The sequence below is a fragment of the Curtobacterium sp. TC1 genome (genome assembly GCF_019844075.1).
Lineage (GTDB): Bacteria > Actinomycetota > Actinomycetes > Actinomycetales > Microbacteriaceae > Curtobacterium.
Genome location: NZ_CP081964.1, coordinates 224,554 through 339,896, shown reverse-complemented (window position 1 = coordinate 339,896; position 115,343 = coordinate 224,554). Strand labels below are relative to the sequence as shown.

The window sequence follows — 115,343 nt, the reverse complement described above, 5'->3', positions numbered from 1 at the left end:
GACGTCGACGTAGTCCAGGCCCGTGCGCTGCAGGGACTGGTCGAGCGAGGCGAGCACGTACTTGCGCGAGCCGCCGCCCTGCCCGTACGGCCCCGGCCACATGTCCCAGCCGGCCTTGGTCGACACGACCATCTCGTCGCGGTAGGGGCGGAAGTCCTCACGCATCAGGCGCCCGAAGTTCACCTCGGCGGCACCGTACGGCGGGCCGTAGTTGTTCGCGAGGTCGTGGTGCGTGATGCCGAGGTCGAAGGCCCGACGGCTGATCGCGCGCTGCGTCTCGAACGGCACGTCGTCGCCGAAGTTGTGCCAGTACCCCAGGGAGAGCAGCGGCAGGTCGAGGCCGGAGCGGCCGGTGCGGCGGTACGTCATGGAGTCGTAGCGGTCGTCGCTGGCGATGTAGGTCATGGTCCGAGCCTGCCACCAGCGCCGTCGGACGAGCGCAGCGAGCGTGATCGGGTGCATGATCGCCCCGCCGGTGCGATCACGCCGGAGTTCTCCGCGGCGGACGAAGCGACCGTCGCCGACCTGATCCGCCGGGCGGTCTCCTGACCATCGACCGGTACCGTGGAGCGCATGACCGCGCTCCGTTCGGCCGCCCGATGACCGCTGTGGGTGCGCCCGCCGTCTTCGCGCTGGTCTTCCTGCTGCTGTACGTCGTGAGCAGACGGCGGGACCCGCGGATGCTCCGCAACGGGGTGTTCCTGACGGCCGCCGCGTTCTTCGCGCTCGCCACGGCCGTGGCGGCCCTGACGCTCGTGGTGCCCGGGTTCAGCCTGGTCGTCGGCACCGTGCTGCTGCTCGTGCCGCTCGCGGTGGTCGTGCTCGGCGTGGCCCTCATCGCGAACGGGTTCCGGATGCTCCGCTCCGAGGGGCGCAGCCTCGGCAACACGCTCTCCCTGCTCGCCGGGGTGCTCGTCTTCGTGCTGCCCGCGGTGGCGATCGCACTGTTCGTGGCGGCGAGCGGCGAGGGGTTCACGCTCTGGGACGGCACCCGGATCGCGGTCGCCGTGCTGATGGTGTTCGTGTGCGGGTACTTCGCCGTGTCGCTCGTCGCGTTCGCCGTGTACTCCGTCGTGTACGGCCGGATGCGTCACGGCACCGTGCCGGACAAGATCGTCGTCCTCGGCTCCGGGCTGATCCGCGGTGAGGTGCCGCCCCTGCTGCGCAGCCGCCTCGACCGCGCACTCGTCGTGTACCGCGCCGAGCGCGCCGCCGGGCGTCGGCCGCTGCTCATCCCCTCCGGCGGGCAGGGCGACGACGAACCCCGCGCCGAGGGCACGGCGATGGCGGAGTACCTGCTGGCGAACGGCGCGGACCCCGACGACGTCCGTCCCGAGACCGAGTCCCGCAACACCCGCGAGAACCTGCGGCTCTCGCGGGCCGTGCAGGCCGAGGCCGGGCGGGACGGTCAGGTCGTCGTGGTCACGAACGACTACCACGTGCTCCGCGCCGCCACCCTGGCGCGGCGGCTCGACCTGCCGGCGCAGGTCGTCGGTGCACGCACGGCGCCGTACTACGTGCCGAGCGCGTTCCTGCGCGAGTTCGTCGCGGTGGTCGTCGAACACCGCTGGCTCAACGTGGTGGCGTGCACGCCGTTCGTCCTGTTCACCGCGTTCCTGCTCTGGGAGTCGTTCCAGCAGCGGTAGACCCGGCCGACGGGCGACGGGAGGCCCGTGGCGGGCCCGCCCCGCGCCTCCCGTCCGCCCGCCCGCCGTAGGATCTCGACCATGGTCGAGATCCAGCCGCCGCGTCCGACCGACCTGCTGCCGATCGGCGAGATCGTCCGCCGCACCGGGGTCGCCGCGTCGGCCCTGCACTTCTACGAGCGCAAGGGCCTGATCCGACCCGAGCGCACCGACGGTGGCACCCGGATGTACCCCCGCCACGTCGAACGCCGGATCGCGATCATCCAGGTGGCCAAGCGGCTCGGCATCCCGCTCAGCGAGGTCGCCGAGCAGTTCCGCACGCTGCCGGCCGACCGGATGCCGTCCCTGCGCGACTGGAACCGACTGAACGAACGGTGGCGTGCGCGACTTCGGGCCCGCCAACTCGAACTCGAGCGGCTGCAGCAGGAGATGACGCAGTGCATCGGGTGCGGCTGCGTCTCACTCGGTGCGTGCTCGGTCGTGAACCCGGGCGACACGCTCGGCGACGAGGGGCACGGGGCTCGTCGGCTGCTCCCGATCGAGGACGACGCGCCGCAGGACTAGACCCCGCGGAGTCCGTGGTCGATGCGGTCGAGCAGCGCGACCGCATCGGACACCCCGTCGTCGTCGCCGAGCGCGTCCCGGAGCTTGCCGGCCCAGTGCGCGCGGAGGCGTCCGATGCTCTCCCGCGCCAGGTCCGTCGAGTGCAGCTGCACGGTCCGCGCATCGTCCGGGTCGTGCCGGCGTTCGACCATCCCCTTCGACACGAGGGACCGCAGCGCGACGCTGAGGTTGCTGCGCTGGAGTGCGGTCGCCTCCGCCGTCGCGCTCGGCGAGGTGCCGGGGTTGCGGTCGACCCAGCGCATCACGAGCGCCTCGGTCCCGGTGAGCGGCACGATGTCGAGCGCCCCGGCACCGTGCGGGTCGATCTCCCGCGAGATCCGGAGCACGACGTCGGCGAGGTCGGCGAGGACGTGGTCGGACACGGCGGAGTGCATGTCCGTACTGTACCGAGGATCGGCAATGAGTTATGCTTTCATAACAATGACCACGGACACCGGAACCATCCGCGCGCACGTCGCGACACCCACGACCAGGCAGCAGGGCATCACGACCCCGCTGCTGCTGGTGCTCGGCCTGCTCAGCGCCGTCGCCCCCTTCGCCACCGACCTGTACCTGCCGGCGTTCCCGCAGATGACCACCGAACTCGGTGCGAGCGCCACCACCGTGCAGCTCACACTGACCGCGTTCCTGGTCGGCGTGACGGCCGGCCAGCTCGTCTTCGGGCCACTGTCCGACCGGTTCGGCCGCGTGCCGCCGCTCATCGCCGGCGCGGGACTGTGCGTCCTGGCGAGCATCGCCGTCGTCGTCGCCCCGAACATCGGCGTGCTCATCGCCGCACGACTCCTGCAGGGACTCGGTGGCGCCGCCGGCATGGTGATCAGCCGTGCGGTCATCTCCGACCTGGCGACCGGCAAGCCCGCCGCCCGCGCGTTCTCGCTCATGATGATCGTCGGCGGGGTCGCCCCCGTCGTCGCACCGCTGCTCGGCGGCCTGCTCACCGGCCCGATCGGCTGGCGCGGACTGCTGTCGATCGTGCTCGGCCTGTCGGTGGTCATGCTCGTCGCGGTGCTCGCCGTCATCCGTGAGACCCACCTCAAGGCCCACCGCGACGTGCTGCGCGAGGAACGCAAGGGCTCCGGTTCGCCGCTCCGCGCGCTGCGATCCCGCACGTTCCTCGGCTACATCGCCGTGTTCGGCTTCGCGTTCGCCGTGATGATGGCCTACATCTCGGCCTCCCCGTTCCTGTACCAGGACATGATCGGGCTCGGCACCGTCGGCTACGGCCTGGCGTTCGGGCTGAACGCGCTGGCCCTGATGGGGGTGAGCATCGTGTCCGCCAAGCTCACCGAGACCCGTTCGGTCACCGGCGTGCTGTCGCTCGGCATCGCCCTGGTGTTCGCGTCGACGGTCGTGTTCGCACTGCTCGTCGTCTTCTCGGCGCCGGTGTTCTGGCTCGCCGTCCCGCTGTTCACCGCGGTCGGCTCGCTCGGCCTGGTGCTCGGCAACGCGACGGCGCTCGCGCTCGGTGCGGTCCCCGCTGCTGCCGGCAGCGCGTCGGCCGTGCTCGGCGCGCTGCAGTTCGGGCTCGCCGCGCTGGTGTCGCCGCTCGTCAGCATCGGTGGCTCGGCGACGGCTGCGCCGCTGGCGGTCGTGATGCTCGCGTCCGCCGTGGTCGCCGTCGTGGCGTTGCTCGTCGCCCGGGGGCGCACCCGCCTCGCCTGACCCGGTCGGGCCCGACCCGGAACGACATCATCGACGTCGCACGACGACGAGGACGTCGTTCCGGGTCGGTCACCGCCCCCGCAGGAACGGGATCCGCGGCATCAGCCAGTCGACCCACACCACCCGCACGCCCGGGGCGACGGCGAGCGCCCACAGGATCGAGGCCGCCGCGTCGGTCGGGTAGTGCACCACGTCGATCGACACCGAGAAGAACACCACGACGATCGCGACGACCCCGAGCGTCAGCGCGAGCCGGTGCCACCGCGTCTCGCGCAGCAGCCAGATCAGCGCGATCACGAACGCCGTGATGTAGACGGTGTGCCCGCTCGGGTAGCCGGGGTCGGGCTGCACCGGGAACGGGTGCGGCAGCACGGCGACGTCGGGCCGAGCGCGGTGGACGATCTCCTTGACGACCGCGGAGGGGACCCAGGTGACGGCGATCGTGCCGCCGAAGGCCAGGGCGGGGCGGAGGCTCCGGGTGCGCCACCAGATCACGGCCACGACGACGACGGTGATCCCGATCGCCGGAGCGGGACTGATGACGTGGTAGACGGCGGTGGTGAACGCCCCGACCGCGCCCGTGTGCAGGGCGTTCAGGGCCTTCGAGAGCCCGAGGTCGACCGTGCCCAGGGCGAATCCGACGAGCGTGATGACGACCACCGCGATGACCGCGATCGCGACCGACACGAGCGGGTAGGGCGACGGCTCGAGGATGCCGTGCGCGTCGGGCTCCGGTCGGCGGGGGCGGAGCTGCGGCGCGTCGGTCATCCGACCATCGTCCCAGCCCCGGCCCGACCACGGGCCCGGCGAGCCTCTGAAAGCACTCAGCGCAGCCGTCCGCGAGTAGACAGGACGCATGCCAACCGTTGCCGAGAACATCGTCGCCACCCTCCGCAAGAACGACGTCGCGCGCGTCTACGGCCTGCCGGGGGACTCCCTCAACGGCTTCACCGACGCCCTGCGCAAGGACGGCACGATCCGGTGGGAGCACGTCCGCCACGAGGAAGCCGCCGCCTTCGCGGCGAGCGCCGAAGCCGAGCTGACCGGTGAGCTCGCGGTCTGCGCCGGCAGCTGCGGCCCGGGCAACCTGCACCTCATCAACGGCCTGTTCGACGCGAACCGGTCGCGGGTCCCGGTGCTCGCGATCGCCGCGCACATCCCCACCGCCGAGATCGGCTCCGGCTACTTCCAGGAGACCCACCCGCAGGAGCTGTTCCGCGAGTGCTCGGTCTACGTCGAGTACGTCGCCGACCCGACGCAGATGCCCCGCCTGCTCGAGATCGCGATGCGCGAGGCCGTCGAGAAGCGCGGGGTCGCCGTGCTCGTGATCCCGGGCGACGTCCTGCTCGCCGAGGCCAAGGACGACCGCACCACGCGCATCGAGCGCTCGACGCCGCGGATCGTGCCGAGCGACGCCGAGCTGCAGCGCACCGCCGAGCTGCTGAACGGTGCCGACAAGGTCACCATCCTGGCGGGTGCGGGCGTCGCCGGCGCCCACGACGAGGTCGTCGCGCTCGCCGAGCGACTGCAGGCCCCGATCGTGCACGCCCTGCGCGGCAAGGAGCACATCGAGTGGGACAACCCCTACGACGTCGGGATGACCGGGCTGCTCGGCTTCGCGTCCGGGTACCGCGCGATGGAGGACGCCGACGTCGTGCTCATGCTCGGCACGGACTTCCCGTACCAGCAGTTCTTCCCGGCCAAGGCGAAGCACGTGCAGGTCGACATCCGTGGGTCACAGCTCGGCCGGCGGCACCCGGTCGACATCGGCCTGGTCGGCACGGTGAAGGACACCGCGCTCGCCCTCATCCCGCTGCTGACCGGTTCGCACCCGACGACGCACCTCGACACCGCCCTGAAGCACTACCGGAAGACCCGCGAGAAGCTCGACGACCTGGCCGTCCCCGCCGGCCGGAAGAAGCCGCTGCACCCGCAGTACGTCGCTCGTGTGCTCGACCGGATCGCCGCCGACGACGCCGTGTTCATCCCGGACGTCGGATCCCCCGTCGTGTGGGCGTCGCGCTACCTGACGATGAACGGCAAGCGTCGCCTGATCGGGTCGTTCGTGCACGGCACGATGGCGAACGCGGTGCCGCAGGCGATCGGTGCGCAGACGGCCTTCCCGGACCGCCAGGTGATCGCACTCGCGGGCGACGGCGGGCTGACGATGCTCCTCGGGGAGCTCATCACGATCGTGCAGAACAAGCTGCCGGTGAAGATCGTCGTGTTCGACAACTCATCGCTGAACTTCGTCGAGCTCGAGATGAAGGCGGCCGGGTTCGTGAACTACGGCACCGAGCTGCAGAACCCGGACTTCGCCGCCGTCGCCGAGGCGATCGGCATCAAGGGGTTCAAGGTCGACGTCTCCGACGACTTCGAGGACGCCATGGCCGCCGCACTCGCGCACGACGGGCCGGCGCTCGTCTCGGTGCGCGCGAACCGGCAGGAGCTGTCGATGCCCCCGGCGGTCACGCTCGAGCAGGCGAAGGGGTTCACGCTCTACGCCATCCGCACGGTGCTGTCCGGTCGCGGCGACGAGCTGCTGGACCTCGCGTCGACCAACGCGCGCCAGCTGCTGTAGACGCGACCGCACGGCGGACGGGAGGCGCGGTGCCAGCTGGCACCGCGCCTCCCGTCCGTCGCGGCGTCACCACCCGAGCGGCTGGCCGTCCTCCAGGAACACGCCGGTCGGGCCCTCCGGGCCCGCGCTCGCGGCGGCCGCGATCGTCGCGGCGCTGACCTCGACGGGGCGCCCGTGCGGGTTCGGCATGCCACCGAACTCGGTGGCCGTGTAGCCGGGCTCGATCGCCACGAAGTGCACCTCGGGCACGACGCGCGCGTACTGCACCGTCAGCATCGAGACGGCGGCCTTGGACGCGCCGTAGACCACGGCCGGCACGGTGAACGCCGGCTTCGACGGATCGTGGGTGGCGGTGAAGGAGCCGAGCGCACTCGACAGGTTCACCACGATCGGGTTCGCGGAGCGACGCAGGAGCGGCAACGCGGCCTCGGTCGCGCGGATCGTGCCGACGGCGTTCGTGTCGAAGACGGCGAGCGCCTCTGGCCCGCTCTGCCCCCAGACGGCGATGCCGGCGTTGTTGACCAGCACGTCGAGTCCGCCGTTCTCGGCGACGTGCGCGAACGCGGCGGCGACCGAGTCGTCGTCGCGGACGTCGAGCTGGACGGAGCGGGCGCCGATCTCGGCGGCGACCGCGGCGCCCTGGTCGGCGTCGCGGGCGCCGATCCAGACGGTGTGGCCGGCTGCGACGAGTTGGCGGGCGGTTTCCGTGCCGAGGCCGCGGGTGGCCCCGGTGATGAGTGTCGTTGTCATGGGTCCAGCGTCGTGCTCGGCGGCGACCGCAGGGAGTCGCCCGGTTGTCGTAGGACCGGCAGGGCCAGGACCCGACCGCGACGTGCGCGCAGACTGGGGGCATGGCGGACACGGACTTCGGGCACACCCTGCGGCGGCTGCGCGACCACGTCACCCCCGAGGCTGCCGGCGTGACCGTCGGGCCGCGGCGTCGGGCGGCCGGGCTGCGCCGGGAGGAACTCGCGGGGCTCTCGGGGATCTCCGCCGACTACCTGACCCGCCTGGAGCAGGGACGCGCGACGTCGCCGTCCGCACAGGTCGTCGAGGCGCTCGTGCGGGCATTGCGGGTCGCCGATGCCGACCGCGAGCTGCTCTACCGGCTGGCCGGGCACGCCGTCCCCGGCGCGGACGTGGTGCCGTCGCGGATCCCGCCGAGCGTGCAGCGACTGCTCGACCGGCTGGCGGACACCCCGGTCGCGGTCCTCGACGCCGCGGGGAACCTGCTCGTCGCCAACGCCCCGTACGACGCGCTGATGGGGCCGATCGGCGCGCTGCGCGGGAACGAACGCAACACCGCGTGGCGACACCTGGTCGGATCCGGCAGCCGGGCCGTGCACACACCGCAGGAGCAGGCCGCGTTCGAGGCGAACCTGGTCGCCGGACTCCGCATGACCGCGGCCCGGTACCCCCTCGACCGGCAGCTGCAGCAGCTCGTGCGGGACCTCCGGGCCGCGAGCCCGCGGTTCGTCGAGCTGTGGGACTCCGGCGCGACGGCCCTGGGCGAGACGGCCCGCCGCAAGGTGGTCGACCACCCCGACGTCGGGCTGATCACGCTCGACTGCGACACCCTGGTCGTCGGGCCGGAGGACCTGCGGATCCTGGCCTACACGGCGGTGCCGGGGTCAGTGGACGCCGAGCGGTTGGCGCTGGCGATCGTGCTCGGGACGCAGTCGTTGGTGGAGTAGCCGGGCGGAGTAGCGCGCGCCTACGCCGCGTCCTCGACGTCGAACACCACGACCCGGGCACTCGCCCCGCCGATGAACTCGGCCACCGGCCGGTGCTCCGGGTGCGGCAGGTACCCGGCGAGCGCCGCCCGATCACGGAACCGCACCACGAGCATCCAGTGGAACCCGCCCTCCAGCCCCTCGGTGCTCACGCTCGTCCCCGACTGCACGGACTCGACACCATCGATCCGCGGCAGGTGCTCACGTGACAGGGCGTCGGCCTCGGACGACCGGTCCGCTCCGTCCCACTCGACCAACACGGTGTGCGTCACTGCGGACACGTGGTCTCCTCGTCTGTCACGACGCCGATCAGAACGCGGGCGTTCCGCCGGCGATCGTGATCGTGGATCCGGACTGGTAGCTGGACTCCGGGCTCACGAGGTGCACGTACGCGGCACCGAGCTCGGCGGGCTGCCCGGGTCGACCGAACGGCGAGGTCTCGCCGAAGTGCGACACGGTCTCGGCGTCGTCGGAGCCCGGCTGCAGCGGCGTCCACACCGGTCCCGGGGCGACGGAGTTCACGCGGATGCCCTTCGGGGCGAGCTGCTGTGCGACGGCCTCGGTGAAGAGCTTGATCGCACCCTTCGACACCGCGTAGTCGATCTTGTCGGCCGACGGCGTCGACGCCTGGATCGAACCCGTCGTCACGATGGTGGAGCCCGGCTCGAGGTGCGGCACCGCAGCCTTGGTCAGCCAGAACAGCGAGTAGATGTTGGTCTTGAACGTCGAGTCGAACATCGACGTGTCGAGGGTCAGGATGTCCTCGTTGCTGTCCATGCGGCCGGCGACCATGACCAGGGTGTCGAGACCGCCGAACTCGTCGACGCCCTTCTGCACCAGGTCCTTGCAGTACTGCTCGTCGGAGATGTCACCGGGGAACAGGACCGCGCGACGGCCCTCGGACTCGAGCAGGTCGCGGACCTCTTCGGCGTCCTCCTGCTCGTCCGGCAGGTAGGACAGCACCAGGTCGGCGCCTTCACGCGACAGCGCGATGGCGGCCGCTCGACCGATGCCGGAGTCGGCGCCGGTGATGATACCGCGGTAGCCGGTCAGCCGCTCACGGCCGACGTAGCTCTCCTCGCCGTGGTCCGGCTTCGGGTCCATCTTCCAGGCGGCACCCGGCAGCGACTGCTCCTGCTTCGGGTACGGCGGGGCCGGGTAGAGGGTGTTCGGGTCGCGCTTGTCGTACTGGCTCATGCGTTCCACTGTCGTCGTCGCGCGTGGACGCGCGTTCAGCGTCGCGCGCCGGGTCGGTCTGCTGCGACCCTGGGTCGCCACTGGTCCCCTTTTCGTCCGACTGTCCGGGCGCTCCGACAGGTCTACGGTCTGTTCCGTGTGGCAACGACGCCGCACGATGACGAATCGAGCATCATGCAACGACGGATGAAGCAGCTCGTCGCGATCGCCTTGAGCGCCGGTGTCGTGGGGGCCCTCGTCCCCGCGGTCTCCGCTCAGGCGGTCACGACGAGCGACACCCCGGACTTCGGGAGCAACGTCAAGATCTACGATCCCTCGGTGCCCGCGTCGACCATCCAGGCCGACGTCGACGCCGCCTTCACCAGTCAGCTCCGCAGCACGAGCGCGCAGTTCGGCACGCAGCGGTACGCCTTCCTGTTCAAGCCTGGCAGCTACGGCCGCGTCTGGGCGAACCTGGGCTTCTACACATCGGTCGCCGGGTTGGGGAAGAACCCCGATGACGTGACGATCAACGGTGCCGTGAACGTCGATTCCGGATGGAACGCCGGGGACGAGAAGAACGCGACGCAGAACTTCTGGCGGTCGGTCGAGAACGTGGCGATCGTCCCCGAAGGCGGCACCGACCGGTGGGCGGTGTCCCAGGCCGCGCCGATGCGTCGGGTGCACATCAAGGGGAACCTGACGATGGGGCCGTCCAACCAGGACGGCGGCCAGGGGTACTCGTCGGGCGGCTACATCGCCGACACCAAGGTCGACGGCACGGTGACCTCCGGGTCGCAGCAGCAGTGGTACACCCGGAACTCCACGATCGGCTCGTGGCAGGGCGGCAACTGGAACATGACGTTCTCAGGGGTGAACGGCGCCCCGGCGAACGACTTCTCGAAGAGCTACACCACGCTCGCCACGACCCCGACGACGCGGGAGAAGCCTTACCTGTACGTCGACTCGTCGAACAAGTACCACGTGTTCGTCCCGTCGCTGCGGCAGAACTCGAGCGGTGTCACGTGGCCGAACACCGGCGGCACCGACATCCCGATGCGGAACTTCTACGTCGCCCACCCGGGCGACTCGGCGGCGACCATCAACAGCGCGCTGGCCCAGGGGCTGAACCTGTTCTTCACACCGGGCACCTACCAGCTCGACGCGGCGATCAACGTCACCCGCGCGGACACCGTCGTGACGGGCATCGGCTTCCCGACGCTCGTGCCGACCAAGGGCAACGCCGTCCTGACCTCGACCGACGTCGCGGGGGTGAACGTCTCGAACCTCGTGGTCGATGCGGGCACGCAGAACAGCGCGCAGTTGGTCCGCCTCGGCGCGTCCGGGTCGCACGTCGACCACGCCGGCGACCCGCAGAGCATCCAGGACGTCTTCTTCCGCGTCGGATCGAGCGTGCAGGGCAAGGCCTCGACCACGCTGCAGGTGAACGCCGACGACACGCTCGTCGACCACATCTGGGCCTGGCGCGCGGACCACGGCGGTGCGGCGACCGGGTGGACCGTGAACACCGGGGCGACCGGCGTCGAGGTGAACGGCAACGACGTCCTCGCCACCGGGCTGTTCGTCGAGCACTACCAGAAGTACGAAGTGCAGTGGAACGGCAACAACGGCAAGACGATCTTCTTCCAGAACGAGATGCCCTACGACGTGCCGGACAACGCGTCGTGGCAGAGCCCGACCGGCGCCGGATACGCCGCCTACAAGGTGGCAGCGAACGTGACGAGCCACGAGATCTGGGGCGGCGGCGTCTACTGCTTCTTCAACACGAACCCCGCGGTGCACGCAGACCGGGCGTTCGAGGTCCCGCAGACCGCTGGCGTCCGCGCGCACGGCCTGGTCACGGTCTCGCTCGGCGACACCGGCACCATCTCGAGCGTCATCAACGGCGTCGGTGGTGCGGTGCCGACACCGGCGGGCAACACCGCCCCGAACCGCGTCGCCTCGTACAACTGATCCCGGGAGGATCGATGATGCACACCACTCGGAAGCGGCGACTGGTCGCTCTCACGGTCGCCGGAGCGGCGGCCCTCGCACTCGGTGCGGGCCCCGTCCTGCAGGGAGCGGACCCCGCGAACGCAGCGAGCGGCGACGTGGTCTGGTCGCAGGACTTCGGCGGAGCCGCGGGCAGCGCACCGGATCGATCGGCGTGGACGAACGAGACCGGCGGCGGCGGCTGGGGCAACAACGAGCTCGAGGACTACACCGACTCGCGCGACAACTCGGCGCTCGACGGGCAGGGCAACCTGGTCATCACGGCGAAGCGCGAGGCCGACGGTTCGTACACCAGCGCCCGACTCACGACGCAGGGCAAGTACACGCCCCGGTACGGCCGCGTCGAGGCGCGGATCCAGATCCCCCGCGGCCAGGGCATCTGGCCGGCGTTCTGGATGCTCGGTTCCGACCTGCCCCAGGTCGGTTGGCCGAACTCCGGCGAGGTCGACGTGATGGAGAACGTCGGGTACGAGCCGGCGACGGTGCACGGCACGGTCCACGGGCCCGGGTACTCCGGCGGCCAGGGCATCACGTCGAGCTACCAGCACCCCCAGGGGTGGTCGTTCGCGGACACGTTCCACACGTTCGCGGTCGACTGGAAGCCCGGATCGATCACCTGGTCGGTCGACGGTGTCGCGTACAAGACGGTCACGCCCGCCGACACGGGTGGCAATCCGTGGGTCTTCGACAAGCCGTTCTTCATCGTGCTGAACCTCGCCGTCGGCGGCAGCTGGCCGGGCTACCCGGACGGTACGACGCAGTTCCCGCAGCAGATGAAGATCGACTACGTCCGTGTGATCGACAACTCGTGACCCAGCGCGGGTGGGCGACCAGCCGCTCTGGACACGGCTGATGACGGACGGGAGGCCCGTGGCGACGCCGCCACGGGCCTCCCGTCCGCCTGTCGGTTCAGACGCCGGCCGTGGTCTTGATCCAGGACGAGGCCTGCGACAGCAGGGCGTAGTTCGAGCCGGCCTTGGTGTTCGCGCCGGGGTCGGCGCTGTCACCGGTCGAGCAGACGGCGACGACCTTGCCGTTCACGAGCAGCGGGCCGCCGGAGTCACCGTGGTTCGAGGCGCCGGTCACGCCCGTGAGGTGCTGGGCACGACCGCTGTAGGCGTCGGTGCTCGCGCCGGTGAGCGAGACGGTGGCCTGGTAGAGCCCGTCGGACTGGGTCGCGTTCGCGCGCAGGCCGTAGCCCTGGATGGTGCCGGTCCCGCTCGACTTGGCGGTCGCGGTGAGGTCGAGGGGTGCGTACGTGGACAGCGCGTACGCGGTCCGCAGGTGGACGAGGGCGATGTCGCCCGCGGGCGAGGCACTGACGCGGTCGACGGCGACGGCCGTGCCCCGGTTGGTCGTGGAGTTCGAGTGGTAGACGTTCATCGCGCCGATGCCGTCGATGCAGTGGCGGGCGGTGAGGATCCACGAGGCGTTGATCTGCTCACCGGTGCAGTTGCTGACGTAGCCCGACGGGATGGAGCCGCCCGACGCTTCGAGCTGGACCGCCCACGAGGTGGTGGGGGCCTTCTCGCCGCCGACGACCTTCGTGCTGGCCGGCAGTGCCGAGGCGGGTGACGCGGCGAACACGCCCGCGGTGATGACGGCCGCGGCGGCGAACGCGGCTGCGATGGACTTCTTCATGACGACTCCTCTGTCGGGGGAAGCACCTGACCCGTTGCGTTGTGCAACTGGTCAGCATCCTGACCCTCGTTCAGGGGCCGCGCCAGTCCGCACTTCGGCGGACGCCGAGCCTCCCGACCCGCTCCGGACCGGAGCGGTTCGGTCACGAGGCGGCCGTGAGGTCGTAGAGGGTCACACCGTCCACCGTCGTCGACGTGAAGTTCGCCGCGACCCACGCCGTGATCTGGTCGGCAGTCGTGCTGTCCGAGGTGGTGGTCGAGCCGGACCCGGAGGATGAGCCGGCGATGAACCAGTGGATCGCCCCGGCTGCGACCTCGGACCGGAACTGTGCGAGCGTCGGGGCGGGGTCCGTGCCGTTGTAGCCGCCGATCGCCATCACCGGGTCGCCGGTCGCAAGCTGGTAGCTCGCGGCACTGTTGGAGCCGACGGTCGCGGCGAGCCATGTGGCGTCCCCGGCATCGGCGGACAGGACGGCGACGAGCTCGCTCGAGACCTCCGTCGAGCCGCCGAGTAGGTTCGCGGCGCCTCCGGGCGGGGCGGCCCGGGTCGCGCCACCCGTGCTCGCGCCGGGCGGTGTGCTTCCGGGTCCGTTCGTTCCGGCCGCTGTCCCACTGGGCGCGGTTCCGCCGACGGGGGTGGTTCCGCCGCCGGGGGTGGTGCCCCCGGGCGTGGCTCCGCCGCCACCCGTGCCGCGGGCGACGGCCGGCCCGGCCGAGGGGATCGCGCCGCTGTGCGCGACGGACGCCGTCTGCACCGAGAACGCCGTGGGTCCGAGCAGCGCCGCGACGAGCACCGCCGCCACGGTCGCTGCGCCGATGCTCCGTCGGCGGGGCGGCAGGAGCACGAGGACGGTACCGACAGCCGCGGACGCCAGCACCACCCACCGGATCCAGGGCTGCCACGAGGCCGTCTCGTCGAGCAGCCGGAACGACCACGCCCCCGTCACCGCGACCGTGACGGCGGCCGTGATCCGCCAGGCGAGGACCGCACGACGCTGCCAGAGCACCCCGGCCCCGATGCCCACCAGTCCGGCGATGTACGGTGCGAGCGCGACCGTGTAGTACGGGTGGAAGATCCCACCCATGAAGCTGAACACCAGGCCGGTCGTCAGCAGCGATGTCCCGAGGACCAGGACCGTGGCGAGCCTCGGGTCGGTGCGGTTCCGGACGCCGACCGCGACCACGGCGACGACGAGGAGCACCAGGGCGGTCGGCAGCAGCCAGGTGATCTGCGTCGCGAACTCCGAGCCGAACAGCCGGGTCAGGCCGGTCGAACCCCACGACCCGGCCCCCGTGGTCCACCCGCCCGGCACCACGCTGCCGTCCTCGTCGCCGGTGACCCGGCCGAGCCCGTTGTACCCGAAGGTGAGCTCGAGGAAGCTGTTCGTCTGCGAGCCGCCGATGTACGGCCGGGACGACGCGGGCACGAGCTCGACGATGGCGACCCACCACCCCGCCGACACGACGACGGCAACGGCTGCCGCCAGCAGGTGGCCGACGCGTCGCAGCACCGGCCGCGGCGACGCGTACAGGTACACCCCGACCAGCGGCGGCAGCACGAGGAACGCCTGCAGCTGCTTCGTCAGGAACCCGAGTCCGACGAGCACGCCGGCCCAGACCACCCAGCGCATCCGTCCGGACTCGACACCGCGCAGGGTCAGCGCGATCGCCCCGACCACCAGGAGCGTCAGGAGCGCGTCCGGGTTGTTGTAGCGGAACATCAGCGTCGCCACCGGGGTCACGGCGAGGGCGGCTCCGGCGACCAGCGCGGCGCTTGCCGTGAACCGGCGACGGACGATCCGGTACAGGATCGCCACCGAGGCCACGCCCATCAGCGCCTGGGGGACGAGGATCGACCACAAGTTCAGCCCGAACAGCCGGACCGACACCCCGATCACCCAGAGGAACGCCGGCGGCTTGTCGACCGTGATCGCGTTCGCGGCGTCGGAGGAACCGTAGAAGAACGCCTCCCAGCTCTGGCTGCCGGCCTGGATCGCGGCTGAGTAGAACGAGTTCGCCCACCCGTTCACGCCGAGACCGACGAGGTACAGCACCCCGGTCGCCACGAGCAGCCCGAGGAACGCTGGTCGCTCCCACCGCGCCCGGTCCGTCCGGCTGCGGCCCACCGATCGCAGTCGCGCGGACAGCAGGGTGGAACGGACGGGGGAGACGGTCGACGTTCCTGACATGGGTCCACCGTCGCGGTCGGGCATGGAGCGCACCCGGCCGTGGGCTGGGAACCCGGTAAGGGTCCGGCGACGGGCGACGGCCTACCGGGTCGTGAACGTCCCCCGCCCGCGCTGACCGGAGCCGTAGCCGAGGGCGTGCACGACGTGCGACCCCGCAGCGAACGAACCGGCCTTCGTGGTCTTGAAGCGGAGCTTGCCGTTCGCGTCGGCGGTCGCACGTCCGAGGCTGGTGCGGTCGATGCTCACCGCGACCGACTCACCGGCGCGGAACCCGCTCGCGGACACGGCGATCGTCCCGGGGCGACTGGCGCTGCCGAGCGTGGCGGTGGCGGCGGTGGTCGTCGCCTGGGCCTCGGTGCAGGCATCGCCGGGAGTCCCGACCTCGGGGGCCGACGCCGCGGGACGACCGTTCCCCGTGCGCACGCCGTCGTCCTCGCGGATCGTCAGCGCCCCGATCGAGTCGCCGATCACCGATCCGCCCTGGGTGTTGCTGAGCGTCATCGGGTACGCGGACGTGCGGGTCTCGGACGGCTGCCGGTCACCGGTCACGGCGACCCGGACGGCCTTGCAGACCTCGCCCGGCTGGAAGGTCACCGGCTGCACGGTCGGTCGGATGCGGCTGTCGTAGCTCTGGTCGAGGTCGAAGAACACCGTGGTGGCCGCCTCCGCCGGTCGGGAGAGGACGACGGCGGCGGAGACCCAGGCGCGGCGACTGCCCTCGTCGACGAACCGGTCGGCGATCCGCACTGTGGGCCGGTCCGTGACGGCGGGCGTGCCCAGCGTCGCCGCGGGGAGCAGCGCCACGTCGCTCAGCAGGACGCCGCCGTTCTGCTTCGGGACGTCGATCGTCACCTCGCGCACCGTGGTCAGGTCGACTCCGGTGAAGGACGCGAGCGGGATCTGCGCCTGCTGCAGCAAGGTCTTCCGCGGCGAGTTCCGCGTGCCCGGGAGCAGCTGACCGGCGCGGCTGACGTCGGACAGCTTCCGGGTGGCGACCGCACCGGCCGCATCACGGATGCTCACCGAGAGGTCGGCGTTCGTCGCCGTGGTGTCATCGGGCGAGACGCGGAGCGACAGGGTTCGGAAGCCGGAGAATTCCGCGGCTGCGGCGGCCACCGGGATGTGGAGCTGCCCACCGGACTTCGCGCCGATCGGCGTGAGGTGCAAGGACGGCGTCGACGGGACGGAGGCTGCCAGCCACGCGGGCGTGTAGTCGGGCACGTTCGACGAGATCGACACGCAGGCCGGCAGCCCCTGCTTCGTCGGGAGTGAGTCCGTGCTCGCGCACGTCGCCGAGGTGATCGACCCGGTCGTGGTGATCGCAGGGTCCTTGTGGTCGAACACGGCGAGGTCACGACGGCTCGAGCCGGGAAAGGATGCGCTGACCCGGAGGTCGGCCTTGCCGAGCGCGGCGGGCTGGCGGTTGCTGCCGTCGAACATCGGCAGGAACTGCTGCTCGCCACCGAGCGTCAGGCGGAAGAAGCCGCTGATCAGGCTGGTGCCGACCGCGTACTGCGCGTCGGACGACAGCCGCGTGGTCTTCTTCGCCTTCGAACCGCACACGGCGTCCGACTCGTCCCACCAGTCGTCGGACGACGCCTTCGGGTACTTCCCCGGGGTCCACGTGGTGTTGAAGAAGTTGTGGTCGGCGCCCATCACCAGGACCGACGAGCGCAGGACGTCGTCGCCGAAGGCCGTGCGGGAGTCGTCGAAGAAGTGCTGACCCTGCAGGTCGGAGACGTCGCCGTCGCAGTAGGGCAGCACGACCGCCAGGTTCGTGTCGGGGAGGGTCATCCGCCCGAAGTCGGTGGGTGCGAGCGGCAGGACGGCCCTGATCCCGAACGGGCTCGTGCGCTGCATGTTGAGCAGCGCCGCACGGACGACACCGTCGCCGCCACGAGAGTGGCCCATGAGCCCGACGTCGGTCAGGTCGAGCTTGCCGGTGAGCAGTGGCGACAGCCGGGGTTCCTGCCCCGCGTCCGCACGTTGCAGCAGGCTGAGGTGGTCGAGGACGAGCTGTCCGCGGGCCGTTGCCCCGCCGTCGTCCGCCAGGGCGCCGTCGAGCGCGTTGATCGCGTTCGCGGAGATCGAGACGACGACCGTGCCGTGGCTGGCGAGCGCCGTCGCGGCGGCGTTGTAGCCGAGGTAGCTCGGGATGTCGGTCTGCCCCGGGCCGCACGGCCAGGCTCGGCGGTTCGGGGTCCCGCCGAAGCAGGCCTCGTGGCGGCCGTGCAGGAACACCGCCACCGGACGCTTCCCGGGGGCGTCCTTCGGCAGGAAGACCGCCGCGCGCATCTCGCCCTTGCGGCCACCGAAGCCGGTGAGGGTCACAGCCTCGTTGCCCAGGTCGTAGTCGGCCCGGACCACCGCGTACTGCCCGGGAGCCGAGGGGTCGTCGGTGAGCGGGGCGGGTGCGGCACCGGGAGCGGCCTGCGGTGCGGTGGGCGCCTGGCCGGTCGACTGCCGCTCCGCGTCGCCGGTCCACCCCTGCTCGACGGAGTCGGCATCGGCCACGGCGGGGTCGGTCGTCGTGACCGTGAGCTGCCGCTGGTCGAGGCTCGTCTGGGCGACACCGATGTCCTCGCCGTCGACCACGAGCACCGGTGCCGCGGCACGGAGGGGCAGCGGCTCGTCGAGGTCGAGCGTCACGGTGTACCCGCCGTCGGTCGGCGTGACCGTCCAGTCGTCGCCCGCCGCCACGGGAGCCGTACCCGCGGTCGCGCCGGTCCCGGTCGTGCCGGTCCCGGTCGTGCCGGTCCCGGTCGTGCCGGTGGCGCCCGGGTTGCCCGGAGCGGCACTCGCCGGCAGGGCGACGACGGCACCGCCGACGGCGAGCGCTCCGGCGATCAGCGCCGAACAGGCGACGTGCAGTGCGACGGCGGAACGACGTCTCGGCGAACGGTTCACGGTGGTTCTCCCCGGAGGCTCCAGAGCGTGCGCCACCGCACGCTCTGGAGCCAACAGTAGGGACGCAGCGGATCGCGGCGAATCGTCCTGGAGGATGACCCGGCCGCCTGTGCCTTCCACCTGGTGCGGCCGGTTCGCATCGACAACGACACCGGGGTCGCGTCGGGCAGATTCCGGTACGCCCGTCGGCGTCGCCCTCGTCGCAGCACCGATCGCGGGCTGGGCGTCCACGATCGCACAGGGCTGAGCGACGCACGAGGGCCCCGCGACCCGAGTCGCGGGGCCCTCGCCCGGTGCACTGGTGTTACTTGATGACGATCGACTGCACCGGGCTGGTGCTCGTCGTCAGGGTGTCGGTGCCGGCGAAGACGGCGTGCAGCTTGTGCGTGCCCTTCTTCAGCGAGAGCGCCGAGGTGACCTTGCCGTTCTTGACGGTGACGGTCGCCAGGCGCTTCGTGCCCTGGTAGATCCGCGCCGTGCCGTTGACGGTGAAGCCCGTGGCCTTGACCTGCACGGTCGCCTTGCCGCCGCTGTACTTGAGCGCCGTGCGGGACGGGGCCTTCGTGACGGTGACGGTGGTGGCCTTCGCGGTCGCCGAGTCGGTGCCCGAGAAGGTCGAGTCCGCGTTGACGAACTCGGCGGTGAGCGCGTGCGTGCCGATGGCCAGGGCGCTCGGGAGCGTCATGGTCGCGGTGCTGTTCTTGACGGGGACGGTACCGAGGACCTTCTTGCCGTCCGAGACCGTCAGCGTGCCCTGCTGCTTGCCGATGCCACCGGCGATGGTCGCGGTGACCGTGGCCGGCTTCGCCGCGTTGTAGGTCTGCGACGCGGCGGAGACGGCGAGCGTCGTGGTGGTCGCCGGCAGCGTGGCGTGCAGGTCGAACTGGTCGACCGTCGAACCGATCGCGGCCGGGTCGGCGGTGGCGGTCGGCTGGAGCGTCACGCCGCAGCTGTCGACGTTGCCGTGCTGGACCGCCGAGTTGAGCGTGGTGCAGTCACCGGCACGGATGTCCTGCACGGAGAGCTTCTCGTCGGTGACCGACACCTTCACGAAGGTGCGGACGTGCTCCTGGTTCTCGACCGAGTTGGCCCAGTGGCGCTTGCCCGTCGGGTCGAGCGGGTCCGCGCCGTAGCCGCTCTGCGTGGCGTCCGGAGCGGTCAGGTCGTAGTACTTCGAGCCGGAGGCCGAGTTCGCCGTCATGTAGATGACGCCGCCGGGGCCGGAGAAGACCTCGGGAGCAGCGGGCTGCTCGTTGACGTTGGCCTTCTTGCCGTTCTTGATCGCGTAGCTGCGCGAGTAGGAGTGGTCGTGGCCCTGCAGGACGAGGTCGACGCCCATGTCGGAGAACGCACGCGTGAAGTCGAACCGGCGCTGCTGGTTGTCCTTGTCGTTCGCGTGGTCGGCCGGCGAGTAGATCGAGTGGTGGTAGACCAGCGTGGTCCACTTCGCGTCGTCGCCGTAGCGGTTGATGACGTCACGCACGTAGTTCACGTGGGCAGCGTCCGAACCGGCCGCGTAGGCGTTCGAGTTGATGTCGATGAACAGGACGCCCTTGTACATGTACCAGTAGTCGCCACCCGAGTTCGCGGTGGTGTTGCCGCCCGGGTAGAAGTCCGGCACCTTGAGCGAGTTCGGCACCTGGTTGTGCTGCTCGTACGCCTTGCCGCCGACGTCGTGGTTGCCGATGGTCGAAGCCCACGGGTAGCGCTTGAGGACGTCGCTGCTGTCGGCGAACGCACCCCACTCGTACTCGTTGTTGGCGTGCTCGATCTGGTCGCCACCGGAGACCAGGAGCTCGGCGTCCGGCTCGGTGGTCGTGGCGTACTTCAGCGTGTCCGCCCAGCCGGCGCCGTCGTCGTCGACGTAGCCCGACGAACCGATCTGCGGGTCACCGAAGAACAGGAAGTCGAAGTCGCCGGAGAAGCTCTTCGTGGTGAACGTGTAGGACGCCGACCATGCCGACCCGTCCGCCGCACCGACGTGGTACGTGTACGAGGTGTTCGGCTCGAGGTCCGAGATCGTGGCGTGGGCGTTGATGTAGCCCGACTCGGCGGCGATGCCGTCGATGTTCTTCGTGTTCGAGTCCGTCGTGCTCGTGTCGACGGCGGTGTTCGCGGCCCTCGACGCGGCGATCGTCGACTTGGCGTCGGTGAAGACCCCGTCGGTCATCGACGCGGTCTTCTGGATCTCGAGCGACTGGGCGACGTTCGTCGGGAAGTACCACGAGGCGATGCGCTGGCTCTCGGTGGCGCCGACGCCCAGCAGGATGTGGATCGGGCCGCCGGTGGAGATGTTGGTGGTGGGGGTGTTCGTCGCCGCGGTGGCGGCGTTCGTGCCGACCATCGAGGCGCCGGCGATGAGCGCGGCCCCGAGGACGGCTCCGCACACGCGGAGGGTGGTGGTTCTGCGCCGTGTGGTGGCGCCGGACAGAAGACTCATGGTGGTCCGTTTCTCAGACGTGGGATGGTGCAGCACGGAAGACTCTGCATGCACTGCAAAACGTCTTGGTAAACGCTGAGTGACAAGTCGTGGTCATCCTGCAGCGAGGCGCTCGACGAACCAGATCATCCCCATCACGAACACCCCGGCGGTGACGGCTCCGGTGACCCAGAGCGAGACACGGTGGGCCTTCCGGCGCAGGAGGGACAGCGGCGGGAACACGATGACGATGATCGCGAGCTGCACCGCCTCGATGCCGACGTTGAAGATGAGGAGCGACACGAGCAGTTGCCACGAGAACGCCTCGTGGATGCCCAGCGCCCCGGCGAACCCGAGTCCGTGGATCAGCCCGAACGCGAAGACGACGGCCAGGCGCGTCCAGCCGGCTCGGTCGAGCGAGAAGTGCCCGTGCGTACCGACCACGAGTTCGTCCGCCCGCGACCGGCGCCGCCAGAGCCGCCACAGGTACCAGCCGGCCACTGCCGCGATGGACAGGGCGATGAGCGGCTCGACGACGATGGCGGGCGGGCTCACCACCCCGAGCGCGGCGAGGATGAACGTGATCGAGTGCGCGATCGTGAACGCCGACGCGGTGTAGACCACTTCGCGCAGACGTCGTGAACCGGCGATGAGCGCGACGAGGAACAGGATGTGGTCGATCCCGGTCAGCAGGTGCTCGGCGCCGAGGCGGAAGAACTCCCAGAAGCGCTGCCCCGCCGACTGCTCGGTCGAGAACGACGGCTGCGCGGCGTCGAGTGTCGCCGACCCCTGCTTCGCGTCGACGTCGTAGGTGACGATCGTCTTGGTGTCCCGCACGAAGGTCTCGCTGTCCGGGAACAGCGTCGACCGGACGACGTGTCCGGTCTGCGTCTCCGACGGCTCGGGGCAGGTGAAGTCGGCCGTCAGGTGGGCGTACGGCACCTCGTCCTGCAGGTCGACCGTCACGGTCTTCCCGAGCACGGCCGTGCAGCGCTGCCCGCCGGCCCCCGTCACCGTGAACCGGTCGGACACGTACTTCCCGATGGCGTCGGTGTGCGCCTCCGCCGCCGACACCATGCCGGGGAAGTCGCCGTCGTCCCAGGCCGCCTGGCCCTGCGTGTGCAGGGGGTCGTCGTGCTCGCTGGTGGCGACCGACACCAGCATCAGGTCGTACTCGAGCCCGAGCTCCGCGTGCACGACCGTCGGTTCCGTCGACGTCACCTTCGCGTAGACGACCGAGCTGAAGCCGTGTGCCGATGCCGGCGACGCCCCGGCCAGCACGCCGACGACGACCACCCCGAGCAGCAGGAGCACGGCGACGACCCGGGCGATCAGCGCGGCGGCGCGGGACGGACGGACGGGGCGGGGGCGCAGGAGCGCGACGGAGGTTCCGGAAGGCACGCGCAGACGATCCGGCCCTCGGACGACCGGCAGGTGAACAGGTGGTGACCAGCAGTGGGACAGGTGTCGGACAGCCGCCGGAGTCGGCCCGGTGGGGCGCACCGACGTGTTTCGATGATGCAGTGACCCGCCTCGCCGCTCGGACGACCGTCCTGCTGACCGCCGTCGCCCTCGTCGGCGCCGGCGCCGCCGTGCTGGCCGGGTGCTCGGCGACGCCCGGCGGGACCGACGCAGGAGCCGGAACCGACGCCGGCACCGGCACGTCGGCGACGGCGCACGCCACGGCCGGTGTCCTCGGCGCGGGCTTCTCCGACCCGACGCGGCCGCCGGCACCCGAGGCCACCATCCACCCGGAGCCGGGTTCGTGGTCCGGGGTGCACGCCCCCGACGGTTACGACGTCGTGCTCCTGTCGGACGCCGGCGACGCGGAGGACGCTCCGACCCGGACCCTGCTCGACGCCGTCGCGTCGTGGGCGGCGGACGAGGACGTCACCGTCACGACGGTGTCGGCGACGGACGCCGACGACCGGATCGCCGCGGTCACCCGGGCGATCGACGAGCGGTCCGACCTGGTGATCAGCGTCGGCAACCACATGGTCGACCCGCTCGCCGCGGTGTCGCCGACCGCGCTGCACCAGCAGTTCCTGGTCGTCGGCGCCGAGATCGCCGAGCCGACGTCGAACGTGACGGCCGCGGACTGGACCGGCGGCGGCTTCCGCGGCGAGGGACTCGGGCCGTCGAGCCACTACGACCCGTCCACCTTCACCGAGGAGCGCGCCGACCGCGCGCTGCGTGCGGGCCTGGCGGCGGTGCTGCACGACCTGCGCGGCATCGTCGTCTGGGTGCGCTGACCCCGGCTGCCGCCGAGCCGGCCGCTACGCCGGCTCGGCCTCGAGCACCAGCGCGCGCACCTGCGACGCGGCGCCGAGCGCGACGGCGTCCGACCCGAGGGTCGACTGCGCCAGGCGGATCGTCGCGCCGCTCACCGGGGGCTCGGCCGCGATCGCCGCGGTGATGGCCGGTTCGAGCAGGTCCCACGACCGCGCGATGCCACCCCCGATCACGATCGTCGTGACGTCGAGGATGCCCGCGGTGAGCAGGGCGGCGCGCGCCAGTCCCCACCCCGCGGCCTGGAACACGGCCGCGGCGTCCGTGTCACCGGCACGTGCGGCGACCGCGACGTCGCGCGCCGACAGCCGCCGGCCGGATCGTTCGGCGTACCGGTCGGCGATGCCGCGGGCGCCCGCGATGGTCTCGAGGTGTCCGACCTGTCCGCAGGTGCACAGCGCGTCGCCGAAGCCCGGCACGTGGCCGATCTCTCCGGCGGCGCCGCGCGGCCCCGCGAACAGCCGTCCGCCGAGCACGAACGCACCGCCGACCCCGGTGCCGAGGGTCATCCCGAGCACGTCGGACTCCCCCGCGACGGCGCCGGTGGCGATCTCGCCGAGCAGGAACGCGTTCACGTCGTTGTCGAGCGTCGCCGGCACGCCGAGGGCGTCGTTGACCGCGCGGGTCACGCCGTAACCGGCCCAGCCGGTGAACGAGTTGCCCGTCACCAGGACGGTGCCCGTGGCCGCGTCGACCACGCCGGCCGCGCCCACCCCGACACCCGCCAAGGAGGCCCGGTGCCGGACGAGCAGGCCCGTCACCGCCCCGACGGCGGCCGTCACGATCGCCGCCCCGCCCGCGTGGGCGGGCGTCGGCAGGTCGACGCGGTCGACGACCTCGAGGTCCGGGGTCGTCAGGACGACCTTGGTGTTCGTGCCGCCGACGTCGACGCCGGCGATCACCCGGGTCACGCGGTCACCGCCGCGAGCGAGGCGAGGCGCTCGGTCCGCCGCTGCCGTTGCAGGACGGGGTCCGGCACCGGCACGGCGGCGAGCAGGCGTCGCGTGTAGTCGGTGGTGGGATGCAGGAGCGTCGTGCCGGTGGTGCCCTGCTCCTCGACGACCCCCTGGCGCATCACGACGACGCGCTCGGCGAAGTGCTGCACCACGGCCAGGTCGTGCGAGACGAACAGGCACGCGAAGCCCAGGTCGTCCTGCAGCTCGCCGAGGACCTCGAGCACGGTCTCCTGCACGCTGACGTCGAGCGCCGAGGTCGGTTCGTCGGCGACGAGCAACCGCGGCTCGAGCACCAGGGCACGGGCCAGCGAGACCCGCTGACGCTGCCCACCCGAGAGCTCACGCGGGGCCCGGGACGCCAGGGTCCGCGGCAGCCGGACGGCGTCGAGCACCTCGTCGATCCGGCGGCGACGGTCCGCCGACGACATGCCACGGCGGTGCACGGCGAGCGGTTCGGCGATGCACTCCGCGACGGACATCCGGGCGTCGAGCGAGGCCACGGGGTCCTGCAGCACGACGCCGATGCCGGACCGGAGTGCCCGACGGTCACGACCCTTGGCGCTGCGCAGGTCCTGTCCGAACAGCGAGACCGTGCCGGACGTCGGCTTGATGAGCCCGAGCGCCACCCGGGCCGCGGTGGACTTGCCGGAGCCGGACTCGCCGACCAGGCCGACCGTCTCGCCCGCGTGCACGGCGATGTCGATCCCCTGCAACGCCTGGACGGCGCGCGCCCCGCGCCCGAAGGTCACCGAGACGTCCCGCAGGTCGACCACCGGGGCCGCACCGGGCCTCCCGGCCGCCGCGTCAGCGGAGCCCGCGCCGACCGGAGCGGCGGGACGGTCGCCCGCCACGTCGAGCCGCGGCACCGCGGCGAGCAGCCGCTTGGTGTACTCGTGCTCCGGGCGGAGCAGGACGTCCTCGACGCCGCCGGTCTCGACGATCTCGCCCTGCAGCATGACCGCGACGCGGTCCGCGAAGTCCGCGACGACGCCCATGTTGTGCGTCACGAGCAGGACGCCCGTGCCGGTGTCGACGGCGAGCTTCCGGAGCAGTTCGAGGATCTCGGCCTGCACCGTCACGTCGAGCGCGGTCGTCGGCTCGTCCGCGATGAGCAGTTTCGGCGAGTTCGCGATCGCCATCGCGATCACCACGCGCTGCCGCTGCCCGCCGGACAGCTGGAAGGGGAACGACCGCGCCCGCTGCTCCGGCGAGGGGATCCCGACGCGGCGGAGCAGGTCGACGGCCTCGGCCGCGGCGGCGGACGCGGAGACGTCGCGGTGGTTCCGGATCACCTCGGCGATCTGCGCGCCGACCCGGGTGAGCGGGTCGAGGGCGGTCGCCGGCTCCTGGAAGACCATCGACACCGTGGAGCCCCGCAGTGCACGGAGCGACGGTTCGGGGGCGCCCACCACCTGGTGTCCCGCGACCTCGGCGCTGCCCGTCGCGGTCGCGTTGCCGGAGAGCAGGCCCATCGCGGCGAGCGCCACGGTGGACTTGCCGGACCCGGACTCGCCGACCAGGGCGAGCGTCTCGCCGGGGGCGACCGTCAGGGACACGCCCCGCACGGCCGACACGGTGCCGGACTCGGTGCTGAAGGAGACGCCGAGGTCGGACGTCCGCAGGATCGGTTCGGTGGTCATCAGCGGCCCCTCACGTCGAAGGCGTCCCGGAGCCCGTCGCCCACGGCGTTGAACGCGCAGACGATCAGGATCACGGCCAGACCCGGCGGCACGATGAGCCACCAGCGTCCGGAGTACGCGGCGGTGAGTCCCGCCGAGAGCATGCCGCCCCAGTCCGTCGCGGGCGGCTGCACGCCGAGGCCGAGGTACGAGACGTAGGCGACGAGCAGGATCGCGTCGGCGACCTGGAAGGTGGCGGCGACGACGATCGTGGACACCGAGTTCGGCAGCAGGTGCTTGCCGATGGCGCGGGCGTGCGAGCCGCCGATCGCGCGCAGCGTCAGCACGTAGTCGCGGTTCTTCAGCGTCAGGGTCTCGGCGCGGATCAGGCGGGAGGGCACCAGCCACGACACCAGACCGAGGATCAGGATGAGCCCGGCGACGCCGGGGGTCGTGATGGCCGAGATGACGAGCAGGATGAACAGCGCCGGGATCGCGATGCCCGCGTCGACGACGCGCATCATCAGCGCGTCGACCCAGCCGCCGACGTACCCGGCGACCGAACCCCACAGGGTGCCGACGACCGTGGCCAGGACCCCGGCGGCGATGCCGACCATGAGCGAGACCTTGCCGCCGTACATCAGCCGGCCGAGCACGTCGTGGCCGACGGCGTCGGTGCCGAGCCAGTGCGCGGCGCTCGGACCCTGGTTGGCCTGCTCGAGCAGGGTGTGGGTCTGGTCCGTCGGGTACAGGAACGGCCCGACGAAGCAGAACAGGACGATGACGACGATCACGGCCAGGCCGATCACGGCGAGCGTGTTGCCGCGGAACCGGCGGGCGGCGAGCCGGAACCCGGTGGCCGCGACCGTGACGGGCGCGCCCGGGGCTTCGGGTGCCAGTTGTACGGCGCTCATGCTCGGCTCGCCTTCACGTCATGGGTGGACGCAGTGTCGATCACTGTCACGGCGCTCATGCTCGGCTCGCCTTCACTCGGGGATCGATCAATGACTGCGCGACGTCAGCGAGCAGGGTGCCGATGACGGTCGCGATGGAGATGACGAGGACACAGCCGAGCAGCGTCGGGTAGTCCGACGACTGCGCCGCGTTCCAGAACAGGAGCCCCATGCCGGGGTAGTTGAAGAGCTGCTCCGTGACGAGGGCACCGCCGAACAGCACGGGCAGGTAGTAGCCGAGCATCGCGACGACGGGCGTCAGCGAGTTCCGGAACACGTGGCGGCGCAGGATCGTCATCGTCGACGCTCCCCCGGCGCGGGCGGTGCGGACGTAGTCCTCCTGCAGGTTCTCGAGGGTCGAGGCCCGCATGTACCGGCTGAACACGGCGATCATCGCGAGCGCTCCGGTGACGACGGGCAGGACGAGCCCGGCCGGGTCCTGGAACACCTCGGCGAGGGTGTTGCCGCTCGGCGCCTGCGACGGCAGCCACGGCAGCTGCTGGCTGAACACGATGATCAGGACGAGGCCGAGGAAGAAGGCCGGCGTCGAGTAGAAGACGAAGGCCAGCGCGGTGGCGGCGTAGTCGACCGCGCCGTTGCGGCGGGCTGCCTGGAGCATGCCGACCGGGATCGCGACGACGAGGCCGAGGACGGCGGAGATGCCGGTGAGGACGAGGGTCTTCGGCAGGCGCTCGGCGATGAGCTGCGACACCGGTTCGTTGAGCGTGTACGAGGTGCCGAGGTCACCCGTGAGCAGGCGGCCGAGGAAGCGCAGGTACTGCACCGGCAGGGCCTGGTCGAGTCCCTGCGCCTGGTTGAACGCGGTGATCTGCGCGGGCGTGGCCGAGACGCCGAGGACACCGCGGGCGGGTCCGCCGGGCAGCGCGTGCAGCAGGCAGAACACCACGATCGTGACGATGAGGATCACCGCGAGCGCCTGCAGGACGCGCCTGGTGAGGTAGAGGACTGTGGTCATGCGGCTTCCGTCGTCTGGTTGTTGCGTCGGAGCGGACGGGAGGCGCGGTGCGCGTCGGGCGCACACCGCGCCTTCCGTCCGTGGTCACGTTCCTACTTGGTCCACTTCCACTGGGCCGGGTGGAAGTTGGCGAGCGAGTCCTGGTCGAACCCGGACAGGCCCTTCTTGACGACCGAGATCTGGTAGTCGGGGCTCGGCAGCCAGATCACCGGCAGGTCCTTCGCGACCGCTGCGCTGTAGTCCTGCACGGCGGTGGCGTCGGTCGAGGTGGTGGTCGCGTCGATGAGGTCGTCGACCTGCTTGTTCGAGTAGCTGCCGAAGTTCGCCGAACCACCGGTCTGGAAGAGCGACTCACCGGTCGGGTAGGCCGGGAAGTACCAGCTGCCCGCGGTGCCGAAGAACGACAGGTCCCAGTCGCAGCTGGCCTCGTCGCTCGTGCACGTCGGGGTCTGCGACAGCACGCTCGACACCGGCGCGGTCTTGATGGTGAAGCCGATGCCGGTCTTCGCGAGCGAGGACTGGATCGCGCTCATCATGTTGTCGGTCACGGTCGAGCCGGACTGCGACAGCACGCCCATGGTGAACTTCGTGCCGTCCTTGACGCCCTCGCCGCACTGACTGTCCGACGTGCCCGGGTCGGTGCAGACCATCGTGCCGCCCTGCTCCTCCCAGCCGTGGCTGGTCAGCAGGTCCTTGGCCTTCGACGTGCTGAACGGGTAGGGGTTGCCCTTCTGCACGTCGGAGACGTAGTCGGACTCCTGCGCCTGCGGGATCGGACCGTAGGTCGAGGTGGCGGTGCCGTTGAAGACGACCTTCGACAGGGACTTCTGGTCGATCGACATCTGCACGGCCTGGCGGGCGTACAGCTGCTTGAAGACCGCACCCATGTCCGGGTTGTTGAAGTTGTACGGCATGTACGTGATCGCCCAGCCGGTCCACGGCTCGACCTCGTAGCCCTTCGCCGTGAACGACGACTCCTGGTCCATGTCCGTGGCGTTGATGTAGCCGTAGTCGACCTCGCCGGAGCGGACCGCGTTCACCTCGGCATCGGCCGTCGTGAACGGCAGCAGGTTGACGGTCGTGATCGAGGGCTTCTCACCACCGTCGTACTTCGTGTTCGCGGTGAGGGTGACCTTGCCGGCCGTGGTGAACGCCTTGACGCCGTAGGGACCGGAGATGGTCTTCCACAGGTCGTCGGTGGCGTAGTCGGAGATCTTGCCGGCCGCGGTGTTCAGGTACTTCCAGACCTGCTTCGCGCCGGCGGTGGTCTCGTCGGCGTCGGTGACCTTCGCGCTCGCGCTCGTCTTGTCCCAGGCGTGCTGCGGCAGCGGGATGATGTGGCTCAGCTGGTTGGCGAGCATCCAGTCCGAGTTGTACGCCTTGTCGAACGTGATCGTGAAGTGGGTGTCGTCGACGACCTTGAACGACGTCCAGTTGTCGGGCGCCTTGCCCTTCGAGTACGAGCCCCACTGGTCCTTGTTCGCCTTGATCAGGTTGAACCAGAACTCGACGTCGCGGCTGGTGATCGCCTCGCCGTCGGACCAGTGCCGGTCACCGAGGGTGATCTCGACGCTCTTGCCGTCGTCGGCGAACTCCGCGTCCGTGGCGACGGAGCCGTCCTTGTTCCACGCGATCTTGCCGGTGGAGCCGTCGTACGCGACGAGCGGCTCGTACAGCGACTGCGCGATGGAGCCGTTGTTGGTGTTGAGGTGCGCGGCGGTGCCGATCGGCAGGATCCAGTTGGGCGTGAAGTTGGCGGGGAGGGCGTAGTCGATCTCGTCCGTGTTCGCGTTCGAGGTGGCGGAGCCGCCCCCGGAACATCCGGCGAGCAGGGCGCTCACGGCGAGCGCTGCTCCGGTGAGGAGCGCCCAGCGGCGGGGCTTGGTCATGTGTGTCTCCTGGTGCGTGGGAGTTCTGGGGAGGTGGAGCACGCGTGCCGAGCGGCACGCACACAGTCAATGGCCAAAGCCGTTGGAAAAACAAACATCTTCGTGTAAAAACTGCGTTTCTGCCGATCGGACGAAAGGGTGAACGGGCCGTTCCGCCGGTTAGGCTCCGGGTGTTCGGTCGGATCGACCGTCGTTTCCCCCGGATTGGAGAAAGTCGTGACGGACCTCTCTGCTCGCGTTCTCGAACTCGTCGCGTCCGGCCAGGCCGCGAGTCGCACCGAGATCGCCACGCTGCTCGGCGCCGCTCCGTCGACGGTGTCGCACGTCGTCAGCCAGCTGCTGTCGCACGGGTTGCTCGCGGAAGAGGGCACCGACGTCTCGACCGGTGGACGCCCGCGCAAGGTGCTCCGCATCGGCGGCGTCGACGAGTACGCGGTCGCCGCGGACGTCGGCGGCGGCCACGCGCGGGTCGGGATCGTGCTGCCAGGAGGCGCGCTCGAGTCGGTCGCGAACGTCCCGTTCGCCCTCTCCGACGGTCCGACCGCCGGACTGCAGCGACTGGCTGGCCTGCTCGAGCGGCTCGCGGACGACCGTGGTCGCGCCGGCCTGCGCGGGGTCGGCCTGAGCCTGCCCGGTCCCGTCGACGTCGAGGCCGGTGTCGTCGACCTGCCGAGCCGGATGCCGGGGTGGAACGGGTTCCCCGTGGCGGCCTGGCTGTCCGAACGCTTCGGCCTGCCGGCGATCGTCGACAACGACGCGAACTGCATGGCCGCCGGCGAGCAGAGCGTGCAGCCTCCAGGACGCCGGCAGACCATCACGATCAAGGCCGGGTCGGCGATCGGCGCGGGCATCGTCATCGACGGCCGCCTGTACCGCGGGTCAACGGGCTCGGCCGGCGACATCACCCACGTGCGGATCGACGCCGCCGGTGACACCCCCTGCTCGTGCGGGAACACGGGGTGCCTCGAGACCGTCGCGTCCGGGGCCGCCCTGGTGCGGATCCTGTCGGACGCCGGGGTCGACGTCTCCTCGACCGCCGACGTCGTCCGACTCGCTTCGGACGCCCACCCCGAGGCCACCCGTGCCGTCCGCCTGGCCGGACGGTACCTCGGCGAGGTGCTGGCGGCCAACGTGAACTTCTTCAACCCGGACGCCGTCTACCTGGGCGGCATCCTCTCCACCCTCGACCCCTTCATCGCAGCGGTGCGCAGTCAGCTGTACGAGAGCTGCCACCCGCTCATGACGCAGCACCTGGCCATCGAGCCGGTGTCGCTCGGCGCCGATGCCGGGCTCGTCGGTGCCGGGCAGTTCGCGCTGCAGCGGGGCCTCGCCGCCTCGCTCGAGGAACTGTCCACCCCCATCCCGCAGTCCACCACCAGGAACAGGAGCGTCCGTGTCTGAGACCGTGTCCGCCACCCCCGCCGTCGCCCGACGTCCGGTCGTCGCCATCGCCGGACTGGCGATCGAGACGTCGACCTTCACGCCCACCCGCACGCACGCTCCGGCGTTCCACCCGGACCGCGGCGACGAGGTCGTGGCGCGGTACCCGTTCCTGTCCGCGATGTCGGACACGGCGGACTTCCGTGGGGCGCTCATCGGGCACGCGCTGCCCGGCGGCATCGTGGACCGCGCCTCGTACGAGGAACTCGCGACCGAGATCGTGACGCGACTGCGCGCGATCGTCGACGCCGAGCACGTGGACGGCCTCTGGTACGACATCCACGGCGCGATGGTCGTCGAGGGGCTCGACGACGCCGAGACGGACCTGCTCGGGCGGATCCGCGCGGTGATCGGCCCGGACGTCGTCGTGTCGGCGTCGATGGACCTGCACGGCAACGTCACGCGGGAGCTCGCCCACCAGGTCGACCTGGTGACCTGCTACCGGATGGCCCCGCACGAGGACGCCATGGAGACGAAGGAGCGGGCCGTCCGCAACCTGGTCGACGTGCTCACCACGCGTCCCGCCGGCGCGCAGCGCCCCGTGAAGGCCTGGATCCCGATCCCCGTCCTGCTGCCCGGCGAGCAGACCTCGACCCGCCTCGAACCCGCCGCCTCGCTGTACGCACAGGTGCCGCTCGTCGAGCAGACCGACGGTGTGCTCGACGCCGCGATCTGGGTCGGCTACGCCTGGGCGGACCAGCCGCGCGACCAGGCCGTCACCGTCGTCACCGGATGGGACGAGGCCGCCGTCGCCGCCGGCGCCGAGCGACTCGCCCGAGCCTTCTGGGACGCCCGCGAGGACTTCGTGTTCGTCGCGCCGACGGGCACGTTCGAGGAGTGCCTCGACGCGGCGCTCGCTCCCGGCGCCGCGCACCCGTACTTCGTGTCCGACTCCGGGGACAACCCCACCGCGGGCGGCTCCGGCGACATGACCTGGGGCCTGACGCAGGTGCTCGCGAACCCGGCGTTCGCGAGTGCCGACGGCCCCACCCTGATCTACGCGAGCGTCCCCGGACCCGCCGCGGTCGCCACGGCCGTCGCTGCGGGGGTCGGCGCGACGGTCACCGTGACCGCGGGAGCCGAGGTCGACGACGTCCACGCCGGACCGATCACCATGACCGGCCGGGTGCACGCGATCAAGCACGGCGACCGCGACGCCGAGACCGAGGTCGTGCTGCAGGTCGGCAGCGTGTTCGCGATCCTGACGAAGCTCCGGAAGCCGTACCACCACGAGCACGACTTCACCGACCTCGACCTGGCACCGCGGCAGGCGGACGTCGTCGTCGTGAAGATCGGGTACCTCGAGCCGGAGCTGTTCGACATGGCCGCCGACTGGATGCTCGCGCTCACCCCTGGTGGTGTCGACCAGGACCTGCTCCGCCTCGGGCACCACAGGATCGCGCGCCCGATGTTCCCCTACGATCGAGTGTTCCCCGAGGCCCCGGACCTGACCGCCAGGATCATCCCGGCCTCGGACCAGCCACTCGGAGCCTCTGCATGACCCCTTCGCCCGTTGCACTCGAGATCGCGGTCACGTCGCCCCAGGGTGCCGTCGTCGCACGGGACGGCGGGGCCGACCGGGTCGAGCTCTGCGTCGGGCTCGAGCTCGGCGGTCTCACCCCGTCACAGGCCCTGGTCGAGACGACCCACGAGACCGGGATCCCGGCGCACGCGCTGGTCCGGTGCCGCCCCGGCGGGTTCGTGCACAGCCCCGACGAGGTCGAGCTCATGGTGCGCGAGGTCCGGACGGTCCTGCGATCCGGAGCCGCCGGCGTCGTCGTCGGTGCACTGCGCCCCGACCGGACCCTCGACGAGGACGCCCTGCGGCGCTTCGTCGACGCCGCCCACTCGGTCAGTGCGACGGCCGAGATCACCCTGCACCGGGCGATCGACCACGCGGTGGACCCCGTCGCCGCAGCAGCCACGCTCGCGGCGCTCGGCTTCATCCGCGTGCTGACGTCCGGCGGTGCCCCCACCGCTGGTGCCGGCGCAGCCACGATCGCCCGGATGGTCGACGCCGCCGGGCCGGTGCAGGTCATGGCCGGTGCCGGTGTCACCCCCGCCGACATCGGTGCGCTGGTCGCCACGGGCGCAGCCGCCGTGCACCTGTCGGCCAAGCGGGCCGCGCCGGACAGTGCGCACGCGGGGGTCCCGATGGGCGGTGCCGACGACGGCTCAGCGCACTTCGTGACCGATGCCGACGTCGTGGCGGCCGCGCGACGCGCCCTCGACGCCTGACACCGGGCCCGGGTCAGCCGCGACGCCCGGCCCGCCTGGCGAAGGCGTCGAGCGCTGCCAGGACCTCGTCGTTGCGGTACAGGACCCCGTGCTGGTACTCGTTCTTCGACACCAGGATCCCTGCTCCGACGAGTTTCTGGAGGTGCGGGTACGCGTTCCGCGGTTCGATCCCCATCTGGGAAGCGAGCACCGTCGCGTTCAGCACCGGCTGCCGCGCGACGACGTCGAGTGCGGCCCAGACGCCCGAATCGCTCCGAGCATCGACGCGGTCGCGCCAGCCCTGACGGATCCGCTGGATGTCGTCGACCAGCTCCGTGGCGTTGCCGATGGCGGTGAACGACGCTTCCGCCACCCGTCGGATGATCGGCTCGACGGCACCGCGGCGGTACGCCGTCAGCGCCTCGACGTAGCCGTCCGTGTCGGTCAGGAGACCTGCCGACACGGGAACCGTCACGTTCCGGGTCAGCTCGTTCGAGCGCAGCATCGCCTGCAGCAGGGCACGCCCCGTGCGACCGTTCCCGTCGGTGAACGGGTGGACCGTCTCGAACTGAGCATGCGCCACCGCGACCTGCGCCAACCGCGGCAGGTCGAGGCGCCGCGCGAACGCCATCACGTCGTCGATCAGCGCCGGGACACGCCGCCAGGCCGGAGCGACGTAGTCGGCACCGACCGGGGAACGTCCGTCCGTGCCGATCCAGACGGGCTCCTGCCGGAACGCTCCGGCGTCGTGGTGGGGATCACCGTCCATCAGCACCGCGTGCATCGCGAGCACGGTGTCCGCGGTCAACTCATCGGACAACTCGATCGCGGTGCGCATGGCTCGGGTGTTGGAGACGATCGCCGTGGCGTTGCGTTTGCCCGGAGCACCGATCTCGGCAGCGAAGACCTGTCGGGCGCTGGCCGTCAGGTGCTCGATCTGCGAGGACGCCGCGGCTTCGGACCGCAGCAGGAGGGACGAGAACGGTGCCACCTCGCCACCGAGTTCGCCGTCGAAGCGCACGAGCGCCGTCGAAGCCTCGTCGACCAGCGTCGCCACCTCGTCGCTCAGCCGGAGGGCGGCCGTGGAGATGTGCGGCGGCACGGCGGCGAGGTACTGTTCGCGCACCGTGCTGCGTCGAGCGGCACGAGGACCGTGGTCGGCATCACGCCGCTCCCAGTCGAGTTGCTCGTACTCCAGCGCGGGCCAGGTGCTCGTGGACACTCCTGCCTCCAGACCTCAGAACAACTGCGCCAGATTTTCTGACTTGTGCCACTATCTCAGAAAATCTGTCCATCGGGTTCTGACCTCGACTCGACCACGAAGTGGAAGGCCGATCGAGGGGGCCTGGCGTGGCTCCGCCTGAGCACTGCCCTCCGACCGGCGGCTCGGTAGCATGGCCCGGTCCCCGTCACCGTCGACCGGCCCACCCCGCGAAGGAGCCCCGATGCCCCCGACCCCGCCACGGACCGGCCTCGTCGGCGCCGGCGGCATCGCACACGCGCACATGCCGGGCCTGCTCCGTCTCGGCCCGGTCGTCGTGTACGCACAGGACAGCGCCGAGGACCTGGCCGCCGCGTTCGGTCCGGCCGCAGCCGCCGCGGGTTCCTCGATCATTGTCGTCGACTCGCTCGACGACCTGTTCGCCGCCGTCGACGTCGTGGACGTGGTGACGCCGACCTTCGCCCACGCCGAGGTCGTGCGCGCCGCACTCGCCGCCGGCAAGGACGTCGTGTCCGAGAAGCCGCTCGCCCGGACCGACGCCGACGCCACGGACCTGGTGTCCCGTGCCCGCGAGGCGGGCCGACACCTCTACCCGGCTCACGTGGTGCGCTTCTTCCCCGCGTACGTGCGCCTGCACGAAGCCGTCACCACGGGCCTCCTGGGCGACCTGGCCGTCCTGCGGTTCGTCCGCTCCGGCGCGTTCCCGATCCGCACCGCGTGGTTCGCCGACCGGGCACTGTCCGGCGGCATCGTGATGGACCAGATGATCCACGACCTCGACATCGCCCGCTGGGTCGCCGGACCGGTCACCACGGTGTCGGCGGTCGGCGTCCGCGCCGGCACCGAAACCGAGCCGGTGGAGGCGGCGCACGTCCTGCTCACGCACGAGTCCGGGGCGATCAGCCACGTCGCCGGGATCTGGGGGCCGCAGCACCTCGCGTTCTCGACCGAGTACTCGGTGACGGGCACGCGCGGCAGCCTGGCGCACCGGTCGCTCGACGAACAGGACTACGTCGCCGACCTCGCGGTGCCCGACGCTGCGGACGGCTTCCTGCCCGAGGTCGACCCAGCCGACGACCCGTACGGACTCGAGCTCGCCGAGTTCCTCGGGGCGTTCGCCGGCGGTGCCGCACCCCGGGTGACCGCGGCGGACGGCGCCGAGGCGGTCCGGATCGCGAACGCGGCACTCGAGTCGATGGACACCGGACAGCCGGTGCACCTGGCGACGGGGGCCCGCGCATGACCGCTCTGAAGATCGCCGTGACGTCGTTCGCGCACACCCACGCGATCGGCTACCTCACCGCCCTCGCCGCGATGCCCGGGGTCGAGGTCCGCGGTGCCGACCCGGACGGCGTCAGCACGGGCGAGACGGTCATCGAGCTGCGCGGCCGCGACCTGGCCGACGAGCTCGGGGTCGCCTACGCGGAGACGTACGACGAGCTGCTCGCCTGGGGCCCGGACGCGGTCGTCGTCACGAGCGAGAACGCCCGGCACCGCGAACTCGTCGAGGCCGCGGCGGCCGCTGGTGCGCACGTCCTGTGCGAGAAGCCGCTCGCGACCACGTGGGAGGACGGTCTCGCGATCCGCGACGCCGTCGAGGCCGCGGGCGTCATGCTCATGGTGGCGTTCCCGGTGCGGTTCACCTCGGCGTTCGACAAGCTCCGCGCGGCGCACGACTCCGGTGCGCTCGGGCAGCTGTTCTCGGTCCGCGGCGCGAACAACGGCATGCTCCCCCTGACCCGGTCGTGGTTCACCGAGCCGGAGCTGTCCGGCGGTGGCGCGATCGTCGACCACGTCGTGCACATCGCGGACCTGCTCGAGGGCCTGATGGGTTCGGCGCCCGTCACCGTCACGGCCGTGGCGAACCGCACGCTGCACGCGGCCCGGGCGCAGGCGGAGACCGCCGGACTCGTCACGATCACGTACGCGAACGGCGTCGTCGCGGCGATCGACTGCTCGTGGAGCAAGCCGGACACCTCGGCGGTGTGGGGTGGGCTGACGCTCGACGTCGCCGGGACGGGCGGCACGGTGTCGCTCGACTTCTTCGGGGCGGCTGCGCGCGGGATCGTCGCGGAGACCGGGCTGCCGATCGAGTCCCGCACCGGCGCCGACCCCGACGCCGTGATGCTCCGGACGTTCGTCGACGCCGTGCGGTCGGGCGTGCAGCCGCAGCCGGACGTGCACGTCGGGCTCCGGACGCTGTCGATCGTGCTCGCGGCGCAGGAGTCGGTGGCGACGGGCCGCACGGTGCCGGTACCCGGCGAGTAGCGACACGACACGGGGTCCGCGAGACACCGGTGCTCAGTGACCAGGATCAGCGCAGCGTGACCACGGCGTCGGCGGCGGCGATCGCCGCGGGGTCGTGCGCGGCGTGCACGACCACGACGCCGTCGGCTGCCTCGGCGGCGAGCGCCGCCACCACGAGCGCCGCCGAGTCCGCGTCGACGCCGGCCGTCGGTTCGTCGACGAGCAGCACCCGGGCCCGTTGCGCGAGGCCGAGCGCGACGAGCGTCCGCTGCCGCTGACCGCCGGAGAGCTCGTCGAGCGGACGGTCGGCGAGGTCGGCGATCGCCATCCGCTCGAGCTGCGCGTCGACGACGGCGCGATCGTCGCGGCCGAGCGGTCGCCACCAGGCCCGGTGGCGCCACCGCCCCATCGCGACGGTCGCGCGGACGGTGAGCGGGAGCGTGGTCGGCGGCACGGACTGGCTCACGTGGGCGACGCCGTCGGACGGGAGGCGCGTGACGCGCCCGGCGGTCGGCCGCAGCACGCCGGCGACCACGTCGAGCAGCGTCGACTTGCCGGACCCGTTGGGTCCGGTCAGCGCGGTGACCTGGCCGGCGGCGAAGGTCGCGTCGAGGCCGTCGAGGACGGTCCGATCCCCGCGCAGGGCTGTCACCCGGTCGAGGCGGACGGCTGGTGGCGGGTCGGTCGCTGGCACCTGAGCACGCTATCAGTATCGATACTCGTTTTCATGTAGCGTCTCGGACCGTGACCTGGCTGACCGATCCCTTCACCGTCGACTTCATGGTGCGCGCCCTGACCGGTGGCGCCCTGGCCGCGGTCCTGTGCGCCGTCGTCGGCACCTGGGTGCTCGTGCGCGGGATGGCGTTCCTGGGCGAGGCACTGTCGCACGGCATGCTGCCCGGCGTCGCGATCGCAGCCCTCACCGGCGTCCCCGCGGTGCTCGGTGCTGCCGTCAGCGCCGGGGTGATGGTGTTCGGCGTCGGGGCGCTGCGACGACGCGGTGGCTTGTCGTACGACACCTCGATCGGGCTGCTCTTCGTCGGGATGCTCGCCCTCGGGGTCATCATCGTGTCGGCATCGCGGTCCTTCGCCACCGACGTCACCGCGATCCTGTTCGGCGACGTGCTGGCCGTCACCCGCGCCGACCTCGGCGGACTGGCGGTCGCCGTCGCCGTCGCACTGGTCGTCGCCGCAGTGTTCCACCGGCCGTTCACCGCGCTGGCGTTCGACGTCCGCAAGGCCGCGACGCTCGGCCTGCACCCACGGCTCGCCGAAGTGGTCCTCATCGGCCTGGTCACGCTCGCCGTCGTGGCGTCCTACCGCGCGGTGGGGACCCTGCTGGTCGTCGGACTACTGCTCGCGCCCGCCGCAGCGGCCCGCGCCTGGACGAAGCACGTGGCCTCGACGATGCTCCTCGGCGCGGTGCTCGGTGTCGTCGCCGTACTGGTCGGGCTGCTCGTCTCCTGGCACGCCGGCACCGCCGCCGGCGCCAGCATCGCGGCCGTCGCCGTCGTGGGGGTCGCCCTGTCCCGCGCGACCGCCGCGGTCGCACGCACGATCGCGCGCGCCACCGCACGGAGCGACGCACACCCTGTCGACCACCCGGTCGACCCCCCCGTCCGAGCACCAGCACGAGAGGCACCATGAACCACGACCCGACCACCGACCGCGCGAGCACACGACTCCGGACGACACGACTCCTGGGAGCCGTGGGCCTGACGGCCGGCCTCGCCCTGACCGCCACGGCGTGCTCCACCACCTCGGCGCCGCAGGCCGACGGCCCCAACGCGACCACTGCTCCACACGGGTACGTGGCGGGCGCGACCGAGTCCCAGGAACCCCAGCTGGGCCTCCTCGCCGTCGCTGCGACCGGCGAGACGGCGCTGCACGACCTGCTCACCGGCGAGACGACCGACCTGGACCGCGTCGACGCGGCCGAGCACGCCGCGACCGACGGCCGGTTCCTCGTGACGAGCGACGGCGACCGCACCACGGTCGTCGACGGCGGCTCCTGGACCGTCGACCACGGCGACCACACGCACTACTACGCCGCCGAGCCGCGCGTCGTCGGGACACTCGAGGGCGGCGGCCCGGTCCAGGTGCACTCGTCGGAGACGACGACCACGATCGCCTGGCCGGAACGCGGCGAGGCAGTGGTGCTCGACCGCGCGGCACTCGGGCAGGGCGAGCTCGACGAGACCGCCCGACTCGACGCGACCGTGCTGCTGCCGCTCGGCAAGCACCTGGTGGCCGCCGACGGCGACACCGTCCGCGTCCTCGATGGCGACGGAGCGCAGACCGGGTCGACCGGGTCGGCCAGCGCCGGACACGCCTGCACCGACCCCGCTGGTGGGATCGTCACCCGCGCCGGCGCCGTGGTGGGCTGCGCCGACGGAGCGGTCTTCGTCGACGATGCCGGCGGGACCTCGTTCGTCGCGCTGCCGGACGACGCCGAGCGACCGACCGACTTCGCCGCGCGGGCCGGCCGCCCCACGGTCGCCGGACTCGCGGGCGACACCGGGTTCTGGCTGCTCGACGTGCGGGAACGCGCGTGGCAGCACGTCGCGACCGAACGGCCACTGCGCGCCGTGGTCGCCGTCGACGACCAGGACGAGCACGTGGTCGGGGTCGACGACACCGGCCGGGTCGTCGTCGTGACCGCGTCCACCGGTGCCGTCGCGACCACCGACCCCGTGGTGGACGGCGACACCGCGCCGCTGCTGCAGCTCGACGCGCAGCGCGCCTACGTGGCCGACCCGACGAGTGCCGTCGTGCACGAGATCGACTTCGCGGACGGCGCCCGCGTGGCCCGGACCATCGAGTTGCCGTTCGCGCCCGCCGCGCTCGCCGAGGTGGGACGGTGAGCGGGAGCGCGCCCGTCCGGCGCACCGCGCGGACACTGACCGCGGCGCTCGTCGTCGCAGCCGTCGCCGTCACCACCGCCGGCTGCACCACCGCCGGCTCGGACCGTCCACTCGTCGCCGTGACGACGAACATCCTGGGCGACGTCGTGACCGAGGTCGTCGGGGACCGGGCCGACGTCATGGTGCTCATGCCGCCCGGTGGCGATCCGCACTCGTTCGAGGTCTCCGCCCAGCAGGCGGCTCGGCTCCGGAGCGCGGACCTGGTGGTCGAGAACGGCCTCGGGCTCGAGGAAGGGGTGGCCCACCACGTCCGCGCCGCGGCCGACGACGGCGTGCCCGTGTTCACCGCCGGCGACGCGATCGACGCCCTGGAGTGGACCACCGACGACGACAGCGGCCCCGATCCGCACTTCTGGACGGACCCCGCGCGGATGGTCGACGTGGTCGAGGCCCTCGACGACGAACTGGACGCCGTCGGCATCGACGCACCCGGCGCCGAGGCCTACACCGACCGGCTCGTCGCCCTCGATGCCGACATGACCGCCGCCTTCGACACCGTCCCCGCCGATCGCAAGGCGCTGGTGACGAACCACCACGTGTTCGGGTACCTCGCCGACCGCTACGGGTTCCGGGTGGTGGGGGCCGTGATCCCGAGCGGCACGACCCTGGCGTCCCCGAGCGCAGCCGACCTGCGTGACCTGGCGGACGCGATCGAGCAGGCGGGCGTCCCGACGATCTTCGCCGACGCCTCGCAGCCCGCCCGCCTGGCCGAGGTCCTGGCGGAGGAGGTCGACGTGCAGGTGTCGATCCGCTCCCTGGCGACCGAGTCCCTGACCGAGGACGGTGCGGCGTCGACCTACCTCGGGATGATGCACTCGAACGCCGAGGCGATCGTCGACGGCCTGACGACTCCGATTTCTAATTGAGAATGAGAATCAGTACAGTAATGTCCATGACCAGAACCCAGACCCTCCGCGCCGCGGCACTGCCGACTGCGCTGCTCGGTGCCGCAGCCCTGGCCCTGACCGGGTGCGCCACCACCGCCGCCGACGCCGAGCGGACCTCGACCCCGAAGGCCGACGGCACCCGCATCACACTCACCTACGACGGCGGCCTGCTCGTGCTCGACCAGGACCTGCGGGTCGTGGCCGACGACGCCGTCGACGGCTTCACCCGCGTGAACCCCGCCGGCGACGGCCGCCACGTGCTGGTCACGGTGCCGGAGGGCTTCCGGGTGCTCGACACCGCGGCGGACCCGGCCCTGACCACCGCGGTCTTCCCGGCCGACACCGGCGGGCACGCCGTCGTGCACGGCGACCGCACCGCCCTGTTCGCCGACGGCACCGGCGACGTGACGACCTTCGACAACACCGAGCTCGACGGCGCCGAGCTGCCCGAGGTCGAGACGACGGAGTCCGAGGCCGCCCACCACGGCGTCGCGATCGAGCTCGAGGACGGCACGCTCCTGACGACCATCGGCACCGAGGAGAGCCGCTCCGGCGTGCGCGCCCTGGACGCCGACGGCGAGGAGATCACCCGGTCCGAGCAGTGCCCGGACGTGCACGGCGAAGGTGCCGTCACGGGTGAGGTCGCGGTGTTCGGCTGCACCGACGGCGCCCTCGTCTACGCCGACGGCGCGTTCGAGAAGCTCGACGCCCCCACGGAGTACGGCCGCACCGGCAACCTGTTCACCACGGACACGTCATCGGTCGCGGTCGGCGACTACAACGACGACCCGGACAGCGAGGGCTACCTGCTCGACCAGATCGCCCTGATCGACGCGGCCTCGGGGAAGTACACCGTCGCGGACATGCCCGACGGCGTCGGCTTCACGTTCCGCGACCTCGCACGCGGCCCCGGCGACGAAGCGGTGGTCCTCGGTGACGACGGCGCCCTGCACACCTTCGACGAGACCACCGGCGACCAGCTCGACTCGTTCCCCGTGATCGACGCGTGGGAGGGCCCGGCCGAGTGGCAGGACGCCCACCCCGCCGTGAAGGTCGCGGGCGACATCGCCTACGTCACCGACCCCGCCGAGCAGAAGGTGCACGCGGTCGACCTGACCACCGGCAAGGTCGTCGCCTCCAGCGACGCGCTGCCGGGCGTGCCCAACGAGATCGCGGTCGCGTAGCGCTCTGCAGGCGACCACCCGCAGACGGGAGGCCCGGTGCCAGCTGGCACCGGGCCTCCCGTCCGTCCTGGGACCGCGTCAGCCCTGCGGCGGCGCGTAGAACTGCAGGTCGTTGCCCTCGCTGTCCTTGAACGGGACGATCTTGCCCCACGGGTGCTCGCTGATCTCGCCCTGCACGTCCGCACCGCGCTCGCGGATGCTGGCCAGCTCGTCCTCGATCGACCCGTCCGGCTGGAACGTGATGACCGCTCCCCCGCCGCTCGACGGGCTCGCCGACTCACGGCCGTTCAGACCGATCATCAGACCGTTCGCGTCGATCTCGCTCCAGTCGTCGGACTCGTCCGTGACCGTCAGCCCGAGGGTGTCGCGGTAGAACGCGACCGCCCGCTGCATGTCGGTGACCGGGACCCATACCGCTGCGACTCCGCTTGCCATGGTGCTGCCTTCCGTCGGTGTTGCCGTACGGCGGAGCGTAGGCAGCGAGGCATGCGGGCCGACTCAGCAGGATCACCGGCGTTCGGAAATCGGATGCGCCCTGCAATCCGACTGCGCATCGGCCCCGAATCCCCTGTGCGCAACATCCGTGGCGCGCTCGACAAGAGAGGTCTCACCATGACCAGCAACGCAGCAACCGCTCGCAACCGCACCGGCTCGACGTGGACCCAGAAGGGTGCGCTCCTCTTCGGTGTCGTCTTCCTGATCGTCGGCATCGCCGGCTTCATCCCCGGGCTCACGATGGACATGGGCTCGATGTCCATGGCCGGTCACGGCTCCATGGCCCTGCTCCTGGGCCTGTTCCAGGTGTCGGTCCTGCACAACATCGTGCACCTGCTGTTCGGCATCGTCGGACTCATCGCAGCCCGTTCGGCGTCGGGCGCTCGCCTGTACCTGGTCGTCGGCGGCATCGTCTACGCGGTCCTGTTCGTCTACGGTCTGTTCACGGCCGGCATGGCGGACCCCGCGGACTTCGTCCCCCTGAACAGCGCGGACAACGTCCTGCACGCGTTCCTCGCCGTCGCGATGATCGTGCTCGGCTTCGTGCTGCCGCGCATCGGCGCGCGCACGCGCTGACAGTCGTCCGTCGCCTGCCGCGTTCGCGCCCCCAGGCGGGCATCGCGCCCACGTGAGTCGGGGCGCGATGCCCGTGCAGGGGCGCGGTGCGCGGTGGCGGCGCTCCACACGTCCACCAACCCGCGGCGTACTGTCCGTCGCATGCCCGCTCTCACCGACACGTTCACCCTGTCCAACGGCCTGCACATCCCGAAGATCGGCTTCGGCACCTGGCAGATCCCGTCCGGCGACGACGCCTACGACGCCACGACGACCGCCCTGGACGCCGGCTACCGTCACATCGACACCGCCCTGGCCTACGGCAACGAGGCCAGCGTCGGCCAGGCCATCCGTGACAGCGCCGTTCCCCGCGACGAGGTCTTCGTCACGACGAAGCTGCCGGCCGAGATCAAGACCGCAGACGGCGCCCGCGAGGCCTTCGAGACCTCGAGCCGCAACCTCGACGTCGGCGTCATCGACCTGTACCTCGTGCACGCACCGTGGCCCTGGGACGCCATCGGCTCCGACCACCGCGACGGCAACGTCGAGGTGTGGAAGGTCCTGGAAGAGGTCTACGACGCCGGCCGGACCCGCTCGATCGGTCTCTCGAACTTCGCCGTCGCCGACCTCGAGGACCTGCTCGGCCGCACCGACGTCGTCCCGCACGCGAACCAGATCCGCTGGTTCATCGGCAACACCCAGGACGAGACGACCGCGTTCGACCGCGAGCACGACATCCTCACCGAGGGCTACTCGCCGCTCGCCACCGGCGGCCTGCTCGAGAACACGCAGATCGCCGAGATCGCGGCGAAGTACGACAAGTCCGTCGCCCAGGTCGCGATCCGCTACCTGCTCGAGAAGGACGTCCTGCCGCTGCCGAAGTCCACGACCCCGTCGCGCATCGCCGCGAACGCCGACGTCGACTTCGTGCTCGCCGCCGAGGACGTGGCCGCGCTCGACGCGCTCGAGGACACCGCGAGCTGACGCGGCCCGACTGACGGACGGGAGGCGCGGTGCCCGCTGGCACCGCGCCTCCCGTCCGTCAGCTGGTTCGCTTCACTCGATCTTCTTCAGCCCGAGCGCCGCCTTCTTCCGCACCCACGGGCGGTCGTCGGTCAGCTTCTCCTCGAACGCCGCCCGCGCTCGAGGATTCGGCCGCTTGCTCAGTGCGAACACCGCATGCCCGCTGATCTCGTGGTCGTCCATGAGTTGCAGGAGGACGTCGACCGCTTCGGGCCGCTTCGACTTCCCCAGCGCGAGGGCCACCATCTGCCGTGCACGTCCGTACTGGGGATCGAGCGCGAGCGCTGCCACGTCGTCGAAGTACGCGTCCACGTACGCTGACTCGACCGAATCCCCTGCTGCCCAGCAGGTACCCGCTTCGTCGGGGAAGTTGCGGAACGCCTCGATCAATGCAGGCACGGCTGTGCCCTTTGCCGACGGATTCGTCAGCGCATGAGCGACTGCCCGCTGCATCATCGGCGTCCGCGCCTTCCGCAACCACTCGATCAGCGTCGGCACCGCGTCCTTGTACCGGATACCTGACTGAGCGAAGACGGACAGGTTCGAGAAGTCGTACCCCAGCTTGCGGAGGTCGGCCAGGATCGCCGCCTGCTCGGCAGCTTCTTCTGGAGTGAACGGCATCAGGTCCTCGGGAGCACTTGGGGGCAGGTCGTCTCTCCGCGCACCGTCGGATCGACAGCGTCGTCGGGCAATGCTGACCTCTTCATGTGAGCCCGACCGTACCGCAGGGGTGACACGGAGCACGTCCTCGTACTGTCGAGGTGTGCCGGCCCGGCGACGGGAACAGACAGCCCCCGTTGCCGGTTGCACCACACGGTGCCGCAGCCAGCGGTACGACGACCTCAGGAGGCCACCATGACCACCACCGAAACCGCCATCCTCGCCGGCGGCTGCTTCTGGGGAGCGCAGCAGCTCCTCCGTCGCCGACCCGGCATCGTCAGCACCCGCGTCGGCTACTCGGGTGGTGACACCCCGAACGCGACGTACCGCAACCACGGTGATCACGCCGAGGCGGTCGAGATCGTCTTCGACCCGTCGGAGATCTCGTACCGCGACCTGCTCGAGTTCTTCTTCCAGATCCACGACCCGTCGACGAAGGACCGCCAGGGCAACGACGTCGGCCGTGCCTACCGTTCCGCGATCTTCTTCACCTCGCCCGAGCAGGAGCAGGTCGCGCGCGACACCATCGCCGACGTGGACGCGTCCGGTATCTGGCCCGGCAAGGTCGTCACCGAGGTCGAGCCCGCAGGCGACTTCTGGCAGGCCGAAGAGGAGCACCAGGACTACCTCGAGAAGTACCCCGCCGGGTACACCTGCCACTTCGTGCGCCCGGGTTGGAAGCTCCCGCACCGCGACGAGGCGACCGCGGCGGTCTAGGGGCAACCCACTGACGGACGGGAGGCGCGGTGCCAGCTGGCACCGTCCCTCCCGTCTGTCATCTCGTCGGGTCCACCGCGCCGCGCGGCTCAGCCGCGCGGCACCAGTGCGTCGATCGCCGCCAGCTCCTCGTCGGTGAGCGGGGCGCCCGCGAGCGAGTCGAGCGTGCCGTCCAGTTGACGGACACTCGATGCCCCGACCAGCGCCGACGTGACGGCCGGCTGCCGGAGCACCCACGTGATCGCGAGCTGGGCGAGCGTCTGCCCGCGTGCTGCCGCGATGTCGTTGAGCGCCCGCGCCGTGGCCAGGTACTCGTCGTCGATGCGGTCCGCACCGAACCAACGGCCCTCGGCGGCACGTGAACCCACCGGCACCGAACCGTCCAGGTAGCGGTCCGTCAGCAGCCCGCCGGCCAGCGGCGAGAACACGATCGCGCCGGTGCCGAGTCGCGTGAGCTCGTCGAAGAGCCCGTCCTCGGGGACGCGGTCGAACATGTTGTAGCGCGGCTGGTGGATGAGCAGGTGCATGTTCTCGGCAGCGAGCGCCTCGGCTGCCGCGGCGGTCTGCGCCGGGTCGTAGTTCGAGATGCCGGCATACAGCGCCTTGCCCGAACGGACCGCGGTCACGAGGGCGCTGACCGTCTCCTCGATGGGGGTCTCAGGGTCGGGACGGTGCGAGTAGAAGACGTCGACGTAGTCCAGGCCGAGGCGCCCGAGGGACTGGTCGAGCGACGCGAGCATGTACTTGCGAGAGCCCCGGTCGCCGTACGGGCCCGGCCACATGTCGTAGCCGGCCTTCGTCGACACCACGATCTCGTCGCGGTACGGGCGCAGGTCCGACTCGAGGATGCGGCCGAACTGCTCCTCGGCCGACCCGGGAGGCGGACCGTAGTTGTTCGCCAGGTCGAAGTGCGTGATCCCACGGTCGAACGCGTGCAGCACGATGTCGCGCTGCGTGGTGAGTGCGCGGTCGGCGCCGAAGTTGTTCCACAGGCCGAGGGAGATGCGCGGCAGCATGAGGCCGCTCCTCCCCACGCGCTGGTACGGGAGCTGCTCGTAGCGGTCAGCGGCAGGCAGGTGGACGTCAGGCATCGTTGCTCGATCCGGGTCGGGGACAGGCCATCGAGAACGCTACCGCGTCGGATCACGGAGCCGCGTGGTCACCTGTGGGACACGTCCGGTTGGGCAGTTGTCGGGTCGCACAGGACAGGATGGGACCAGCCGACCGATCGGCGGGCAGAGGAGACACCGTGGACACAGCGCCGTACTCGCAACCACTCCGGGAGTACATCGAGCAGCTCCGGACCGAGGGCTACAGCGTCGCGGACGGACACACTGCCGACCCGGACCTCATCGACCCGCACGGCAACCCCGTCCTCACGTGGCGCGACGACTACCCGTACGACGAGCGTCTGCCGCGCGACGAGTACGAGTACTCGAAGTACCAGCTGCAGATCGAGCTGCTGAAGTGCCAGTACTGGCTCGAGGACACCGGGCAGAAGGTCGTCGTGCTGTTCGAGGGGCGCGACGCCGCGGGCAAGGGCGGCACCATCAAGCGGTTCACGGAGCACCTGAACCCCCGGACGTCGCGCGTCGTGGCGCTCAGCAAGCCGAGCGAGCGGGAACGCGGCGAGTGGTACTTCCAGCGCTACGTGCAGCACCTGCCGTCGGCCGGCGAGATGGTCCTGTTCGACCGTTCCTGGTACAACCGCGCCGGCGTCGAACGGGTGATGGGCTTCTGCGACGACGCCGAGTACGAGTCATTCATGACCCAGGTGCCGCAGTTCGAGCGGATGCTCGTCGACTCCGGCATCCACCTGACGAAGTTCTGGTTCTCGGTCACCCGCCGCGAGCAGCGCACCCGCTTCGCGATGCGGCAGCTCGACCCGGTGCGCCGGTGGAAGCTGTCCGACATCGACCTGCTGTCGCTCGACCGGTGGGAGGACTACACCGAGGCGAAGATGGCGATGTTCACGCGCACCGACAAGCGGTACGCACCGTGGACCATCGTGCGGTCGAACGACAAGAAGCGCGCCCGCCTGAACGCGATGCGGTACTTCCTGACGCAGTTCGACTACCCGGACAAGGCCGTCGACGTGATCGGCAAGCCGGACCCGCTCATCGTGCGGCGCGGCAAGCGGGACGTGGACATCGAGTGAGCGGACCGTCAGGAGTCGGCACGCGGGCGTAGGGGTTCCGTCAGGGCACCTTCCCCCTTGCTCGCCCGCACGGGAACGTGTCCGGTGTGACACTGACAGCGATCATGCCGACGCTCCGTGCGTCCCTGCCGGATCCGATGGACCCGGTCCTGTGGCCGGCACACACCGTGGCGACCACCGACGACCTGGTGGTCGCCGCGATCTCGATGGTCCGGCTCGCCGACCTGACCGGCACCCCGAGCGTCCACACCGCGGAGCAGTCGCCGCCGCGCTACCGCCCCCGCGGCTGGACCCCTCGTGACGTGAGCGTCGCGGTCGCGTCGGTCACCCGTGTCCGACGGCCGCGCACCGGGGTGGTGCTCCTGGAACTGGACGCGGTCCTGCCGACCTGCGCCGTGCTCGACCAGGTGCGTCTGATCGGACGCCGGAGCACCGCTCCCCTCGCCACGATGTACGTCGTCACCCGATGCGACGGTCAGGCCGACGGTCCGTTCCACCGCCTCCCGGCTCCGCTGCCGGCCGACGTCCGCGATGGCGACCTGGTCTGCTTCCCCTGCCTCACGACCGTCCGGCACCGGGACGTCGTCGGCACCGTCGAACCGGTCAGCACCGTGGAACCCGTCCGCGCCGAGCTCCTGCCGGTGGGACGGTGACCACGGCGACGTCGGTCCGCGACCGCCTGATCGACGGGCCGCACCTGTGGGGCCGCTACACGATCCGGCCGGTGGGACGCACGATGTGGACCTCGCGGACACTCGTCGTGTTCCCGCCCGGGACGAACACGAGTGAGCGCCTGCTGCTCCGGGCGTGGCACGTGTGGCCCGCCGTCGGGGCGTTCACCGCGCTCGTGGTCGTGGTCCTCGCGGTCTCGGTACCGGCGGCGGGCATGCCCGTCGGGCTCGCGCTGTACGCCGCGGGGTTCGTCGTCCTCGGCCGGGCCACCAGGCGGCTGCGGCCACGGGTGCGCTCGATCACCGTGACCACGTTCCTGGGCACCGGTCGGCCGGAGGTGCACGGCGACGAGCGGCTCCTCGCCGGGTCGCTCGACGCGCTCTCGATCCTGGAGCGGGCGGTGCGGGCGCACCGGCTCGCGCCCGTCGACTTCGAGCTCATCTGGGCGGACGTGTGGGCCGCGCTGCCGGAGCAACCACCGCGGGCAGGGTGACCCATCCCGAGCGCGGTGCCCCGCTGGCCGGACCCGCCGGCTCAGCGCCGCCAGGCCGCCCACTCGGGGTCGTGCCCGGGCCAGACCTCGACGCCGGGCTCGGCGGCCAGGTCCGCCAGCCGGTCGATCGAACGCTGCGCCTCGAGCTCGTCCCCGGCCCTCCCCACCCAGCCACACGGAGTCCGCTCGGTGAGGTTCCGCTCGAGGTCGGCGGCGTCGCACGCGAGCACCACGGTCCGATCCGGCAGGTCGATGCGGAACGACTGGTGCCCCGGCGTGTGTCCGCGGGTGTCGAGTGCGGTCAGGCCGGATGCCAGTTCCGTGTCCCCGTCGAGCAGGAACACCCGGACGTCGGCGTCGAGCACGTCGTCGACGACGACCGTCTCCCGCCGACCGATGCCGCTCCGCAACCAGTCCCACTCCCGTCGCTGCAGCGCGACCGGGGTGCCCGATGGGACGAGCCGGAGGCCGCCCGTGTGGTCGAGGTGCACGTGCGAGATCGCGCAGAGCGCCAGGTCGGCCCACGCCAGTCCCGCAGCCGCGACCCCCTCGGCGAGCGCGTCGCCCGGCGGCACGACCGCCGTGTAGCTCTCGTACTCGTAGTGCGCGGCACGCGCCTCGGGGTCGCGCACGCGGTCGACGTTGAACCCACCGTCGAGGAGCACCCAGCCGTGGTCGAAGACGACGGCCGCGGCGGTGACGGGTTCGAGGAGGAATCGTGCGGGATCGCCGCCACGCAGGGAGATCGACTCGGGGATCGGTTCCCACCCGAGCACGAGCGGCACGAGCCCGCGTGGCCGGCCCCCGAGTGCGGTTCCGGTCCACACCGCCCCGTCGAACGTCTTCGTCATGCCCTTGCACCTCCGGCTTGATTGGATACAATTTGTGCCAATCCGAATCCATTGTGCCGGAGTTCCGGGAGGACGCCATGACCGACGCGATCGACATCAACATCCCCATCTCCCCCGAGATGCTGCACTGGGGCCGGCGCCCCACCTTCGAGATGGTCGAGGAGATCGCGAACGGGTACCCGTCGGACGTGTCCCGCTGGCTGATCGGTGCGCACACGGGCACGCACGTCGACGCCCCGTCGCACTTCGTGCCCGGTGCGACGACCGTCGACGAGATCGCGCTCGAGAGCGTGGTCGGACCGGTCCGCGTCCTCGACCTGCGACACGTCGTCGAGGAGATCACCGCCGACGACCTCGAGGCGGCGGGTGCGGCCGGTGCCGAGCGCGTGCTGTTCCGCACGCGCAACTCGACCGACGCGCTGACCCGGAACGAGCGGTCGGAGACGTGGGTCGGCCTCGGCCCGAGCGGTGCACAGTGGCTGGTCGACCGCGGGGTCCGGTTCGCCGGCATCGACTACATGACGATGGAGGCCCCGGCGCACACCGAGGCGTGGCCGACACACGTCGCCCTGTGCGGCGCCGGCGTCGTGATCCTCGAGAACGCGGACCTGTCCGAGGTCGAGCCCGGCGACTACCTGATGGTCTGCCAGCCGGTGCCGTTCGCGGGGCGGGAGGCCGCTCCCGCTCCGACCGTCCTGCTCCCCCTGGCCGTGGCGACCCACGCATGAGCGTCCACGTGGTCCTGGTCCACGGCGCCGGCGGTTCGCCGTCCACCTGGTCGTCCGTCGCCCCGCTGCTGCGCGACCGCCGCATCCCGTACACGCTCGCCGACAACGCGATGACCTCGCTCCGCGACGACGAGGCCTCGGTCCGCGCCCTGGTCGACGGCATCGACGGCCCGGTCCTGCTCGTCGGCCACTCCTACGGCGGCGCCGTCATCACGAACGCGGGCACGCACGACCGCGTCGTCGGGCTGGTCTACGTCGCGGCCTTCGCCCCGGACGCCGGCGAGTCGGTCTCCGGGATCGTCGAGACCCGGGAACCCGCTCTCGTCTCGCAGTACATGCACCGCGGCCCGGCCGGCGAGTGGATCGCACAGGACGACGAGGAGTCGCGCGTCGCACTCGCCTGGGACGTGCCCGAGGACGTGCTCCGGGCCGCACGGGCGGAGGGTCGCGTCACCGCCGACGCCGCCTTCCAGCAACCCACCGGCGAGCCCGCGTGGCGGACCCGCCCGAGCTGGTACCTGATCGCCACGAGCGACCGGCACCTGCTGCCCGCGATCCAGCGCGACTTCGTCGCCCGGATGGGTGCAGTGGTCGACGAGGTCGACACGAGTCACGCCGTCGCGCACGCCGCTCCGGACCGGGTCGTCGCCGTCATCGAGCGCGCGGTGGCCGCGCTGCGCTGACCACCGCCTGCTGCGCGGGTGTGGCCACGGTCAGGAGGCCGTGGTCACCAGTCCGTCCAGGTCCTTGACCACACGACCCGCCTGCAGGACCGCGCGCACGCTGGCAGCGTCGGCCAGCGCGCCGACGTCGGCGAGCGGGTCGACGCCCGAGACGACCAGGTCGCCGGCCTTGCCGGGCTCGACGGAGCCGAGCCGGCCCTCCAGACCGAGCAGCCGGGCACCCTGCAGCGTGCCGGCCGCGATCGCGGCGAGCGGCGAGAGCCCGACCTGCACGAGGCGGGCGAGTTCGGCGAGGTTCCGACCGTGCGGGTGCACACCCGCGTCGGTGCCGAGCGCGACGGGCACGCCGGCGGCGACGGCACGTCGCACGCTGTCGAGGCCGCGAGCGTGCAGTGCCGCGCGCTGTGCGAGGCGTTCCGCAGAGGCGGTGGACGGGTCGAGTTCACGCAGGAGCGTGCTGAGGGTGGGGACGAGCACCGTGCCGCGTTCGACCATGAGCGCGATGGTGTCGTCGTGCAGGTCGTAGCCGTGTTCGATGCTGGCGGCTCCGCCGAGCACGGCGGCACGGGCCGCGGCGTCGGTGAGCGCGTGGGCGGTGACCGGGCGGCCGCCGCGTTCGCCGACCAGGTGGACGACGAGCCGCACCTGGTCCTCGGTGATGCCGACGTCGTCCGGGTCGTCGGTCGGCGAACCGACCCCACCGGACGTGGAGACCTTGATCGCGTCGGCGCCGGTGCGGAGCAGCGAGCGGACCGTCCGGACGACGTCCTCGTCGGTGTCGACGACGCCCGGCGCTGGCATGCCCGGCCGGACGGCCCAGGCCGGCAGCGACCCGTTCGGCCGGACCGGGTCGGCGTGGCCACCGGTGGGCGAGAGCATGGCGATCGCGAGGTGCAGGCGCGGACCGACGACGGTGCCCCGGGCGACGGCGTCGCGGTAGCCGGGGGTGAGCCCGTCCAGGTCCCGCGCGGTCGTGACGCCGGCGTGCAGGGTGCTCCGGAGCACCTCGGCGACCTCGAGCACGTGCTCCTCCGGGAACCGTGCTCGCTGTTCCTCGGGCGTCGTCGACACCATGCTGAGGTGCACGTGCGCGTCGACGAAGCCGGGCAGGAGCCACCGGCCGCTCAGGTCCACCGTCGGCACGTCCGCGGCCGGGGCGCGCCGTGGACCGACGTAGGTGACGTCGCCGTCACGCAGCTCGACCTCGGCGTCGGCGCGGGGCGGCGCACCCGTGCCGTCGACCAGGGTCGCGCCGACCAGTCGGAGCACGCCGTCGGCGTGCGGGGTCGTCGGGAGTCGTGCCGCCACAGCGGGCCTTCCGGGTCGGTCAGCCGGCCAGGCTGAAACGGGCGGAACCGGGGTCCGCGTCGAGCAGGCGGCGCGTGTACCAGTGCTGCGGATCGGCGTAGATCTGCTCGACCGGACCGGCCTCGACGACCTCACCCTGGTACAGCACGACGACCTCGTCGCTCACACGCTGCACGACCGCCAGGTTGTGCGAGATGAACATCATCGTCAGGCCGAGGGACTCCTTGATGTCGGCGAGCAGCTCCAGGATCTGCGCCTGCACCGAGACGTCGAGCGCCGAGGTGATCTCGTCGGCGATGACCAGGTGCGGGTCGATGACGAGGCCGCGGGCGATGGCGATGCGCTGCCGTTGCCCGCCGGAGAACTCGTGCGGGTAGCGGTGCATCATGTCCCGTGACAGCCCGACCCGCTCGAGCCAGCCGCCGATGCGGTCCTCGTGGGTGGCGACCCGGGGGCGGACGGGGTCGATCGCCTCGGCCAGGGTCTGCGCGACGGTCCGTCGCGGCGAGAGCGACGAGTACGGGTCCTGCGGGATCATCTGGACCCGGCGGCGGTACCCGCGCAGGGTCGACCGGTCGGCCGCGGTCAGGTCGACGCCGTCCACCGCGGCGCTGCCCGAGGCGGGCTTCACGGTGCCGACCAGGACCTTGGCGAGGGTGGACTTGCCCGAGCCGGACTCGCCGACGACGCCGACGGTGCGACCTCGCTCGAGGCGGAGGTCGACGCCGTGCAGGACGGTCGTCGAGCCGAACGCGACGTCGAGGGCGCGGACGTCGATCATGGGGGCCGTGCCGGTGTCGGTTGCGCGGCGTTCGCGCGCCGCCGTGGTGTCGGTCATGCGTGTGCCTCCGCCTGTTCGGTGCGCGTGGACTCCGTGGGCACCGTCACGACCGGTGTGGCCGCCAGGAGCTGCTTCGTGTACGGGTGGTCGACGGTGTCCGGGGAGAGCCCGGCGACGTCGTCGATGCGCTCGACGATCTCGCCGTTCCGCATCACGAGGACCCGGTCGCACAGCGCTCGGACGACGCCGAGGTCGTGGGAGATGAACAGCACGGCGGTGCCGGAGTCCTCGTTCATCCGCTTGAGCACGGTCAGCACCTCACGCTGGACGGTGACGTCGAGGGCGGTGGTCGGTTCGTCCGCGATGAGCAGGTCGGGCTTCGTGCTCATCGCCGACGCGATCATCGCGCGCTGCTTCATGCCGCCGGAGAGCTGGTGCGGGTACTGGCGCAGTCGACCCTCGGGATCGGTGAGCATCACGGCGCGGAAGCCCTGCGTCAGGAGCCGGATCGCGTCACGTCGGCTGTGGCGCAGCCGCATCCGCAGCACGTCGGACAACTGGATGCCGAGCACCATGGCCGGGTTCAGCGCGGTGCCCGGGTCCTGGTAGACCAGGCCGATGCGGGACGCGAGCACGCGGTCCGGCACACGACCGAGCAGGTCGACGCCGCCGAGTTCGAGCCGCCGCGCGGAGCCCTCGAGCCCCTCGCCCAGCAGCTTGGCGACGAGCGAGGCCGTCAACGACTTGCCCGAACCGGACTCGCCGACGATCCCGAGCACCTCGCCCCGCCGGATGGTGAACGAGACGTCCTTGACCAGGGCGCGTCCACTGGCGGCGTGCTGCACCGAGATGCCGTCCGCGACGAGCACGGCGTCGTCCTCGACCGCGAGCGTCGACGGGCCGGTCGCGCGGGTGGTGCGGGACCGCGTGGTGTTCGACCGCGGGTTCGCGGCAGCGGCCAGTCCGTCCCCGACGAGCAGGGCGGCGAGGGAGGCGAAGGTCAGCGCGACCGCGGGTCCGACGATGACGACGGGGTTCACGACGATCCGGTCCAACCCGTCGTTGAGCAGGGTGCCCCAGTCGAACGCGGGGGTCTGCGCGCCGAGGCCGATGAAGGACAGTCCGGAGATCTCGACGAGCGATCCGGAGAAGGCACCGGCGATCAGGATCAGCGTCGGCTCGGCCATGTTCGGCAGGACGTGCCGCATCGCGACGCGGTGCGCCGGGACCCCCATCAGGCGTGCCGTCGTGACGTACTCGCTGGTGGAGATCTTCGCCGCCAGGTTGGCGGTCAGACGGGCGAAGCCGGCGATGTTCGCGACGGCGATGGCCACGACGACCTGCACCATGCCCTGCCCGAGGATCGCTGCGACGATGATCGCGACGAGCATCGTCGGGTAGCTGACCGCGAACTCGATCCCGCGCAGCCCGAGCTCGCGCACCCGGCGGGGGGCGAGCCAGACGCCGATGCCGAGCGCGATGCCGACGATCGCGGACAGGGCCGTGGCGGCGAGCGCCATCAGGACCGTGGCCCGGGTGGCGACCAGGGTGCGCGCGAGCATGTCGCGGCCGAGGGTGTCGGTACCGAGCGGGTGCTCGGCGGTGGACCCCAGCCCAGAGGTGCCGCCGATGCCCGTGGCCTGGGAGCCGAACACGAACGGGGCGACGACCGCCACGATCAGGATCAGCCCGAACATCGCCAAGCCGACGATCAGCCCGCCGTTCCACGCGAAGGTCCGGGGACGCGATGCCGGATCGGTGGTGGCGGCCCGGACGGTGGTGATGGTGTCAGCCACGCTTCTCCCCGAGGGTGCGCGGGTCGATGAGACCCAGGATGATGTCGATGACCAGGGTGATCACGAGCGAGATGAGCCCGATCACGAAGACCGCGGCGCGGATCACCGGGTAGTCCTTGTCCACCGCGATGGCCTGCACGATCACGCCGCCCAGGCCCGGCCACGCGAAGACCGCCTCGGTGATGAGTGCCGAGCCGAGCAGGGCCGTCAGGATGATCCCGGACAGCGTCAGTGCGGTGGTGAGCAGGTTCGGCAGCATGTGCTTGGCGTAGATCGACAGCGCCGGCAGCCGCCACCCGCGGGCGGTGCGCATGTAGTCCTGCTCGAGGATGACGGCGGTCTCGCGGCGGACGATGCGGGCCACCGAGCACGTGCCGCCCACGGTGAGCGAGGCGATCGGCAGGACCGCCGCCGCGCCGAAGTCGTAGGCCGGCGAGTACGCGGGCGGCAGCACGTGCAGCAGGACCGCGAAGACGACGACGAACCCGGTGGCGAGCACGTACGTGGGGATCGACGAGATCAGGCCGGTGACCGCCGAGAACGAGACGTCGAGCCAGCGGTGCCGGTCGCCGCGGGTGAGGACACCGACGGTCATGCCGAGTGCGAGTCCGAGGACGAGCAGCAGCAGGACCGCGGCGATCGTGATCGTCAGCGTGTACGGCACGGCCGTCATGACGATGTCCATCGCCGGCGCGCGGTACTTGTACGAGTCACCGAAGTCGCCCTGCACGACGCCGGCGACGTAGTGCCACAGCTGGACGGCGATCGGCTGGTCGAGACCGAGTTGGTGCCGGACGAGCTCGACCTGGGCGAGCGTCGCGGTGTCGCCGGCGATGGCCGTTGCCGGGTCGCCGGGGATGAGCTGCACGATGAGGAACGTCACGAGGACGAGCAGCGCCAGGTTGATGACGAGGCCGACGGCGCGGCGGAGCAGGAAGCGGCGCCAGGCACCGCCGAGGCTCGCGGCCCGGGGTGCTGTGGCGGTCGGGGTTCCCGGAGACCCGGGGGTGCCCGGACCGGGCACGGGGAGATGGTCGACGGTGGTGGTGCTCATCGCGGGTCCTCCTGGTGCTCCGGTCCGGGCTGGGGTGGTGCGGTGGTGCGTGGTGCGCGTTGCGTGGTGCGTGGTGCGTGGTGCTCGTTCGGTCAGGCGATCAGGAGACGATCCGCATCGCGGAGATGTCCCAGTAGCCCGAGAACACGTGGGTCTCGAAGCCCTTGCGGGCGACGTACCGGTGCGTGTCCGTGATGAGCGGGGTCATGTCGACACGCTCGAGGATCGACTTCTGCGCGGTGGCGAAGTCCTCGCACTGCTGGTCGGCGTCCGACGTGGCCATCGCCGCCTGGTAGGCCGCGAGTCCCTCGGGGTTGTCGCTCGAGGACACGTTGGTGCCGCCCTCGGCGTACGTCGGTCCGACGTAGCGCGCGATCGAGGTGTTGATCAGCCCGGTCTGCGCGTCCTCGGCCGCCACGGCGACGTCCCAGGTCTTGGGTTCGGTGCGCATCTGCTTGGTCCAGTCGGCAGGGTCCGGAGCCGAGACCTTCACGGTCGCACCGGCGTTCCGGAGCGACTCCGCCAGGAAGTCGGCCGCGGGGTCCCAGTTCGACATGATGAGCAGCCGGATCGTCTTGCCCGTGAGCTCCTTCGTCGCGGCCTTCGCGTCGTGGGACTGCACGAGGGACGAGTCGTCCAGCGCGCAGCGGTAGCTCGCCGCGTTCACCGTGTTCTGCTCGACCCCGAGGCCGTCGAGACCGGCGTTGTTGAACCCCTTCGTGTCGATCGCCTGGGCGACCGCGGCGCGGAGCGGCTGGTCGTCGGCGAACACCGAGCCGGAGCCCTCCGCCTCGTTGAACACGAGGTTGTAGGCCGAGCTGGCGAACTGCACGGTGGAGTAGTCGTCGCCGCTGAAGCGCTCGGCGTTCGAGTCGTAGAAGCGTGCGACGTCGACACCGCCGGACTGCAGCAGGTTGGCGCTCGTGTTCGAGTCGCCCTGCACGGTCAGGTTGATCGTCTTGGCCGGCTCACCGGTGACGGTCTTCCACGCCGGCCAGGCGTCGTAGTCGGACCGCAGCGCGTAGGAGACGCTCTTGCCGGCCGAGGACTTCGCGAGCGTGTACGGGCCGGACCAGGCGCCGTCGACGGTGCCGGCCGCGAGGCCCTTCGTGTCGGCGAGACCGGCCGGGCAGATGATCCCGGTACCGGGGCGGGTCAGGCCGCCGAGCAGCTGCGAGTACGGCTCGCTGAGCGAGATCGTCAGCGTGCCGGCGGCGTCGTCGGCGGTGAACTCCGGGTCACCCGAGCCGAAGGCCTGGTTCTTCCAGGTCTGCGCACCCGAGTCGTCGAGGCCGACCAGGTACTCGAAGGACTTCTCGACGACCGTCGGCGTGATCTCGGTGCCGTCGGAGCACGTGGCGCCGTCGCGGATCGTGAACTCGTACTTCGACGCCGACTCGGCGTCCCACTTCGTCGCGAGCCCGCCGATGTAGCCGCCGTCGTCGCCCTCGCCCTGTCGGAGCAGGGTGTCGAAGCCGAGTCGTGCGACCTCGACGTCCGAGCTGGCCGAGGCCTTCGCGGGGTCGAAGGTCGCCGGGGCGTACCAGAGCTCTGCGTTGATCGTGTCGGTGCTCGACGAGCTGTCGCCGCCGTCGGCGGAGCCGGACGCGGTGCACGCGCTCAGGGAGAGTCCGGCGGCGGTCGCCAACGCGACGCCGACGAGGATGCGCTTCCTCACCATGGTGCTGTCCTCCAGTGGGATTCGGGGTGATGCCAGGGAGTCAGTCCCAGGGTCGGGTCCAACTTGGATCCAATTTAGAACAATCCGCATCCAACTGTGTTTCGAGTGGATTACATCTGACCGGGACGAGCCACGGCGTCGAAGACCGTCGCGCCACCGACGTCGGTGCGCAGGACCCGCGCCGCGGCGAACTCGTCGACCGTGCACGCGGCCGGGTCCACGTCGAGCAGCACCCAGTCCGCCAGGGCGCCGGCGCGCAGCACGCCGCGGCGGTCCTCGGCGAAGGAGGCGTGTGCGGCACCGCGCGTGTAGGCCTCGACCGCCTCGAGCACCGAGAGCGCCTGTGCCGGGCCGATCGGCTCGTCGAGGCCGCGCATCCGACGGGCTGCGGCGACGGGGACCACCTCGCGCGGATCGAAGGGGAAGTACGGCGCGTCCGAGCCCATGGCGACCGTGGCGCCGGCGTCGGCCCAGGTCCGCATCGGGTTGACCTCGTCGACACGGCTGCCGAGCCGGCGCTGCAGCCCGGCGGCGTTCTTCCAGGCGATCGAGGGCTGCAGCGACGCGACGACGCCGAGGCGTGCCGCACGGTCGGCGCTCGTGACGCTCGGCTCGAGGTACGCGTGGATGAGCTGGCAGCGGAGTCCGGCGACCGATCGCCCCGTGTCCCGTTCCGCTGCCTCGAGCCCGTCGAGCACCTCAGCGACCGCACGACTGCCCACCGCGTGGACGCCGAGTCCCCACCCCGCGGCCACGCACGACGCGGCGAGCCGGGCGAAGTCGCTCGCCGCGATCCGCTGCACGCCGTGGTCGTCGCCGGTCCAGGGCCGTTCGAGCAGCGCCTGCCCCTTCATGCCCTCGCCGTCGTAGTAGACCTTGACCGGGCCGAGCCGCAGGCGGTCGTCGCCGTCACCGGTCACGCCGTCGATCGAGTCGAGCACCGCCAGGGCCGCGTCGACGTCGGGGACCGCTGCACTGCCGAGCTCGGGGTAGGGCATCGCGACCACGCGCAGGGTCAGGAGCCCCTGCCGGTGCGCCTCCCGGTACCCCTCGAGCTCGGGCAGCGTGACGGCCGGGTCGACGACGCCGGTGAACCCCATCGCGTGCAGCAGCGGCTGGATGCGACGGATCGCGGCGAGCCGGTCCTCGAGCGTCGGCGGTGCGTCCCCGATCCAGTCCGGGGCGTCCGGGTCCGCGTCGCCGTCGGCGAGCATGGCGGCCGAGAACGTCGCTGCGTCGGCGTCGGCGTCCACGAGCTGCAGCGCTTTCAGTCCGGCACGCTGCGCGTGGGCGTGCGCATCGGTGAACCCCGGCAGGACGGTGCCCTCGACGTGGTCCTCGGCCGTGCCCTCCGGAGCCGCCGCCCGCACGTCGTCGAGCGTCCCGACGGCCGCGATCCGGTCGCCGACGACGAGCAGGGCCTCAGCGGTCGGCCGCACCGGGTCCATCGTCCGGACGTGCCCGACGACGATCCGCGCGGATCGCCCGGCCGCCTCACACACCGACGGGCTCCCGCTCGTCGAGCCAGGTGCGCACGTCCGCGGCGGTCACCAGGGCGTCCCGCTGCAGGTACCCGATCGCCTCGAGTGCCGCGTCGTGCGCGCGTTCGCTCGACCCGGCGACGCAGTCGGTCAGGACCCGGACGGCGTAGTCGTGCTGGTGGGCGTCGGCCGCCGTGTAGTGGATGCAGACGTCGGTGAGCCCACCCACGAGCAGGACGGTGCCGGCCCTGTACGCCTTGAGCACGATCTCGAGCTCGGTGCCGAAGAACGCCGAGTAGCGCCGCTTGCGGATGACGAACTCCTCGGGCCGAGGATCGATCCACGAGGCCAGTTCGGTCTGCTCCTCGCCCTCGATGCAGTGCGCGCCCTCGGCGCCGTCGAGTTCCCGACCGATGTCGACGAGGTCCGGCTTGTGGACCTCCTGGATGAAGACGACGGGCACGCCCGAGGAGCGGCAGTGCTCGATGAGGTCACGCACTCGCGGTGCGCGCTCGGCACGGCCGCCCATCACGGGGATGCCGGGCGTGGGCATCGTCGAGGCGGCTCCGCCCTGGATGTCGACGACGATCAGGACGGGGTTGCCGGAGACGGCGAGCATGCTGGTGGTTCCTTCCGGGACGGATCGTGCAGCGGGTGGGGACCGGTGCGCGCCGTCGCCGTCATCCTCTGACGGGATCCGACACCGCGCGGGTCCGGGGTGTTTCAGGGGCGTTAAACCTCAGGTGTCGCCGAACCGAACGGCGTCGCCGAGCCGAACGACGTCGCCGAGCCGGACAGTGTCGCCGAACCGGACGGCGTCGCCGCCGCTCCGGCCGCCGCCCGCGCGCTCCGCCGCCGCCGGAAGGGCAGCAGCTCGGCGACCCCGACCGGCCCGAACCCGTCCCCGACCGCGACCCACACCCGGGCGTCGGGCGCGTGGTCGCCGAGCAGCTCCGCGCAGACCCCGCACGGCTCGATCAGGTGCATCGTCCCGCCCGGCCTGCGGAGCACCCCCACGACCGACACCACCGGCGACCCGGCGACGACGGCCGCGCTCAGCGCAGCGGACTCGGCGCACACCGACGCGCGGCCGGCCGATGCCTCGACGTGCAGCCCGGTGACCACACTCCCGTCGGCGAGCCGGAGTGCCGCGGCGACCTCGTGCACCCCCGTGCGGTACCGCCGGCCGAGCACGTCCGTCGCGATCCGGAGCAGCTCCTGGTCCGCGGCGTCCATCCCGGACGGCGGGCCGGCGAGCACCGGTCGGGCACTGCCGCCGGACGGAGCCCCGCCCGTCGAGTCGCTCACGACCAGCCCAGGATCCGCGCCATGTTGCCACCCTCGACCAGGGCCCGGTCGGCCTCGTCCGGGATCGCCTTCGCGATCTTCATGCGCTCGAGGTCGAAGTCGCTGCCCGGCCACTCCGACCCGAGCAGGATCTTCTCCGCGCCGAGGCGTGCGTACGCCCGCTTGACGTCGGACATCAGGGTGGCCGAGGTCTCGAGGTACACGTGCGGGTTCCGCTCGGCGACGATGATCGCCTCCGGCACGTTCCACACCGCACCCATGTGGGCGATGATCGTCGGCACCGTCGGGAAGTTCCTCGCGATCTCCTCGATGGAGAACGGTGCACAGAACGCGTCGTCGAGTGCGTTGATCAGCACCGGCAGGCCGAGCTCGGCGCAGACCTCGAACAGCGGGTCGAGCAGGCCGTGGTCCGCGACGTGGTAGCCGTGCAGGCTGGGGTGCAGCTTCAGGCCGACCAGCCCGCCCTCGGCGAAGCGACGGATCTCGTCGGTCGCGTTCTCCCACTGCGGCATGACCTGGCCGAAGCCGAACAGCCGGTCCGGGTGCGCGGCGACCAGGTCCATCAGGAAGTCGTTCTCGATCCCCTGCGCGAGCGAGCACACCATGGCGCGGTCGACCCCCGCGGCGTCCATGCGGTCGAGGATCCGGTTCGCGTCGAACGGCGTGTACGCCGGCGGCTCCTCGCCCGGGCGCACGCCGCTCAGGTAGTCACTGCGGCCGCGGCGGTCCTGGGTGGTGTTGTAGGCGTCGATGATCATCGTGGGCGTCTCCTCGTCGGCGGCTCGTGGGGCGGAACTCCCCACATGTGATCCGATACTGCCAGAATTGGATCCAATTCGGTAGCGCTGGGTCGTGGAGTACCCCGCGTGGAGGTCCGACGCACCCACGCCGCGCCGGCTCAGTGCACGACGACCATCGCGCCCATGGCCAGCACGCTCACCAGCGACGCCGCCCGGCGCACGGACTCGACCCGCGGCACCCGGCCGCCGACGACGTTCCACAGCACCACACCGGCGTGCACCGCGACCGCCACCCCGACCGGCAGCAGCACCGCACCGTGGGAGTGCCCCGCGCCGGCACCGGCACCGGCACCGGCACCGGTATGGCCGCCTGCGAGCAGCACGAACACCGCACCCAGCAGCATCCCGAGCGCGTGCAGGTGGTCGCCACCGGGGCGACTCCGGCGACGCCACCGGTCCACGGCAGCCGTGCCCATCGCGCAGCCACCGAGCAGGAGTGCCCAGAACGGCGCCGGCACCACGTGGAGCGCCGGCACGTGGACGTCGAGCATCGCGACGAGCATCACCGCCTCGGCGACGAGTGCGACCAGCCCGATCCGTCGCCCGCCGGCGATGCCGAGCCCGAGCGCACCGATGGCTGCGACGAGCATGACGACGAGCAGCACGGACATGATTGGATCCAATCATGAGCGAGTCGGATACGGCAACGGGATCCAACACCTGGCAGGATTGGATCCGCAGCGGGGGTTCGCTGTGACGACGTACCGAGGGAGACCACGACGTGACCACCAGCGACGGCAACGCACTCGTCGACGACCTCGCCGCCCGGATCCGCGCGAAGATCATGTCCGGCGAGATCCCCATCGGCGCACCGCTCCGCCAGGCCGACCTCGCCGCGCAGTTCGGGATCAGCCGCACCCCGGTCCGCGAAGCACTCCGCCAGCTGCAGACCGGCGGCCTCATCGAGGTCGTCCCGAACCGTGGCGCCGTCGTCCGGGTGCCGGTGCCGTGGGAGGTCCGCGAGGCCTACGAGGTCCGCGCCGAGCTCGAGTCGCTCGCAGCCCGTCGCGCCGTCGACCGCCTCGACGACGCCACCATCGCGCAGCTCCGCTCGGTGAACCAGGCGATGTACGAGCGCTCCCTGGCGGCGGCCGAGGGCGAGCAGCCGAAGCAGCGCGAGGGCAGCGACAACGACCAGTTCCACGGGCTCATCTACCAGGCCTCCGGCAACACCCGGCTGACCCGGATGCTCGTCGAGATCAACGACGCCTTCCCGCGCAACGTCTCGGCCCTGGTGCTCCGCGAGAACTCCCGGCACCGCGAGGAGAACTTCCGCGAGCACGAGGAGCTCATCGAGGCGTTCGTCGCCGGGGACCGCGAGCGCGCCGCCGAGCTCATGCGCGACCACGTCCTGCGCGCCGGCGAGCACCTGGCGCACTGGTACGAGCGCCGCTCGTCCACCGTCTTCACCGGCTGACCCGGCGCGACCAGCGAACGCGGCCCGAGAGACCGGGCCGCGCGGTCCCGCACCGACGGGGCGGGGCCGACCCGCGCCTCCCGACCGGACCGTCCCGGCCGTCTACAGGACCGGCGCCCGCCGGATCCAGCCGGTGGCCTCCTCGATCGCGCGCGTCACCGCGAGCAGCTGGGCCTCGCGGCCGTACCGCCCGACGACCTGCACGCCGACCGGCAGCCCCTCGGGCGTGAACCCGGCCGAGGTCACCACGACCGGGTGCGCCGTCAACGTCAGCCGGTTCGCGAGCATCTGCCACGTGAAGTAGCGGTCGAAGCGGTGGCCGTCGACCTCGTCGACCCACTCGACCTCCGCCGGCGGTGCGACCACCGGCGTCGCCGGCAGCACGAGCACGTCGTGGCGGTCGAGCACCGCAGCCGTGTCCCGGTACATCCGGGTCCGACGCTCGTACGCATCGGCGAGCTGCGCCGCCGTGGTGGCGCGCCCCTGCTCGACGTTCCGGACGTAGTCGGGACGGAACCCGCTGGCACCGGCGTCGACGGCGTGCCGGCCACCCAGGAAGAACTCGAACGTCTCGATGGTCTCCCACGCCTCGTCCGCACCCGCGAAGTCGGGCTCGTCGGCCTCGACGACCGCGCCGAGCCCGGCGAGTTGCTCGCCGAACGCGCGGTGCACGGCACGCACGGCCGGGTCGATCGGCAGGCCGCCGGCGTCCTCGCTCCACGCGACGCGCAGGCCGTCGAGCGCCACCGGACGGACCGGGTGCTGTGTCATGGCGGACATCGGCCAGACGGTCTTCTCGACGGCCAGGGCTTCCATGAAGCGTGCGGCATCGGCGGAGTCGCGTGCCATCGGCCCGGTGACGCCGTGCGGCGTCCAGGCGTTGCCGGTCCGGCCGCTCGGCACCCGGCCCGGGCTCGGCCGGACGCCGACGACGTTGCAGAACGCGGCCGGGTAGCGCAGGCTCCCGCCGCTGTCGGAGCCGTCGGCGATCGGCAGGATCCGCCCGGCGAGGGCCGCTGCGGCGCCACCACTGGACCCACCCGCGTGCCGCGAGGTGTCCCACGGGTTCACGGTCGTGCCGAACACCGGGTTGAAGGTCAGGACGCCCTGGCCCATCTCCGGCGTGTTCGTCTTGCCGATGATGAGCGCCCCGGCGTCGCGGAGCAGCGTCGCCAGGACGCTGTCCCGCTCGGCGGGGCGCGCGTCGGCGAACGCCGCCGACCCGTTCGTGGTCGGCATGCCGGCGACGTCCATCAGGTCCTTCACCGCGGTGGGCAGGCCGTGCAGGAGCGGGAGCGGTTCGCCCGCGGCGCGTGCCGCGGCGGTGCGGCGGTCGGCCGCTTCTGCCGCGGCCAAGGAGACCGAGTCCGGTTGTTGGGAGACGACGGCCTGGAGGCGCGGGTTGCGTTCCTCGATCCGCTCCAGGTGGGCGCGCATCACCTCCACCGCCGACACCTCGCGGTTCGCGACGGCGTCGGCCAGGCGGACGGCGGACCAGTCGGCGAGGTGCTCCGGGGTGTGCTCGGGGGTCTGGGGCATCAGCGGCCGCCCTCGTGGTCGTGCTGCTGCTCGGCGTGCACGTGCCCGTCGTGCGCGGCGTCGGCGTGGTGGTCGTGCGCCGCGTGGTCGTGCGCCGCGTGGTCGTGGCCGGCGCCCGGCGCGCAGTGGTCGGTCGCCGACGGCGGGACGTCGAGCGAGGGGTTCCGGTCGAAGAAGCCGTCGGGTTCGAGCCGGAAGCCGATCGTGTCGACGGGCATGATCGGCCACTGCTCGGGCCGCGGGAAGTGGTGCACGCCGAGGACGGGCCAGAGCACGAGGCGCTCGTTCTCGAGGGACCGGTCCGCCTGCTGCCAGACGTGCACCCCGTCGTCACCGAGCTCGCCCTGGTTCGGGTACTCGCCGGCGATGAAGCGCTCCTCGGGGTCGAAGGCGCTCGCCCAGAGGTGCTTCGCGACGAACGGCGCCTTCCGCTCGACGATGCTGCCGGGGCGGACGTGCAGCTGCGCGGTGTTCTGGACGGCCAGGCGGTAGGCCGTGCTCTCGCCGTAGCGGTTCTGCGCGGACTCGCTCTCGATGCGCCAGTGCAGCGCGCGGGCCGGGTCGGTCATCCGGGCGCCGTCGGCCTCGGAACGGATCGGCGTCTCGACCGCGATGCAGGCGTTGCCGTAGGGGTTCAGGGCCTCGTCGGGCTCGGGCTCGGCGTGCACCTCGACCAGCCGGTTCAACGGCCCGTCGACGGCGGTGTCGAGCCGGACGGCGAAGTAGTGCTGGTGCGTCGGGGCCTGCACGTTCGGTGCGACCATCCGGCCGTACCGTGGGGTCTCGCCGTCGGCGATGCCGGACACCGACATCAGGCCGGTGAGCTTGACCTCGAGCTCGACGGAGCCGTCCTGGTACAGCGACCAGTAGAACCCGTAGTCGTAGTTCGCGACGGTCGCGAAGCTCGAGATCACGAGTCGGCGGCTGCGACGGACCTCGGCGCTGCCGGTGCGGGTGTTGACGTGCTTCCAGAGGATCGAGTCGTCCTCCTCGTGCAGGCAGATGCCGTTGACGATGGTCTGCGGTTCGCCGTGGCCGTCCAGGAAGTCGACGTCGAAGTACCGGATCTCCCCCAGGCAGTCGCAGCCGAGCTCGAGGCTCGCCGTGAGCGGGCCGGCGCCGTACTCGCCCCAGTCGAAGAAGTTCTTCCGGTACGCGGTCGGGTCGCTGTCCAGGTACGGCACGTACATCTCGTTGACGGCCGCACGGTGCAGCACCGGTCGCTCGACGTCGCCGTCACGGTAGGACAGGTCGTGCAGCACGAGCCCCTCGCGGTGCGAGAAGCCGACACGGAACGTCCAGTTCTGCCAGCGGACCTCGTGCCCGTCGATCATGAAGCCGGGACCGTTCGGCTGGACGATGTCGAGCGCCGAGACCTCGCGGTCGGGACCCCAGGTGCCGGAGGTGTAGACGCCGGTCTCGCTCGCCATCGGGACGACGCCGTGGTCCTCGATCCGGACGACCTCGAGGGTGTCGAGGTCGAGGATCGGGACGAGCCCGGCGACGGGTCGTGCGTAGCCGTTGTCCTCGGGGAACTCGCGGTACCAGACCGTGCCCCAGCTCAGGCGGCGGTCGGCGAGGTCCTCGGGCACGAAGCCCGTGATCGACTCCGGGTCGACCCAGACGAGCGACGTGTCGGTGATCCCGCGCTTCGCGAGCGCCTCGACGACGAGCGGCGACTTCCGTGCGGCCTGCGCGATGAGCCGTGCTTCGTCGCTCGAGACGCCGGGGCGACGGTGGTCCACGTCGGTCCACAGCTCGACGATCGCGGGCGAGTCCGGGCCGGCGGTCCAGCCCCGCACCTCCCACGCGGCGTGGGCGTCCGGGTCCATCACGACGATCCGCACCGGACGGGCGCCACCGGCGGTCGTGCCCCTGGCCTTCTCCTCGTCGAGCGCGATCCCCCAGAAGCGCGGCCGGGCCCCGATGCGCCCGGAGGCACGGACGGCGGTGACGAAGGAGGCGATCTCGACGGAGGTCAGCGGATCGAGGACGTGGGTGCTGCTCATGGGCTTCCTTCTCGGGTGGATCGTGCGGTCAGTGGGCGTCGAGGACGACGGCGCGGCCGTCCGCGCGGGGGTCGCTCGCGGCGTCGAGGTGTCCGTCGGCGTGCAGCCGGACGGTCTGCACGTGTCCGGCTTCGTCGACGGGACCGTCGGTGCGGGCGACCGGCAGGCCGAGGGCTTCGGCTGCGGCGATCGCGTCCTCGGAACCGGGTTCGGCGACGAGCGTCATCACCTCGTGCCCGAGGTCACGCGCACCGACCACGAACCGCGGTCGGCCGAGGACCTCGTCGGGGTCGCTGCCCGCGGCGACCAGGTCACGGGCGAGCTGCGCGAGGATCCACGGCTGGGCGCTGCCGCCCTGGCAGCCGAGGCCGAGCACCAGGTCGTCGGTCTCGGCGATCACCGGCAACAGGGTGTGCGGCGGCCGCAGGCCCGGCCCGACGTGGGCGGGGTGCGCGGGGTCGGTGCTGAAGGCGGAGCCGCGGTTGTGCAGCACCACGCCCGTCCCCGGGTCGAGGATGCCGGAGCCGAAGAGCTGGTAGACGCTCTGGATGAGCGTGACGACGGTGCCGTCGCTGTCCGCAGCGGTCACCGCGACCGTGTCGCCGAGGGCGCGGCCGGCGCGGGGCAGTGCGCCGACCCGACCGGAGTCGCGTGGGTCGAGCATGGCTGCGACGTCGACGGGGCCGCCGCGGGGGTCGCCGAGTTCGGCCTGGCGGACGAGCGCGGCGCGGTGCACGGCGTCGACGAGGTCGGCGGTCGCGGACGGCGCGGTGCCCTGCGCACCGACGCCCGCGAGCGCTTCCGGCAGGATCCCGAGCAGCACGACGCCCTGCGTGGGTGGCGGAGCGACCCACCACCGGGCACCGCCGATCGTCGTGCCGCGGGGCTCGACGAGCTCGGCGTCGTGCGCGGCGAAGTCGGCCTCGGTGTGTGCACCGCCGAGCTCCCGCAGCCGAGCGGTGATCGAGGCGGCGATCCGTCCCCGGTACATCGCGCCCGGGTCGGCAGCGAGTTCGGTCAGGGTCGCGGCGAGTGCCGGCTGCACGAGCGGGTCGCCTTCGGCCAGGAGCGCCCCGGCGTCGTCGGTGAAGACCTCGCGCATCCCGGGGTCGGCCTGGAGCTCGTCGGTCCGGACCGCGATCGCACGGCCGAGTCCGGCGGAGACGGGGACCCCGTCGGCCGCGAGTCGTGCTGCGCGGGTCAACGGGTCGGCGAGCCCGAGTCGGCCGCCCAGCGCGTCGATCGCCTGCCATCCCGCGACGACGCCGGGGACCGTGACGGTCTGGGCGCCCTGCCGGGGCATCCGGTCCTGCTGCGCGAGCGCCGCGACGTCGATGCCGGCCGGTGCGGCGCCCGCGGAGACCACGGCGGCGACGGGCTGTCCTGACCGACGGACGAGGGCGACGAGGTCCCCGCCGATGCTGCACTGGTGCGGGTAGACGACGGTCAGTGCGGTGGCCGCCGCGAGCGCGGCGTCGATGGCGTCCCCGCCGGCCGCGACGGCCTCGGACGCAGCGTCGAGGGCAGCGGGGTGCGGCGCGGCGACGGCGACGCGTCGGGTGGAGGGTGCTGCTGGTGCGGTCATGCGGTGGTCACCATCCGTGCGGGGCTGAGGAACGCGAGGTCGGGGCGGTCGATGCCCTGCACCAGGTCGGCGACGGCCGCACCGATCGCCGGCCCGAACTTGAAGCCGTGACCGGAGCAGGCTGCGGCGAGGAGCACCTCGGGCTGCTCGGGCAGGGCGCCGACGACGAACCGCTTGTCCGGGGTCATCGTGTACAGGCACGCGACTGCCTGGGCACCGGCGGTGACGATGCCGGGGACGAACCCTTCGAGGAGCTCGGCCAGGTGCGCGACCTCGGCCTCGGTCGGCGGTGCGACGGGCACGTCCGGGTCCCACACGGGTCCGGCGTCGATGCCGATCTTCGCCCCGGATCCGGCGGTCTCCGGGAGCCCGAAGACGAGCCCCTCCGGCAGGTCGACCGAGAAGCACCCGAGCGCGGGCGGCTGCGCCACGGTCTGCCCCGTCGGCGCGGTGAGCGTGACGATGCGCCAGACCTCGAAGAACGCGGCGGCCTCGGGTACCAGCTGCGACGCCCAGGCTCCGCCGGCGAGCACGAGCCGTCGCGCGCGGACACTGCCGGCGTCGGTCCGGACGGTGACGACGCCGTCGTCGACCTGCCAGTCGAGCACGGTCTCGCCGTACCGCAGGTCGGCACCGGCCGCCGCGGCGGCGGACTGCACGAACGCGAGCGCCCGCGCGGCCTCGAGCACACCGGCGTCGGGGTCGTGGACCGCGCCGTACGACTCGGGTGGACGCAGCGAGGGCGCGAGCGTCGGCCAGGCTGCGCGGTCGACCGGGAGGCTCGCCCCACCCTGCATCGTCGGCTCGCCCCGGTGCGCGTACAGTCCACCGGTCCGGTGCAGGAAGGGCGCGCCGGCTGCGGTGCCCCAGCGGTCCCACCCGCGGTACGCACGGTCGACGAGGTCGTTCCACACCGGGTGTGGGTAGGCGCGGCGGATCATCCGGGTGGCGCCGTGCGACGAGCCGCGCTCGTGCCCCGGTGCGAAGCGCTCCACCGCGACGACGTCGAGGCCGCGGCGCGCGAGCTCGTACGTGGCGGCGGATCCGTGGATGCCGAGTCCGAGGACGACGACGTCGTGCACGGCCGTCACGCGCGGACCTCGGCGACGACGTCCGCGACGCCCTCGAGCAAGACCCGGACGTCCTCGTCGTCGTTGTACACGTGCGGCGAGACGCGGACGACGCTCGGCAGGCCACGGGCGCCCAGGTCCCACTGTGCGTGGCTCGCGGGGACGGAGATGGAGTCGATGCGGCGCTGCCGGAGCCGGGCCGAGACCTCCTTGCCGGCGACGCCGTCGACCGTGAAGGTGACGATCGCGGACGCTGACGCGGACGGGTCCGCCACGGTGACGCCGTCCACGGCGTCGAGCGCGGTGCGCAGGTGGGCGCCGAGGCCGACCAGGTGCGTCTCGGTCGCCGCCGGTCCGCGGTCGAGGGCCTCACGCAGCGCCACTCCGAGGCCGAGCCGTGCGGCGACGGAGCACTCCCACGTCTCGAGCTGTCGCGCGGTGCCGTCCATCGTCCACTCATCCTCGCCGGTCCAGACGGCTCCGCGGACATCCGGCGCCCACGCACCGACGCCCTCGAGCATCCCGCGTCGCAGGTAGACGAGGCCGGTGCCGCGCGGCCCGCGCAGGAACTTCCGGCCGGTGGTGACGAGGGCGTCGCAGTCGACGGCGCGCACGTCGATGTCGATCTGGCCGACGGACTGCGTGGCGTCGACGACGGTCAGGGCGCCGTGGCGACGGGCGACGGCGCTGATCTCCGCGATCGGTTCGACGAGGCCGGACGAGGTCGGCACGTGCACCGCGCTCACGACGACACGGCCGCTCGCTCCGGCGACGGCGCGGTCCAGGGCCTCGAGGTCCATGGCACCGGTGGCGTCGCTCGGCACGATCTCGAGCCGCACGTCGTCGTGCCGCTGCATGGCCAACAACCGGAGCGCCTGGCTGACGTAGCTGGAGCGGGGTGCGACGACGGTGTCCCCGGCGCCGAGCCGCAGCGCGTCGAAGACACCGCGCAGGCCGCTCGTGGCGCTGTCGAACAGGGCGATCTCGTCCGGCGCCGACCCGAGCAGGGTGGCGGCCGCGGTGTAGACGCCGGCGACCTCGTCGGCGACCTGATTGGCGGCTTCGTACCCACCCACCCGCTGTTCCCGGCGCAGGTGGGTGACCACTGCCTCCAGGACGCCGTCGCTGACCAGGCCGGCGCCGGCCGCGTTGAAGTAGTGGCGCCCTGCGGTGCCGGCGGTGCGGGACCGCTCGGCGGCCACGTCGATCGCCGTCACTGCCTGGGCGGCCATCGTGCCGTCCTCGAGACCGATCGTCATGTCGCGGGTCCTCCCTCGTGCGCGCCACCCCCGGACGCTGAATGGATCCCATCATAAACAGGTTGTATCCATTACCGCCACCGCCGGATACTGTTGTCGCATGGAGCACTCCGCTGAAGCCCGCGCGCAGGAACTCGGACTCGTCATCCCGGACTACGCGAACCCGCCCTACGGTGGCCGGTACGGCAGCTCGCTCCGCGCGTTCCACCGCACCGGCAACCTGCTGGAGCTGAGCGGCATGACCCCGGAGTCACGGGACGGCACGATGCTGCACCCGGGGTCGGTCGGTGTCGACATCACCCTCGAGCAGGCTCGTGAAGCGGCCCGCTACACGGCGGTCAACGCCCTCGGCATGATCCGCTACGCCCTCGGCTCGCTCGACGAGGTCGCCGCACTGTCCCGCGGGCTGTGCTTCGTCCTCTGCCCGCCCGGGTTCGAGCAGCTCAACCAGGTGTCGAACGCGGCCAGCGACCTGCTGTTCGACGTCTTCGGACCGGACGTCGGTCGGATGGGCCGCGCGTCGATCGGTGCGACCGCCCTGTCGCGGAGCGCCTGCTTCGAGCTCTGGCTCAGCCTGGAGTGCCGCCCCCGCCGAGCCGGGGAGTGAGACCGCTCGCCGAGACCGGCACGCGGGGGACCTCGTTCTGGCTCCTCGTCGTGGCGTCGACCGCCGGCTACGTCGTCAACGGCGCGAGCACCCCGGTCGTGCCACGCCTGGCGACGGACCAGCTCGGCGCCGACCCGGCCGTCGGTGGACTGCTCGTGTCGCTCGCGGGGTTCGTGGCGATCGGGGTGATGCCGCTGGCCGGCATCCTGAGCGACCGGCTCGGACCACGACGTGTCCTCCTCGGTGCCGGGTTGCTGGCGGCGGCCGGACTCGGCATCGTCCTCGTCGCGCTGAGCATCCCGAGCCTCGCGGTCAGCCGGCTCGTCTTCGGCGCCGGCAACGCGGCCACCGCCACCGCCCTGACGGCCTGGGTCGTCGCCGAGGTCCCGGTGACCCAGCGGAGCCGCGCACTCGGCCTGTTCGGGCTCGCCGTCTGGATCGGTCTCGCCCTGGGGCCCGTGGTCGGCGAGAACCTGTACCAGTCGGCCGGACACCGCACCGTGTGGGTCGTCGCGATCGGCATCCAGCTCGCCGGACTCGGAGTGGCGCTGCTCACGCAGGGCGGATCGGCTCCGGTGCACCGCAGCCCGGCACGACCGGCCGGTGCGGGGCTCGCGGCGGTGCTGCGGGCCGTCGTGCGACCGGGTGCGGCGGGACTCGTGGCCTGGGCGGCCGAGGGCTTCATGATCGCGTTCCTCATCCAGCACCTGGTCGGGCAGGGCGTCGGCGCGCAGGGACTGACCGGGGCCGCGAACGTCTTCACGGTCTTCGCGGCGAGCGTCGTCGGGGTCCGACTGCTCCTCGGCGGGCTGCCGGACCGGATCGGGCCCGTCCGCACCGCACGGGGAGCCCTGGTCGTCCTCGCCGCAGGGCTGGTCGTCCTCGCGGTCGCACACGACTTCCCGACCGCGGCCGCCGGTGCCGTCCTGGTCGGTGCCGGGTACTCGCCGCTGTTCCCGACGCTCACGATCCTGAGCACCCGGACGCTCGACGACCGCACCCGGGCCACCGGCGTCGGCGTCTTCTCGGCCGTCACCAGCGCGGGCTACGCCGTCGGCTCACTCGTGGGCGGGGTCCTGGTGTCGGCGGTCGGTTCCGGGTGGGCGCTCGTCGTCCTCGCCGCCCTGCAGCTCGCCGCGGTGCCCGCACTCGGCAGGCACGACGGCGGCGGCACCGGTCGCGACCTCAGAGCGCGATGACGACGCTCTTCGACTCGCAGAACGCGCGCAGGGCCTCTTCGCCGAGGTCGCGGCCGAGGCCGGACTCCCCGACCCCGCCGAAGGACAGCGCCGGGTCGAACAGGTTGTAGGTGTTCACCCACACGGTGCCGGCGTGCAGCCGCTGGCCCATCCGGTGGGCGCGGGACAGGTCGCGGGTCCAGACCCCGGCGGCGAGGCCGTACGTCTGGTCGTTCGCGATGGCGATCGCCTCGTCCTCGTCGTCGAAGGGGATGACGCCGACGACGGGCCCGAAGATCTCCTCGCGCGCGATGGTCATCGTGTTCGAGACGCCGGTGAAGAGCGTCGGCTCGACGTAGTAGCCCGGGCGCTCGGGCACGCCGCCGCCGACCGCGACCGTCGCCCCCTCGGCCTTGCCCTGCTCGATGTACCCGAGCACCTGCTGCCGCTGCTCCTCGGACACGAGCGGTCCGACGGTGATCCCGCCGTCGAGCCCGTCGCCGACGGGGACCTTCCGGACGGCGGCGACCAGGCGCTCGGTGACCTCGTCGAGGACCGACCGCTGCACGAGCAGGCGGCTGCCCGCGGTGCACATCTGGCCGGAGTGCCCGAACGACGCACGCATGGCGGTGAGGACGACGGCGTCGAGGTCGGCGTCCTCGAACACGATGTTCGGGCTCTTGCCGCCGAGCTCGAGGGTCAGGCGCTTGAAGTCCGCACTCGCGGCGGTCATCACCTTGCGGCCGACCTCGGTGCTGCCGGTGAACGAGACCTTGTCGACACCGGGGTGCGCGGTGAGGGCGGCACCGACCCGGCCGTCACCGGTCAGGACGTTGACGACGCCGGCGGGCACACCGGCTTCCTCGCAGATCGCCGCGACGCGGAGCATCGTGAGCGGGGTCTGCTCGGCCGGCTTGACGACCACCGTGCAGCCCGCGGCGAGCGCCGGTGCGAGCTTGAACGCGCCGGTCATGATCGGGAAGTTCCAGGGCAGGATGAGCGCCGCGACGCCGACCGGTTCGAGGGTCGTGTACACGTGGTGCGCTCCGCCGTCGACCGGGACGACCGTGCCGGTCAGGCGCGAGGGAGCGCCGGCGTAGTAGCGGAACACCCGGGCCGAGGTCGCGGTGTCGGCACGGGAGCGCTCGATCGGCTTGCCGTTGTCGCGGGTCTCGAGCACGGCGAGTTCCTCGAGCCGCTCCTCGATCAGGTCCGCGACCCGGTTCAGGATGCGGCTGCGGTCGTGCGGGCTCATCCCGCTCCACCGGCGGTCCTCGTGTGCCCGGCGCGCGGCGGCCACGGCGGCGTCGACGTCGGCGGGACCGGCCTGCGGTACCCGGGTGAGCAGCGCCTCGGTGGCGGGGTCGAGCACGTCGAGGAGTTCGGCGCCGTCGGGTGCGGTCCAGGTGCCGTCGACGAGGAACGGCTCGAGCGGGGCCAGGGGTGCGAGCGTGTCTCTCATGACGGTTCCTCCGTGGGACGTGGGTTCGGTGGAGCGGGGCGCTCGGTCAGGGGCGGTCGAGGAGCCGAGCGGGCTCGTCGACCGTGATCCGGGTGAGGACCTCGTCGGGCACGCCGAGTGCGCGGAGGCCGGGGACGACCCGGGCGGTCAGGTGGTCGAGGCCGTGTCCGCCGTACCGACGGAGCTGGCCCTTCGTCCAGGTGGCGTGGCCGAAGACCCAGCGGGTGTCGGGGGCGCTCTCGCGCAGGGCCAGGAAGGCGTCGAGCCGTTGCGGATCGCTGGCGTTGCGGATGCGACCGACGTGCGAGCCCTCGTTGCCGAAGCAGAGCTCGAGCACGGCTCCTGCCTGGCCGAGGTCGCGCAGGTAGGGCAGGTCGAGGAACTCGTCGACGGTCGAGAACACGACCCGGCTCGGGTCGACCCCCTCGGCGACGACGTGCGCGAGCACCTCGAGGCCGTTCCGGGCGTCGGCGGCCAGCCGGACGACGACGGCCGCGCCGGTGGTCGCCGCCGCTCGTGCAGCCGCCGTGAGACTGCGGCGTTCCTCGAGTCCGTCGGCGGTCGCGAACGCCGTCGTCGTCCCCATCAGGCCGAGCAGCCCGGCACGGTACGTGGTGCCGGGTACCGAGTCCGTCAGTGCCCGTTCGAAGAGCCCCTGTCGCCCGTCGGTGTCCAGGTCGAGGTACCACTCGGGCAGCAGTCGTGGCAGGTAGGCCCCGTAGCCGGCGACGATCCCGACGCCGCTCGCCCGTGACAGTCCGGGCAGCCGGGCGTGGTCGGGACCGAAGCCGAGGGAGCTCAGGTCGACGGCGAGCCCGAGGCCGCTGTTCCGCGCGGTGCGGAGTTCGTCGGCGAGCAGGTCGACGTCGTCGAGGCGCAGGTTGTCCGCGAGTGCGAGCTGGCTCCACCGCAGGGCGGCCGCCAGGTCCGCGGTGACCGCGAGGCTCGGCTCCAGCGCTTCGACACCGGGCCGCTGCAGGGCGCTCGCGTCGGTCAGCAGGTGCTCGTGCATCGACACCGCACCGATCCCGGACGACTCGACGGGGCCGAGGACGGTCTGGATCACGACGTGCCTTTCGCGGTGGCGGACTTGACGGATCCAATCTACATCGGTTTGGATCCCTCTTGTCCACACGTGTCGCCGAGCGCCCCGCTCGACCCCGAACGTTTACACGCGGGCCCCTTCCGTCACGTGCCCGAAACAGCCGGGCAACGGCGGCGACACGGGTCCGCACGACACTGGTCGCACTACCTGTCACCCGACAGGTACTCCGCGAAAGGTCTGCAGCCATGCGCTCTCCAGAGTCACCGCTCCACGCACCGCGCGCCACGTCCAGCGTCGACCCCGTCGACACCCAGGGCCTCGCCCGACTCGGCTACGAGCAGGAACTCCACCGCGGGGTCGGCTCGTTCTCGTCGTTCGCGGCCGGGTTCTCGTTCGTCTCGATCCTGACCACCGTCTTCCAGCTGTTCGGCCTCGGGTTCGGACTCGGCGGCGCCGCGTTCTTCTGGGCCTGGCCACTCGTCTTCGGTGGCCAGCTGCTCGTCGCGCTGAACTTCGCGCAGCTCGCCGCCCGGTGGCCGATCTCGGGCGCGATCTTCCAGTGGTCCAGTCGTCTGGCGGGCCCGCGCTTCGGGTGGTTCACCGGGTGGACGATGATCATCGGGCAGATCCTCACCGTGGCCGTCGCGGCCATCGCGGTGCAGGCCGTGCTCCCCGCGATCTGGAACGGGTTCCAGGTCGTCGGCGGCCCCGGAGCCGACCCCTCCCTCGCCTCGTCGACCGGTGCCGCGAACGCGGTGGTGCTCGGCATCGTGATGCTCGTCGTGACGACCCTCGTGAACATCACGAGCGTCCGGCTGATGGCGCGGGTCACGAGCTTCGGCGTGCTGATCGAGATCGTCGGCGTCGTCGTGCTCATCGGCGCCCTCTTCCTGCTGCCGCACCGCAGCCCTGCGGTGGTCTTCACGACCACCGGCTCGACGAGCACCGAACCGTACATGTGGGCGTTCCTGGCCTCGTCCCTGATGGCTGCCTACGTGATGGTCGGCTTCGACTCCGCCGGTGAGCTCGCCGAGGAGACGCACAACCCCCGCCGGACCACCCCGAAGACGATCGTCCGCGCGCTCACCGTCTCCGGCCTCGGCGGCGGGCTGCTCATCATCGGTGCCCTGGTCGCCGCCCCGAGCCTGACCGACGGCAAGCTGGCGACGCAGGGACTCGCGTGGGTGATCACCTCGACGCTCGGCGACGTCTTCGGCCGACTGCTGCTCTGCACCGTCGCGGTCGCCGTGTTCGCCTGCACCCTCGCCGTGCAGACCGCCGGTGCGCGCATGGTCTACTCGATGGCCCGCGAGAAGGCCCTGCCCTTCAACCGGACGCTCGCTCGGGTCTCACCCCGGACCGGGACCCCGATCGCCGCGTCGATCGTCGTCGGTGTCGGTGCCGGCCTCGCACTCGCCGTCAACATCGGTCAGTCCGCGATCTTCACCGCCCTGTCCAGCCTGTGCATCGCGATGCTCTACCTGGCCTACCTCGGCGTCACCGGCCCCCTGCTGGTCCAACGCATCCGGCTCCGACGGTCCGGCTTCCCCGCCGGCGTGGACGAGGACGGCAAGCCGCTCTTCACACTCGGCCGGTGGGGCATCCCGCTCAACGCCCTCGCCGTCGCCTTTCAGATCGGCATGGCGGTCAACCTCATCTGGCCGCGCCCGGAGATCTACGACCTGACCGGGAACTCGTGGTGGCTGCAGTACAGCGCACTGCTGTTCATCGGCGCCGTCCTGCTCGTGGGTTGGGTGTGGTCGGCCCGGCGGCACCGTGCGCACGGACCGATCACCCTCGCCGAGGTCCCGTCCACCGCCTCGGTCCCCGCCGTCCAGGCACCCGCCTCCACGACCGCGACCGTCGAAGCCTGACCGAAGGAACCCCATGCGCGACCTCCACCAGACCGACAGCGTGCTCGCCTCGCGTTCCGATGCGCGCGCCCAGGCCGGGACGCAGTCCGAGTACATGCCGTACCTGCCGGCGTCGACGTCCCCGTTCGCCCCCGACGGCGTGGACCGCGCACAGCTCGTCTGGGCAGAGACGGTGGCCCCCGGCGGGTACACGCACAAGGTCCTGGCCAGGGGCTCTCGTCTCCGCTTCGACGACCCGACGGGGCAGGCATGCGCCAACCTCCTGGTGTTCAACGCGCTCGAACCGTGGGAGCGGTTGAACGTCGCCGACACGCAGAAGATCCCGTGGCAGGCCTACCTCGGTGCCGGCACGCCGCTGCTCAGCGGGGACGGCCGTGCCCTGGCGACGGTGGTCGAGGACACCTCGGGGCACCACGACGCCTTCTGCGGCACGTCGACCGACGCCTGGAACGAGCGGAAGTACGGTGGTGCGGCACCCGAGGGGCCCAGCCCGAGCGGCCGGTCGCTCCTCGTGAAGGCCGCCGCCAAGCACGGGCTGACGAGGCGTGACCTGCCGCCGAGCGTCTCGTTCTTCCAGGGCGTCCGGATCGACGACGAGGGGGCGATGACCTTCACGGGGTCGGCCGGAGCCGGGCACCACGTGACCCTCGTCGCCGAGCTGCCGCTGCTGGTGCTCGTCGCGAACGTCGCGCACCCGATCGACCCCCGGCCGGAGTACGCCGTCGGCCCGCTCCGGGTGCACGCCTGGCGTGGGACACCGACGACCGACGCGGACGAGCGGTTCACCGCGACGCCGGAACTCACCCGCGCCTACCTGAACGCGATCGACTACGCGGAAGCACGAGGCCTCTGATGCCCGACACGACGACGCACACCCACACTTCCACCGTCCCGGTCGGCGCCGTCCACGCCCCCGACGTCGCCCTGGACTGGAGCGAGTCCCTCGTGCCCGGTGACGTCGTCCGCGACGACCGGGTCGAGCCGCTCGCGCCCTGGTCCGCCGTCGTGCGCGCCGGCCAGGTGCTCACGATCGTCGACGTCGGCGGGAACCAGAGCGCCGACTGCCTGGTCTACGACGCGCACGACCCCGACGAGCGCTACAGCGTGCCGGACACGCTCGCGGCCCAGGGGAACGCCTACGTCCGCACCGGCACCGTGCTGATGTCGAACGAGGGGCACCCGCTCATGACGGTCGTCGCCAACGAGATCGACCGGCAGGACACCATCGGCGGCGCGTGCTCGAAGGAGTCCAACACCCTGCGGTACGGCCACCACACCCAGTACCAGCACGGCTGCCGCGAGAACTTCCTGGCCGAGGCCGGCCGGCACGGCCTCGGCGCCCGCGACATCGTCTCGAACCTCAACTGGTTCATGAACGTCCCGGTCGAGGCCGACGGCGCCCTCGGGATCGTCGACGGCATGAGCGCACCGGGCAAGCGCGTCGCCGTCCGGGCCGAACGCGACGTGCTCGTCATCGTGTCGAACTGCCCCCAGATGAACAACCCGTGCAACGACTTCTCCTGCACCCCGCTGCGCATGATCGTGGTCCAGCCGTGATCGCCGCACCCGACACGGAGGACACCGTGCCCCAGCCACCCGCGCTCTCCACCGACACCGTCCTCGTCGCGAACCGCGGCGAGATCGCCCGCCGGGTGATCCGCTCCGCCAAGGCCCTCGGCATGCGGACCGTCGCCGTCTACTCCGACGCCGACCGCGCCGCGCCGCACGTCCGCGAAGCCGACGTCGCCGTCCGCCTCGGCCCGGCCCCAGCACGCGACTCCTACCTGCGCATCGACGCCGTCGTGCAGGCCGCGAAGGACACCGGCGCCGGCTTGGTCCACCCCGGCTACGGGTTCCTGTCGGAGAACACCGACTTCGCCCGCGCCTGCGAGGACGCCGGCATCCGGTTCGTCGGGCCCACCGCCGACCAGATCGTCCGCTTCGGCGCGAAGCACACCGCCCGCGAGCTCGCCGCCGCTGCCGGGGTCCCGATGCTCGCCGGCACCGGCCTGCTCGAGAGCGTCGACGACGCCGTGGCCGAGGCCGAGCGCATCGGCCTGCCGGTGATGCTCAAGGCCACCGGTGGTGGCGGCGGCATCGGCATGCAGGCGTGCGCGACCCTCGACGAGGTCCGCGCGGCGTACACGAGCGTCACCCGCACGGCCACCGCGGCCTTCGGGTCAGCCGGCATCTTCCTCGAACGCCTGGTGCGACCGGCCCGGCACGTCGAGGTCCAGCTCTTCGGCGACGGCCAGGGGCGCGTCGCGGTGATCGGCGACCGGGACTGCTCGTTGCAGCGTCGGAACCAGAAGGTCATCGAGGAGGCCCCGGCACCCGCGCTGCCCGAGCACGTCCGCAGCGAGCTGCACGAGTCCGCTCGTCGCCTGGCCGCGAGCGTCGGGTACCGCAGCGCCGGCACCGTCGAGTTCGTCTACGACCCGGTCCGCGAAGAGGCGTCGTTCCTCGAGGTGAACACCCGCCTGCAGGTCGAGCACCCGGTGACCGAGGAGGTGTTCGGAGTCGACCTCGTCGACCTCATGCTCCGCCTGGCCCGTGACGGCGCCGACGGCATCGGCGACGACGTCTTCGACCGCACCTGGACCCCGAACGGCCACGCCGTCGAGGCCCGTGTCTACGCCGAGGACCCGGCGAAGGGTTCGTTGCCCTCCAGCGGCCTCGTCACCCAGGCGGTGTTCCCGAGCGCGACCACCGAGTCCGGCGACCCGAGCGGACTCCGCATCGACGGCTGGGTCGAGACCGGCTCCGAGGTCTCGGCGTTCTACGATCCGATGCTCGCGAAGGTCATCGCCACCGGCGAGACCCGCGACGACGCCCTCGACCGGCTGCGCGACGGCCTCGCCGCCACGCGGATCGACGGCATCGTGACGAACACCGGGCTGCTCCGTGCCCTGACCGACGACCTCGAGCTCCGCACCGCCACGCACTCCACCTCGACGCTCGACGAGACCGACGACCCGGACGCGCGCATCGACGTCATCGCACCGGGCACCATGACGATGATCCAGGACCTGCCCGGCCGGGTCGGGTACTGGCAGGTGGGCGTCCCGCCGAGCGGCCCGTTCGACGCCGCGTCGTTCGCCGAGGCGAACCGCGCCGTGGGCAACCCCGACGGCGCTCCCGCGCTCGAGATCACGGCGACGGGTCCGACGCTGCGCTTCTCCACCGCCGCCGTCGTCGCGCTCACCGGCGCGCAGGCGCCCGCGACCCTCGACGGCGATCCCGTCGCGCTCTGGGAGCCGATCGACGTCGGCGCCGGACAGACCCTGGCGGTCGGGACGGCGCCCGGGCCCGGCCTGCGCGCCTACCTGGCCGTCCGCGGTGGCTTCGACGTCCCCACCTACCTCGGCTCCACCGCCACGTTCACGCTCGGCGGCTTCGGCGGCCACGCCGGTCGCGCGCTGCTCGCCGGCGACGTCCTACGGCCGGGCTCGCCGGACTCCGACGCGGCGCACCCCGCCTTCCCCGGGGGCGCCCGCCTGGGCCTGGTCGGCGGCCCGACCCCGGCCGAGCACCGCACAGCACTCACCGACGCGTGGGAGATCGCCGTGACCGAGGGGCCGCACGCCGCCCCGGACTTCTTCACCCGCGCGGACCTGGACGTCTTCTACGCCACCGACTACGGCGTGCACCACAACTCGGCGCGTACCGGCATCCGGCTCATCGGGCCCCGACCCGAGTGGGCGCGGACGGACGGTGGCGAGGCCGGCCTCCACCCCTCGAACATCCACGACACCCCGTACGCGGTCGGTGCGATCGACTTCACCGGCGACACCCCGATCATCCTGGGTCCGGACGGGCCCTCGCTCGGCGGCTTCGTGTGCCCCGCCGTGGTCGCCAGCGGCGACCTGTGGAAGCTGGGCCAACTCCGGCCAGGTGACACGGTCCGGTTCGTCCCCGTCCGCGAAGCCGACGCCGCCGCGCTCGAGGCGAACCGGGCCTCCCGGACCGTCCCCCGCACCGGGGGCGACGGCGACGACGGCGTGATCACCCGCCTGGAGGCGACCGACGTCCGTCCGAGCGTCGCCTACCGACGCGACGGCGACGACAACGTGCTCGTCGAGTACGGCGACATGACGCTCGACATCGCGCTGCGCATGCGCGTGCACGCGCTCATGACGAAGCTGCAGCAGGAGGCGCCGAAGGGCATCCTCGACGTCACCCCGGGCATCCGTTCGCTGCAGGTGCACACCGACGCGTCGGTCCTGAAGGCCCGTGACGTGGCCGGGCTCCTCCGCGAACTCGAGGACGAGATCCCGCCCACCGACCAGCTCGTCGTGCCGTCGCGCACCGTCAAGCTCCCGTTGTCGTGGGACGACCCCGCCACACGCCTCGCCATCGAGCGGTACATGAACGGCGTGCGGAACGACGCACCGTGGACCCCCTGGAACATCGAGTTCATCCGGCGCATCAACGGTCTGGAGAGCGTCGACGACGTCTTCCGCACCGTCTTCGACGCGAGCTACCTCGTGCTCGGCCTGGGCGACGTGTACCTCGGCGCCCCGGTCGCCACGCCGCTCGACCCCCGGCACCGCCTGGTCACCACGAAGTACAACCCGGCTCGCACCTGGACCGCCGAGAACTCCGTCGGCATCGGTGGTGCGTACCTCTGCATCTACGGCATGGAAGGACCGGGCGGCTACCAGTTCGTCGGGCGCACCGTGCAGATCTGGAACCGGTTCCGTCGCGGCGGGCTGTTCCAGGAGCACCCGTGGGCGCTGCGGTTCTTCGACCGGATCGAGTGGTACCCGGTCGGTGCCGACGAGCTGCTCGAGCTGCGGGCCGAGACCGACGCCGGGCGCGGCTCGTTCGAGACCGTCGACGGCGAGTTCTCGATCGCGTCGTACAACCGCTTCCTCGAGGCGAACGCGGGCTCGATCGCGGACTTCCGGGCGCAGCAGGCGCGGGCGTTCGGCGAGGAGAAGGAGCGCTGGCGCGCGTCCGGCGAGTTCGACGTGCGCGACGAACCGGCCGCCGTCGTGGCGGACGAGGTCGTCCTGCCCGCCGGGGCGACGGCCGTGACCGCGCCCTTCACCTCGACGGTGTGGCAGGTGGACGTGCGACCGGGCGACCGGGTGGACGAGGGACAGAAGTTGTTGGCAGTGGAGGCGATGAAGATGGAGTCGATGGTGCACGCACCGGTGGAAGGCCACGTGTTGGAGGTCTACATCAAGCCGGGCGACCAGGTCGCACCGGGGCAGGTCCTGGCCGCGATCGGAGCGGGAGCGTGAGCGCGGCGAGCGCCGCCGCAGACCGCGTCCGCGACGCCTTCGACCGCATCGACGCCGTCGACCGGCCCGAGGTCTGGATCACCCTGCGCGACCGCGCCGCGGTCCTGCAGGAGGCCGAGGCCGTCGACCCGACGCTCCCCCTCGCCGGCCTGCTGTTCGCCGTGAAGGACAACATCGACGTGGCCGGCTTGCCCACGACCGCAGCCGCCCGCTCGTACGCGTACGAACCCGACCGCGACGCGACCGCCGTCGCCCGCCTGCGCGCCGCCGGCGCGGTCGTCGTCGGCAAGACGAACCTCGACCAGTTCGCCACCGGCCTGGTCGGCACCCGGTCGCCCTTCGGCGCGGTCCGGAACGCGTGGGACCCGACGCGGATCTCCGGCGGCTCGTCGAGCGGCTCCGCCACAGCCGTCGCGCTCGGCATCGTCGACTTCGCACTCGGCACGGACACCGCGGGCTCCGGCCGCGTGCCGGCGGCGCTCGGCAACCTCGTCGGGGTGAAGCCGACCAAGGGCCTGGTGCCGAACACCGGTGTCGTGCCGGCCTGTCGCTCGCAGGACTGCGTCACGGTCTTCGCCCGATCGCTCGACCTCGCCCGCACGGCGGCGGAGCTGATGGCCGGGCCGGACGACACCGACCCGCTCGCCCGCATCGACGTCGCCCTCGCCGACCTACCCGCCGTCCCGCGCATAGCGATCCCGCTGCCCTCGCAGCTCGAGGGCCTCGCGCCGGGCTGGGCAGAGGCGTTCGCCGCCGCCGTCGAGCGCTTCCGCGCACTCGGCCACCAGGTGGTCGAGGTCGACATCGCACCCCTGCTCGACGCAGCGTCGCTGCTCTACGACGGCGCGTTCGTCGCCGAGCGGTACGCCGCCGTCGGCGCGCACGTCGAGGCGCACCGCGACCTGGTCGGCGACGACCTGGACCCGTCGGTCGCCACGATCGTCCTGGGCGGCGCCCGACCCACGGCAGCGGACCTCTTCGCCGACCAGGAACGCCTCGACGTGCTCGGCGCCGCGGGACGCGCCGCCCTCGCCGGCACCACAGCGCTCCTCACGCCCACCACGACGTGGCACCCCACCCTCGACGCGGTCGCGGCCGATCCGATCGGCGCGAACAGCCGGATGGGTCGGTACACGAACTTCGCCAACCTGCTCGACATGGCCTCGCTCGCCGTCCCTGCCGGGTTCGTCGACGGCCTGCCGTTCGGGGTCATGCTGACCGGTCCCGCGTTCACCGACCGACGGCTCGCGGCGCTCGGCGCCGCGTTCCTCGCGCCCACCGTCGACCTGCTGGTCGTCGGAGCGCACCTCCGTGACCAGCCGCTGAACGGCCAGCTGGTCGCGTCCGGCGGATCGTTCGTCCGGGAGGCCCGCACCGCGTCCGACTACCGGCTCTACGCCCTCGACACGGTGCCACCCAAGCCCGGGCTGGTCCGCGTGGGTCCGGTCGCGTCCGGCGCTGACGCGTCCGGGTCGGGGCCGGCTTCGGGCTCGGGCACCGGCATCGCCGGTGAGGTCTGGCGGCTGCCCGCCGCCGGGTTCGGCACCTTCGTGGCGTCCCTGCCCGCGCCGATGGCCATCGGCACCGTGGCACTCGAGGACGGCACCGACGTCACCGGGTTCCTGGTCGAGCCCTTCGCCGTCGAGGGCGCCGCGGACATCACGGCGTTCGGCGGCTGGCGGGCCTACCGCGAGCAGGCATGACGCCGCGCTGGGAGGATGACTCCATGTCCTCCGACGACCGACCGGCCAGGCCCGGTCGCCCGAGGGCCGTCCCGAACGCCGACTCGGCGCGCAGTCCCCGCGACCAGATCCTCGACGCCGCCGCCGCACTGTTCGTCGAGAACGGCATCAGCGCGACCTCGACCCGAGCCATCGCGGAGCGGGTCGGCATCCGCCAGGCCTCGCTGTACTACCACTTCGCCGGCAAGGACGACATGCTCGTCGAGCTCCTGACGACCTCGGTCCGGCCGAGCCTCGAGCTCGTCCGCGAGCTCGAACAGCGGGTCCCGGCGTCCGCCACCGCAGCCGGTGCCCTGGCCGCGCTCGTCCTGATCGACGTGGAGACCCTCGCCCGCACCCCGCACAACATCGGCACGCTGTACCTGCTGCCCGAGGTGCAGGGGGAGCGCTACGACGGGTTCCGCGCCGAGCGGATCCAGCTGCGAGACGCCTACGGGCGCCTCGGGTCGCTCGCCGCCGACTCCGACGTCACCGTCGCGATCTCGCCGGCACGGCTCGGTGGGATCCTCATCCAGCTCGCCGAGACCGTCATCCAGCTCCGCCGCGTCGGCGGTGTCGAGGACGCCGACCGCGACGCCATCGTCGCGACCTGCCTGCGGGCGTGCGGGCTCGACACCACTGCCGTGGCGGATGCCCGCCGCGAGGCCGAGTCACTGCTCGCCGCCGTCACCGTCTGACCAGCTCTTCCGTTCGTCTCCGTCGCCCCATCTGGAGGTTCTGCCATGACCGCGCTCTCCCCCGCCGCACACCGTCCACTCGCCGACGCCCTGCTCCCCCGCACCGCGGTCGTGAGCACGGCACTCGTCCTCGGCGGTGCGCTGCTCACCGCCGGCGCCGCACAGGTGTCCGTCCCGCTCTGGCCCGTCCCGATCACCGGGCAGACGCTCGCCGTCCTGCTGGTCGGCAGTGCCCTCGGTGCGCGCCGCGGTGCCCTGTCGATGCTCGTCTACGCGCTGCTCGGAGTCATCGGGCTGCCGGTCTTCGCGGGTGGCTCGGCCGGGTTCGGCGTGCTCGTCAGTCCCTCCGGCGGGTACATCGTCGGCTTCGTCGCGGCCGCTGCCCTCGTCGGGTGGATCGCCGAACGCTTCGGCGACCGCCCGCTGCGGAACTCGGTGCTGTCCTTCGCGATCGGCACCGTCGTGACCTTCGCGGCCGGCATGGTCTGGCTCGCGGTGTCGCTCGGGCTGGACCTGCAGCAGACGCTCGAGTTCGGGCTGTACCCGTTCGTCATCGGCGGTGCGGTGAAGGCGGCGCTCGGTGCCGGGATCATGTCGCTCGGGTGGACGGCGGCGGTCCGGCGACGCGTCGGTGGTCGAGACGTCGGGCGCTGAAGCGTCGCTCGCTGGGGTGTGCGACGTCGGGCACCGTGTTAGGTTGTGCACAACATGATCGAGCACAACCGATGACCCGGACCGCCGGGATCCTCCTCGCCCTGCACGGAGCGGGCACGTCGACGACGCGGCCCCTGCGCGTCCGGGCACACCGGATGGTGGAGCGTGGCTTCGCCCCCGGCCTCCCGCACGCCGTGCTGGTGCCCCTGCTGGAGATCGCCGCCGGCACAGCCCTCGCACGAAGCCAACGACGGTCGACGACAGCGGTCGCTGCCGCTGCCGCTGCCGCTGCCGCAGCGACGGCACTCGGAGCGGTGCGCACCGGCATCGACCTCGAGGACCGCACCGTCACGGTCGGAACCGTCGCCGCCGCAGCGCTGGCCGTCTCCGGCGCGACGGCGGTGGCCCGCGCGCATCGCGTCGGTCTCCTCGTGGGGACCGGTGCACTGGTCGTGTTCGAACTCACCCGCCGGCGTCGCATCCGCAGCGTCGGTCGACGCACCGCTCCACCATCCCCCGTGAAAGGCACGTGCCCCTGATGACCTCCCGCCGCAGCACTTCCCGCTCGTCCAAGCCCCGGACCGTCGTCCGTATCCTGCTGGGAGCCGCCATGACCTGGGCCGGCATCAGCCACCTCACCGTCGCCCGTCAGGAGTTCCGGGCCCAGGTGCCGGAGTTCGTCCCCCTGGACCCGGACGTCACGGTCCTGGCCTCGGGCATCGCCGAGATCTCCCTCGGTGCCGCACTGATGCTGCTGGTCCGCCGGCAGGCCACGGTCGGGTGGGTCGCCGCGGTGTTCTTCACCGCGATCTTCCCGGGCAACATCGCCCAGTGGATGCACCACCGTGACGGCTTCGGCCTGGACACGGACACCAAGCGGTTCGTCCGGCTCCTGTTCCAGCCCGTGCTGATCGCCGTCGCGCTCTGGGCGACGAACGCGCTGCGCAAGCGCCGCTGACCGCGGGTACCGCCCGCCGAACACGGGAGCGGCCCCACGCACAGGGGGATTGCGCGTGGGGCCGTCCGCCTGCCTGATCGCGTCAGGCGGTCCTGGCCCGTCCGCGAAGGAACAGCGCGACGGCGACTGCGGCCGCGATGCAGATCCCGCCGTTGACCCAGATCGCTGTGGTCACGCCGGACAGGACGGCCTCGGCCTGAGGCGCAGTGCTCGCGAGCGCCACAGCGGTGAACACGGCACTCATGATGGGTGTGCCCATCGTGATGCCCACCTGCTGACTCATGGTCGTCAGGCCCGTCGCCATGCCCTGCTCACTCTCCGGCAGTCCGGAGGTCGCGGTCACCATGAAGCCGACGATGACGACGAGGTTCGCCACGCCGCCGATGAACGTCGCCGCGAGGACCAGCCAGATCGACGACGCGGCATCGCTGATGAGGACGAGGGGAAGCGTCGCCGCTCCCTGCACGATGAAGCCACCCACGATGGCGGCCTTGTTGCCGAACCGTCCGATCACACGGGGCCCGACCAGGCCGCCGATGACCGTGCCGATACCGAGCACCGCGAAGGACAGGCCTGCAGCGAGTGGCGTGTACCCGAGCACCTTCTGCAGGTACAGCGTCAGCAGGAAGACCAGTGACGTCTCGGTCACGAACGCGAGCATGCCGGCGAGGTTGCCCCACGACACGCTCGATCGTCGCAGGATGCCGAGCGGGACCAGTGGGAAGGCGGCGCCCCGTTCGATGAACGCGAAGGTGATGAGCAGCACGACGGCCACCGCGAACGAACCCAGCACCATCGGGTCCGTCCACGACGTCTCGGCGGCGGTCGTGAGGCCGAAGACCAGTGCGAGCAGCCCGAGCGTGACGGTGATGGCACCCGGCACGTCGAGACGGGTCCGCTGTGCTGCCCGGCTGTCCTGGAGCACCATGGGCGCCAGGATGAGCACACCGATGGCGACCGGGACGTTGATCAAGAATGCCCAGCGCCACGAGAGCAGGTCGGTGAGCAGGCCGCCGAGGATCGCACCGGTGGTGAAGCCAGCGGCCATCAGCGAACCGTTCAGCCCGAGCGCCTTGTCACGGGCCCTGCCCTCCGGGAAGGCGCTGAGCAGGAGCGCGAGTGCTGCGGGCACGACGATGGCCGTGGCGAATCCCTGAGCGACGCGAGCGACGAGCAAGACCTCCGGGGTGGTCGCGAGTCCGCCGGCGAGCGAACCCGCGGCGAGGAGCACCATGCCGATGAGGAACATCCGACGCCGTCCGGCGATGTCCGCGACCCGTCCCATCAGGAGCGTGAACCCCGCAGCGCAGAGCGCGAACGCTGTCGCGATCCACTGCAGGTTCTCGAGCGCGAACCCGACGTCGGCACCGATGGTCGGTAGCGCGACGTTCAAGATCGAGAAGTCCACTGCGAGGGTGAAACTCGCGGTGAGCAGGACGATCAACGCGACACGCTGCTTGCCGGTCATCACCGGTTCACGGAGCGGTGTCGTGGTCGTCGTCGCTTGGTCTGTTGTCTGTTCCGTGGTCACGGTGACCCTTCCTTCGTGCGCGGGCGGATCGGATCCGCGTCGGTGATGGCCTGCAGCCACCATCGCGATGCGACGGCAGATCAGCCACACCCCGCCGTGCCTGTCACTGCCAGTGACAGGACAGATCGGTCTACGAGCCCCACAATGAGTGGATGAACGGTCCGAACGAACTGGGGAACTTCCTTCGCGTCCGTCGCGCCGCCCTGCAGCCCGAAGACGTCGGGCTGCAGGGCTACGGTGTGCGCCGCGTCCCGGGCCTGCGTCGCGAAGAGCTGGCGATGCTCGCCGGGGTCAGCCCGACCTACTACTCGAGACTCGAGCAGGGACTGAGCACGAACGCTTCCGAGGCGGTGATCGCTTCGATCGCTCGCGCCCTGAACCTGAACGCCGACGAACGCGCGCACCTGTTCAACCTCGCGCGGCCCGAACACTCGACTCCGAAACGCAGATCAGCGTCGAAGCCCGACCACGCACGCACCGGGACCATCCGGCTGATCACGTCACTCGCTGCGACGCCGGCGGTCATCATCGGGAAACGCAGTGAGGTCCTCGGGTGGAACGCCCTCGGTCATCGCCTGGTCGCGGGCCACCTCGACTTCGAGAGCGCGGAGCGGATCAGTGACCGGCCCAACATGACCCGCATGCTCTTCCTCGATGCGCACACGCGTGAGCTGTACACGCGGTGGCAGGAGGAGGCGGTCCGAGCGGTGTCCTCGCTCCGCGTCCTCGGCGGCAGGAGTCCCGAGGACGCGGAACTGACGGCCCTGGTCGGCGAACTGACGGTGAAGAGCCCGGAGTTCGGGAAGCTGTGGGCGAAGCACCCCGTCGAGAACTGCGTGTCCGGGGTGAAGTCGTTCCGACACCCGGAGGTCGGCGACTTCGACCTCAACTTCGAGGTGCTGACCCCACCGGACGATTCCGGCCACCGGGTCCTGATGTACACCCCGGACGGCGGGTCCCCTGCTGCGGCCGCGCTCGAGCTCCTCGGACGTGGCATGGAAGACCGCGTCACGAACCTGCCGGCCGCGATCCGCTGACGGCAGCACATGAGAAGGCCCGGCCCCTGTGGGGCCGGGCCTTCTCATCGTGCTCAGGCGGTCGGTGCGGCGACGACGGGTTCCGCGGTCGGCAGCGCCCTCCGCCGCGGTCTGGCGAACCGGTCCATCGCCGGCTTCTCCACCAGCGCGTACAGCGCCCACCCGCCGAGGATCGTCAGCCCCAGGAACCCAGCGATGACCAGCAGCGCGATCGGCGTCGAGTAGGTCGCGTTGTGCATCATCTGGCGGACCCAGAAGATGACCACGCCTTGACAGAGGTAGAACCCGAACGACGTGTCGCCGAGCCATTGCATCGCCCGGGTCTGGAGGAACGTCGGCTTCCCGGCTGCGTCACCCGCCGCCGCCGTTGCGATGAGCATCGCGATCGGGATGATGGTCGCGACGTTGAACGTCCACACGAACGGCACGACGTTCGCGATCGCGTAGCCGGCTGCGCATGCCAGCAGCGCGTGCCACATCCGGACGGCGGGCCAGCGGTGTTCCATGACGATGCGGGCGAGGATCGAGCCGAGGATGAACTCGAACAGTCGAGTCGGCGGGAAGATGTAGCCGAACCAGAACTGGAACGACGACACCGGCGTCAGCGCGGACTTCGGGCTGTCGGGCACGATGGTGAGGTTGACGACCTGCACCAGGACCATGCCGACCACCATCATCGATGCCCAGAACCAGAGGCGGTTCCCGGGGATCTTCCGCAGCCCGAGGATGAGCAGCGGGAAGAGCATGTAGAACAGCAGCTCGCTGCACAACGTCCACGAGGGCGGGTTCACGGCGACGTTCACCGCACCGTCCGGCGAGTACGAGTTCAGCAGGAAGAAGTTCAGGACGATGGCGTGGACCGGTGTGATCGAGGCGGCGAACAAGACCATCGCGAGCACCCACATGACGAGGTGGTTCGGGAAGATCTTCACGATCCGGCGCCGCCAGAACGATGTCATCCTCTCCCCCGGTTTCGCCGCCCACGCCAGGAGGAACCCGCTGAGGACGAAGAAGAACGACACCCCGATGTACCCGGTGGTGATGAAGATGCTCTCGGCAGAGTCGGCGACCCGCTCGTCGGCGAAGAGGTTGATCGGATCGTTCGGTGGGATCGGCGACGCCGACAACGTCATGTGGAACCCGAACACCAGCAACGCGGCGAAGAACCGCAGGCCCGTCAGTGACGGCAGCTTCGGCGGCCGCTTCGTGGTGGGGGCTTCGATCGTCATCGGTTCCCGTCCTTTCGCGTCGGGAGCTCCACACCGAGGGTGTGGGTGAAGTAGTTCGTCGGGTCCCAGCGCTGTTTCGCGCGCTGCAGGCGGGGGTAGTTGCCCTTGTAGTAGAGCGTCGACCACGGCACGCCGGACCGGTTCCGCTTCGGGTCGGCCATGTCGACGTCCGGGTAGTTGATGTAACAGCCGTCCATCTGGTCGCCAGGGACCGGTGCCCCGCCCGTGTCGGGGAAGAGCCCCTCGAACGTCTCCCGCTCCCAGCCGAGGTAGAACGCGTCGTCCTCCTCGTCCTGCCAGAACGTCTGCAGGCAGATCTTGAAGATCGTGTCGCGTTGCGCGTTCGCGGTGGCGTCCTCGGCGACGGCGTTCACCTGGCCGCCGAACGAGAACACGACCATCATCGTGTCCGGGTTGGTGAAGTCCGTCCTGGTCATCTGCTTCCACATGACGCGGAGTTGTCGGTTCGTGAACCCCTTCTTGAAGTAGGCGCTCTTGTGCGCTCCACGGCTGGTGGGGTTCGTGATGGTCGGGTTGTTGGTGCCGACGGTGCGGGTGGCCTGCATCCAAGAGATCTGCTTCGTCTCGTAGAAGTCCGGAAGCGCCGGCAGCTCGCCGCTGGGAGTCGTCATCGGTTCCGAGCTGACGTCCACCCCGTCGGTGATCGCGGCGATGAACCGGTGGAGGACGCCGGCAGCGTCAGGTGCGTCCGCATCGATCTGGGTGAACATGCCCAGACTGCCGTGCGCCCGGTGGTTGAGGTTGAACAGGCTCGACAGGTTGGACTCGGGCAGGCCGGGCGCCTTGTACCGTTCGTGCCACGTGTTCCAGTTCGTCATCAGCGTGCGGAACGCGGTCTCGTCCACCTGGTCCCACGGGAACGACAGCGCACTGACGAGTACCCGAGACGGCGCTCTGACGAGCAGGTCGGAGGGGTTCGCTCCCGTGGCTCCGGGCGAGCGGAACCAGTACTTGGTGACGATGCCGAAGTTGCCGCCACCGCCTCCGGTGTGGGCCCACCACAGGTCGCCGAGTGCACCCTTCGACTCCCTCGTCGCGATGTGCGTCGACACCTTCCCGTGCTCGTCGACGGTGACGACCTCGACCGCGTGGAGGTGGTCGACGACGAGACCGTGGGCTCGGGTGAGGAGGCCGTAACCACCTCCGGCGATGTGCCCGCCCGCCCCCACGCTGTAACAGATCCCGCCCGGGATGGTGACACCCCACCCTTTGAAGAGCTTCTCGTACACGTTCAGCAGCCGAGCGCCGGGTTCGACGGCGAAGGCGCGCATCTCCGGGTCGTACGAGACGTCGGTCATCGTGGACAGGTCGAGGATGACCTCGACGTCCGGGTTGCACACGAAGTCGGCGAAGCAGTGCCCGCCACTCCGGACGGACACCTTCTTGCCTGCGCGGACGGCGGTCCGCACTGCCGCTTCGGCGTCCTTGGCCGAGCCGATGAGCCGGACGTAATCGGGCTTCGCTACGAAGCGGACGTTGTTGCCCGTCATCATGTCCAGGTACCGGGAATCACCTGGCGCGATCACGGCACCCGTTGGAGCACTCGCGTTCCCTGCTGCGGCCGTCGCTTCCGAAGCGAACGCCGCGAGCGGGTTGCTGTTCTCGAGCGCGACGATCGCGCCCGCGGCCGCGGTGCCGGCGGAGCCGAACAGGAAGGCGCGTCGTCCGACGTTGCTCTTCGGCGACGGAGCGTCGGTACTGGTCGTGGTCGGCATGGGTCAGCCTTCCTGTGGGGTGCGGTTGCGGTGGAGGGTGATCTCGGCCTTCGGTGCCACGAAGTAGTGCGGCACCGAGTACGAGATCGTGGCGAAGTCGACGACTCCGCGCCCGTCGAAGTCACCGGCGACGATGCGGGCGATGGATTCGCCGGACACCTTCCACTTCACGAACAGCCCCTTCTCCAGGTCGACCGCCTTGTAGTAGTAGGCGCCCTGCCAGGGGTCCGGCCCGCGGAGGCCGATGAGGAACTCGTCGTCGCCGTCGCCGTCGAAGTCGCGGCACATGACCGTGTGGCCAGGTCCTTCACCGTTCTCGTTCGGGTCGCCGTAGATGTCGAGGAGGTGCCGCTGCCACGTCGAGGCTGCAGCGTCTGTGGTGGTGCGCGTGTAGACGGCGACGGTGTTGCCGTGGAACGGTTCGATGGCTGCGACGTACGCGAGGGGATCGTCGCCGATCCGTCCGCCGTCGACGTCGCCGGAGCCCTTGAAGGTGGTCTGCTCGAACTGGCTCGATTCACCGTCACCGATGTGCTCCCAGGCGAACTGCCCGGTTGCCTCGTCGTGGTAGAGCCAGGTCACTCCTTCGTCCGAGGCCATGAGGATGGTGTCCAGGGAGGAGCCGGGGATGAGGCCGGGCTTGCTGGCGACGCCGTGGATCATCCGGAAGTCGGCCCGACTGATCACTTCGGCGTCCCACTCCTGGGTCGGATCGTCAGGCTGGGTGAACAGCATCACCGGGAGGACCGCGTGGACGTCCTCGACGGCGACGATCGGGAAGCCGATGATCTGGATGCGGTCGGTTCGGGAGAAGTGCCCGACGCGGAGCCGGTGCATCCCGGTCGCCCTGCCGACGTAGTGTCGCTTCCAGTTCTCCGTGCTCGTGGCCGGGTCGCCCGGGTTCTCGAGCCAGTCGATCTTTCCACCCGCTCCGTCGGCGTGGTGGATCGTGCCGCCGGGGCCGTACAGCTGGTAGCAGACGACCAGGTCGGGGAGCCCGTTGCCGGTGATGTCGCCGGTACCGGCGCCGACTGGTTCCTTGATCTTGTCGACGACGAGGTGCTTCTCCCACGTCGGGGACTTGTACCAGTAGATCTCCCCGACGGTCAGGCCGTAGCCGATGAGGTCGAGGTTGCCGTCGCCGTCGACGTCGGCTGCTTCCAGCCAGTACCCGTCGCGGAGGAAGTCGGTGACGGTCTCCGAGTCGAAGGTCGGAGGGGTGACGGCCAACGTCGGTGCTGCGGTGCGGAGTCTGTCGAGTGTCATGAGGGTGCCTTCCGGTTCAGGAGGGGATGGTGACGGTGCGTGGTGCAGCCGGCGTCGCGACGGCGGTGCGACGTCGGTGCGTGGTCGCCGCAGCGACCATGAGGGTCGTCGCGGTCGCCGCGAGGACGGCGCCGACCGTGATCGGAGACCGGTAGCCGAGACCGGCGGTGATGGTGAGTCCGCCGAGCCAGGCGCCGATGGCGTTCCCCGCGTTGAACGCGGAGATGTTCACGCCCGACGCGAGAGTCGGTGCGGTGGACGCGAATTCGAGGACGCGCATCTGCATCCCCGGAACGGATGCGAAGCCGACGGCACCGAGGAGGAACAGCGCGGCCCCGGCACTCCACGGGTTCCCGGCGACGATTGCGAATCCGATGAGGACCATGGTGAGTGCGCTCAGCAGGATGAGGAGGGTTCGATCGAGGTGCCGGTCGGCGGCGCGACCCCCGACGAGGTTGCCGATGAAGAGTCCGCAGCCGAACAGCACGAGCATCCACGGGATCGCTGTCGCGGGGACGCCGGCGACGTCGGTGAGGATCGGGGCGATGTAGGTGAACGTGCCGAACATCGCTCCGAACCCGAAGACCGTGACGAGGATCGACAGCCACACCTGCCCGTTGCCGAACGCGGCGAGCTCGCGGCGGAGCTGGCCCGCGGGTCGTCGTTCCGCTGCCCGGGCGGGGATGAAGACCAGGAGCCCGACGAGCGCGACCACGCCGATGGCCGTGATGGTCCAGAACGTCGACCGCCACCCGTACGCCTGCCCGAGGAACGTCCCGAGCGGGACGCCGAGCACGTTCGCGACGGTCAGCCCGAGGAACATGATCGAGATGGCCTGCGCCTTCCGGTTCGACGGGACGAGCGACGCGGCGAGGACCGAACCGATCCCGAAGAAGGCTCCGTGACACATGGCCGCGACGATCCGCCCGACGAGCATCGCCCCGTAGCCGCCGGCGAGTGCGGAGAGGAGGTTGCCGACGATGAAGAGGACCATCAGTACGCACAACACCGTCTTCGGCCGCATCGATGCGGTGGCTGCAGTGACGAACACTCCACCGAACGCGACACTGATCGCGTAACCGGAGACGAGGAACCCGGCCTGCGGGATGGTGACGGCGAAGTCGGTCGCGACCTCCGGGAGGAGTCCGAGGATGACGAACTCCGTCAACCCGATGCCGAACCCGCCGAGCGCCAACGCGACGAGCCCCACCGGGACCCGTGCGGTCGACGGCCGGGTCATGCCAGTGACGGCACGACGTCGGCACCGGGAACGAACGGCATGACGGCCGGTCCCATCCCGAAGTAGTTCGCGATCGCAGCGATGGTCCGATCGGTCGCGCGGCCGTCGCCGTACGGGTTGATCGCGTTCGACATCTCTGCGTACGCCTCGTGGTCGTTGAGGAGCCGTTGCACCTCGGCAACGATCTGACCGCGATGCCGACTGACGAGGCGGGACGACCCGGTGAGGATCGACTCGCTTCGCTCGGTGATCTCGCGGAGCACGAGGGTCGGCTTCCCGAGCGCTGGGCCTTCTTCCTCGGCGCCGGAGCTGTCCGAGAGGATGATGTCGCTGCGACGCAGCAGACGGCAGAACGACAGGTAGGGCAGGGGATCGACCAGATCGACGTTGTCGATGCCCGACAGGATCGGGAGCATCACCGATCGGACCTTGGGGTTCAGGTGCAACGGCACGACGATGCGGACGTCATCACGAGTGGCGATGTCAGCGAGCGCCTCGGCGATCTCCTGCATGGGCTGACCATGACTCTCGCGGCGGTGCGTGGTGGCGAGGATGACACGTCGCGGATCGGTGTCGAGGTCTTCCAGACGCGGATCGCCGTAGGAGCGGAGGTTCTGCATCCCCCAGGCGAGGGCATCGACGATCGTGTTCCCCGTGACCGTGATCGCGCTTTCCTTGATGCCCTCACGGATGAGGTTCGCGTGGTTCCCGGGCGTCGGCGCGAGGTGGAGAGCGGCGATCTGACCGACGAGCTTCCGGTTGGCCTCCTCGGGGAACGGGGACGAGTTGTTCCCGGATCGCAGACCTGCCTCGACGTGGATGACGGGCACCTGTGCATGCAGGCCAGCGAGTGCGCCGGCGAGTGTGGTTGCGGTGTCGCCGTGGACGAGGACCGCGTCGAGGCCGGTGAGGTGGTCACCGGAGCACAGGCCCTCGAGGATCCGGTGGGTGACCTCGGAGAGGGTTTGCCCGTCCTTCATGACGGCGAGGTCGACGTCCGGGGTGATCCCGAACTCTTCGAGGGTGCTGGTGAGCATCTCGCGGTGCTGTCCGGTCGAGATGAGCACGGTACGGAAACGCTCATCGGAGCGGAGCGCGTGGATGAGCGGTGCGTACTTGACGGCTTCGGGTCGAGTGCCGAAGACGATGCCGATGGTCTTCATGGTGGTGCTCCTGCCTGTTTTCGGGAACGCCGAAGGATCCGGTGACGAACCGGCCGGCGTCGATGAGGGTGGGAGGTGCTGGGAGTCAGGCCGCGTGGTACTCGAGCGCGAGCCAGATGCAGTCGGTGTCCGCCCGGTACTGGTGGCACGGGTAGGTGAAGGTGCCGTCCACGTCGATGCAGAACGGGATGGGGTTCGTGGTGCCCGGGCTGAGCTGCTGGTCCTCGTACAGCGACGACTGTGCTACGTCGTCGAACTTCTGCATGCGCCCGAGCCCGCTGACCTGCGTGTGCACCTCGATGAACGGATGGACGTTGTGGATGCCGCAGTCCGTGTCGCTGGGACTGAACCAGAGGTTCGCCTTCACCGTGAACCGCTCCGGGGTCGACGAGGCCGTCGGCTGACGCAGGACGGTGCGCCGGTCGATGAGGACGGTTCCGATGGTGTCTTGCGAAGACTTGAGCAGGACCGGTCCGCCGTCGCCGTAGAAGTCGAGCCAGCCCAGGTCGCGGGCGCGTTGTTCCTGATCTCCTGCAGTGGGCACGGAGAGTGCCAGCAGCAGTTCCCCGGTGACCGTGCCGTGGACGAGGATCGTCGAGCTCAACGGCGGGAGTGGTGCGAGCTGTGCCGTCCCGGTGAATGCGTCCGTCTGAGCGAGATTGACGATGACCGTGCGTTCGGTGATCGGGAACTCGATCGCACCGCGGAGGACCGCGGCCGTCACGAGTGCGCTGTCGAAGTTCAGTCTCTCTGCGGTGCTGATGCTCATGCCGACCCCCTGAGTTGTTCAACGTCAGGTGAAGGCGCTCCTGGAGAACCCCCACTCTGAACAGGAAAAACTGCGGGACGAGGAGGTCGGTTGACTGACCATGAAACTTCCTCGTCCCGCAGTGAGGCAATGACAGCAGTTACTCAGGTTGCCCAACCACTCCCTGACAGTGACAGGCAGGTGGAGGACGGGTCCTTGACGGGATCCGAATGCTCTTGGTAGGCACGCGCGCGTTGCATCGTGCACCACTTGGGAAGGCAACACGGCGTTACGAATGGATTGCCTGACCGTGACGATTGGTCGACGATCAGAGCGAGGAAGCGCACGTGCCGCTGATCCGGCTCGGATGGAGCGGTCGCAGGAGATGGTGACTCGTGACGGCCTGGAAACCGTGTCCAGCACGCAGGACTGCTGACTCGTCGAACGCGCGGGCCGTGATCAGCATCCCGATGGGCAGGCCGTCGTGGTCGAGACCGATGGGGACGCTCAGCCCGGGGAACCCGGCCATGCTGCCGATCGCCGTGTACCGCATGTTCCCCGCCGTCAACGAGGCGGGCCGTCCGTCGAGTTCGACGGACTCCGCACCGTGCGGCAGCGCCGTGAACGGCAGGGTCGGGGTCACGAGGACGTCCACGTCGCGCATCGCCTCGAGCAGTCCGTCGCGGAACCACGCCCGGAAGCGTTGCGCCTGCACGTACTCGACACCTGAGTAGCGGAGTCCGATCTCCAGGTGCGTGCGCACGTCGTCGCCGTAGTCGTCCGGCCGGCTGCGCAGCAGGTCGAGGTGCATGGCGCTCGGCTCCACGGCGTCGACGACGAGTTGCGCGTCCACGAGCTCGTCGACGCCCGGCACGTGGATCTCGGAGAGCGCGGCGCCTGCTGCGGCCAGCGCGTCGAGCGCGTCCCGCACGGCGGCGGTGACGTCCGGCTGGTTCCCGACGAGCGCGTAGTCCGCGATCACACCGACGCGCAGGCCGCGCAGGTGGGCGGCCGGGTCGACGGACTGGAGGCCCGGGGCGGCCAGGCGGACCGGCTCACGCCGCGTGGTCCGGTCGCGCTGGTCCCACCCGGCGATCGCGTCGTGCACGACGGTGGTGTCCGCCGCCGTCCGGGCGAGGGGACCGACGGTGTCCATGGTCCACGCGAGCGGGACGACGCCGGCGTTGCTGACCCGCCCGATGGTGGGGCGCAACCCACTGACACCGTTGACCGACGCGGGCAGCCGCACCGAGCCTCCCGTGTCCGTGCCGAGCGCCGCGACCACCATGCCGGCAGCGACGGCGATGCCGGAGCCGCCGGAGGAGCCGGCGGGCACACGATCACGGTTCCACGGGTTCCGCCCACGGCCGGTGTGGGGGTTGTCGGTGGTGCCGCCCCAGGCGAGTTCGTGCATGTTCGTCCGGCCGACGAGCACCGCGCCGGCGGCGCGGAGGCGGGTGACGACGGTGGCGTCCCGCGCAGCGGGTTCGTCGCCGAGGAGCAGGCTGCCGGCGCGGGTGTGCTGGCCTTGCACGTCGATGTTGTCCTTCACCGCGACCGGGAGACCGTGCAGCGGTCCGCGGTCGACGCCGGCAGCGAGCTCGGCATCGGCGCGGGCTGCGGCTGCCCGGGCGCCCTCGAGGTCGACGTGGACGAACGCGGCGAGGTCCGCCTGCTCGTCGATGCTGGCGATGCTCTGCTCGGTCAGGGTGACGGCGGAGGTCTGCCCGCAGCGGAGCATGCCGGCGAGTTCAGCGATCGGTCGGTACAGATCGGTCACGAGCGAGCTCCGTCGTCGACGTCGGTGTCCCCGGTCTGGCCCGACCGGTCGGTGTGCGGGTGGTCGAAGACGGCGACGGGGACGACCTCCGATGGGACGTTCGCGGTGACGAACGCGGCGATGGAGCGGCCTCGCGCAACCCATTCGTCGGTCAGCGCCTGGCGGGCGGTGTCGTCCATGGGGATCCTCTGATGGGGGACGGCGGGACCACCGGGTGGCGGCCCCGCCGAGGGTGGGATGGGTCAGTTCTTCGCGGGATACTGCTTCTCGGCCTTGTCCGAGAACGTGGTGTCGACGTTCGTCTCGTACGAGGTGGCGTCGGCGGGGTACTTCTCCACGTTGTCGATGTCCGCCGCGAGCTGGAGGTTGTGGTCCCATGCCTCCTCGGTGACGGTTGCACCGTGCGGGTAGCCGTCTGCATCGATCTCACGCTTGACGGCCGAGGCCACCGTGGACTTGTCGAGTTTCGGGAAGTACTTCTCGGCGACCTCGATCGTTCCGGCTTCGTCCGAGTAGATGTAGTTGTACGCCCGCTGGAAGGCGTTGACGACGCCCTGCGTCGCCTCCGGGTTGGCCTTCACGTACTTCTGCGTCGAGGTGAGCGACGAGAACGCGAACGGGTTCCACTCGTCTCCGGCGGCGGGCCACGAGTAGACGACGTGCATGTCCTGCTGGTCGACGGCCTGGCTCACCGAGGGCTCCGGGACCACCGCGTAGTCGGCTTGACCGGACGCGACGGCGGCGAGTTCGTTGCCGAGCGAGACGTTGACGAGCTTGACGCCCGTGAGGTCGTAGGTGTCGATCATCTTCGTCATGAGTGCCCACGTCGAGTCAGGGGACGGGGAGACGACGACCTTCTTGCCGTTCAGGATCGTGGGGTCGTCCTGGGCGCTCGTGCCGTCCTTGCCGACGAGGAACTCCGCCGGGGCGTTCTGCACACCGGCGACGATGACGCCTTCACCGCCCTGCTCGTGGGACTTGGCGGAGAACACCGGGTCCTGGATGGAGAACCCGGCCGAGCCTCCGAGCACCGCGGCGAACGATGCGTTGCCGGATCCGCCGGTGTCGATCGTGACGTTCACACCCTCGTCCTCGAAGTACCCCTTCTCCTCGGCGACGTAGAGCGGCAGGTACAGGAGGGTCTGGACGGCCTGGTTGATGGTGACGTCCTGGGTTCCGCCGTCGGCGGAGTCGGCGGCGTCGGAGCCGGAAGCGCATCCGGAGAGGACGAGGAGTGCTGCGGCGCTGGCCGCAGCGAGGGTGAGGACGCGGGCGCGTCGGGTCAGGGGAGATCGCATGGGGGCACAGCCCTTTCGGTGGGAGGAGTGCGGGGAAGGACGGGTGAGGAGGGTGGCGCGATCCGCTGTGTGGGTCAGCGGTGGTCCCACCGGAGCAGGATGCGCTCCAGCAGGTCGATGAGCAGGCCGAAGACGAGGACCATCGCCATCACCACGACGACGCCGGCGAGGACCTGGTTCATGGCGAAGCTCGACGATCCGGTGACGATCATGTGTCCGACTCCTGCAGAGGACGAGATGAACTCCCCCACGACGGCGCCGATGATCGCGAACCCGACGTTGAGCTTGAGGCCGGCGATGACCCATGACATCGCACCGGGGACGATGGCCTTGGTGAACGCCTGGGTCTTGGAGCTCCCGAACGAGCGCACGAGGTCGAGCAGGTCCGTGTCGACCTTCTGCGCCCCGCGGTACGCGTTCGTCAGCGAGACGATGACGCACGAGAACGCGACGATGACGACCTTCGACACCAGGCCGGTGCCGAACCAGATGATCATCATCGGGGCGACGGCGAGCACGGGGATCGAACCGATCGCGGTGATGAACGGCGCGGACAAGTCGGCGACGAACCGTGAGTACCAGAGGAGGAGGCCGAGGAGCGACCCGCCGAGGGCTCCGATCACGAAGCCGATGAGCACCTCCTGCGCCGTGACACCGAGGTCGGTCCACAGTTCGCCGGTCCCGGTGTTCTGCGCGAGCACCGTGACGATCTGCCCGGGGCTGGAGAACAGGAACGTGCTGATCCAGCCGGCGGACGCGCCGATCTGCCAGGCCGCGAGGAACGCGACGACGATCGCGATCTGGATCGACACGAGGACGCTGCGTCGCCTCGACGACCGCGGTCGGGTGCGACGTTCGGGTGCGGTCCGGACCGCCCCGGTGGCTGCTTCTTCGATCTGGATAGCGGTCATGCTGCGCGCTCCGTCCGGGACCCGGTGCCGATGGAGCGCCAGATCGCCTCGTAGTAGTCGTTGAACGCCGGCGCGAGACGGCGCTCGTTGATGGCGTGGCTGTCGGTGCCGAGATCGATCTCGATCTCCTGCACGACCTGACCGGGGTGGGCCTTGAGGACGTAGACGCGGTCACTGAGGGTGACGGCCTCCTCGATGTCGTGGGTGACGAACACGACCGTCTTGCCCGCCGCCTTCACGGTGTCCATGAGTTCGCTCTCGAGCTGGATCTTGAGCGGGTAGTCGAGGGCCTTGTACGCCTCGTCCATCAGGATGATGTCGGGGTCGGTGACCATCGTCCGCATCAGCGCCGCGCGCTGCCGCATGCCGCCCGACAGCTGACCGGGGTAGCTGTCCTCGCGACCGGACAGGTGGTACGTGTCGAACAGCGCCGACGCCCGTTCCCGGGCTTCGCGCCGTGGGACGCCGTGCACCTCGAGGCCGAGGACCACGTTCTGCATGATCGTCCGCCACGGCATCAGCAGGTCCTTCTGCAGGACGTACCCGATCGAGCGGTTCGGGTTGCCGGTGGTGTCGGTCCCGTTGACGAGGACGCGTCCCTCGGTGGGAGCGAGCAGACCGGTGATGATGTTGAAGAGGGTGGACTTGCCACAGCCGGACGGGCCGACGAAGGAGACGAACTCGCCGGCCTTCGCGTGGAAGTCGATGCCGTCCAGCACGAGCGGGCCGTCGCCGTAGCGCTTCCCGATGCCCTGGACCTCGATCGCGTGGGACATGGTCATTCCGTTCCTGCCCCGTACGGCCCGACTGTTGCGGGCACGGGGACGTAGTCCTTGAGGAAGTGGTAGCCGATGTAGTCGATGCCGCGTGCACGGAGGATGGTGTCCTCGACGTCGACGGTGACGCACGCGATGCCCTCGGTCGGCCCGGTGTCGGCGCGGATGACGCCGTTCGGGTCGATGATCCGCGAGTGCCCGTGGTAGTTCAGGTTCCCCTGCGGGGCCACGACGTTCGACTCGACCATCCACGCCTGGTTCTCCAGCGCCCGGACGCGGCCGAAGAGCGTGTACTGGTCGACGCGGACGTCGTCCTCGGCCGCCTCGGTCGCGTCGTCGTAGGCCCACGCGGTCGGCATGACGAGGATCTCCGCGCCCTGCAGCGCCAGGGCCCTGGTCGTCTCGGGGAAGCACTTGTCGTAGCAGATGAGCATGCCGATCCGACCGATGCCCGTCTCGAACACGGGGAACCCCGCACCGGGGTGGTAGACGTGCTTCTCGTCCCCGGGCTGGTGCACCTTGCGGTACCGGCCGATGTACCCGTCCGGGCCGGCGAGGACGACCGTGTTGTAGAGCACGTCAGCGAACCGGTCGTCGCGCTCGGTCAGCCCGAACACGACGTGCAGGCTCTGCTCGACCGCAGCCTCGATCAACGCACTGACCCGGGGACCGTTCGGTACCGTCTCGGCGTTCTGCTGCTGGTAGCGGACGTTCTCGAAGTCCAGACTGAGCGTGTCCGTGAGGTAGCCCTGCAGAGCCTGCTCCGGGAACACCACCAGGTCGGCACCGATCTCGGCGGCATCTCGGATGCGGCCGAGCATCACGGTGAGGTTCGTGTCCGGGTCGTACACGACCGGCATCGACACGGTGGCGATGGTGGTGAGGGGCATGAGGAGAGCGTGATCGACGGCGGTTTCCACTCCGTCACGCCCTCGTTACGCCCCTGCTAAGCCACCACGCACCTGTCCGCGAATGCCTCCTGACCGGGACTTCCGCGCTCCGCCGAGGACGCAACGCCACGAAGTCCACGCGTCCTCGTGCCACGGCGACCGGCGTGTGCGACCCTGAGGTCCCATGCCGAAGTACCTCGAACGTCGCCACCACCGCGCCCGGCTGCTGCGCGACATGCTCCGCGACGAGCTCCTGCGCGGAGACGGCGGGGTCGCGACGCTCCCCTCCGAGGACGAACTGATCCGACGGCACCAGGTGGGCCGGAACGTCGTCCGGGAAGCACTCGACCTACTCGTGTCGGAGCGCCTCATCCGACGCGTCCGCGGTCAAGGGACCGAACCGACGGCGCACGTCATCGTCCACCACCTCAACCAGCTCCGCGCGATCGGCGAACCAGGTCACAGCACCGTCGAGGGCAACGCGATCCACTACCGCAAACTCTCCTGGGAGCTCGTCCCCGCACCACAGGTGGTCGCCGAGAACCTGCTCGTCCCGCTCGGGACACCCGTCATCCGGTGGGAGCGGATCACGGCCTCGCGCGACCCGCTCGTCCTGTGGACCAGCTACTTCCGCAGCGACCTCGGGCTGCAGGAGCCCGGCGAGGAGACCCCCGGAGTCGATGCCGGCACGTGGGGCTTCCTGGAGGCCGCAGGCATCGAACTGGGTGAGGCCGCGGTGCGCACCGGCGCCGTGCCGGCGGACCCCGCCGTCGCGGAACTGCTGTCCACCGAGCCGTCCGCGCCCCTGCTGGTGCAGCACCGGCTCCTGACGGACGCAACCGGTCGACCGATCGAGTTCGCTGTCGGGTACTACCGGGGCGACCTCATCGTGATCAGCAACACCCTGCGCCGGCACCGCGACGCTGTCTGACCGTCCGGAACGACGAGAACCCCCGGCCGGAGCCGGGGGTTCTCGTGGGGGCTCCTAACGAAACTCCACGATCCGCATGAACAAGCCGATCCGCTGGCTCCCGGAATCCGGGGTATCCCAGAATCATCCCCGAACTATCCCGAGAGCCACGGTCCGGTCAGACCGATGCGCTGCCCCGGGCACCTTGTGGGGGCAGCTCTGAGAGCGACCCGCTAACCTCTGTGGGCGGGCCAGCGCTTAGCTCGTTGGGGAACCGGTGCCTGACTGGATCGAGTTCAGATCGTTCGCCCGTTCGCGGCGCTCCGGCAGTCAGCTCAGACGCCGGCCGCTCGCGATGAGTCGCCCCTCAACTCTCGTGCCGGACACCCTTGAAGTCTCCACCGCTCTTCTTCGCTTGGATGAAGCGACCAGTGGTCGTGTCCCGCTTCACCCACATCCCGCTCGAAGATGACCGCACCTGGGAACGACCCGTCACAGCGCCGGCTCGCGATCCTCGTCCAGTGTTCTTCGCCATGACTAGCCTCTCGGGGTTGGCTCGACCGTCGACGTGGTTGCACCCGGCGCCGTCACCGGGGCATGTGAAGATGCTACGTCGTTGACTGTGAACCAAACGTACGACACAACACTGACAACCAGAAGAGCAACGAGCGCCCCGGTCAGGATCCCGGTGCTGAGCCGCCGTAGCGTGCTTCCGAGGGTGGATTGCTCGCGGAAGAGCAAAACGGATGCGGCGAGCGATGTCGGGCCGACAATCAGTGCGAAATTGCTCACCGTGTGTGGTGGCTGGAAGAACACTCCGACCGTCAGAGCGACCAGGAGCCCTGCAGCGGCGTAAACAGTGCCCCGGATTCGACGTGAGGTCTTCAGTTGAGCACGGAAGGTCGCACGGTAGTCCCGATCCTGATCGTGGGCGTAAACCGCGAACGTCTGCGTTGAGGACCGCGTACCAAAGAGGCCGAATGCTTTCTCGGTTGAGTTAGGCACTAGCGCCTTCGGATTACGAATCTCCACCGAAGGGTCGGTCGTGAAGAGCACCACGTGATTACTTCCGGCATCTGACGTGACGATGTCCTGGCTCACGTATCCATAGCGCTCGACCTTGATATCGCGACGCTCGCTGTACTTGATGACGAACGGCCTATCGAGCGGCACTTCGGTCGCCGCCATGAGGTCATAGTTGTGGCCGTAGTCAGCAAGCGACGAAAGGAAATCCCATTCAAGCGTGCTTTCACTTGCCGACGAACGAAGGCGCTCGAGGAGCTCCGCATACCCGCGGAGAGCAGATTCAATGACCTCGAGCTCCACGACAGCGCCACCGAAATCCATGAAAGGAAGCGCGATGATCGGGTGCGCCGTCGGGCTAGAGTCAGCGTCCCCTGAGTCGTCGAATGAACGGAGGGAGGCCGATGCGCGGTCGTCGAAGTTCCTCCACCGGGTGAGAGTTACCTCCGGCACGACGACTCCCAACCCATCGGCCAAGTAGTCCGCGAGGTTCTCCAGTGGGGCGGTAGCGGTTACCGACTCGTGGGTCGTCTTCGTATAGGCAAGCGTGGCCATGATGAGGTTGCGGACGACCAACGAAACGGGGAGACCGACGTCAGACGCAAGCGAGAACAAGTACGCCTCCTCACGGGCGGCAATCTCCTCTCGCTTCAAGAGGTGCGCAACCGCTCCGTCGGGCCCCTCTAAATCGAGGTCGAGGAGTGCCCCGCGCGGAACCGATGCGAAGTACAGCGCAATGAACGCGTTTTCCGCGGTCGGCGGCACCTGCTCGTTGAGAGTTGAGCGAAGAGGCGATGCCGCGAGCAGGTACTGGCGGTGTCGAACCCAACGTGCTCGACGGCTCGGATCCGCCATTCGAGCGGGTTCCGAAGCAGGGTCGTCGTCACCGCGCGGTTCGCACTGAGATCCACCGAAGCTGAATCACGATTCTCATGACGGCCGCGCACGCCTTTCAGTCGCTCAAACATCAGAACGTTCCAGGCAGTTGACGTACGCACCAAATCCGTGCCGCCGGAGGCATGCTGTCACTGAAGATGGCTACGGACGATGTTGGGGCGGCTGCCGACGACATTGTGGAAGTCTAGAGCCGACAGGTGCTCATCACTCAAGGAGGGTGCTCTCATGCCGTCGGTTCACTTCTCACGCCGTGACGAGGAATGGGTCGTCCAGGGCGAACGGGGGCATCACGGCCCGGCTGGCGAGCTCGTCTTGAAGGTCGGCAACCTGCCGAACATCCAAGCGGCCGAGCTTCGGGCCGCACTTCGGTCGAACGCAGCGTTCTACGACAGTGACGACGCGGTCGCGTTGGTGTCGGCCGTCCCGGACGAGTACTTCGACGAGGACGGAATCGTTGACAACGTTGGATTCGCACTGCAGGGCGACGTGCTGGTTGTCACCCTTGACGACGTCATCAACATCGGCCCTGATGAGGACGAAAGGGGTGCGCTTGAGCGTGTCCGCGCGCTGCTAACCCCGATGCTCTCCCGCCGGAGCGCCGTGCTGCACTCAGCCCGCGTCGATGACCTGTCGACCGCATCTTCCACTCTGGTCGTCACTCTCGTCATTCGGCCAAGCACACGTGGCCGGAGCGCGCAGGAGCTCTTTGCACTAGGGAAGGACGCCGCTCGGCTTCTGGACGCGTTGATGAACGCGGCGCCGTCGCGTATGACCGTCGCGGACCTTGTTCGCGGTGGCGGCGCTGACCTCCTGATCGGTCTGCCCGAAGGCGACTGGTTGGACGCGAAGAAACTCGAATACGCGGCCGGGGAAGCGTCTGGTGAGATCTCCTTGGCGCAGGCGGTAGCGCGGTTCGCCAACGGTGATGCTGGCGGCGTGGTCGTCTTCGGCGCGGCGACCAAAAAGGTCCCCGGCGGCGAAGTCATCCGCGCCGTTGATGGTGTGAACGCGAGACCGGGGAGCGCAGCCCGATACCTGCGTGCCCTTGACCGACGCCTGTACCCACCTGTTGCGGGGCTGCGCGTAGACGAGGTCCCCACTTCGGCGGGCAAGACCATCATCGTTATCGAAGTGCCCCCTCAGGGCGAAGAGCTGAAACCGTTCCTCGTGCACGGCGCGATCCTCGCCGACGGACGCACCGAGGGCGCCTTCATCAGCATCGTGCAACGACGCGGAGAAGGAAGCATTCCCATCACAGCGCCGATGATTCACGCGTCTCTCGCCGCGGGTCGGGCGCTCCTCCGCCGTGAGTACCACTCTCCGGACTGATCAACCACCGCGGCACGCGCCGGTGCCGCTTCTTCTCTCCTCCGGCCCGGACGCGTGGTAGTACGCAACGCCGTAGGCACCCAGGTTTGCGCCTTCGCCCCCCCTGACTGCGACCACGCAGCGCACGGAACCAACGGCAAGTTCGACGATCGGCACGTCGAGCTCACGAGTCGCCAGGTTCAGCGAGCGGTGCCGAGGTCGACGGTGCTGACGTTCACTTCGAGAGGAACAACATCGCTTCGGACCCATGTCTCGTAGACATCGAATCGAAGATCGTTCCGAGTCCAGGACGTGGACTGCACACAGAGGATGTTCTCGGTGGGGCTGATCGAGAGCGCCTCGGCCACCTCGGGAGTCGGCGGCAACGCACGGATGGTTCGATGGGCGCCGCGTAACGGGTACCCGGCGCGCGTAAGGAGGTCGGTGAGAGAGCCGGTGCCGTCGAGCACTTCTCGTGCATGTTCTACAACGGGTACGACTTCCGGGGGGCTGTAGTTCACGCTGTACAGCGCCGGCACGCCGTCCAGGTCGCGAAGTCGAACGAGTTCGAACCCGACGGTCTCTTCCGGCACCTGCAGCAATCGAGCAGCGAAGTCGGGAAGAGGCGCGGCGCCCGACCGGAGAACTGTTGTGGTCACGGCACGGTTCTGACGTCCGACCGCGTTCTCGAGGAAGCCCTCAGTGTTCTGGATGACCCAACCCTGTGTCGGCGCCGGCTGGGCGGCGAACACCCCGCGGTTCGGGACCCGTTGCACCAGCCCACGCGATTCGAGATGCTGCAGTGCTTGCCGAACCGTGGCGCGAGCGAGACCGAATTCCGCGCAGAGATCGTTCTCGCTCGGCAGCCGCTCTCCGACAGGGATCGCTCCGGACGTGATGCGCTGCTCGAGGACGTCGGCCACCTGCTGGTAGTACGGCACAGGCGACTGGCGGTCGATCATCTGCTGCTCGGTCACCTTGTCTCCATCGCTCGGGGCCCTCACCCGTCACTGGCCGATCATATGACCATCTCATACAGACAGGGTGTACAGCCCAGGCACCTCGCCGATGAGACCGCTCTACGCAGGCGATTCCGAACGTGTCGGGGTTGCCGCCGGTCCCTTTTCGAAGTAGCCCATTGCAACTTTGGCAGCGTCGTGTTGTCGGGAGATCTGAGCTTCGAGCGTTCGCGGAGCGAGCTCCGAGCCGTTCGTAGACCAGATTGGGAACGCGCCTGTTGCGGCCGCTACGGCCTGCATAGCGGCGCCCTTGGCGACGTACTCCTCGGGCTCTGGCACCACGACCGGGACGGCGACCATCTGGGTGAGGATGTGCTGCACGGCTTCGCTCTGTGCCGCGCCACCGATGAGGACGACGCGGTCGGTGCGGATGCCGCAGCTGGACAGAGCATCGAGCATCTCTACCTGGCTTGCCAGGGTGCCTTCGATGATGGCGCGGGCGAAATTCGCGCGGTTGAAGTTAGTCAACGACGCCTGATGCAATGACGCTCGCGCGTGCGGAAGATCCGGGGTGCGTTCACCCTCGAAGTACGGCAACAACGTCAACCCCTCGGCGCCAGCCGGAGCGGAGAGAGCGAGATCAGAGAGCTCGTCAAAGGTGCAGCCCAGGAGTCCAGCTCCGAGTTCGAAGTTCCGCGCTGCGTTGAGCGTCGCGACCAAGGGCAGCTGGTCACCGGTGGCGTCCGCGTAGTTGCAGACGTAGCCGGCGTAATCGTGAACGGCCTCCTTCGAGCGGGTGTAGACCACGCCAGAGGTACCTAGGGAAAGAACGGTGTCGCCGGGACTCACGTCCAGAGCAAGAGCCGCGGCGGCATTGTCACCACTTCCGGCTCCGAGAACGATGCCAGCGGGGATACCGGGGATGCGATCGCCAGTGACGCCAGCGCTATCGGTCGGGCCGAGCACCTTCGGGAGAGTCGCGGACTTGCCGAAAGCGTGCTCGAACAAGTCTTCGCAGTACTCTCCTGTTTCCGGCGACCAGTACGCGGTGCCGCTCGCCTCGGAACGATCCGTGGTGAGTCGGTCGAGGGCGCCGCTGCCGGGGCCGAAGCCCATCAGTCGCCAGGTCAGCCAGTCGTGGACGACGGCGACCGCCGCGGTTCGCTCGACCGATGCGGGGTCGGTGTCCCGTAACCAACGCAGCTTCACGACCGTGTCGGACAAGGTCAACGGCAGGCCAGTGCGCCGGATCCACTCATCGCGACCGAGCTCGCGGTTGAGATCCACCATCTGCGAGTGGGACCCGGTGTCGTTCCAAAGCGGGGAGTCGCAAACAACCTCGCCGTCGGCGGCCAGGAAGACCGGCGTGTGCTGCTGCCCGCCAACCGAGATGGCTACGACGTCGTCGAGGCCACCGGCGCGCCGCACCGCCGTCAACAGCGCCTCCCACCACACGTTCGGGTGGACGATTGTGCCGCTCGGGTGTGATGCCTTGCCCTCGCGGATCCGCTCGCCCGTCGCCGCATCGCGGACGGTCACTTTGCACATCTGCGTGGACGAATCGATTCCTGCGACCAGCATCTTTGCCTCGCCTCCGTTAGTGCTCGTGATGGTCCTCATGATGCGAGCGCCTTCAGGTGCTCCCATCGCGGCATGATCGACTGACGCCAGGCGGTCAATGCAGCGTGGCGCTCGGGCTGGACGGTCACGTCGTCCGGATCGCAGTCGCTCCATCGAGGTGCGTCGCCCGAGGCCAGGATTTGGGCTCCACGACTGACCACTTCGGGAAACCGCGACGCAGACAGCGGGGTACCGAGCAGGTCGGCTTTCAGCTGCTGCCACAGCATGTTCCCGCTGGCGGGCCCGATGACCTTCACCTCGCCTGCCGCAGCGGGGAACAGGTTCAGTACGTCCTGGAATTGCATGACCATGCCGAGGAAGCAGCCGAAGACGAGTTCTTCGGTGGACGTGTCCGTGCCGATACCGGCGATTACGCCGCGCGCGGCGGCGTTCTTCGTCGGCGGTGGACTCCCGCGGAACTGGGGCAAGACCATCGGGATGCGGTCGAGATCGATCCGCCCTTCGACATACTCCTGATGCACTGCGTCGATACAGCCGCCAAGCCGGTCGGCAGGAAGGCCGAGCAACGATTGCAACGTGGCGAACGCGGACCCGCCCGTCGGGATGGATGCGAACAGCGTGAACTCTGTTCCCGTGCAAGAGATCCCGTTCGCGAGCTTCGAGCTCGCGAAGTCCGGTCCGAGTGACGGGGTGTCCGAGAGGAAGAGCACCCCTTCTGTCGTGCCCGTGGAGTTCAGCATCTCATCGGTCGTCAGAGCCGCCCCCGCTGCCCCCACCATGTGGTCGTGGCCAGCCACGTGGACTACGACGCTGGTGTCGACGTCGAGGGCTGTAGCTACTGCCGGCGCGATGGCGGCGCCGTCGAGAGCGGTCCTCAACTCCGGGAAACGGTTCGGGTTGAGCTCGAACATTGCGCACATCTCCTCGGACCAGGTGCGCGCCTCGAGGTCGAGCGCCATCGTGCGGCTCGCCAGTGAGTACTCGGACCACCGTTGCCCGGTGAGTGTCGCGGCGACGTACTCCGCGACGTTCAACCACTGCGCACCCTCTGCTTTCGCTCCACCTGCTTCGACGGCCCACGCGACCTTGGACAAGCCGTAGTTCGCGTTGACCGGCAACCCCGTGATCGAGTACACCCGCGCCCGATCCGCGTCGCTCAGTGAAGCCAATCTGTCGGCACCGCGGTGGTCATGCCAGAGCACCATCGGTGACGCTAAGGAACCATCCCCGTGAACCAGTCCGCCCGACTCACCGACTCCAGCGATAGCGATCCTTCGCACCGTTGCGCGGACGGCCGGGTCGATCGACCCGACGAAGTCGCCGATGGATCGTTGGAGCGCGTCCGTGTCGTAGATCTCACCCAATGCATCTCGGATCGTGGGCGTCGGACGCTTCGCGGCCGAAGCCAGTACGCCATCCGCGCCGAACATGCAGAGCTTGACGCTGGTCGTGCCGATGTCGACGGTGATCGTGGGCAACACGGGGTGAGTCCTTCAGTTCGACGGTGAACGAGGCGGCGAGTTAGGCGACGGACGGGTTGAGGGTCCGGATGCGCTTCTCGACCACGTCCGTGATGGCAGCGACCGCGTCCTTCGACACCCGGATGAGCGATGCTTCCTTCGGGTTCGCGTTGTATGCCTCGCCAAACGTGCGGATCATCGCGTTCCGCAGGTCGCTGGCGACATTCACCTTCACGACGTTGAACTCGTGCAGGCGCGCCAACTGAGCGTCGGGCAACCCTGATCCGCCATGGATGACGAGGGGAACGGGACTGGCATCGCGGACCTGAGCGAGGAGATCGAAGTCGATCGCCGCATTCGGCATGTAGCCGTGTTGATTGCCGACCGAGACGGCAAGCATGTCGGTGCCGGTCGCCGCGACGAACTCCGCGGCCTGCTGCGGGTTCGTGTGCGCAGCGAACTCCGGGGCGACGTCATCTTCCTTGCCGCCGATGCTGCCGAGCTCCGCCTCGAGCGCCAAGGTCGTTGGCGTCATCTCACGGGCGATCTTGGAGACCCGGACGTTCTCGTCGTACGGGTACTCGGAGTAGTCGATCATGATGGACGTGAAGTCCGCAGCGAGGGCGTCCTTCACTGCGTCCAACGACTTCCCGTGATCGAGGTGCAAGGCGACCGGAACATCGGTGTGCTCCAGGCGTCGGCTGACCATGTCGTAGATGTACTCGAAGCCGGACAGGGAGACGTTCGTCGGGGCGACCTGGATGAAGGTCGGGACGCCGACCTTTTCGATGGCGGCGACGATACCCATGGTCGTCTCGATGTTGGTCGTGTTGAAGGCGCCTGCGACGAGACCTCGCGTCGTGCACTCGTTGATGACTTCGATACCGCTGACCAGGGGCACGGTTCTTTCCTCTCGTTCGGCACCGCCGACACCTCGTTGAGGTGCGGCCTCTAGGCGCGTGCAATGCAGTTGCGCAGACCAGGGAGAGTCGTTCGGCAGCGTCGATGACAGCGTCATCGCGTCGCTGCGACGAGGGCCTTCCCGATGGTGGTCCGCCGTTTCGTGACGAGAGTCATGCTAGGTCGGCCAGTACAGATTGTCTAGTCCATCTGTACAACCCAGATGAAGCAGTCGGTGCGGGCAATAGGCCAGAATGATGTCGTGGCCCCGACACATCGACTTCCGATCGTCTGCGGGATCGACATCGGTAGCACGAATACGAAGGTCGTTGCCGTCGATCCCCGTAGCACCGTGGTGGCGCGCACGCAGCGGGCGACACCGCGTGACCCGGCCGATCTATCGATCGATGCCGGTGGGCTCCGCACTCTCGTCGAGGACATGGTCATCGAGGTCTGCGGTGACTCCTACGCCGTGGTCGCGACGTCGGGGGTCGGTGTGGGGGAGGACGGGGTACCGCTGGATGCCGCGCTGTCGCCGCTGGCTCCAGCACTGGCCTGGTTCGATCCGAGGCGCAGCAGGATGTTCACCTCGATTCGAGACCATCTGATCGACCGCCCAAGCGTCGGAGTTACGCCGGACCCTGCGCGCACCGTCGTCGGGTGGCGATGGGCACACCAGGAAGGCCAACTTGCACGCGCGGCGAGCTGGGTGTCCGTCACGGACTCCGTCGGCGCCGCCTGGAGCGGCCGAGCATTCATGAGCGACACGATCGCAGCGCGGACGGCAGCGTGGGACGGCGATACTCGATCGTGGATACCGGAGTCGGTGAACGCAACGCTCGGGAACTTGGACCTTCTCCCACCCGTGCTCTCCGCGGGAACGGTAGTCGGCTCACTGCGCTCGGATCGCCTCGCCGACGTGGGTTGTGTCGGAGCTGACGCGGTCGTCGTCGTCGGTGGGCATGACCATCCCGTTGGCGGTTGGGCCGTCGACCGTATTGCACCGAATGCGATCCTCGATTCGATGGGCACGGCCGAGGTCGTCGTGGCTCAGAGTCGCTCTCGATTGCGCCGAACGCCGACCATCGATGTCGCGCCGGGCGTGGGACATCCCGGAACGTCGCTATTGTGCGTCGAGGAGTTCACACGGAACGTCGAGTGGGCCTCTCTCGACCCTGCTGTCGCGGTCGAGTTGCGGAATCTGGTCGTCGGCGTTTCGACGCCGGACCCGGCCTTTGATTCCGACGCGTTCATCACAGGCGGCCCCGGCGGCGGGCGGCCCCGCTACTCGCTCGACGCTCCAGCTGCACCGTTGGCCAGAGCCTCGGCCGTGCTCGGAGCTCTGGCTCGGGTTGGCGCAGACGCGATCAGGGACGTCGCGGCACTGATGCCGGAAACAGCTCCGGTCTATGCGGCCGGCGGCTGGTCACGCGCCCGAGGCTGGGTGGCGATCAAGGAGCGGGTCACCGATCAGCAGATGCGGGTGGTGGAGGAACCGGAGGTCGCGGCCGTAGGAGCAGCCATTCTGGCTGCTGAGGCCATCGGTTGGCAGATATCAGCCTCCGACGCGTTGGGAGCTACTCACTAAGCGGGATGCGCCGGTCCGTGCTGGTGGAGCTCGGGGAGCCGCGCCGAAGATTCCTCGGGTCCTCCAAACTGTGGAGCGCCAGGCAGAGCACTGCTCCAAGTAGATACATTCCGATGAAGGTCCAGATCAGCACCGGGAGGTTTGCAGCGCCGCCGAGTGCGCCGACCAAGACTGGTCCCACGAACGCCGACAGTCCGGCAGCGAGAGTGTAGACGGCCAATGCGCTCCCGCGGTCACGGGCAGGGACGAAGGACGGCACCAGCGCTGTCAGCGGGACGAAGCCGGCAAGGCCGATCCCGAAGATCGCCCAGCAGGCGACGGTGGCCCAGAAATTGGGACCGATGAGGAGCGGAACGAAGTACAGCAGCGCCGCTCCAACCGCGCTGGTGACGCACCCGAACCACAGGACTGTGCGCTGCCATCCGAAACGGTCGCCGAGGACTCCAAAGAAGAGGTTGGCGAAGATGTTCGCGGTGTAGACGATGGTCACGATCTGCAGGTACTGGGACTGACTGAACCCGACCTGCTCGGTGAAGAAGAACGGTGCGACCACGAACAGGGCGAAGTTCGGTGCCGTGTTGATGAGGCGGACGGCGGCCCCGATAGCCACCCGTGGTTGTCGCCAGATGATGGTCAAGCCCTTTGCGAGTTCGCCGAAGGCGCTTTCACCCGTGCGCGCTGGGCCGGCGTGCGCTCGGTCCCGAACACCGAAAATCGCCATGACCGCACCGATGATCACGAGCAGCGTGGCAAGCCAAAACGTGCCGACCTCGCCCAGGATCGGGATGGACCAACTCGCGATGAGCGAACCGAGCGTGGGGAGTCCAGCCCCGAAGACGAACCAGAACCAGCCAACCGAGCTTCCACGCTGCTCCGGCCGGGTCGCGGTATTGATCCAGACCAGGAATGCGTATGCGAAGAACGGGTAGCCGACGCCACGGACGGCATACGCGACGATCGCCACCCAGTGCACACCTGCCTCGACACCGACAAGGAGGAAGAGTGCCTCGAAGACGACCCAGGTGATCGCACCAATGATCATCACCTTGCGCGGACCGAGGATCGACGACAGCGTTCCGGACAGCCAGGAACCGATGGTGACGAAGATTCCGTACGCGCTGATGGTGACAGCGGCGGCCGACTCGCTGAACCCTTCGCTGTCCACAAGGAACGGCGAGAGGTAGTTCGATTCGACGCCGTCACCGATCATGAACAGCAGGACCCCGACGAATCCCAGAGCGAGTGGCACCGGAAGTCCCAGTCGATCGAGCAGACCGCGAGTCGCGGTCCCGGGTGTGACGTCCATGGTCATCGTGCTCTCCTTTGAACAGTACGGGGTGTGGGGGTCGCGCCAGACACCACGGATGACGCGACCCCCGACGGATCGCAGTTGATCGGATCCGCCAGTTCGAGGTCAGGTTCGAGGGGCCGCGATCAGAACCACTTCTCGGCGCGGTGGTCCGCCTGGATGCGGCGGATCGTGTTCGACCGGGACCGGAGCACGAGCGAGTCCGTGTGGATGACACCACGCGACCGGCGGACACCGTCCACGAGGACACCGTCGGTGACACCCGTCGCGACGAAGAACGTGTTGTCGCCCGTGACGAGGTCGTCCTGGTCGAGGACCTTGTCGAGGTCGTGTCCGGCGGCGATGGCCTTCTCGCGCTCCTCGTCGTCCTTCGGCTGGAGCTTGCCGAGGATCACGCCACCGAGCGCCTTGATCGCGCACGCGGTGATGATGCCCTCCGGGGTGCCGCCGACACCGACGCACATGTCGATCGTCGACCCGGGCAGCGCCGCCGCGATGCCACCGGCGACGTCACCGTCGAGCAGCAGTCGGGTGCCGGCGCCGGTCGCACGGATCGCACGGATGAGTTCGTCGTGGCGGGGACGGTCGAGGACGGCGATCTGCATGTCCTCGAGGTCCTTGCCCTTCGCCTTCGCGAGCGCACGGATGTTGTCGCCGATCGGCTTCTCGAGGTCGAGGACACCACGGCCCTCGGGACCGGCGGCGATCTTGTCCATGTAGAACACGGCGGACGGGTCGTACATCGAGCCGCGGTCCGAGACGGCCATCACGGAGATGGCGTTCTGGCGGCCGGCGGCGGTGAGCGAGGTGCCGTCGATCGGGTCCACGGCGATGTCGCAGGCCGGACCGTGTCCGTTGCCGACGTGCTCGCCGTTGTAGAGCATCGGGGCGTTGTCCTTCTCGCCCTCACCGATGACGACGACACCGTCGAAGTTCACCGTGCCGAGGAACTTCCGCATCGCGTCGACGGCGGCACCGTCCGCGAGGTTCTTCTCACCGCGCCCGACCCACGGCTGCGCCCGGATCGCCGCTGCCTCCGTCGCACGCACGAGCTCGAGCGCCAGGTTGCGGTCGGGCTGGAGGAACAGCGTTCCGGTATGAGCAGTGGGTTCACCGACGGGAGAGGACATGGCTCCATCCTGTCCTGCCCAACGGATTCTGTCTATACAGTCCGACGCGTATGGACATTGCGTGAAAGACGTCGTACTGTCACTCCTGCGGCTCGCCCAATGACGTAGCAGTCACCGGGAGAACGCACCTGTCAAGCGGATGCTCTGCGTCCGCGACGCGACTCCCGAGAGGATCAACGAAGATGCGCGCAGTAGTGCTCGATGGCACAGGCTCGATCGAAATCGCCGACATCCCTGCCCCGACCCCCAGGGCAAACGACGTCGTGATCGCCCCTGAAGCGGTGGGGATCTGCGGCACCGACATCCATCTTGCCTCTGGCGACTACCCGACCGGAACGTTCCCCATCGTCCCCGGACACGAGTTCGCCGGCACGGTCACCGCAATCGGATCAGATGTCAGCAAGTTCGCCGTGGGTGACCGCGTGTCCGTCGACCCAAACGTCAACTGTGGACACTGCGTCGAATGTCTGGCCGGTGCCACGAACCTCTGCGAGAACCTCTACCCGATCGGCGTCACGGTGAACGGCGCATGCGCTGAGCTCGTCTCCGTGCCCGAGAAGGTCGTCTTCAAGCTGCCTGAAGGTGTCGATTGGGCGACCGGTGCGCTCATCGAGCCCCTCGCGTGCGTGCTCCACGCCTTCGGCCGCATCAAGCCGATCAGTGGCCAGCGCGTTCTCATCTATGGGGCGGGATCCATTGGCCTCCTTGCCCTCGCCGTCGCAAAGGCGCGTGGAGCGAAGACCATCGAGATCATCGAACCAAGCCCGGTGCGCCGCGACGCCGCGCTCGAGTTCGGAGCCGATTCCGCCGGGCAGCCCGGAACGAACTCCGGGGAACAGAACATCGATCTCGTCATCGAAGCATCCGGTCATCCGGCCGCTGTGTCCGACGCACTGACGCGACTCGCGAACCGCGGAACGCTCCTCCAGATGGGCGTTGTCAGCCCCACTGCCACCATCGACCTCCGACCGTACGACCTGTTCGACCGCGAGCTGTCCATCATCGGCTCCCAGTCCCTCGCCACGTCCTACCCGGACGCGGTCACCGAGATCGTCACTCTTGACGACCTCGCACCCCGCACCGTCACCCACACCTTCGGGCTCGACGACTACGCGGCCGCCCTCGAGGCAGCGAAGTCCGAAACCGCCCGCAAGGTGCACCTCCTCCCGCAGCAGTGACGCTGCCCTCACGGAAGAAACCCGCCATGTCCACCACGCACATCCGCACCAGCGGCCCCGCCCCCACTGGCTTCATCGACCGGATCGGCCTGCCCCGGCCGCTCGTCTGGGGCTTCGTCGGCCTGCTCCTGTTCATGATCGGCGACGGCGTCGAATCCGGCTACATCGCCCCGTACCTTGCCAACAACGGAGCCGGCACCGAAACGAACGCGGCGATCATCATCTCCGTGTACGGCGCCGTCGTCACTATCGGATCCTGGTTGTCCGGAGCACTCTCCGACGTCTGGGGTCCGCGGCGAGTCATGATCATCGGTGCCGTCTCCTGGGCCGCCCTCGAGGTGCTCTTCCTCGCCGTAGCGCTCCCGACCCAGAGCTACTGGCTGATGCTGGTCATCTACGGCCTTCGCGGCATTGGATACCCGTTCTTCGCTTACGGCTTCCTCGTCTGGGTTCTCGCCGGAAGTCCCGCGCACCGACTTGGCTCTGCTGTCGGCTGGTTCTACTTCGCGTTCACGGGCGGCCTTCCCACACTC

Annotated in this window: 102 protein-coding genes (2 of these 102 only partly in view); 43 read left to right on the top strand and 59 right to left on the bottom strand. The window is 70.4% G+C overall.

Translation table 11 applies throughout. From position 1 onward, the window contains the following. Window positions 1-405 carry the start of an L-glyceraldehyde 3-phosphate reductase gene (gene mgrA / locus KZI27_RS02735; protein ID WP_222659219.1) on the bottom strand. It extends 639 nt beyond the left edge of the window, so the window shows 405 of its 1,044 coding nt (coding positions 1-405); it begins with the start codon at window positions 403-405; the stop codon falls past the left edge of the window. A 194-nt stretch (window positions 406-599) separates the two neighbouring features. Between mgrA and KZI27_RS02730 the strand changes: the two genes are divergently transcribed. Both KZI27_RS02730 and soxR read left to right on the top strand, forming a co-directional pair. Continuing rightward, entirely contained in the window at window positions 600-1,646 is a 1,047-nt protein-coding gene (locus KZI27_RS02730) for a YdcF family protein (protein ID WP_222659218.1), read from the top strand. Window positions 1,647-1,727: 81 nt separating this feature from the next. Next, on the top strand, window positions 1,728-2,210 hold the full coding sequence (gene soxR / locus KZI27_RS02725) for a redox-sensitive transcriptional activator SoxR (protein WP_222659217.1): 483 nt from the start codon (window positions 1,728-1,730) through the stop codon (window positions 2,208-2,210). Here the strand turns inward: soxR and KZI27_RS02720 are convergent. Beyond that, entirely contained in the window at window positions 2,207-2,644 is a 438-nt protein-coding gene (locus KZI27_RS02720) for a MarR family winged helix-turn-helix transcriptional regulator (RefSeq protein ID WP_260232947.1), read from the bottom strand. The genes soxR and KZI27_RS02720 overlap by 4 nt on opposite strands. A gap of 46 nt (window positions 2,645-2,690) precedes the next feature. Between KZI27_RS02720 and KZI27_RS02715 the strand changes: the two genes are divergently transcribed. Then, complete coding sequence (locus KZI27_RS02715) at window positions 2,691-3,932, top strand: multidrug effflux MFS transporter (RefSeq protein ID WP_222659216.1); 1,242 nt, start codon at window positions 2,691-2,693, stop codon at window positions 3,930-3,932. A 69-nt stretch (window positions 3,933-4,001) separates the two neighbouring features. Here the strand turns inward: KZI27_RS02715 and KZI27_RS02710 are convergent, their stop codons facing one another. Continuing rightward, window positions 4,002-4,700 carry a phosphatase PAP2 family protein gene (locus tag KZI27_RS02710; RefSeq protein ID WP_222659215.1) on the bottom strand — a complete coding sequence of 233 codons (699 nt, stop codon included), beginning with the start codon at window positions 4,698-4,700 and terminating at the stop codon, window positions 4,002-4,004. A gap of 88 nt (window positions 4,701-4,788) precedes the next feature. Between KZI27_RS02710 and poxB the strand changes: the two genes are divergently transcribed. Beyond that, the gene (poxB, locus tag KZI27_RS02705; protein ID WP_222659214.1) at window positions 4,789-6,513 is read left to right on the top strand and encodes a ubiquinone-dependent pyruvate dehydrogenase; all 1,725 of its coding nucleotides are present in this window, start codon (window positions 4,789-4,791) and stop codon (window positions 6,511-6,513) included. A 66-nt stretch (window positions 6,514-6,579) separates the two neighbouring features. Here the strand turns inward: poxB and KZI27_RS02700 are convergent, their stop codons facing one another. Continuing rightward, window positions 6,580-7,263 carry an SDR family NAD(P)-dependent oxidoreductase gene (locus tag KZI27_RS02700; RefSeq protein ID WP_222659213.1) on the bottom strand — a complete coding sequence of 228 codons (684 nt, stop codon included), beginning with the start codon at window positions 7,261-7,263 and terminating at the stop codon, window positions 6,580-6,582. Between the two features lie 101 nt (window positions 7,264-7,364). Between KZI27_RS02700 and KZI27_RS02695 the strand changes: the two genes are divergently transcribed. Then, window positions 7,365-8,207, top strand: coding sequence for a helix-turn-helix transcriptional regulator (locus KZI27_RS02695; RefSeq protein ID WP_222659212.1), 843 nt, complete (start codon window positions 7,365-7,367; stop codon window positions 8,205-8,207). Window positions 8,208-8,227: 20 nt separating this feature from the next. Here KZI27_RS02695 and KZI27_RS02690 read toward each other — a convergent pair whose 3' ends face one another. Then, window positions 8,228-8,527 (bottom strand): Dabb family protein, encoded by a 300-nt coding sequence (locus KZI27_RS02690; RefSeq protein WP_123310873.1) that lies wholly within the window; start codon window positions 8,525-8,527, stop codon window positions 8,228-8,230. A gap of 28 nt (window positions 8,528-8,555) precedes the next feature. Beyond that, the gene (locus KZI27_RS02685; RefSeq protein ID WP_222659211.1) at window positions 8,556-9,443 is read right to left on the bottom strand and encodes an SDR family oxidoreductase; all 888 of its coding nucleotides are present in this window, start codon (window positions 9,441-9,443) and stop codon (window positions 8,556-8,558) included. A gap of 138 nt (window positions 9,444-9,581) precedes the next feature. On the opposite strand from KZI27_RS02685, the gene KZI27_RS02680 reads away from it, so the two are divergent. Together KZI27_RS02680 and KZI27_RS02675 are read left to right on the top strand one after the other, a co-directional pair. Further along, entirely contained in the window at window positions 9,582-11,396 is a 1,815-nt protein-coding gene (locus KZI27_RS02680) for a hypothetical protein (protein ID WP_261784032.1), read from the top strand. 17 nt (window positions 11,397-11,413) lie between these two features. Next, window positions 11,414-12,247 carry a family 16 glycosylhydrolase gene (locus KZI27_RS02675; protein ID WP_222659210.1) on the top strand — a complete coding sequence of 278 codons (834 nt, stop codon included), beginning with the start codon at window positions 11,414-11,416 and terminating at the stop codon, window positions 12,245-12,247. 97 nt (window positions 12,248-12,344) lie between these two features. Here KZI27_RS02675 and KZI27_RS02670 read toward each other — a convergent pair whose 3' ends face one another. The 5 genes from KZI27_RS02670 to KZI27_RS02650 form a co-directional block, all read right to left on the bottom strand. Continuing rightward, window positions 12,345-13,076 carry a S1 family peptidase gene (locus KZI27_RS02670; RefSeq protein ID WP_123310882.1) on the bottom strand — a complete coding sequence of 244 codons (732 nt, stop codon included), beginning with the start codon at window positions 13,074-13,076 and terminating at the stop codon, window positions 12,345-12,347. Window positions 13,077-13,218: 142 nt separating this feature from the next. Then, on the bottom strand, window positions 13,219-15,264 hold the full coding sequence (locus KZI27_RS02665; protein WP_261784031.1) for an ArnT family glycosyltransferase: 2,046 nt from the start codon (window positions 15,262-15,264) through the stop codon (window positions 13,219-13,221). Window positions 15,265-15,345: 81 nt separating this feature from the next. Beyond that, entirely contained in the window at window positions 15,346-18,171 is a 2,826-nt protein-coding gene (locus KZI27_RS02660; RefSeq protein WP_222659208.1) for a hypothetical protein, read from the bottom strand. 304 nt (window positions 18,172-18,475) lie between these two features. Further along, entirely contained in the window at window positions 18,476-20,611 is a 2,136-nt protein-coding gene (locus KZI27_RS02655; protein WP_261784030.1) for an Ig-like domain repeat protein, read from the bottom strand. Between the two features lie 93 nt (window positions 20,612-20,704). Further along, entirely contained in the window at window positions 20,705-21,991 is a 1,287-nt protein-coding gene (locus KZI27_RS02650) for a HupE/UreJ family protein (RefSeq protein WP_222659207.1), read from the bottom strand. Window positions 21,992-22,113: 122 nt separating this feature from the next. Between KZI27_RS02650 and KZI27_RS02645 the strand changes: the two genes are divergently transcribed. Further along, window positions 22,114-22,842, top strand: a complete 729-nt coding sequence (locus KZI27_RS02645; RefSeq protein ID WP_222659206.1) for a hypothetical protein — start codon at window positions 22,114-22,116, stop codon at window positions 22,840-22,842. Window positions 22,843-22,866: 24 nt separating this feature from the next. On the opposite strand, the gene KZI27_RS02640 is transcribed toward KZI27_RS02645, so the two are convergent. The 5 genes from KZI27_RS02640 to KZI27_RS02620 all read right to left on the bottom strand — a co-directional run bounded on the left by KZI27_RS02640 (window position 22,867) and on the right by KZI27_RS02620 (window position 29,272). Then, a complete protein-coding gene (locus KZI27_RS02640; protein WP_220036441.1) occupies window positions 22,867-23,790 on the bottom strand; it encodes an ROK family protein in 924 nt (307 codons plus the stop codon). Further along, on the bottom strand, window positions 23,787-25,475 hold the full coding sequence (locus KZI27_RS02635; protein WP_222659205.1) for a dipeptide ABC transporter ATP-binding protein: 1,689 nt from the start codon (window positions 25,473-25,475) through the stop codon (window positions 23,787-23,789). Before KZI27_RS02635 ends, KZI27_RS02640 begins: the two co-directional genes overlap by 4 nt. Further along, window positions 25,475-26,368, bottom strand: a complete 894-nt coding sequence (locus KZI27_RS02630) for an ABC transporter permease (RefSeq protein WP_111085912.1) — start codon at window positions 26,366-26,368, stop codon at window positions 25,475-25,477. The genes KZI27_RS02635 and KZI27_RS02630 overlap by 1 nt, the downstream gene beginning before the upstream one ends. 55 nt (window positions 26,369-26,423) lie before the next feature. Next, entirely contained in the window at window positions 26,424-27,383 is a 960-nt protein-coding gene (locus tag KZI27_RS02625; protein ID WP_222659204.1) for an ABC transporter permease, read from the bottom strand. Between the two features lie 92 nt (window positions 27,384-27,475). Continuing rightward, window positions 27,476-29,272, bottom strand: a complete 1,797-nt coding sequence (locus KZI27_RS02620; protein WP_222659203.1) for a peptide ABC transporter substrate-binding protein — start codon at window positions 29,270-29,272, stop codon at window positions 27,476-27,478. 216 nt (window positions 29,273-29,488) lie between these two features. Between KZI27_RS02620 and KZI27_RS02615 the strand changes: the two genes are divergently transcribed. Genes KZI27_RS02615 through KZI27_RS02605 form a run of 3 tightly spaced genes read left to right on the top strand, consistent with a single transcriptional unit; the run spans window position 29,489 to window position 32,950 of the window. Further along, window positions 29,489-30,673 (top strand): ROK family protein, encoded by a 1,185-nt coding sequence (locus KZI27_RS02615; protein ID WP_123310899.1) that lies wholly within the window; start codon window positions 29,489-29,491, stop codon window positions 30,671-30,673. Then, window positions 30,666-32,213, top strand: a complete 1,548-nt coding sequence (locus KZI27_RS02610) for a M81 family metallopeptidase (RefSeq protein WP_261784028.1) — start codon at window positions 30,666-30,668, stop codon at window positions 32,211-32,213. The genes KZI27_RS02615 and KZI27_RS02610 overlap by 8 nt, the downstream gene beginning before the upstream one ends. Next, the gene (locus tag KZI27_RS02605; protein WP_222659201.1) at window positions 32,210-32,950 is read left to right on the top strand and encodes a copper homeostasis protein CutC; all 741 of its coding nucleotides are present in this window, start codon (window positions 32,210-32,212) and stop codon (window positions 32,948-32,950) included. Before KZI27_RS02610 ends, KZI27_RS02605 begins: the two co-directional genes overlap by 4 nt. Before the next feature lie 13 nt (window positions 32,951-32,963). Here KZI27_RS02605 and KZI27_RS02600 read toward each other — a convergent pair whose 3' ends face one another. Next, window positions 32,964-34,151, bottom strand: a complete 1,188-nt coding sequence (locus KZI27_RS02600; RefSeq protein ID WP_222659200.1) for a Fic family protein — start codon at window positions 34,149-34,151, stop codon at window positions 32,964-32,966. A 223-nt stretch (window positions 34,152-34,374) separates the two neighbouring features. Between KZI27_RS02600 and KZI27_RS02595 the strand changes: the two genes are divergently transcribed. Together KZI27_RS02595 and KZI27_RS02590 are read left to right on the top strand one after the other, a co-directional pair. Further along, entirely contained in the window at window positions 34,375-35,394 is a 1,020-nt protein-coding gene (locus KZI27_RS02595; protein ID WP_222659199.1) for a Gfo/Idh/MocA family protein, read from the top strand. Beyond that, window positions 35,391-36,419: a Gfo/Idh/MocA family protein gene (locus KZI27_RS02590; protein WP_222659198.1), complete on the top strand. Its 1,029-nt coding sequence runs from the start codon at window positions 35,391-35,393 to the stop codon at window positions 36,417-36,419. The genes KZI27_RS02595 and KZI27_RS02590 overlap by 4 nt, the downstream gene beginning before the upstream one ends. Window positions 36,420-36,465: 46 nt before the next feature. Here KZI27_RS02590 and aztA read toward each other — a convergent pair whose 3' ends face one another. Further along, window positions 36,466-37,092: a zinc ABC transporter ATP-binding protein AztA gene (aztA, locus tag KZI27_RS02585; protein WP_261784027.1), complete on the bottom strand. Its 627-nt coding sequence runs from the start codon at window positions 37,090-37,092 to the stop codon at window positions 36,466-36,468. Between the two features lie 50 nt (window positions 37,093-37,142). Here aztA and aztB point away from each other — a divergent pair, with 50 nt between their 5' ends. From aztB to KZI27_RS02565, 4 genes are read left to right on the top strand one after another with little or no spacing between them, the layout of a single operon-like run. After that, a complete protein-coding gene (gene aztB / locus KZI27_RS02580; protein WP_222659197.1) occupies window positions 37,143-38,045 on the top strand; it encodes a zinc ABC transporter permease AztB in 903 nt (300 codons plus the stop codon). Next, window positions 38,042-39,262 (top strand): ABC transporter, encoded by a 1,221-nt coding sequence (locus tag KZI27_RS02575; protein ID WP_222659196.1) that lies wholly within the window; start codon window positions 38,042-38,044, stop codon window positions 39,260-39,262. Before aztB ends, KZI27_RS02575 begins: the two co-directional genes overlap by 4 nt. Beyond that, window positions 39,259-40,188 carry a metal ABC transporter substrate-binding protein gene (locus tag KZI27_RS02570; RefSeq protein ID WP_261784026.1) on the top strand — a complete coding sequence of 310 codons (930 nt, stop codon included), beginning with the start codon at window positions 39,259-39,261 and terminating at the stop codon, window positions 40,186-40,188. The genes KZI27_RS02575 and KZI27_RS02570 overlap by 4 nt, the downstream gene beginning before the upstream one ends. 26 nt (window positions 40,189-40,214) lie before the next feature. Next, window positions 40,215-41,393 carry a hypothetical protein gene (locus KZI27_RS02565; protein WP_222659195.1) on the top strand — a complete coding sequence of 393 codons (1,179 nt, stop codon included), beginning with the start codon at window positions 40,215-40,217 and terminating at the stop codon, window positions 41,391-41,393. A 78-nt stretch (window positions 41,394-41,471) separates the two neighbouring features. On the opposite strand, the gene KZI27_RS02560 is transcribed toward KZI27_RS02565, so the two are convergent. Continuing rightward, entirely contained in the window at window positions 41,472-41,828 is a 357-nt protein-coding gene (locus KZI27_RS02560; RefSeq protein ID WP_123294566.1) for a VOC family protein, read from the bottom strand. A 177-nt stretch (window positions 41,829-42,005) separates the two neighbouring features. Between KZI27_RS02560 and KZI27_RS02555 the strand changes: the two genes are divergently transcribed. Together KZI27_RS02555 and KZI27_RS02550 are read left to right on the top strand one after the other, a co-directional pair. Further along, on the top strand, window positions 42,006-42,464 hold the full coding sequence (locus KZI27_RS02555; protein ID WP_222659194.1) for a DUF4383 domain-containing protein: 459 nt from the start codon (window positions 42,006-42,008) through the stop codon (window positions 42,462-42,464). 141 nt (window positions 42,465-42,605) lie between these two features. Next, complete coding sequence (locus tag KZI27_RS02550; protein ID WP_222659193.1) at window positions 42,606-43,427, top strand: aldo/keto reductase; 822 nt, start codon at window positions 42,606-42,608, stop codon at window positions 43,425-43,427. A 72-nt stretch (window positions 43,428-43,499) separates the two neighbouring features. Here KZI27_RS02550 and KZI27_RS02545 read toward each other — a convergent pair whose 3' ends face one another. After that, window positions 43,500-44,087, bottom strand: coding sequence for a HEAT repeat domain-containing protein (locus KZI27_RS02545; RefSeq protein ID WP_222659192.1), 588 nt, complete (start codon window positions 44,085-44,087; stop codon window positions 43,500-43,502). Between the two features lie 234 nt (window positions 44,088-44,321). Between KZI27_RS02545 and msrA the strand changes: the two genes are divergently transcribed. Next, complete coding sequence (gene msrA, locus KZI27_RS02540; protein ID WP_222659191.1) at window positions 44,322-44,843, top strand: peptide-methionine (S)-S-oxide reductase MsrA; 522 nt, start codon at window positions 44,322-44,324, stop codon at window positions 44,841-44,843. 89 nt (window positions 44,844-44,932) lie between these two features. Here msrA and KZI27_RS02535 read toward each other — a convergent pair whose 3' ends face one another. Further along, window positions 44,933-45,934 carry an aldo/keto reductase gene (locus KZI27_RS02535; protein WP_222659190.1) on the bottom strand — a complete coding sequence of 334 codons (1,002 nt, stop codon included), beginning with the start codon at window positions 45,932-45,934 and terminating at the stop codon, window positions 44,933-44,935. A 119-nt stretch (window positions 45,935-46,053) separates the two neighbouring features. Between KZI27_RS02535 and ppk2 the strand changes: the two genes are divergently transcribed. The 3 genes from ppk2 to KZI27_RS02520 all read left to right on the top strand — a co-directional run bounded on the left by ppk2 (window position 46,054) and on the right by KZI27_RS02520 (window position 48,166). Further along, complete coding sequence (gene ppk2, locus KZI27_RS02530; RefSeq protein WP_222659189.1) at window positions 46,054-47,001, top strand: polyphosphate kinase 2; 948 nt, start codon at window positions 46,054-46,056, stop codon at window positions 46,999-47,001. A gap of 86 nt (window positions 47,002-47,087) precedes the next feature. Then, the gene (locus tag KZI27_RS02525) at window positions 47,088-47,654 is read left to right on the top strand and encodes a hypothetical protein (RefSeq protein WP_222659188.1); all 567 of its coding nucleotides are present in this window, start codon (window positions 47,088-47,090) and stop codon (window positions 47,652-47,654) included. Continuing rightward, complete coding sequence (locus KZI27_RS02520) at window positions 47,651-48,166, top strand: DUF6611 family protein (protein WP_222659187.1); 516 nt, start codon at window positions 47,651-47,653, stop codon at window positions 48,164-48,166. Before KZI27_RS02525 ends, KZI27_RS02520 begins: the two co-directional genes overlap by 4 nt. A 41-nt stretch (window positions 48,167-48,207) precedes the next feature. Here KZI27_RS02520 and KZI27_RS02515 read toward each other — a convergent pair whose 3' ends face one another. After that, window positions 48,208-49,017 carry an N-acyl homoserine lactonase family protein gene (locus KZI27_RS02515; RefSeq protein WP_222659186.1) on the bottom strand — a complete coding sequence of 270 codons (810 nt, stop codon included), beginning with the start codon at window positions 49,015-49,017 and terminating at the stop codon, window positions 48,208-48,210. Between the two features lie 77 nt (window positions 49,018-49,094). Between KZI27_RS02515 and KZI27_RS02510 the strand changes: the two genes are divergently transcribed. Together KZI27_RS02510 and KZI27_RS02505 are read left to right on the top strand one after the other, a co-directional pair. After that, window positions 49,095-49,745: a cyclase family protein gene (locus KZI27_RS02510; protein ID WP_222659185.1), complete on the top strand. Its 651-nt coding sequence runs from the start codon at window positions 49,095-49,097 to the stop codon at window positions 49,743-49,745. Continuing rightward, a complete protein-coding gene (locus tag KZI27_RS02505; RefSeq protein ID WP_222659184.1) occupies window positions 49,742-50,428 on the top strand; it encodes an alpha/beta fold hydrolase in 687 nt (228 codons plus the stop codon). Before KZI27_RS02510 ends, KZI27_RS02505 begins: the two co-directional genes overlap by 4 nt. A 30-nt stretch (window positions 50,429-50,458) precedes the next feature. Here KZI27_RS02505 and KZI27_RS02500 read toward each other — a convergent pair whose 3' ends face one another. The 10 genes from KZI27_RS02500 to KZI27_RS02455 form a co-directional block, all read right to left on the bottom strand. Next, entirely contained in the window at window positions 50,459-51,736 is a 1,278-nt protein-coding gene (locus KZI27_RS02500; RefSeq protein ID WP_222659183.1) for a metal-dependent hydrolase family protein, read from the bottom strand. Window positions 51,737-51,755: 19 nt separating this feature from the next. Then, entirely contained in the window at window positions 51,756-52,574 is an 819-nt protein-coding gene (locus tag KZI27_RS02495; protein WP_261784024.1) for an ABC transporter ATP-binding protein, read from the bottom strand. Further along, a complete protein-coding gene (locus KZI27_RS02490; RefSeq protein ID WP_261784023.1) occupies window positions 52,571-54,313 on the bottom strand; it encodes a dipeptide/oligopeptide/nickel ABC transporter permease/ATP-binding protein in 1,743 nt (580 codons plus the stop codon). Before KZI27_RS02490 ends, KZI27_RS02495 begins: the two co-directional genes overlap by 4 nt. Continuing rightward, window positions 54,306-55,367, bottom strand: a complete 1,062-nt coding sequence (locus KZI27_RS02485; RefSeq protein ID WP_222659182.1) for an ABC transporter permease — start codon at window positions 55,365-55,367, stop codon at window positions 54,306-54,308. Before KZI27_RS02485 ends, KZI27_RS02490 begins: the two co-directional genes overlap by 8 nt. 100 nt (window positions 55,368-55,467) lie before the next feature. Beyond that, the gene (locus tag KZI27_RS02480; protein ID WP_222659181.1) at window positions 55,468-57,048 is read right to left on the bottom strand and encodes an ABC transporter substrate-binding protein; all 1,581 of its coding nucleotides are present in this window, start codon (window positions 57,046-57,048) and stop codon (window positions 55,468-55,470) included. Between the two features lie 110 nt (window positions 57,049-57,158). Then, on the bottom strand, window positions 57,159-58,487 hold the full coding sequence (locus KZI27_RS02475) for an amidohydrolase (protein ID WP_222659180.1): 1,329 nt from the start codon (window positions 58,485-58,487) through the stop codon (window positions 57,159-57,161). Window positions 58,488-58,542: 55 nt separating this feature from the next. Continuing rightward, a complete protein-coding gene (locus KZI27_RS02470) occupies window positions 58,543-59,148 on the bottom strand; it encodes a cysteine hydrolase family protein (protein WP_222659179.1) in 606 nt (201 codons plus the stop codon). A 113-nt stretch (window positions 59,149-59,261) separates the two neighbouring features. Then, on the bottom strand, window positions 59,262-59,837 hold the full coding sequence (locus KZI27_RS02465; protein ID WP_222659178.1) for a hypothetical protein: 576 nt from the start codon (window positions 59,835-59,837) through the stop codon (window positions 59,262-59,264). After that, entirely contained in the window at window positions 59,834-60,595 is a 762-nt protein-coding gene (locus KZI27_RS02460; protein WP_133938734.1) for an amidohydrolase family protein, read from the bottom strand. Before KZI27_RS02460 ends, KZI27_RS02465 begins: the two co-directional genes overlap by 4 nt. Window positions 60,596-60,735: 140 nt before the next feature. Beyond that, window positions 60,736-61,248 carry a hypothetical protein gene (locus tag KZI27_RS02455; protein WP_222659177.1) on the bottom strand — a complete coding sequence of 171 codons (513 nt, stop codon included), beginning with the start codon at window positions 61,246-61,248 and terminating at the stop codon, window positions 60,736-60,738. Between the two features lie 110 nt (window positions 61,249-61,358). Here KZI27_RS02455 and KZI27_RS02450 point away from each other — a divergent pair, with 110 nt between their 5' ends. Beyond that, the gene (locus tag KZI27_RS02450; protein WP_200849186.1) at window positions 61,359-62,054 is read left to right on the top strand and encodes a GntR family transcriptional regulator; all 696 of its coding nucleotides are present in this window, start codon (window positions 61,359-61,361) and stop codon (window positions 62,052-62,054) included. 102 nt (window positions 62,055-62,156) lie between these two features. Here KZI27_RS02450 and KZI27_RS02445 read toward each other — a convergent pair whose 3' ends face one another. Genes KZI27_RS02445 through KZI27_RS02425 form a run of 5 tightly spaced genes read right to left on the bottom strand, consistent with a single transcriptional unit; the run spans window position 62,157 to window position 69,516 of the window. After that, window positions 62,157-63,593, bottom strand: coding sequence for an amidase (locus tag KZI27_RS02445; RefSeq protein WP_222659176.1), 1,437 nt, complete (start codon window positions 63,591-63,593; stop codon window positions 62,157-62,159). Beyond that, window positions 63,593-65,602 (bottom strand): primary-amine oxidase, encoded by a 2,010-nt coding sequence (locus KZI27_RS02440; protein WP_222659175.1) that lies wholly within the window; start codon window positions 65,600-65,602, stop codon window positions 63,593-63,595. The genes KZI27_RS02445 and KZI27_RS02440 overlap by 1 nt, the downstream gene beginning before the upstream one ends. Window positions 65,603-65,630: 28 nt before the next feature. Next, on the bottom strand, window positions 65,631-67,187 hold the full coding sequence (locus KZI27_RS02435; protein ID WP_222659174.1) for a gamma-glutamyltransferase: 1,557 nt from the start codon (window positions 67,185-67,187) through the stop codon (window positions 65,631-65,633). Continuing rightward, window positions 67,184-68,278: an FAD-dependent oxidoreductase gene (locus tag KZI27_RS02430; protein ID WP_222659173.1), complete on the bottom strand. Its 1,095-nt coding sequence runs from the start codon at window positions 68,276-68,278 to the stop codon at window positions 67,184-67,186. The genes KZI27_RS02435 and KZI27_RS02430 overlap by 4 nt, the downstream gene beginning before the upstream one ends. Next, complete coding sequence (locus KZI27_RS02425; RefSeq protein WP_222659172.1) at window positions 68,275-69,516, bottom strand: aminotransferase class V-fold PLP-dependent enzyme; 1,242 nt, start codon at window positions 69,514-69,516, stop codon at window positions 68,275-68,277. Before KZI27_RS02425 ends, KZI27_RS02430 begins: the two co-directional genes overlap by 4 nt. Window positions 69,517-69,616: 100 nt before the next feature. Here KZI27_RS02425 and KZI27_RS02420 point away from each other — a divergent pair, with 100 nt between their 5' ends. Further along, window positions 69,617-70,123: a RidA family protein gene (locus KZI27_RS02420; protein WP_222659171.1), complete on the top strand. Its 507-nt coding sequence runs from the start codon at window positions 69,617-69,619 to the stop codon at window positions 70,121-70,123. Beyond that, entirely contained in the window at window positions 70,120-71,322 is a 1,203-nt protein-coding gene (locus KZI27_RS02415) for an MFS transporter (RefSeq protein ID WP_222659170.1), read from the top strand. Before KZI27_RS02420 ends, KZI27_RS02415 begins: the two co-directional genes overlap by 4 nt. On the opposite strand, the gene KZI27_RS02410 is transcribed toward KZI27_RS02415, so the two are convergent. Both KZI27_RS02410 and KZI27_RS02405 read right to left on the bottom strand, forming a co-directional pair. Continuing rightward, a complete protein-coding gene (locus tag KZI27_RS02410) occupies window positions 71,309-72,763 on the bottom strand; it encodes an aldehyde dehydrogenase family protein (RefSeq protein ID WP_222659169.1) in 1,455 nt (484 codons plus the stop codon). The genes KZI27_RS02415 and KZI27_RS02410 overlap by 14 nt on opposite strands. 46 nt (window positions 72,764-72,809) lie before the next feature. Beyond that, window positions 72,810-73,829, bottom strand: a complete 1,020-nt coding sequence (locus KZI27_RS02405) for a hypothetical protein (protein WP_222659168.1) — start codon at window positions 73,827-73,829, stop codon at window positions 72,810-72,812. Between the two features lie 224 nt (window positions 73,830-74,053). Between KZI27_RS02405 and KZI27_RS02400 the strand changes: the two genes are divergently transcribed. From KZI27_RS02400 to KZI27_RS02360, 9 genes are all read left to right on the top strand, one after another. Further along, the gene (locus KZI27_RS02400) at window positions 74,054-75,682 is read left to right on the top strand and encodes an APC family permease (protein ID WP_222659167.1); all 1,629 of its coding nucleotides are present in this window, start codon (window positions 74,054-74,056) and stop codon (window positions 75,680-75,682) included. Window positions 75,683-75,695: 13 nt separating this feature from the next. After that, window positions 75,696-76,535, top strand: a complete 840-nt coding sequence (locus KZI27_RS02395; protein WP_222659166.1) for an urea amidolyase associated protein UAAP1 — start codon at window positions 75,696-75,698, stop codon at window positions 76,533-76,535. Next, the gene (locus KZI27_RS02390; protein WP_132099323.1) at window positions 76,535-77,239 is read left to right on the top strand and encodes an urea amidolyase associated protein UAAP2; all 705 of its coding nucleotides are present in this window, start codon (window positions 76,535-76,537) and stop codon (window positions 77,237-77,239) included. The genes KZI27_RS02395 and KZI27_RS02390 overlap by 1 nt, the downstream gene beginning before the upstream one ends. A gap of 26 nt (window positions 77,240-77,265) precedes the next feature. Continuing rightward, window positions 77,266-80,931, top strand: a complete 3,666-nt coding sequence (gene uca / locus KZI27_RS02385; protein ID WP_261784021.1) for an urea carboxylase — start codon at window positions 77,266-77,268, stop codon at window positions 80,929-80,931. After that, window positions 80,928-82,634, top strand: a complete 1,707-nt coding sequence (gene atzF / locus KZI27_RS02380; protein ID WP_222659165.1) for an allophanate hydrolase — start codon at window positions 80,928-80,930, stop codon at window positions 82,632-82,634. The genes uca and atzF overlap by 4 nt, the downstream gene beginning before the upstream one ends. A 23-nt stretch (window positions 82,635-82,657) precedes the next feature. Continuing rightward, a complete protein-coding gene (locus KZI27_RS02375; RefSeq protein ID WP_222659164.1) occupies window positions 82,658-83,350 on the top strand; it encodes a TetR/AcrR family transcriptional regulator in 693 nt (230 codons plus the stop codon). 45 nt (window positions 83,351-83,395) lie between these two features. After that, window positions 83,396-84,004 (top strand): biotin transporter BioY, encoded by a 609-nt coding sequence (locus KZI27_RS02370; RefSeq protein WP_222659163.1) that lies wholly within the window; start codon window positions 83,396-83,398, stop codon window positions 84,002-84,004. A gap of 71 nt (window positions 84,005-84,075) precedes the next feature. Further along, window positions 84,076-84,543 (top strand): hypothetical protein, encoded by a 468-nt coding sequence (locus tag KZI27_RS02365; RefSeq protein WP_222659162.1) that lies wholly within the window; start codon window positions 84,076-84,078, stop codon window positions 84,541-84,543. Continuing rightward, the gene (locus tag KZI27_RS02360; protein ID WP_222659161.1) at window positions 84,543-84,962 is read left to right on the top strand and encodes a MauE/DoxX family redox-associated membrane protein; all 420 of its coding nucleotides are present in this window, start codon (window positions 84,543-84,545) and stop codon (window positions 84,960-84,962) included. The genes KZI27_RS02365 and KZI27_RS02360 overlap by 1 nt, the downstream gene beginning before the upstream one ends. 82 nt (window positions 84,963-85,044) lie before the next feature. On the opposite strand, the gene KZI27_RS02355 is transcribed toward KZI27_RS02360, so the two are convergent. Then, window positions 85,045-86,430: an MFS transporter gene (locus KZI27_RS02355; RefSeq protein ID WP_222661119.1), complete on the bottom strand. Its 1,386-nt coding sequence runs from the start codon at window positions 86,428-86,430 to the stop codon at window positions 85,045-85,047. Window positions 86,431-86,645: 215 nt separating this feature from the next. Between KZI27_RS02355 and KZI27_RS02350 the strand changes: the two genes are divergently transcribed. After that, window positions 86,646-87,530: a helix-turn-helix domain-containing protein gene (locus KZI27_RS02350; RefSeq protein WP_222659160.1), complete on the top strand. Its 885-nt coding sequence runs from the start codon at window positions 86,646-86,648 to the stop codon at window positions 87,528-87,530. Window positions 87,531-87,583: 53 nt separating this feature from the next. Here the strand turns inward: KZI27_RS02350 and KZI27_RS02345 are convergent, their stop codons facing one another. From KZI27_RS02345 to KZI27_RS02290, 12 genes are all read right to left on the bottom strand, one after another. After that, window positions 87,584-88,759, bottom strand: a complete 1,176-nt coding sequence (locus KZI27_RS02345; RefSeq protein ID WP_222659159.1) for an acyltransferase family protein — start codon at window positions 88,757-88,759, stop codon at window positions 87,584-87,586. Continuing rightward, complete coding sequence (locus KZI27_RS02340) at window positions 88,756-90,495, bottom strand: FAD-dependent oxidoreductase (protein ID WP_222659158.1); 1,740 nt, start codon at window positions 90,493-90,495, stop codon at window positions 88,756-88,758. Before KZI27_RS02340 ends, KZI27_RS02345 begins: the two co-directional genes overlap by 4 nt. Before the next feature lie 3 nt (window positions 90,496-90,498). Beyond that, window positions 90,499-91,761, bottom strand: coding sequence for an FG-GAP repeat domain-containing protein (locus KZI27_RS02335; RefSeq protein ID WP_222659157.1), 1,263 nt, complete (start codon window positions 91,759-91,761; stop codon window positions 90,499-90,501). A 16-nt stretch (window positions 91,762-91,777) separates the two neighbouring features. After that, the gene (locus KZI27_RS02330) at window positions 91,778-93,001 is read right to left on the bottom strand and encodes an MFS transporter (protein ID WP_222659156.1); all 1,224 of its coding nucleotides are present in this window, start codon (window positions 92,999-93,001) and stop codon (window positions 91,778-91,780) included. Further along, window positions 92,998-94,164 (bottom strand): non-hydrolyzing UDP-N-acetylglucosamine 2-epimerase, encoded by a 1,167-nt coding sequence (wecB, locus tag KZI27_RS02325; protein WP_222659155.1) that lies wholly within the window; start codon window positions 94,162-94,164, stop codon window positions 92,998-93,000. The genes KZI27_RS02330 and wecB overlap by 4 nt, the downstream gene beginning before the upstream one ends. Before the next feature lie 85 nt (window positions 94,165-94,249). Beyond that, window positions 94,250-94,933 carry a hypothetical protein gene (locus tag KZI27_RS02320; protein ID WP_222659154.1) on the bottom strand — a complete coding sequence of 228 codons (684 nt, stop codon included), beginning with the start codon at window positions 94,931-94,933 and terminating at the stop codon, window positions 94,250-94,252. 307 nt (window positions 94,934-95,240) lie between these two features. After that, on the bottom strand, window positions 95,241-96,692 hold the full coding sequence (locus tag KZI27_RS02315) for an amidase (protein WP_222659153.1): 1,452 nt from the start codon (window positions 96,690-96,692) through the stop codon (window positions 95,241-95,243). Beyond that, the gene (locus tag KZI27_RS02310) at window positions 96,689-96,871 is read right to left on the bottom strand and encodes a hypothetical protein (protein WP_222659152.1); all 183 of its coding nucleotides are present in this window, start codon (window positions 96,869-96,871) and stop codon (window positions 96,689-96,691) included. The genes KZI27_RS02315 and KZI27_RS02310 overlap by 4 nt, the downstream gene beginning before the upstream one ends. 63 nt (window positions 96,872-96,934) lie before the next feature. Continuing rightward, window positions 96,935-97,990 carry an ABC transporter substrate-binding protein gene (locus tag KZI27_RS02305; protein ID WP_222659151.1) on the bottom strand — a complete coding sequence of 352 codons (1,056 nt, stop codon included), beginning with the start codon at window positions 97,988-97,990 and terminating at the stop codon, window positions 96,935-96,937. A 74-nt stretch (window positions 97,991-98,064) separates the two neighbouring features. After that, window positions 98,065-98,901 carry an ABC transporter permease gene (locus KZI27_RS02300; RefSeq protein ID WP_222659150.1) on the bottom strand — a complete coding sequence of 279 codons (837 nt, stop codon included), beginning with the start codon at window positions 98,899-98,901 and terminating at the stop codon, window positions 98,065-98,067. After that, window positions 98,898-99,683, bottom strand: coding sequence for an ABC transporter ATP-binding protein (locus tag KZI27_RS02295; protein WP_222659149.1), 786 nt, complete (start codon window positions 99,681-99,683; stop codon window positions 98,898-98,900). Before KZI27_RS02295 ends, KZI27_RS02300 begins: the two co-directional genes overlap by 4 nt. Beyond that, the gene (locus tag KZI27_RS02290; protein ID WP_222659148.1) at window positions 99,680-100,567 is read right to left on the bottom strand and encodes a carbon-nitrogen hydrolase family protein; all 888 of its coding nucleotides are present in this window, start codon (window positions 100,565-100,567) and stop codon (window positions 99,680-99,682) included. The genes KZI27_RS02295 and KZI27_RS02290 overlap by 4 nt, the downstream gene beginning before the upstream one ends. 184 nt (window positions 100,568-100,751) lie before the next feature. Here KZI27_RS02290 and KZI27_RS02285 point away from each other — a divergent pair, with 184 nt between their 5' ends. Next, on the top strand, window positions 100,752-101,498 hold the full coding sequence (locus KZI27_RS02285) for a GntR family transcriptional regulator (RefSeq protein WP_222659147.1): 747 nt from the start codon (window positions 100,752-100,754) through the stop codon (window positions 101,496-101,498). Between the two features lie 516 nt (window positions 101,499-102,014). Here KZI27_RS02285 and KZI27_RS02280 read toward each other — a convergent pair. Beyond that, window positions 102,015-103,265, bottom strand: a complete 1,251-nt coding sequence (locus KZI27_RS02280; RefSeq protein WP_222659146.1) for a hypothetical protein — start codon at window positions 103,263-103,265, stop codon at window positions 102,015-102,017. A gap of 357 nt (window positions 103,266-103,622) precedes the next feature. On the opposite strand from KZI27_RS02280, the gene KZI27_RS02275 reads away from it, so the two are divergent. Further along, window positions 103,623-104,726: a helix-turn-helix domain-containing protein gene (locus tag KZI27_RS02275; RefSeq protein WP_222659145.1), complete on the top strand. Its 1,104-nt coding sequence runs from the start codon at window positions 103,623-103,625 to the stop codon at window positions 104,724-104,726. A 179-nt stretch (window positions 104,727-104,905) separates the two neighbouring features. Here the strand turns inward: KZI27_RS02275 and KZI27_RS02270 are convergent, their stop codons facing one another. From KZI27_RS02270 to KZI27_RS02255, 4 genes are all read right to left on the bottom strand, one after another. After that, window positions 104,906-105,682 (bottom strand): GntR family transcriptional regulator, encoded by a 777-nt coding sequence (locus tag KZI27_RS02270; RefSeq protein WP_222659144.1) that lies wholly within the window; start codon window positions 105,680-105,682, stop codon window positions 104,906-104,908. A 102-nt stretch (window positions 105,683-105,784) separates the two neighbouring features. Continuing rightward, window positions 105,785-107,284: an FGGY family carbohydrate kinase gene (locus tag KZI27_RS02265; protein ID WP_222659143.1), complete on the bottom strand. Its 1,500-nt coding sequence runs from the start codon at window positions 107,282-107,284 to the stop codon at window positions 105,785-105,787. After that, window positions 107,281-108,726, bottom strand: coding sequence for an FGGY-family carbohydrate kinase (locus tag KZI27_RS02260; RefSeq protein WP_222659142.1), 1,446 nt, complete (start codon window positions 108,724-108,726; stop codon window positions 107,281-107,283). Before KZI27_RS02260 ends, KZI27_RS02265 begins: the two co-directional genes overlap by 4 nt. A gap of 40 nt (window positions 108,727-108,766) precedes the next feature. Further along, on the bottom strand, window positions 108,767-109,606 hold the full coding sequence (locus tag KZI27_RS02255) for a class II fructose-bisphosphate aldolase (protein WP_222659141.1): 840 nt from the start codon (window positions 109,604-109,606) through the stop codon (window positions 108,767-108,769). A 261-nt stretch (window positions 109,607-109,867) separates the two neighbouring features. Between KZI27_RS02255 and KZI27_RS02250 the strand changes: the two genes are divergently transcribed. Beyond that, entirely contained in the window at window positions 109,868-111,193 is a 1,326-nt protein-coding gene (locus KZI27_RS02250) for an FGGY family carbohydrate kinase (RefSeq protein ID WP_222659140.1), read from the top strand. On the opposite strand, the gene KZI27_RS02245 is transcribed toward KZI27_RS02250, so the two are convergent. Further along, window positions 111,183-112,559 (bottom strand): MFS transporter, encoded by a 1,377-nt coding sequence (locus KZI27_RS02245; RefSeq protein WP_261784258.1) that lies wholly within the window; start codon window positions 112,557-112,559, stop codon window positions 111,183-111,185. The two genes, KZI27_RS02250 and KZI27_RS02245, sit on opposite strands and share 11 nt — an antisense overlap. A gap of 68 nt (window positions 112,560-112,627) precedes the next feature. After that, window positions 112,628-113,632, bottom strand: a complete 1,005-nt coding sequence (glpX, locus tag KZI27_RS02240) for a class II fructose-bisphosphatase (RefSeq protein WP_222659138.1) — start codon at window positions 113,630-113,632, stop codon at window positions 112,628-112,630. A 182-nt stretch (window positions 113,633-113,814) separates the two neighbouring features. On the opposite strand from glpX, the gene KZI27_RS02235 reads away from it, so the two are divergent. Both KZI27_RS02235 and KZI27_RS02230 read left to right on the top strand, forming a co-directional pair. Continuing rightward, entirely contained in the window at window positions 113,815-114,810 is a 996-nt protein-coding gene (locus tag KZI27_RS02235) for an alcohol dehydrogenase catalytic domain-containing protein (protein WP_222659137.1), read from the top strand. A 26-nt stretch (window positions 114,811-114,836) separates the two neighbouring features. Then, on the top strand, window positions 114,837-115,343 hold the beginning of the coding sequence (locus KZI27_RS02230; RefSeq protein ID WP_222659136.1) for an MFS transporter. The gene runs 855 nt beyond the window's last position; only the first 507 of its 1,362 coding nucleotides appear in the window; its start codon is at window positions 114,837-114,839; the stop codon falls past the right edge of the window.

Bases quoted from the DNA above. Each gene is read 5' to 3' on its own strand.
- KZI27_RS02730 (WP_222659218.1), top strand. From the start codon at position 600: ATGACCGCTGTGGGTGCGCCCGCCGTCTTCGCGCTGGTCTTCCTGCTG.
- soxR (WP_222659217.1), top strand. From the start codon at position 1,728: ATGGTCGAGATCCAGCCGCCGCGTCCGACCGACCTGCTGCCGATCGGC.
- KZI27_RS02720 (WP_260232947.1), bottom strand. From the start codon at position 2,644: ATGCACTCCGCCGTGTCCGACCACGTCCTCGCCGACCTCGCCGACGTC.
- KZI27_RS02715 (WP_222659216.1), top strand. From the start codon at position 2,691: ATGACCACGGACACCGGAACCATCCGCGCGCACGTCGCGACACCCACG.
- KZI27_RS02710 (WP_222659215.1), bottom strand. From the start codon at position 4,700: ATGACCGACGCGCCGCAGCTCCGCCCCCGCCGACCGGAGCCCGACGCG.
- poxB (WP_222659214.1), top strand. From the start codon at position 4,789: ATGCCAACCGTTGCCGAGAACATCGTCGCCACCCTCCGCAAGAACGAC.
- KZI27_RS02700 (WP_222659213.1), bottom strand. From the start codon at position 7,263: ATGACAACGACACTCATCACCGGGGCCACCCGCGGCCTCGGCACGGAA.
- KZI27_RS02695 (WP_222659212.1), top strand. From the start codon at position 7,365: ATGGCGGACACGGACTTCGGGCACACCCTGCGGCGGCTGCGCGACCAC.
- KZI27_RS02685 (WP_222659211.1), bottom strand. From the start codon at position 9,443: ATGAGCCAGTACGACAAGCGCGACCCGAACACCCTCTACCCGGCCCCG.
- KZI27_RS02675 (WP_222659210.1), top strand. From the start codon at position 11,414: ATGCACACCACTCGGAAGCGGCGACTGGTCGCTCTCACGGTCGCCGGA.
- KZI27_RS02670 (WP_123310882.1), bottom strand. From the start codon at position 13,076: ATGAAGAAGTCCATCGCAGCCGCGTTCGCCGCCGCGGCCGTCATCACC.
- KZI27_RS02665 (WP_261784031.1), bottom strand. From the start codon at position 15,264: ATGTCAGGAACGTCGACCGTCTCCCCCGTCCGTTCCACCCTGCTGTCC.
- KZI27_RS02655 (WP_261784030.1), bottom strand. From the start codon at position 20,611: ATGAGTCTTCTGTCCGGCGCCACCACACGGCGCAGAACCACCACCCTC.
- KZI27_RS02635 (WP_222659205.1), bottom strand. From the start codon at position 25,475: ATGACCACCGAACCGATCCTGCGGACGTCCGACCTCGGCGTCTCCTTC.
- KZI27_RS02630 (WP_111085912.1), bottom strand. From the start codon at position 26,368: ATGAGCGCCGTACAACTGGCACCCGAAGCCCCGGGCGCGCCCGTCACG.
- KZI27_RS02625 (WP_222659204.1), bottom strand. From the start codon at position 27,383: ATGACCACAGTCCTCTACCTCACCAGGCGCGTCCTGCAGGCGCTCGCG.
- KZI27_RS02620 (WP_222659203.1), bottom strand. From the start codon at position 29,272: ATGACCAAGCCCCGCCGCTGGGCGCTCCTCACCGGAGCAGCGCTCGCC.
- KZI27_RS02605 (WP_222659201.1), top strand. From the start codon at position 32,210: ATGACCCCTTCGCCCGTTGCACTCGAGATCGCGGTCACGTCGCCCCAG.
- KZI27_RS02595 (WP_222659199.1), top strand. From the start codon at position 34,375: ATGCCCCCGACCCCGCCACGGACCGGCCTCGTCGGCGCCGGCGGCATC.
- KZI27_RS02590 (WP_222659198.1), top strand. From the start codon at position 35,391: ATGACCGCTCTGAAGATCGCCGTGACGTCGTTCGCGCACACCCACGCG.
- KZI27_RS02575 (WP_222659196.1), top strand. From the start codon at position 38,042: ATGAACCACGACCCGACCACCGACCGCGCGAGCACACGACTCCGGACG.
- KZI27_RS02565 (WP_222659195.1), top strand. From the start codon at position 40,215: ATGACCAGAACCCAGACCCTCCGCGCCGCGGCACTGCCGACTGCGCTG.
- KZI27_RS02560 (WP_123294566.1), bottom strand. From the start codon at position 41,828: ATGGCAAGCGGAGTCGCAGCGGTATGGGTCCCGGTCACCGACATGCAG.
- KZI27_RS02555 (WP_222659194.1), top strand. From the start codon at position 42,006: ATGACCAGCAACGCAGCAACCGCTCGCAACCGCACCGGCTCGACGTGG.
- KZI27_RS02550 (WP_222659193.1), top strand. From the start codon at position 42,606: ATGCCCGCTCTCACCGACACGTTCACCCTGTCCAACGGCCTGCACATC.
- KZI27_RS02545 (WP_222659192.1), bottom strand. From the start codon at position 44,087: ATGCCGTTCACTCCAGAAGAAGCTGCCGAGCAGGCGGCGATCCTGGCC.
- msrA (WP_222659191.1), top strand. From the start codon at position 44,322: ATGACCACCACCGAAACCGCCATCCTCGCCGGCGGCTGCTTCTGGGGA.
- KZI27_RS02535 (WP_222659190.1), bottom strand. From the start codon at position 45,934: ATGCCTGACGTCCACCTGCCTGCCGCTGACCGCTACGAGCAGCTCCCG.
- ppk2 (WP_222659189.1), top strand. From the start codon at position 46,054: ATGGGACCAGCCGACCGATCGGCGGGCAGAGGAGACACCGTGGACACA.
- KZI27_RS02515 (WP_222659186.1), bottom strand. From the start codon at position 49,017: ATGACGAAGACGTTCGACGGGGCGGTGTGGACCGGAACCGCACTCGGG.
- KZI27_RS02510 (WP_222659185.1), top strand. From the start codon at position 49,095: ATGACCGACGCGATCGACATCAACATCCCCATCTCCCCCGAGATGCTG.
- KZI27_RS02505 (WP_222659184.1), top strand. From the start codon at position 49,742: ATGAGCGTCCACGTGGTCCTGGTCCACGGCGCCGGCGGTTCGCCGTCC.
- KZI27_RS02495 (WP_261784024.1), bottom strand. From the start codon at position 52,574: ATGACCGACACCACGGCGGCGCGCGAACGCCGCGCAACCGACACCGGC.
- KZI27_RS02485 (WP_222659182.1), bottom strand. From the start codon at position 55,367: ATGAGCACCACCACCGTCGACCATCTCCCCGTGCCCGGTCCGGGCACC.
- KZI27_RS02480 (WP_222659181.1), bottom strand. From the start codon at position 57,048: ATGGTGAGGAAGCGCATCCTCGTCGGCGTCGCGTTGGCGACCGCCGCC.
- KZI27_RS02470 (WP_222659179.1), bottom strand. From the start codon at position 59,148: ATGCTCGCCGTCTCCGGCAACCCCGTCCTGATCGTCGTCGACATCCAG.
- KZI27_RS02460 (WP_133938734.1), bottom strand. From the start codon at position 60,595: ATGATCATCGACGCCTACAACACCACCCAGGACCGCCGCGGCCGCAGT.
- KZI27_RS02455 (WP_222659177.1), bottom strand. From the start codon at position 61,248: ATGTCCGTGCTGCTCGTCGTCATGCTCGTCGCAGCCATCGGTGCGCTC.
- KZI27_RS02445 (WP_222659176.1), bottom strand. From the start codon at position 63,593: ATGCCCCAGACCCCCGAGCACACCCCGGAGCACCTCGCCGACTGGTCC.
- KZI27_RS02440 (WP_222659175.1), bottom strand. From the start codon at position 65,602: ATGAGCAGCACCCACGTCCTCGATCCGCTGACCTCCGTCGAGATCGCC.
- KZI27_RS02435 (WP_222659174.1), bottom strand. From the start codon at position 67,187: ATGACCGCACCAGCAGCACCCTCCACCCGACGCGTCGCCGTCGCCGCG.
- KZI27_RS02425 (WP_222659172.1), bottom strand. From the start codon at position 69,516: ATGACGATCGGTCTCGAGGACGGCACGATGGCCGCCCAGGCAGTGACG.
- KZI27_RS02420 (WP_222659171.1), top strand. From the start codon at position 69,617: ATGGAGCACTCCGCTGAAGCCCGCGCGCAGGAACTCGGACTCGTCATC.
- KZI27_RS02410 (WP_222659169.1), bottom strand. From the start codon at position 72,763: ATGAGAGACACGCTCGCACCCCTGGCCCCGCTCGAGCCGTTCCTCGTC.
- KZI27_RS02400 (WP_222659167.1), top strand. From the start codon at position 74,054: ATGCGCTCTCCAGAGTCACCGCTCCACGCACCGCGCGCCACGTCCAGC.
- KZI27_RS02395 (WP_222659166.1), top strand. From the start codon at position 75,696: ATGCGCGACCTCCACCAGACCGACAGCGTGCTCGCCTCGCGTTCCGAT.
- KZI27_RS02390 (WP_132099323.1), top strand. From the start codon at position 76,535: ATGCCCGACACGACGACGCACACCCACACTTCCACCGTCCCGGTCGGC.
- KZI27_RS02375 (WP_222659164.1), top strand. From the start codon at position 82,658: ATGTCCTCCGACGACCGACCGGCCAGGCCCGGTCGCCCGAGGGCCGTC.
- KZI27_RS02370 (WP_222659163.1), top strand. From the start codon at position 83,396: ATGACCGCGCTCTCCCCCGCCGCACACCGTCCACTCGCCGACGCCCTG.
- KZI27_RS02365 (WP_222659162.1), top strand. From the start codon at position 84,076: ATGACCCGGACCGCCGGGATCCTCCTCGCCCTGCACGGAGCGGGCACG.
- KZI27_RS02360 (WP_222659161.1), top strand. From the start codon at position 84,543: ATGACCTCCCGCCGCAGCACTTCCCGCTCGTCCAAGCCCCGGACCGTC.
- KZI27_RS02355 (WP_222661119.1), bottom strand. From the start codon at position 86,430: ATGACCGGCAAGCAGCGTGTCGCGTTGATCGTCCTGCTCACCGCGAGT.
- KZI27_RS02350 (WP_222659160.1), top strand. From the start codon at position 86,646: ATGAACGGTCCGAACGAACTGGGGAACTTCCTTCGCGTCCGTCGCGCC.
- KZI27_RS02345 (WP_222659159.1), bottom strand. From the start codon at position 88,759: ATGACGATCGAAGCCCCCACCACGAAGCGGCCGCCGAAGCTGCCGTCA.
- KZI27_RS02340 (WP_222659158.1), bottom strand. From the start codon at position 90,495: ATGCCGACCACGACCAGTACCGACGCTCCGTCGCCGAAGAGCAACGTC.
- KZI27_RS02335 (WP_222659157.1), bottom strand. From the start codon at position 91,761: ATGACACTCGACAGACTCCGCACCGCAGCACCGACGTTGGCCGTCACC.
- KZI27_RS02330 (WP_222659156.1), bottom strand. From the start codon at position 93,001: ATGACCCGGCCGTCGACCGCACGGGTCCCGGTGGGGCTCGTCGCGTTG.
- wecB (WP_222659155.1), bottom strand. From the start codon at position 94,164: ATGAAGACCATCGGCATCGTCTTCGGCACTCGACCCGAAGCCGTCAAG.
- KZI27_RS02320 (WP_222659154.1), bottom strand. From the start codon at position 94,933: ATGAGCATCAGCACCGCAGAGAGACTGAACTTCGACAGCGCACTCGTG.
- KZI27_RS02310 (WP_222659152.1), bottom strand. From the start codon at position 96,871: ATGGACGACACCGCCCGCCAGGCGCTGACCGACGAATGGGTTGCGCGA.
- KZI27_RS02305 (WP_222659151.1), bottom strand. From the start codon at position 97,990: ATGCGATCTCCCCTGACCCGACGCGCCCGCGTCCTCACCCTCGCTGCG.
- KZI27_RS02300 (WP_222659150.1), bottom strand. From the start codon at position 98,901: ATGACCGCTATCCAGATCGAAGAAGCAGCCACCGGGGCGGTCCGGACC.
- KZI27_RS02295 (WP_222659149.1), bottom strand. From the start codon at position 99,683: ATGACCATGTCCCACGCGATCGAGGTCCAGGGCATCGGGAAGCGCTAC.
- KZI27_RS02290 (WP_222659148.1), bottom strand. From the start codon at position 100,567: ATGCCCCTCACCACCATCGCCACCGTGTCGATGCCGGTCGTGTACGAC.
- KZI27_RS02285 (WP_222659147.1), top strand. From the start codon at position 100,752: ATGCCGAAGTACCTCGAACGTCGCCACCACCGCGCCCGGCTGCTGCGC.
- KZI27_RS02275 (WP_222659145.1), top strand. From the start codon at position 103,623: ATGCCGTCGGTTCACTTCTCACGCCGTGACGAGGAATGGGTCGTCCAG.
- KZI27_RS02265 (WP_222659143.1), bottom strand. From the start codon at position 107,284: ATGAGGACCATCACGAGCACTAACGGAGGCGAGGCAAAGATGCTGGTC.
- glpX (WP_222659138.1), bottom strand. From the start codon at position 113,632: ATGTCCTCTCCCGTCGGTGAACCCACTGCTCATACCGGAACGCTGTTC.
- KZI27_RS02235 (WP_222659137.1), top strand. From the start codon at position 113,815: ATGCGCGCAGTAGTGCTCGATGGCACAGGCTCGATCGAAATCGCCGAC.